Source organism: Paracoccus aerius, from assembly GCF_014656455.1.
Classification (GTDB): Bacteria; Pseudomonadota; Alphaproteobacteria; order Rhodobacterales; family Rhodobacteraceae; genus Paracoccus; species Paracoccus aerius.
In genome coordinates this window covers 1-107,446 of sequence record NZ_BNCL01000009.1, presented here as the reverse complement: position 1 = coordinate 107,446, position 107,446 = coordinate 1, and the positions used below count along the sequence as shown (strand labels likewise).

The following is a 107,446-nucleotide window of genomic DNA, read 5'->3' as shown; positions in this document are numbered from 1 at the left end:
GCGCGACCGAGTCTGCCCAAAGGAAGACAACATGCCCTACACTACTGCGGTGCCAAACGCCGTTATCGACCTCGAGGCGACCACGCCGGTCGTCCAGCTTCCCCCGACCTTCGTTCTCAACTTCAGCGATCTCAGCCCCAGTGCCGAGTTTGACCGTTATGATGTCGAGGCAAACTCGGCCACGACACTTGATCGCGGCGACACGCTGTCCCTTGTTGACGAGGAAGGCACCACCGTCGACAGCGGAACCTTTGCCGGAACCGGACAGCTGACCACCGCCCGGGTGACCACGAATGTGGGTCTGCTCGGCAGCATCGGCGTTCGCTTGAATCCTGTGGACGTCGGCTTTTATGTCGATGAAGCCGATCAGGCCTTCATGCTGTCTGACATTCCCCTCAGCCAGGACCGCCTCAGTGTCGTCGTGGATTTCAGCCTGGTGGGCATCAATCTTTCGCCGGTCGTCGTGCCGCTCAACGATATCGGTGGGACCTTGGCGGGCATCCCGGCACTGGGCGCAGTTTTGGGGCCTGTCACGACGGCTGTGACGAACCTGGCCCAGCAGACGCTGAACACGGCCGTTCTGAACCTCAACTACAACCCCAACGGCACCCTGCCCCTTGACGACGCAGAGGTCGTCCCCTGCTTCCTGCGCGGGACGATGATCCTGACGACGGACGGTCTTGTCGCGGTCGAGGATCTTTCGGTCGGCACATTGGTCGTGACGCGCGACAACGCCACTCAGCCCGTCCGCTGGGTCGGGCATGTGGCCTTGCCGGCGGAACGGTTGCGGGCCCAGCCGAACCTGCGCCCGATCCGGATCGCGCCGGGTGCGCTCGGCGCGAACCTTCCGGCACAGGCGCTGCTGGTGTCGCCGCAGCACCGGATCCTGGTCCGGTCTGCCATCGCGCAGCGCATGTTCGGCGCACCCGAGGTTCTGGTCGCCGCCAAGCAGCTTCTGCCGCTTGAGGGGATCGACATCGCGGACGATCTGGAAACCGTCGAATATTTCCACATCCTGTTCGACCGGCACGAGATCGTCTTCGCCAACGGGACCGAGACCGAGTCGCTCTATACCGGTCCGCAGGCGCTGCGCGGCGTGGGCCATGCCGCCAGGGCAGAGATCTTTGCCCTGTTCCCGGAACTGGAGCGGCCTACCAGCCTGCCGCCCTCGGCGCGGGAACTGGCAAGCGGCCGCATGGCACGCAAGCTTGCGATGCGCCACCTGCAGAACGGCAAGCCACTGGTGGGGATGCATTGACCCAGTGACATCCGGCGGCCACGGCTGCCGGATTTCCCGCGCATGACACTTCCTCGGCGCACCGCGATCGACTAGACGGGGCGCGCAAAGGATATGAACATGACGCAGATCACCCCCAAACGCGGCATCATGGACATTGCGCTTTATGTCAGCGGCGAAAGCAGGCTGGCGGGGCGCGATACGGTGCTGAAGTTGTCCTCGAACGAAAACCCACTGGGTTGCAGCGACGCGGCGCGGGCCGCCTATGCCGCGGCGGCGGATGACCTGCATCGCTACCCCAACACCGACCACGCCCCCCTGCGCCGGGCCATTGGCGAGGTTCACGGCCTGGACCCCGACCGGATCATCTGCGGTGTGGGGTCGGATGAGGTCTTGCAGTTCGTGGTCCATGCCTTTGCGGGCGCGGGGGATGAAGTCATCACGACGGAACATGGCTTTTCCATGTATCCGATCCTGGCGCGGATGGTCGGCGCGGCACCCGTCACCGTCCCCGAGGCCGAGCGGCGGATCGACATCGACGCCATCCTGGCCGCCGTGACGGACCGGACGCGCGTGGTTTTCATCGCCAATCCCGCCAACCCCACCGGCACGATGCTGACCCAGGACGAGGTTCAGCGCCTGGTGGATGGGTTGCCGCAATCGGTGCTGCTGGTCCATGACGGCGCCTATACCGAGTTTGCGGCCGGTGCCGATGGGGGCGCGGGGCTTGTGGACCGGCATTCGAATGTGATCATGACCCGCACGTTTTCCAAGATCCACGGGTTGGGCGGGCTGCGGATCGGCTGGGGCTATGCCAGCCGCCAGATCATCGACGTGCTGAACCGCATTCGGCAGCCCTTCAACCTGTCGAACGCCCAGATGGCCGCTGCCGAGGCCGCGATCCGCGACACCGCCTTCCGCGACCATTGCGCCGACCTCAACGCCCGGATGCGGGAACGGCTGCGCAATTCGCTGATCCAGATGGGCATCGGCTGCGACGAAAGCTTCGCCAATTTCGTGCTGGCCCGCTTTGCCGACGCGCCCGAGGCCGAGGCCGCGGATGCCGCGTTGCGCGCCGACGGCATCCTTGTGCGCCGCGTGTCCAGCTATGGCCTGCCCGCCGCCCTGCGCATCACGGTCGGCGACGAGGAGGGCGTCACTCGCGTGATCGACAGCCTTGGCCGCTTCAAGGCCGACCGGAGGGGCGCATGACCGTCATCTACGACCGCGTGGCGCTGATCGGGCTGGGGCTGATCGCCGGGTCCATGTCCCATGCGATCCGCGAAAAGGGGCTGGCCGCCGAAGTGGTGGGATTTGCCCGCAGCGCCGAAACCCGCGATGTCGCCCGCGACATAGGCCTGTGCGATCGCATCACCGACAGCGCGGCCGAGGCGGTGGCGGATGCCGACCTTGTCGTGCTGGCCGTTCCGGTGGGTGCGATGGGCGCCGTCGCGGCCGAGATCGCACCGCATCTGAAGCCAGGCGCGACCGTGACGGACGTGGGTTCCGTCAAGCAATCGGTGATCGACGCAGTGGCGCCCCATATTCCGGCGGGCGTGCATTTCGTTCCCGGCCATCCCCTGGCAGGGACCGAACATTCCGGCCCGCGCGCGGGCTTTGCCAGCCTGTTCCAGAACCGCTGGTGGCTGCTGACCCCCCTGCCCGACACCGACCCCGTCGCCGCGGCCCGGCTGTCCGACCTCGTGCGCGCGATGGGCGCCAAGACCGACAACATGGAACCCGCCCATCACGACCTGGTCCTGGCGGTGACCAGCCATGCGCCGCACCTGATCGCCTATACGATGGTGGGCGTCGCCGACCACCTGCGCCGCGTCACGGACGAGGAGGTGATCCAGTATTCCGCCGCCGGTTTCCGCGACTTCACCCGGATCGCGGCCAGCGACCCGACCATGTGGCGCGACGTGTTCCTGCACAACAAGGAGGCCACGCTGGACATCCTGGGCCGCTTCACCGAGGAACTGTTCGTCCTGCAGCGCGCGATCCGCATGGGCGACGGACAGCAGTTGTTCGATTACTTCACCCGCACCCGCGCCATCCGCCGCGGCATCATCGAGGCGGGCCAGGACACCGCCGCCCCCGACTTCGGCCGCGTCGCTCCGGCGCGCTAGGGCGTGGGCCAGGCGGGGGCCTGCCCGACCTGGATTCCGCCCAGCAGCATCTGGCCGTCGCGCATCTCGACCGGGATGCGCAACTGCCCCTGGGGCGCGGGGGGCATTGGCGGCTGGCCCGGCAGCAATGGACCGGTGAAATCGGCCTGCCCGATGCGGTTCAGCATGGCCCCGACCAGCAGCCGCGCTTGCGGGGGCAGCAGGCCATGATCCACCGCATTGTCCAGAAGCGCCCCCGGATCGCTGGCATAGATTGCCAGCCGCCCCTCGGCCCGGCCATCCGGCCCCTTCTGCAGCAGCCCGGCGATGCGCAAGGCAAGGCCGCGGGCGTCGATATCCAGCCCCTCTGTCATGATGCCCTGAACCATCGGAGCCTCGGGGCCGGCGTTCAGCCCTAGCGGCCGGTCCATCCAGATGCGCAACCCTCCCGTCGCGGCGGCGATCTGCGGCAGGCGCAGATCGGCCAGGTCAAGCTGCGCCTGATAGGCCGCGCCGGGCACCCGGTCGTCACCCACGGCCCGGATCGTGACCCGTCCCGGCCCCGACAGATCAACGCCGTCCAGACCAAGGGCGTCGAACTGCGCCTGCATCTGTTTTAGGGTGCCGCCCAGGGGCGACAGCTTGATCCTGGCCTTGGCGCCATTCATGGAAATCTGCCGCCGACCCGCAGCGTCCTCCAGCACCGCGCTGTCGGGCAGGATGGCGCGCAGTGTCAGCGGCGCCAGCGGCGTCACCCAGGCATCAAGCGACGGCAGCGTGAACAGCCCGGTCTGCGTCGGCAGCATGACCCCCTTCAGCGTCAGGCCCAACCGTCCTGGCCCGGGCTGCGCGGCGATGCTGTCTGCGGGAACGCCTTTGCGGGCCTGGGACACCAGCAACGGCTCGGCCGCGAACCAAAGGCCTGTCAGCAGCAACAAAGCCAGCAGCAGCCAGCGAATGATCCTCATTGTCCCCCTCATCCCCTGCGACCCTTTCATCCTGCCCCGCGCTGCCCTAGTTTTCACGCAATGAACGGAATTGGGCAGATGCGAAAGATAGATTGGGTCTTCGGTTACGGTTCCCTCATCTGGGATCCGGGTTTTGCCCCGGCCGAAACCGCCCGGGCCTGGCTGACCGGCTATGCCCGCAGCTTCTGCCTGCGGTCGATCCAGCATCGCGGCACGGCCAGCCTGCCCGGCCTTGTGCTTGGCCTGGACGCGCAGCCGGAGGCGGAATGCGGCGGCCTGGCCTTGCGGATCGCCGACCACGACCACGACGAGGTGTTGGCCTATCTGCGCGCCCGCGAACTGGTCACCGACGCTTACCAAGAAGCGATCCTGCCCCTGCGGCTGGAGGACGGCCGCCGGGTCGAGGCGCTGGCCTATGTGATGCGGCGGGACCACGTGCAATATGCGGGCGGCCTGCCCGTGGACGAACAGGCAAGGATCATCGCGCAGGCGCATGGCGGGCGCGGGCCCAACGCGGACTATCTGTTCAACACGGCCGCTCATCTGGCGCAGATCGGACTGGGCGACAGCGACATGGACCACCTGTCGGACAAGGTGCGCAGGCTTCTGGAACAAGGCATTAACAGGACAAGCTGAGCGTCGGATCGCTTGGCAAGTGAAATGCCGCGCCCTACACTTGGCCCCGAACAGTTCTGGCCCAGGGGAAGGCGTCCAGTTGAGCGAACCATCGAGCAGCCACCGAGCCGACGCCTCGACCCTGACTGGCCGGACAGGTCCGGCAAATCGTCGGATCACCGCCACCCGGTCAGGCGGCAGCGGGCCGACGAACCCGCATTTCTCGCAACCGGTGCGCCAGATCGTCATGATGGTGACGGTTCTTGCCCTGGTGCTGGCAGGCGGATGGGTCGCCTATGGCCGCATCCTGCCGATCTTCCAGGCGAACTTGTGGCTGAACGGCGTCATCCTGGCCGTTTTCGCGCTTGGGGTGCTGGCCTGTTTCTGGCAGGTGGCGCAACTGATCCGCTCGGTCAGCTGGATCGAGCGTTTCGCGCAACGCCGCCGCAATGCGGTCGAAAAGGGCATCGCCGCGCGCGGCGAATCCGACAGCGGCGACAAGCCCCCGCGCCTGCTCGCACCCCTGGCTGCCCTTCTGGGAACAAGGGGACCGGCCGGGGGGGTGATATCCACCGGCGCGGCAAGTTCGATCCTTGACTCGGTCGCCACCCGAATCGACGAACTTCGCGACATCACCCGGTATCTGACCAACCTGCTGATCTTCCTGGGCCTTCTGGGGACCTTCTACGGCCTCGCCACGACCATCCCAGCCGTTGTCGAGACGATCCGCACCCTTGCCCCGCAGGAAGGCGAAAGCGGCATCCAGGTCTTCGACAAACTGATGAGCGGACTTGAAGCCCAGCTTGGCGGGATGGCCACGGCCTTTTCCTCATCGCTTTTGGGCCTTGCGGGATCGCTGGTCGTGGGGATGCTGGAACTGTTCGCCACCCACGGCCAAAACCGCTTTTACCGCGAGCTCGAGGAATGGATGTCGGGCTTTACGCGCGTCAGCCTTGCCGGATCGGAAGGGGACGCGGTCGATCAGGCGGCGCTTGCCGGTTTCCTCGAACAGATGGCGGGCCAGATGGACCGCCTGCAGCAGATCCAGGCCGATCGCGACCTGCAGCGGGACGAGGCCGCCGCCATGGCCGATGAACGCGTCGTGGTGATGGCACAGGCGGTCGAGGCCCTGGTCCAGCAGACCGAGGCCGCGCGGGACGTGACCCGGGCGGGCACCTCGTCCCTGGCCGAGGCGCTGTCGCGTCTGGCAGCGGGCCAGGACCGGCTTGTGGAACTGGCGCGCGCGCAGTCGGACCGCCCCGCATCGGCGCCCCCCGACATGTCGGGCATCGAGGCAGCCCTGAACCGCTTGGCCCGCGACCTGGCCGAGGGGCGCGACGAGATGGTGGCCGAACTGCGGTCGGACCTGCTTGTGCTGACCCGCGCAGTGCGGGCTGCGCGCTTCAACGATCCGTTCCGCGACGACCTGCTGCGCGATCCGCTGGTTCTGCGGGACAGGAGCTAGGCCATGGCCCTGCGCCGCGCCGCCTCGGGACATCGCTTCTCGACCAATATCTGGCCGGGCTTCGTGGATGCCCTGGCAACGCTGCTGATGGTTCTGGTCTTCGTCCTGACCATCTTCACCGTCATGCAGTCGGTGCTGCGCGACCAGATCACCAACCAGGACGACACGATCACCGAACAGGATCAGGTCATTTCCAGCCAGGAACGCGTAATCTCGGGCCAGGAACGCCGCCTTCAGGAACTGGGCCAGCAGGTCGCGGCCCTGGGCCAGGCCCTGACCGCATCCGAAGACCGCGAGGAAACCCTGCAAGGCCAGCTTGCCGATGCCGAGGCCGAGGCACGCGACAGGGCGGCCCGGATCACCCGGCTGTCCACCCAACTGGAAAGCAGCCAGGGCGAACTGGACCAGGCCCGCAGCCGCCTGACCGACTTCGAGGCCGAGGTTGCGGCGTTGATGGCCGCGCGCGTGGCGGATCGCGAACAAGCCGATGCGCTGCAGCAGCAGATGCAGTCACAACTGGCGCAACAGGAAAGCCGCGCAAGTGCCGCGGAACTGGCGGTGGCAGCGGCCCGCAGCGAGATCGACGCCCAGGCCGAACAGGCCCGCCTTGCCGCCGCCCGGCGCGACGCGCTCGAGGCGCTGACGGCCGACCTGCGCCGCCAGAACCAGGAAACGACCGCCAGGGCCAACGCCCTGCAGGCACAACTGACCGAAGCCGAGGCCGCGCGCTTGACCGATGCCGAGGCCGCCCGCGCCCTGCGCGAGCGTCTGGAGCAGGCCGATGCCGAACTGACCGCCATGACCCTGTCGCTGGAGGAAAGCCGCAAGCGGGCCGAGGAGACCTTGACCCTTCTGGCCGCAGCCGAGGCCGCGCGCGATCAGGCCACGGCCCAGGCCCAGCAAACCCTGACCGAGGTCGAACGCCAGGCGGCGCTGCTGGCCACGGCGGAAAAGGCCTTGGCCGACCAGCAGGGCCTGACCGAGGACGGGCAGCGTCGCGTTGCGCTGCTGAACGAACAGGTGGCGTCCCTGACCGCGCAACTGGGATCGCTGCAGGCGCTTCTGGATGCGGCGGGCGACGAACAGCGGCAAGCCGAATTGCGCGTCGAAAACCTGGGACAGCAGTTGAACGCGGCCCTTCTGCTTGCGGCCGAGGAAAAGGAACGGCGCCTGAGCCTTGAAGAACAGGCACGCCAGCGGGCCGAGGAAGAGGCGCGCGACCTCGCCCGCTATCGGTCCGAGTTCTTCGGCCGCCTGTCGCAGATCCTGTCGGGGCGGGAAGGCGTGCAGGTCGTGGGCGACCGCTTCGTCTTCCAGTCCGAGGTGCTGTTCGCGCCGGGCGAGGCGACGCTTTCAGCCCCCGGGCAGGACCAGGTGGCGCGGGTGGCCCGGATGCTGTCCGAAATCTCGGGCGACATCCCGCCCGAGATAGATTGGATCATCCGCGTGGATGGCCACACCGACAGCACGCCCCTGTCGGGCGCGGGACGTTATCGCGACAACTGGGAACTAAGCCAGGCCCGCGCCCTGGCCGTGGTCCGATACATGACCGAACAGCTTGGCTTCCCGGCCAACCGCCTTGCGCCGGCGGGATTTGCAGACACCCGGCCGGTCTCGGCTGGAAACACGCCCGAGGAGCTTGCCGCGAACCGGCGGATCGAATTGAAGCTGACCGAACGCTGATCAGTGCCCGACGGTGCGCGAGAACAGGTTCACCACCAGCACCCCCAGCACGATCAGGGCAAGGCCGATTACGGCAGGCAGGTCCAGGCGCTGCCCGAAGACGAAGAAGCCGATCAGGGCGACCAGCACGATGCCAAGCGCGCTCCAGATCGCATAGGCGATGCCCAGGGGCAAAGCGCGCAGGCTGAGCGACAAGAGGTAGAAGCTTGCCAGATAGCACAGGGCCATGCCGACGGTCGGCGCCAGCCGCGTAAACTGTTCCGACCGCTGCAAAAGGGATGTGCCGACGACCTCCAAGCCGATCGCGGCAACGAGGGGAACATAGGGAGAATAGGTCACACCGCCGCCTTCTTTCTTCTGTCGGGAACCCCGGCCAGCTTCTTCAGGTGGCTCTCGATTTCCGAGTTCACCTCGGCCCCGACCAGGACGATCATTGCTGCCAGCCACAGCCACATCATCAGGGCAACGACGGCGCCAAGCGAGCCATAGGTCTCGTTATAATTGGCGAAGTTGGCGGCATACCAGCTGAAAAGAACCGACGCGATCACCAGCAGGATCGCCGCCAGGACGGCGCCGGGCGATATCCACCGCCACCGCGAGTTCGGCGCATCCGGTCCCCAGCGATAAAGCGCCGCAAGCGCCAGGATCAGGACGCCGAACATGATGGGCCAGCGGATCATCCCGACAAACGTGCTGGTCGTTTCCGCCATGGGCAGCATCTGCAAAAGGATCGGGATCACGGCGATCATGCCCAGCATCAGGATGATCAGCACCAAGCCGCCAAGGGTAAAGGCCATTGCCACGATGTTCAGGCGCAGGAAGGTGCGCGTCTCGGTCTGGAAGAAGGCGACGTTCAGCGCGGACAGCAGCGCCTTCATCCCGCCATTGGCCGAATAGAAGGCAACCAGCAGCCCGCCGATCCCCGCCACCGACAAGGCTGTCTGAGGTGATGACGTAATGGCCCGCACCTGGTCGCGGATGATCCCAAGCGCGCCCTCGGGCAGCAGGGTTTCCAGCATGTCCAGGTGACCGGAAATGGTGGCAGGATCAGCCACGAGGCCATAGATCGACACGAATGCGGTCAGGGCGGGAAACAGCGAAAGAAGGCCGAAGAAGGTAATACCGCCCGCCACAGCCGTTACGCGGTCGGTGCCGATCTGCGCAAGCGTCGCCTGCGCGATCGCCCACCAGTCTGACCTGCGAAGATGGCGCAGCCCGATATCCTCGGGCCGCATCCCCCGCATGCGGGGCGCTTCGTCCGGCGCCTTTGGCTCGGCGCCCTGGGTCTTCAGGCCAAAGCGCCGGCGAGTGGTGTCATCCAGATCTCCGAAAAGCGCATCGAGAACGCGGGGCTTGTCCTGCTGCATCCACTTCGCCCCGATCAACGGCTACAGCCGGTGGGTTCGTTCATCGTCCTTGGTCCGGCGGGTATCCGAAACCGGCTCTCCGCGCAGGGCCGCACGCAACTGTTCGGCCGTGCCTGCGAATTCCTGGACGATGCCGGTCGCCTGGGTCGCGACCCCGCGGAAGCTTTCGACCGCCAGGGCCATGGACTTCGCGACACCCTCAAGGCTTTGGGACAGGCGGGTCGAGGTGTCGATGAGGCTTTCCGCGAAGTTGGCCTTCTTCCGCTTGATCCTGGGCGCGGCCGTTGACCGGGCCTGAGAGGCTTCGGCGCGCAGGCGGGCGATTTCCTCTCGGTCCTCGCGATCCTGGGCGCGGACGCGACGACGCATTGCCTCGCGCTCATCCTCATCCAGCCGGGCGAAGCGCGGTGCGGACGAAGGGGCCGCATGGTGGCGGGTCGACGACAATGGACGCGGATCGTCTGACAGCGCCTCGGCGATCTTGCGGATCGCCAGGACCGCAGCCGCCGTGCCGCCCGCAACGCCAAGGCCAATCCCGCCCCAGACCGCGATCTTCGCCCCGGTCGAAGAATACGGATGGGCCGACCGGCCATCCGACGATGCGTCCCCCGAAGGGATCACCCGGCGCGGCTGCGGGGCACCGTGGGGCACGCGATGCCCCTGGGGTACGGGGCGGGGGCCAAAGCGGGTTTCGCTGGTATGGTCGGCTTCTGTCTGGGGACGGTCGTCGTCGTGGGTCGGCTTCATCGCTTGTCTCCGGCTTTGTCGGATCGGTTTGCTTCCTCAACAGCTTGCCCGGCCCGAATGTTCCCATCCGCCCCGGTGGGGCAATCGAAAACTTGCCCCCGCGTCAGCACCCCGCTATGCCCGCCCCAACCCGAAAGGAGCCCCCATGATCCCGCGCTATGCCCGCCCCGAGATGACCGCCATCTGGTCCCCCGAAACCCGTTTCCGCATCTGGTTCGAGATCGAGGCCCATGCCTGCGACGCCCAGGCTGACCTGGGCGTCATCCCTCGCGAGAACGCCGAGGCCGTATGGCGCGCCAAGGACGTGGACTTCGACGTGGCCCGCATCGACGAGATCGAGGCGGTGACAAAGCACGACGTGATCGCCTTCCTCACCCACCTGGCCGAACATGTCGGGTCGGACGAGGCACGCTTCGTCCACCAGGGCATGACCAGCAGCGACGTGCTGGACACCACGCTGAATGTGCAACTGGTGCGCGCCGCCGACATCCTGCTGGCCGACATGGACCGCGTCCTGGCCGCGCTGAAGGCCCGCGCCTATGAACACAAGGACACAGTGCGCATCGGCCGCAGCCACGGCATCCATGCGGAACCCACCACCATGGGTCTGACCTTCGCGCGCTTTTACGCCGAGATGAACCGCAACCGCGAGCGTCTGGAGCGCGCCCGTTGGGAAGTCGCGACCGGCGCGATCAGCGGCGCGGTTGGCACCTTCGCCAATATCGACCCCGCGGTCGAGGAACATGTCTGCGCAAAACTGGGCTTGCGCCCTGAACCCATCAGCACGCAGGTGATCCCGCGCGACCGTCACGCGATGTTCTTCGCGACGCTTGGCGTGATCGCGTCCAGCATCGAGAACGTCGCCATCGAGATCCGGCACATGCAGCGGACCGAGGTTCTGGAGGCCGAGGAATTCTTCAGCCCCGGACAAAAGGGCAGTTCGGCGATGCCGCACAAGCGCAACCCGGTCTTGACGGAAAACCTGACCGGCCTCGCCCGCCTTGTTCGCATGGCCGTGATCCCGGCGATGGAGAACGTCGCGCTGTGGCACGAACGCGACATCAGCCATTCATCCGTCGAACGTGGCATCGCACCGGACGCCACCATCACGCTGGACTTCGCGCTGAACCGCCTTGCCGGTGTGATCGAGAAGCTGGTCGTCTACCCCGACAACATGCTGGCCAACATGAACAAGTTCAAAGGCCTGGTAATGTCGCAGCGCGTGCTGCTGGCACTGACGCAGGCAGGCGTCTCGCGCGAGGACGCCTATCGCCTGGTGCAGCGAAACGCCATGAAGGTATGGGAACAGGGCGCTGACTTCAGGGAAGAACTTCTGGCCGATGCCGAGGTGACTGCAGCCCTGTCCCCGGCCGAGATCGAGGAGAAGTTCGACCTTGGCTATCACACCAAGCATGTGGACACGATCTTCCGCCGCGTCTTCGACGAAGACATGAAATAGGGTCACGTAAACCCGATGTTAGGGAAGCTCTGCCAGATTGGCCGCACGAACGGTCGATCTGGACAGGGTTTATGACAATACAAACGGGATTGAACCAAAGGCAGAAGGCGGCGGTGATCGTGCGGCTTCTGCTTGACGACGATCAGGCATCCGGCCTGTCGCGGCTGGACAGCGAAAGCCAGACCCTGCTGGCCGAGGAAATGGCGGGGATGGAACTGATCGACCGCCAGACCCGCGACGCGATCATTACCGAGTTTTGCGACCGGCTCGAATCCGTAGGCGTGACCTTCCCCGGCGATCTGGACGGCACGCTGGCCATGCTGGGCGCGCAGCTTTCCGAAGACAGCACCGACCGGCTGCGGCGGCGGGCAGCCGTATCCGGCCGGGGCGACCCCTGGCCGCGCATCGCCGCCCTGCCCGCCCCCGCCATCACCGCGCTTGCCAATACCGAAGCCGTCGAGATGGTGGCCCTGATGCTGTCCAAGCTTCCGGTGGAACGGGCATCCGAACTGTTTGTGGCCCTGCCCCGCGAACGTGCCCGCGCCGTGGCGCAGGCCATGTCCATGACGGCGGGCGTGACGCCCGAATCGCTGAACCGCGTCGGCCTGATCCTGCTTCAGGCGGCCGAGGCCCTGCCGCGTCCCGCCATTCCCACCCCCGCGACCGACCGGATGGGCGCGATCCTCAACTTCGCGACGGCCGATCTGCGGGACGATGTTCTCAGCAGCCTCGACAGCCATGACGCGGATTTCGCGGGCAATGTGCGCAAGGCGATCTTCATCTTCGCCCATATCCCCGCCCGGGTCCTGCCCCGCGACATTCCCCGCATCATCCGCGAGGTCGAGCAGCCGGTCCTGGTCCGCGCCCTTGCCGCGCAGGGTGAAGCGGAAGCCGCAGCGGCCGAGTTCATCCTGTCCAACCTGTCGCAGCGCATGGCGGACGGGCTGCGAGAGGAACGCAACGATCTGGGCAAGCTGCGCGCCTCCGATATCGAGGAAGCCATGAACGAGGTCGTCGCCGCCATCCGCCGGCTGGAGGAAGCAGGCGAGATCACCCTGATCCTGCCCCAGGACGAGGACTGAGCAGGCTTGCGCAGCCGGACGCCGGGGCCGATAAGCGGGTCATGACCAACGCGATCGCCGTTGCCCTTGTGATCCTGATCCTGGCGCTGTTTGCCGCCGACCAGCTGTGGCTGCATTGGGATCTGCCCTTGCTGGTGGCGCGCTCGATGGACGGCTTCATCGAGCATGTCAGCTTCTGGCGCTAACACCGCGCAGCCTGTCAGGGGCAGCCTGGACGGGCACCACGCGGCATTTGCATCACCCGGAATGGCACGCTAGAGGAACCCAACGTCACTTGGTCGGGAGAGAGAACCATGGCTGTCAAAGTTGCGATCAACGGTTTCGGACGCATCGGGCGCAACGTGCTGCGCGCCATCGTCGAATCGGGGCGCACCGATATCGAGGTCGTTGCGATCAACGATCTGGGGCCGGTCGAAACCAACGCGCATCTGCTGCGCTATGACAGCGTCCACGGCCGCTTCCCGGCCACCGTCACCGTGAACGGCGATTCCATCGATGTGGGACGCGGCCCGATCAAGGTGACCGCGATCCGCAACCCGGCCGACTTGCCCTGGGGCGATGTCGATGTCATCATGGAATGCACCGGCATCTTCACGTCCAAGGACAAGGTCCAGCCGCACCTGTCCACCGGTGCCAAGCGCGTCCTGATCTCGGCCCCGGGTGACAATGCCGACAAGACCATCGTCTTCGGCGTGAACGACGACACGCTGACCGCCGATGATCTGGTCGTGTCGAACGCAAGCTGCACCACCAACTGCCTGTCGCCCGTCGCCAAGGTCCTGAACGACAGCATCGGGATCGCCAAGGGCTTCATGACCACGATCCACAGCTATACCGGCGACCAGCCTACGCTGGACACGATGCACAAGGACCTGTACCGCGCCCGCGCCGCCGCCCTGTCGATGATCCCGACCTCGACCGGCGCCGCCAAGGCCGTGGGCCTGGTGCTGCCGGAACTGAAGGGCAAGCTGGACGGCGTGGCAATCCGCGTGCCCACGCCGAACGTGTCGGTCGTGGACCTGGTCTTCGAAGCAGGCCGCGACACCTCGGTCGAGGAAGTCAATGCCGCGATCAAGGCCGCGGCCGACGGCCCGATGAAGGGCATCCTGGGCTATACCGAGGAGAAGCTGGTTTCGACCGACTTCAACCACGACCCGCATTCGTCGATCTTCCACATGGATCAGACCAAGGTGATGGAAGGCCGCATGGTCCGCATCCTGACCTGGTACGACAACGAATGGGGCTTCTCGAACCGCATGTCCGACACCGCGGTTGCGATGGGAAAGCTGATCTGAACCGGCGAGCCGGGTGAAACAGGGTCGGCGGGTCGAACCTGCCGCCCTTTCCTATGCCGGATAGATCATCCGTGCCGACATCCCGCCATCGACCACGAATCGCTGGCCGGTGATGAAGCCCGCCTCGTCCGAGGCGAGATAGGCCACCAGCCCTGCGATATCCCCTGGTGTCCCGATCCGTCCGACGGGATGCTGCGCCTTCTCGGCCTCGCTGTGCTGGGGGGTGCTGCGGCTGGCGCGCTTCTGGTAGTCGGCGGTCTCGATCCAGCCGGGCAGGACGGCGTTCACGCGGATATCCGGTCCAAGGCTGACCGCAAGCGCGTGCGACAGCGCCAGCAGCGCACCCTTGGACGCCGCATAAGCCTCGGTTTCAGGTTCCGACTGCAGCGCGCGGGTCGAGGACATCAGAATGATCGACCCCTTCGCCTGCCGCAGAAGCGGCACTGCGGCGCGGACCATCAGGAAGGCGCCGGTCAGGTGGCTATCCAGCATCCGCTGCCAGTCCGACAGGGACAGAGCCGCGATCGGGCCGGTTTCAGGGTTCGCGATCCCGGCATTGGACACCAGCAGGTCCAGCCCCTCCGCCTCCAGCCAGTCGCGCAGCTGCGCAAAGCCATCTTCAACGGCATCCTCGTCAGCAACATCCACCGTCAGCGCCAGCAGGTCAGGGTCGTCCCCGGCCATTTCGGCCACCGCCTCGGGGTCGAGGTCGAACAATGCCACCCGCCAGCCGTCGGCCCGCAGCCGCTGAACAATGCCCCTGCCGATGCCCTGCGCGCCGCCGGTGATCAGTGCCGTCTTCATGCCATGCCTCCTGCCATCAGGCAGCAGAACGGCAGGACCGGCGGTTCGTTCCGTCAGCGGGGCTTGGTCAAGCGGCGCGAATTGGCGCGGATGCGCTTGCCATAGGGCCGCAGCGCGGCGGACATGACCCGTTCGGCGCTTGCGCCCCGGCCCGCCGCCTGCGCCATGGCGAACAGCGATTCGGTCGCCGCCGCCTGCTTTTCGGCGACCATTCGGAACGGCTCTCCTGGCGCCTGGGCCATCATGCCCATCATGCCCGCGGTCCGCAGGCCGATCACCGTCTGCGCCTCGATCGTCATGCGGGCGAATTGGGGCCAGAGGCGGAGCGGGTTCTTGGGCATCGTCGGGAACATCGGGCTTTCCTTGCGCTATGGGACCAGTCTGGGCTGACGCAGGCGTCAACACAAGTCGGACATTCGGATAGGTCAGTGCAATTTTCGGCGGGCCTGCTTGGCAAGCCGGGCCTGCCATGTATAGAGGCAGGCCATGACCGACCGCATCACCCTTCGCCGCCCCGACGACTGGCACCTGCACCTGCGCGACGGCGCGATGCTGGCGGCCGTCGCCCCCCATTCCGCGGGCTTCGGCCGCGCGATCATCATGCCGAACCTGGTGCCCCCGGTGGTGACAGGCGCGCAGGCCGCAGCTTATCGCGACCGGATCCTGGCGGCCCTGCCCGAGGGGGCGGCGCTGCAGCCGCAGATGACGCTGTATCTGACTGACGCGACCGATCCCGCCGATGTGGTGGCCGCGTTCAGGGACGGCATCATCCGCGCGGTTAAGCTGTATCCTGCGGGCGCCACGACCAACTCCGCCAGCGGCGTCACCGATTTCGACCGCGTCCGGCCCGTGCTGGAGGCCATGGCCGAGGCTGGCGTCACGCTGTGCGTCCACGGAGAGGTCACCGATCCGGCCGTGGACATCTTCGACCGCGAGGCTGTCTTCATCGACCGCGTGCTGGACCCGCTGCGCCGCCGCACGCCCGGCCTGCGCGTGGTGATGGAACATATCACCACCAGCGAGGGCGTGGCCTATGCCCGGTCGGGCGGTGACGATCTGGCTGCGACGATCACCACGCATCACCTGGTCATCAACCGCAATGCAATCCTGGCTGGCGGCATCCGGCCCCACTACTATTGCCTGCCTGTCGCCAAGCGCGAATCGCACCGCCTGGCGCTGCGCGAGGCCGCAACCAGCGGCGAGGCGCGCTTCTTCCTGGGAACCGACAGCGCCCCCCATGCGGACAGCGCCAAGCTGCAACCGTGCGGCTGTGCTGGCTGCTTCACCGCGCCGAACACCATGTCGATCCTGGCCCAGGTCTTCGAGGACGAAAACGCCCTGGACCGGCTGGAAGCATTCGCCAGCCTGAACGGGGCCGCCTTCTATGGGCTTCTCCCGAACGACGGCCGGATCACCCTGACCCGCCGCGACAGGCCTGCCGACTACCCGGCCCAGGTCGCCGCAGGCGGCGAAACCGTCACCGTCTTCGACCCCGGCTTCCCCCTTTTCTGGCACCTGGAGGACAAATGAGCCTGACTTTTCCCGCGCGCGAGGAGATCGCCCGCCTGTCCGCCCGGATGCTGCTGGAAATCAAGGCCGTGGACTTCAACGCGGCCCAGCCCTTCACCTATGCCTCGGGCCTCAAGGGTCCGACCTACGTGGATTGCCGCCGCATCATCAGCTTTCCACGCGTCCGCGCGACCCTGATGGACTTCATGGCTGCGACGGTGATGCGGGACGCCGGCTTCGAGGCCTTCGACAACGTGGCTGGCGGCGAGACCGCGGGCATTCCTTTCGCCGCCATGGTCGCGGAACGGCTGGGCCTGCCCATGACCTATGTGCGCAAGAAGCCCAAGGGTTACGGCCGCAACGCCCGGATCGAAGGCGCCATGACCGAGGGCCAGCGTGTCCTGCTGGTCGAGGATCTGACCACCGACGGCGGCAGCAAGCTGTCCTTCGTGGACGCGATTCGCGATACCGGGGCCAGCTGCGCGCATACCGCGGTGATCTTCTATTACGGCATCTTCCCGGAAACGACGCAACGCCTGGCCGATCATGGTGTAACGCTGCATCACCTCTGCACCTGGTGGGACGTCCTGGCCGAGGCCCGCGCCCAGGCGGCGTTCGACGAGCAAACGCTGGCCGAGGTCGAGACCTTCCTGACCGACCCCCGCGCCTGGCAGGCAGCCAACGCCTGACTTATCCACAGGCAGTCCACAGAACCGCCCCCCGAAAACGAACCCCGCGGCGTTCCCCGCGCGGGACTTCGCGTGTAGAACGGTACCGAAGACCAAAGGGGGCAGTCCATGACCAATCTCCGCGCCATCATTCCAGGCCAGCCCGTCAGCGCCGAGGAGACGCCCTCGATCCCCTTCTCGCTCGAGGCCGAACAGCAGCTTCTGGGCGCCCTTCTGACCAACAACGACGTTTTCGACCGCGTCAGCCAGATCATCAAGCCGGATCACTTCTATCATCCGGTCCATGCCCGCATCTTCGACATCTGTTCCGAACGCATCCGCAAGAACGCCCTTGCCAGTCCGGTCACGATCAAGGCCTTTCTGGAACATGACGACGGGCTGAAGGAACTGGGCGGCCCTGCCTATCTGGCGCGGATCGCGGGGGCCGCGATCAGCGCCTATGCCGCGCGCGATTACGCCCAGATGATCCGCGAATTCGCCCTGCGCCGCGAACTGATCCAGCTTGGCCAGGATATTTCCGCCCGCGCCGCCACCGTCGAGGTGGGTGACGAGGCCGAGGAACAGATCAAGGCGGCCGAACAGACGCTGTACAAGCTGGGCGAGGCCGGCACTGCCGAGCGTGGCTTCCAGTCATTCCTCAAGGCCGTGACCGGGGCCGTGCAAGCGGCCAACGCCGCCTATCAGCGCGACGGCAAGCTGTCGGGGATCTCGACCGGGCTGATCGACCTGGACGGCAAGATGGGCGGGCTGAATAACTCGGACCTCATCATCCTGGCGGGCCGTCCCTCGATGGGGAAGACCTCGCTTGCGACCAACATCGCCTTCAACATCGCCAAGGCCCACAAGACCGGCGAACGGCCCGACGGCACCATCGGCACGGTCGAGGGCGGCGTCGTGGGCTTTTTCAGCCTTGAGATGTCGGCCGAACAGCTTGCAGCCAGGATCTTGTCGGAAGCAGCCGAGGTGCCCAGCGAACGCATCCGCAGCGGCAACATGGACGAGGCCGAGTTCCGCCGCTTCGTCGAGGCGGCGCACGCCTTGCAGAACTGCCCGCTTTACATCGACGACACGCCCGCCCTGCCGATCAACCAGCTTGCCGCCCGCGCCCGCAAGCTGAAGCGGACGCATGGGCTTGATGTGCTGATGGTGGACTATCTTCAGCTTCTGAAGGCAGCCTCCGCCAAGGACAGCCGCGTGAACGAGGTGTCCGAGATCACGCAAGGGTTGAAGGCCGTGGCCAAGGAGCTGAACATTCCAGTCATCGCCCTGTCGCAGTTGTCCCGCCAGGTCGAAAACCGCGACGACAAGCGCCCGCAGCTTTCCGACCTGCGCGAATCCGGATCCATCGAACAGGACGCCGACATCGTGATGTTCGTGTTCCGCGAGGAATACTACAAGGAACGCGAGAAGCCGTCGGACAGCGATCTTGACGCCATGGCCAAGTGGCAGCAGGTGATGGAACAGTGCCATGGCAAGGCCGAGGTGATCCTGGGCAAGCAGCGCCACGGACCCATCGGCACGGTCGAGCTGTCTTTCGAAGGCCAGTTCACCCGCTTTGGCAACCTTGCAAAGGACCGGCAGTCGCAATGGGACTAGGTCTGCCGGTCCCCGTCGCGACCATCGGCCTGCTGATTGCCTCGAACGTCTTCATGACGGTGGCGTGGTATGGGCACCTGAAGTTCAAGACTGCGCCCCTGGTGACGGTGATCTTCGTCAGTTGGGGCATCGCCTTTTTCGAATACGTGATGCAGGTGCCCGCGAACCGGATCGGCTATGGGCATTTCAGCGCCGCACAGTTGAAGACCATACAAGAGGTCATCAGCCTGTCAGTCTTCGCGCTGTTTTCCTGGATCTACCTTGGCGAACGCATCGGCTGGCAGCACGGCGTGGGCTTCGGCCTGATCTGCCTGGGCGCCTGGTTCATCTTCCACGACTTCGGCTAGGCGCACCGGCGGCCGGCGCGCCTGTCGGTCAGTGCGTCCAAGGGCCGCGGCGGTCGGTCGCGAAGTTCTCGCCATAGCCGCGGGGGCGGATATTGGCGGCGCGGCTGTGGGGTGGCTGGACGACATATTCCAGGCCACGCTCGCGGGCGTAATCCTCGGCCTGCTTCTGGGTCTCGAAGTGCAGGCGGACCTGGCTTTGGGTGTCGTCGCTGCTGATCCAGCCCATCAAGGGGTCGATGTCGCGCCCCTGGGGCGGAAACTCCAGCACCCATTTCTTGGTCCGCGCATTGCCGGACTGCATGGCATTGCGGGCAGGTTGATAGATGCGAACGCGCATTGGGCAGCCTTTCGGTCGATATCGCGCGACTTATCGCCAATCGCGGGCCGCTGATCAAGGGCCGGAACGGCTGGTCCCGGCTTGCGTTGACCCGCGATACCGCAACAACGCAGGAGGATACGATGCCGTTTCGCACAGCAGCCGCCCTTGGGCTGATGATGGCCTTTCCCGCCGCCGCGCAGGATGCCGCATCCCCCCCACCGGCCGAGGGCGCAGCACCCCTGATCGCCGAACTGAAAACCGCCGAGGGCGAAAGCCTGGGCACCGCGACCGCCGTCGCCACGCCGTCGGGGATGATGCTGGTCACGCTGGAGCTCGAGGGCCTGCCGCCCGGCATCCACGGCGCCCATATCCACGAGACTGGCGAATGTTCGCCGCCCGATTTCGAATCGGCGGGCGGCCATCTGGCGGGCGACAAGGAACATGGCGTCATGTCGGCAAACGGGCCGCATCCTGGCGACCTGCCCAACATCCACGTCCCCGACAGCGGGGCGCTGACGGTCGAGCATTTCGCCGCCGACCTGACGACCGAGCTGATGATGGACGACAACGGGGCGGCCATCATCATCCATGAACAGCCCGACGACTATGTCGGCCAGCCCTCGGGCCATGCCGGGGGGCGGGTGGCCTGCGGCACCTTCGCCCAGGCAGGCTGATCCTATTCGACTGGCGCGGCGTCCGCGAAGGGCGCCGTGACCTCGGCCGTTGCGGCCTGCTTGTCATAGATGCAGATCATCCTTTCCTGCGTCCCGCCTTGGCCCACCGTGATCAGGGCCGCGCCATAGCTTTCGGAACCGAAGGGGTTGACCTCGACGGTGACGGTGGCATCGGGCGCGGTCTGGACCAAGCTGCGGCAGCTTTCCTCGACCGAGGCGCGGAAATCGTCCCAGGCCTCGTCGGACGATCCCCAGGCCGCCAGCGGCAGGATCAGAAACAGTCCTGCAAGTGCTTGTTTCATCGCTTTTCTCCTTTTGCGAAAGGAACGCGCGGGCGCCCCGTTCGTTCTGCTTGAAACAGAGAGGTGATCGAATGCCGTGGGCCCGCGCAATCCTTTTCGTCATCGCTGCAACAAGTGTCGGTGCCTGCGCATCCGGCTATAGCCTGACGGTCGCTGCCACCCAATGCGATCTGACACAGCACCAGCGGCTGGTAGGGATGAACATCGGAGAGGTGACCTTGCCGCCCCAGCTCCACTATCGGGAAATCAGCCCGGGGCAGCTGGTGACCCAGGAATACCAGCCGGGCCGGCTGAACATCTTCCTGGACCCCAAGGGCTGGATCGCACGCGTGACCTGCGGCTGATCAGCCCCTCGCACGGTCCACGACAGCCACGGCCCGGGCAATCGCATCCGTGATCGTCAGGTTGCTTGTGTCCAGCACCACCGCGTCCTCGGCAGGCCGCAGCGGCGCTGTCGCGCGTTCGCGGTCGCGCCGGTCGCGTTCCTGCAATTCGGCCAGCATCAGGACGGGATCGGCACCCAGTTCCGCCGCCCGCCGCTGCGCGCGGACCTGGTCCGAGGCCGTGACATACAGCTTTACCGGCGCACCGGGGCAGATCACCGTGCCGATATCGCGACCGTCCAGAACCGCGCCCGGTTCTTGACCTGCGAAGCGGTGCTGGAAGGCCAGAAGTGCTGCGCGGACTTCGGGAATGGCGGCGATGCGGCTGGCGGCCTGCCCAGCCTCGGCGCTGCGCAGATCCGGGCGCGAAAGGTCTGTTTTTTCAAGCGTCCGCGCTGCCGCGACCGGATCGCCCCCCTTCGCCCCCACGGCCCGATACAGCAGGCCGGTATCAAGGTGATGAAAGCCGAAATGGGCGGCCAGGGCGCGGGCGATGGTGCCCTTGCCCGAGGCGGCCGGTCCGTCGATGGCGATGATGAATGGCATGGTCACGCAACACTGGTTTCGCGCCCTCCATCGCACGGCGCGCGGCCCCAGGTCCACCGCCTTGCGCAAAAGAAAACGCCGGCCCAAGGGGACCGGCGTTCGTCGTCTTGATCGTGACGGAAAGGATCAGGCGTTGCCCAGGGTCTTGGCGACCTCGGCGGCGAAATCCTCTTCCTTCTTCTCGATGCCTTCGCCCACGGAAACGCGGGCAAAGCCGGTGATCTCGACCCCGGCTTCCGTCGCGGCCTGTTCGACGGTGACATCGGGGTTGATCACGAAGGGCTGGCCCAGCAGCGTGTTTTCAGCCACGAACTTCTTCATCCGGCCGGGGATGATGTTGTTCTGGATCACGGCTTCCGGCTTCGGCTTGGCCGATGCGGCGTTCTCTTCCAAGGCCTTGGCGGTCTGGACTTCCAGCTCGCGCGCCAGCAGGGCCGGGTCAAGCGTGGCTTCCGACAACGAGACCGGGTTGGTCGCGGCGATATGCATCGCGAACTGCTTGCCGACGGCCTGCGCCTTGTCCTTGTCGCCCTTCAGCGCGACCAGCACGCCGATCTTGCCCATGCCCTCGCCCGCGGCGTTGTGGACATAGGAAACGACGGTTTCGCCTTCCAGCAGGTGCATCCGGCGCAGGGTCATGTTCTCGCCGATGCGGGCGATGGCGTCGGTCAGCACCTCGGACACGGGCTTGCCGTTCAGGTGCGTGGCCTTCAGCACCTCGATGTCATCCGCCGTGGTCAGCGCGATGTCGGTGATGTCGCGGACCAGTTGCTGGAAATCGGCGTTCTTGGCAACGAAATCGGTTTCCGAGTTGATCTCGACGGCGACGCCGCGGCCATCGGTCACCTGCACGCCGATCAGGCCTTCGGCGGCCACGCGGTCGGCCTTCTTGGCGGCCTTGGCAAGGCCCTTGGTGCGCAGCCAGTCGATGGCGGCTTCCATGTTGCCGTCGGTTTCGGTCAGCGCCTTCTTGGCATCCATCATCCCTGCGCCGGTCGTTTCGCGCAGCTCTTTCACCATCGCGGCGGTGATAGCCATGATCCGTCTCCTTTGATCAACGCGTCAGGCGGGGCATATCCCCGCCTGACGACAGTTCCGTAAATATCCGGTTCGCGGCGACGATCAGGCGTCGGCGGTTGCCTCTTCCTCGGCGGCGGGCTGGTCCAGCAGCTCGTCGGGGGCGTCGGACAATGCGCCCACGTCCACACCGGCCGCACCCATTTGCGCCGACATGCCGTCAAGCGCCGCACGGCTGGCCAGGTCGCAATACAGCGCGATGGCGCGGGCCGCGTCGTCGTTTCCGGGGATGATGTAGTCCACGCCTTCGGGCGAGCAGTTGGTGTCGACCACGGCGACGACCGGGATGCCCAGCTTCTTGGCTTCCAGGATGGCCAGGTCTTCCTTGTTCACGTCGATGACGAACAGCAGGTCCGGCAGGCCGCCCATGTGGCGGATGCCGCCCAGCGAGGCTTGCAGTTTCGCCTGCTCGCGTTCCAGCTGCAGACGCTCTTTCTTGGTCATGCCTTCCGCGCCGCCGGCCATCGTCTCGTCAATCGCCTTCAGGCGGTTGATCGACTGGGACACGGTTTTCCAGTTGGTCAGCGTGCCGCCCAGCCAGCGGTGGTTCATGTAGAACTGGGCCGAACGTTCGGCGGCGTCCGCGATGGGCTTCTGGGCCTGGCGCTTGGTGCCGACGAACAGCACGCGGCCGCCCTTGGCAACGGTGTCGCGCACGACCTGCAGGGCCGCGTCCAGCATCGGCAAGGTCTGGGTCAGGTCCAGGATGTGGATGCCGTTGCGGTCGCCATAGATGAACTCCGCCATGCGCGGGTTCCAGCGTTGCGTCTGGTGACCATAGTGAACGCCAGCTTCCAAGAGCTGACGCAGATTGAATTCGGGAAGCGCCATTCCATGTCCTTTCCGGTTTGCGCCTTGGCAGGGGATTCAGGGCATCTGCCCCAACCGGTGGACCTTTTGCGGATTTCTCCCGCAAGGGCCCGCCCCTGCCTGTGAAGTGTCGCGCAGATAGACCCTGCGCGGGCGATTTGCAAGGGGCTTCAATGCGGCCGATCACGCGGGACCTGACCAACCTGTCAATTGCCGCGCCCGCCCCGTTCAGGCAAGATCGGCTCATCAGGGGACCAGCATGACCGACAGCCGCTTCCGCTTTGGGCGACATTACGATTTCTATGAACTGCTTGCCGACGGGATCGTGCACGGCATCGGTGTCGTGCTTGCGCTTGTCGGGGTGACCGCCCTGATCTTCCACGCCGCCACCTCGGCCGGAACGGCCGAGGTCCTGGCCGCGACCATCTATGGCACCGGGCTGATCCTGTCGCTTGGGGTGTCGTTCCTTTACAACATGCTGCCGCATTCGACCCTGAAATGGCACCTGAGGCGGGCGGACCATTCCGCGATCTTCGTCCTGATCGCCGCCACCTATACCCCGTTCCTGCACAAGGCGTCGTCGGACCCGGTGGTCTTCGCGCTGCTGGTCTGCATCTGGACGATGGCCGCGCTTGGCATCGCGCTGAAATGCCTGCTGCCCGGCCGCTATGACCGGCTGGCCATTCTTCTGTATATCCTCATGGGGTGGAGTGGACTGGTCGCCTTCCGTCCCATTGCCGACCACCTGCCGCCGCTGTCGATGCTGCTGATCGTGATCGGCGGCATCGTCTATACGGTCGGCGTGATCTTCCATGTCTGGGAACGGCTTCGCTTCCAGAACGCGATCTGGCACGGCTTTGTCGTGACCGCTGCCGCCATCCATTATGTCGCCGTCCTTTCGGCCATTTAGTTAGCGGTATCGGCATCGGCCAGCCGGGACGGCAAACCGCTTGCATCGCAAGGCATGACCGGGCAGGTTGCGCGCGAATTGCGGAACAGAAGGTGGCGCCATGAACCCCGAACTCCAGTCGCAAAAGACGCGGGCACTGTGCAGCCTGGCCCCTGTCATCCCGGTCATCGTGATCAAGAACGCGGAACGCGCGGCGGGCCTGGCGCGGGCCTTGGTCACGGGCGGGCTGCCGGTGCTGGAGATCACCCTTCGCTCGGACGCGGCACTGGACGCGATCCGGGCGATGTCCACCGTGTCCGGCGGCCATGTCGGCGCGGGAACGGTGCTGACGCCCGATGACGCACGGCGGGCCAAGGACGCAGGCGCGACCTTCGCCGTCTCGCCCGGCCTGACGGATCGCCTGATCGCCGCCTGCGAGGAACTGGAACTGCCCCTGCTGCCCGGAACCGCCACCGCATCCGAGGTGATGCGCGCGGCGGACGCGGGCTATGACATGGTGAAGTTCTTCCCGGCCGAGACAAGCGGGGGCGCACCAGCCCTCAAGGCCCTGGCCGGCCCCCTGCCCAGGATCAGCTTCTGCCCGACAGGCGGCATCACCACCGCCAATGCCGGCAGCTACCTGTCCCTGCCCAATGTCGTCTGCGTCGGCGGAAGCTGGATCGCGACGGATGGCGATGTCAATGCCGAGAACTGGGGGGCGATCCAGGAACGCGCCCATGCCGCCGCACGGCTGAGCCGGGGCTGACCTTGCCCGCCGACCTGGCGCGCGCCCGGCGCAACGTGATCGTGCTGGTCGCCGCGCAGGCGATCCTGGGATCGCAGATGTCGGTGATCTTCATCGTCGGCGGCCTTGCGGGCCAGATCCTGGCCCCCAATCCCTGCATCGCCACCCTGCCCCTGTCGATGATCGTGCTTGGATCGGCGCTGACTGCGCGTCCCCTGGCGCGCTTCATGCAGGATCACGGGCGGCAGGCCGGTTTCCTGCTGGCTGTCCTGGCCGGGGCAACAGGTGCTGCGCTTTCCGCCTGGGGCCTCTGGGCCGGGTCCTTCTGGTCCTTCATGGCCGGCTCGCTTCTGACGGGCGTCTACATGTCCGCTCAGGGCTTCTATCGCTTCGCCGCGACCGACCTCGCGCCCGAGGATTATGCCCCCCGCGCGATCAGCTGGGTCATGGCGGGCGGCCTTGCCTCGGCGATCATCGGTCCGGCCCTGGTCCGGGCGACCGACGGCCTGACGGCGGTCCCTTTTCTGGCAACCTATCTGGCTGTGATCGGGCTGAATGCCCTGGGCCCTTTCCTGTTCGCCTTTCTCCAAAGCCCCAAGGCCCTAACAGACCGCACCCCCGTCGCTTCGGGCCGGCCGGTCCGGCAATTGCTGCGCCAGGCGCAGATCGCGGTCGCAATGATCTGCGGAATGGTGGCCTATGCGCTGATGAACCTGGTGATGACCTCGACCCCGCTGGCGGTCGTGGGCTGCGGCTTCGCGCCCACCGACGCGGCCAATATCGTCAGCGCCCATGTGCTGGCGATGTTTGCGCCCAGCTTCTTCACCGGCCACCTGATCGCCCGCTTCGGGGCCGAGAGGATCGTTGCGATCGGCCTGTTCCTGCTGGCCCTGGCCGGCGCGGCGGCCCTGTCCGGGGTCGGGCTGTCGAACTTCTTCGTCGCGCTGATCCTGTTGGGGATGGGGTGGAACTTCGGCTATATCGGCGCCACTGCCATGCTGACGCGGGCCCATACGCCCGAGGAACGCGGCAGGGTCCAGGGCCTGAACGATGCCGTCGTCTTTGGCGGGGTGTTCCTGGCCTCGCTGTCCTCGGGCGGGTTGATGAACTGCAGCGGCGGATCGACCGTCGCGGGCTGGAACGCGGTCAACCTTGCCATGCTGCCCTTCCTGGTGCTGGCCGGAGGCGCACTGATCTGGCTGATGCTGCGCCCGCGCGAGGCGTAGAGGCAGGGGCCGCCCCCTGGCACGTGGGTGCTCTCGAACAACGCCGCACCAACCGGCGACCCCAGGATTCTTGAACCAAGGTGAAGGTTAGAACAAGGATTTCTGTTCGGGCGGCTTGGGCTTCCGCGTGGTCTTCGGAGGCGCACCTTCGGGACGTGCCGCGACCTTGCCATCGGCGAATTCCAGTTCGACCTGGGGCATCTGCCGCGCCGCCTTGGCCGAGGTGACGACGCCATCCGGCCCATGCACGACCACGAAACCGCGCTTCAGCGTCTCGGTATAGCCCAACGACAGCCGCATCCGGTCCACGCGCTGAAGGGCTTCGCTGCGGGTGCGAATTGACCTTTGCAGGGCCAGGTCCAGCCGTCGGGCCAGGTCTATGACCTTCTGCCCCTGCTGCAGGATCGACCGCCTGGCCGTCGTCATGACCCGCGCCAGCGACGCGTCCAGCCGTTCCCCCATCGCGGTCATCCGGTCGCGCCGCCGTTCGAGCCGGCGGACCGAGGCAGCGTCCAGCCGATGCTCCAGCCGATGCAGCGCATGGCCCTTGCCGTCCATGAAGCGGCGCAGCAATGCCACGGGCATCGGCCGCACCGCCAGTTGATGCCGGCGCGCGCGGACCAGCCCGTGCAGCGCCGGGTCCAGCCGTCCGGCCCACAGGTCCAGCCGCTGCCGCGCCCCTTCGGTCAGCGCCGCGGGACGGCCAAGCGCGCGGGACAGATCGCGCAGCCGCTGCCGGGGCCGTTCGACATGAACGGTCGCGCAGCGCGTCAGCCGTGCCTGCGATTCGGCAAGGCGCGCCGCCAGTTCGGCCAGCACCGGCACTGCCATTTCCGCCGCAGCCGTCGGGGTCGGCGCGCGGCGGTCCGATGCAAAGTCGATCAGGGTCGTATCGGTCTCGTGCCCCACGGCCGAGATCAGCGGGATCCGGCTTTCGGCTGCCGCACGGACCACTGCTTCCTCGTTGAAGCCCCATAGGTCTTCCAGGCTGCCGCCGCCCCGCGCGACGATCAGCAGGTCAGGGCGCGGGATCGGCCCGCCCACGGCGAGGTCGTTGAAGCCACGGATCGCGGCCGCCACCTGCGGCGCGCAGCCTTCGCCCTGCACGGCCACCGGCCAGATCAGCACGCGGGTCGGAAAGCGGTCGCGCAGCCGGTGCAGGATGTCGCGGATCACCGCCCCCGACGGCGAGGTCACGACCCCGATCACCCGCGGCAGCGACGGCAGCGGACGCTTGCGCCCCTCGTCGAACAATCCCTCGGCCGCCAGCGCCTGCCGGCGCTTTTCCAGCATCGCCATTAGCGCGCCAAGGCCCGCAGGCTCGATCTGGTCGACGATCAGCTGGTATTTCGACTGGCCTGGAAAGGTGGTGATGCGGCCGGTGGCGATGACCTCCATCCCCTCTTCGGGGCGCTGCGCCAGACGGGACGCCTGCCCCTTCCAGGTGACGGCGGCCAGGACCGAGCGGTCGTCCTTGAGGTCGAAATACAGATGCCCCGACGACGGGCGCGACACGCGGCCGATCTCTCCGCGCACGCGGACGCGGCCGAACTGATCCTCGAGGCTGCGCTTGACCGCGCCCGACAGTTCGGAAACCGTGAATTCATGCGCGTTGCTGCCCGGCGCGTCTTCCAGCAATTCCATGCGGCTTGTTCCCTTCGCCGCGCCACACTAGAACGCCGCGACCAGAAGCGAAAGGGCGGCCCATGAACATCCTGATCCTCGGCGGCGGCGGGCGCGAACATGCGTTGGCCTGGGCGATCCGGCAGAACCCGAAATGCGACCGCCTGATCGTCGCGCCGGGCAATGCAGGCATCGCCAATGTCGCGGAATGCGCCGACCTGAACATCCTGTCTCGGGCCGAGGTGCTGGAGTTCGCCCAGGAAAACGCCATCGACTTCGTGGTGATCGGACCCGAGGCACCCTTGGCCGCAGGCGTGTCCGACGCCCTGCGCGATGCCGGATTTCTGGTCTTCGGCCCCTCGCAGGCCGCAGCCCAGCTTGAGGCATCGAAGGCCTTCACGAAGGAGATCTGCGACGCCTGCGGCGCCCCCACCGCCGCTTGGGCCCGCTTCACAGACGCAACATCGGCCCGCGATTACGTGACCGCGCAGGGCGCCCCGATCGTGGTCAAGGCCGACGGCCTGGCAGCCGGCAAGGGTGTCACTGTGGCCGAAACCATCGATCAAGCCCACCAGGCCATCGACGCGATCTTCGACGGCGAGTTCGGCAAGATGTCGGTCGTGATCGAGGAGTTCATGGAGGGCGAGGAAGCCAGCTTCTTCATCCTCTGCGACGGCACCGACTGCCTGGCCCTGGGCACCGCCCAGGATCACAAGCGCGTTGGTGACGGCGACACCGGCCCGAACACCGGGGGCATGGGTGCCTATAGCCCCGCCCCCGTGCTGACCGATGCGCTGCAGGATCAGGTGATGGCGCAGATCGTCCGCCCCACCGCGGCGGAAATGGCCCGCCGCGGGATGCCCTTCCAGGGCGTCCTTTATGCCGGGCTGATGATCAAGGACGGCCGGGCCCGGCTGGTAGAATACAATGTCCGCTTCGGCGATCCCGAATGCCAGGTGCTGATGATGCGTCTGGGGGGGCAGATCCTCGACCTACTGCTGGCCTGTGCCGAGGGACGGTTGACCGGGATGTCCGTGAACTGGGCCGACGATCATGCGCTGACCGTCGTCATGGCTGCCCAAGGATACCCCGGCGGCTACCAGAAAGGCAGCATCATCAAGGGGCTGGACAGCCTTTCCGAGACCAGTTTCGAGATGACCTTCCACGCCGGCACGGCCGCAGAGGACGGGCAGGTCATCGCGACCGGCGGCCGCGTCCTGACCTGCACAGGGCGCGGCGCCACGCTTGCCGAAGCCCATCGCCGTGCCTATGCGCAGGTCGATGCCATCGACTGGCCGCAGGGTTTTTGCCGCCGCGACATCGGCTGGCGCGCGCTCTGACCCATCTTCTGTGCCCAGATATCCCCGCCGGAGGCATCCGACGGGGCCACAGGCGCCAGCGTCACAGGCTGGAATACAGCCCCTCGTAAATGGGCAGCAGGGTATCCGTCTCGAACAGGCTGCTGACCGAGGTGCCGTTCCAGATGTTCAGGATCGCCTGGGTGAACATCGGCGCGGTCGGCACGATGCGAATATTCGGGGCCGCCTTGACCGCGTCGGTCGGCTGGATCGAATCGGTGATGACCAGCGATTTCATCACGGATTTGCTGACCCGTTCCACAGCGGGGCCGGACAGGACGCCGTGGGTGATATAGGCATGGACCTCGGTCGCACCGCTGTCGATCAGGGTCTGGGCGGCCTTCACCAGCGTGCCGGCCGTGTCGCAGATATCGTCGACGATGATGCAGACCTTGCCTTCCACATCGCCGATCACGGTCATCTCGGCCACCTCGCCGGCCTTTTCCCGGCGCTTGTCCACGATCGACAAGGGCGCGCCGATCCGGGTCGCCAGTTCGCGCGCCCGTGCCACGCCGCCCACGTCGGGCGACACCACCATCAGGTCCTGCATCCGCCCCTTGAAATGATGCTGCACGTCAAGCGCGAAGACCGGCGCGGCATAAAGGTTGTCCACCGGAATGTCGAAGAAGCCCTGGATCTGGGCCGCGTGCAGGTCCAGCGTCAACACGCGGTCGATCCCCGCCTCGGTCAGCAGGTTCGCGACCAGCTTGGCGCTGATCGGCGTGCGCGCCTTGGCCCGGCGATCCTGCCGGGCATAGCCGAAATAGGGAATGACCGCCGTGATCCGCGCGGCCGAGGACCGGCGCAGGGCGTCGGCCATGACCATCAGCTCCATCAGGTTGTCGTTCGCCGGATTCGAGGTCGGCTGGATGATGTACATGTCCTCGCCCCGGACATTCTCATAGACCTCGACGAAGATTTCCTGGTCGTTGAACCGCTCGACCCTCGCGTCGCAGAGGCTGACATTCATGCCCCGATGCATCGACATCCGCCGGGCGATGGATGCGGCAAGGGTCCGGTTTGCATTGCCGGAAATCAGCTTGGGTTCGGTCATGACGGGCATGGAGGGGGCCTTTTTCGGGGGATTCGCCAGATTGCGCCCGCCTTACCACCCGGCTAGCCTGCGGGCAAATCGCGAAGGATCGTCTTTATGGCCAATATCGACTACTATCTGGGGACCATCAGCCCTTGGGCCTACCTGGCCGGGGACCGACTGGAGCGGATCGCGGAACGCCACGGCGCGACGATCACCTACAAGCCGCTGGATCTGTTGCAACTGTTCGACCGGACGGGCGGCGTGCGGCCCGCGAACCGCCATCCCAGCCGCATGGAATACCGTGCCCAGGAACTGCCCCGCTGGGCCGCGCATCTGGACATGCCCCTGAACCTGAAGCCCGCCTTCTGGCCGGTGAACATGGCGCCCTCGTCCTATGCGATCATCGCGGCGCAGGAGGCGGGCGGCGGCGACATCGGCGGGCTGGTCCAGGGCTTCCTCCGCGCCGTCTGGGCCGAAGAGCGCGACATCAGCGACGACGCGACCATCCGCGAGGTCCTGTCGGCGCATGGCTTCGATGCCTCACTTGCGGACAGCGGGTTGTTCGTGGGCGCCGAGACATACGGCCGTAACCTTGAACAGGCGGTCGAGGCCGGGGTCTTCGGCGCGCCCTTCTACGTGGTCCGGGAAAGCGGACAGAAGTTCTGGGGGCAGGACCGGCTCGACTTCCTCGACCGTCACCTCGCCTCGCTATGACCGGCATCTACAAGCGGCATTGGGCGGGCGACCGGGATCGCCCCGCCCTGGCCCTGCATTGCATGATGGGCAACGGCGCCTATTGGGGCCCGATCGCAGGTCGCCTGGAAGGACGGATCGATCTGGCGGGTTTCGACATGCCCGGCCATGGGCGCAGCGATCCGTGGGAGCCCCAGCCCCAGGGGCCGGACTTCCACACCTCGGTCACCCGGATCGCGGCCAGCTTCATCGACCGGCCGCTGGACCTGATCGGGCACAGTCTGGGCGCGACGGTCGCCCTGCGCATCGCCGTCGCCGCGCCCGAAGCCGTGCGAAGCCTGACCCTGATCGAGCCGGTGCTCTTTGCCGCAGCACCCGACGCCGAGCAGATCACCCGCGACCAAACAATGGCCGAAATGATCGCCCAGGGGCGTGACGACGATGCCGCGCGCGCCTTTATCGACATCTGGGGCGCAGCGCCCTTCGACAGCTTGCCCCCAGCCACCCGACGGGCCATGGCAGATCAGATCAAGCTGGTGGTCGACACCGATGAGACCCTGACACGGGACCGCGCAGGGATCCTGGACGAGGGAAGGCTGGAAACCATCGATGCCCCGGTCATGATCATCCTAGGGCAGGACAGCCCCCTTGTCATCCACCGGATCGCGGATGCCCTGGCGCCACGCCTGGCCGATGTTGGGCGGGCGATAGTGCCGTCGGCAGGGCATATGCTTCCGCTGACCCATGCGGACCAGACGGCGGGGCTGATCGCCCTGAACCTTGACCGGGCCTAGAGGCTGAAATCGTCCAGATGCGCCACCGGACCAATGGCCAGCCATTCGGCCCGGATCCGCGCCACGCGCGTATCGCCCCAGGTCTGGAAAAGGATGTCGAAGCCCGTCCGGGAAACGGCCTCTGCGCAGATGTCGGCACGCTGGTTGGCCTGCCCGTCGATATCCCACATGGCAATGGAGACATGCACGACCGGCGGGCCGGCAAAGGCCTCCTCGAATGTGACGGCATGGCGAACAAGTCGATGCCCATGGCCGGACCACATTTCGCCCTGGTCCTCGAACGCCGAGAACAGCAGCGCCGAGCCTTGGCAGACGCCCACAGCATGATGATCGAAGCGCCTCATCCCTGACCTTTCGCGACGGCACCCGCAGATGATATCCTTACGCCGTGCAAGGCAGCTAAAGTAAGTGGATGCCTCATCAATGCCGCCGTTGCTGATCAGGCACAGCATTCCTCGAAGGCGCGTTCCAGGATCTCGATCCGGCCCTGCGCGTCGGCCAAGGCAGCGTCAAAGCGCATTTCAGGCAACAATCCCTGTCCCAGCGACTCGCAATACTCCAATGCCGCGCGCATGATGCGCCCCTGCTGCGCGGCCCCCAGCCTGGCTGCGGCTGCCTCATGTGTCGAAGATTGCTTGACCTCGACGAACACCAGGCAGGATCCATCGCGGGCAATCACGTCGATCTCGCCTGCCTTGCCACGCCAGCGGCGCGCAAGGATCGACATGCCCCGCCGTTCCAGCAGGCGCGCAACGCTCTCCTCCGCAAGGCTGCCGGACAGGTTTGCCATGTGTCCCCGTGCCTTCCGCAAGGGCGATGCCTGCCTGGATGGGACAGGCAATGCCCATGGAAGATCCAGCGGTCTTGCAATGTGACCCATCATCAATTCCTATCTTCAGCCATACCCAGCGCGATCTGATAAACATCGCGCCGTGCCATTCCCAGTTCCCCTGCCACCTCTCGGGCGGCGTCTTTCACCGTCATAGCCCCCAGCCGCGCCTGCAGCGCGGTCCTGACCACATCGTCATCGGCCTGTACCGCCGTGGGGCGGTCCAGCAGCATCACCACCTCGCCCTTCAGGGCGGCCATGCGCGGATCGGCGGCCAAATCGGCGGCGGATCCCCGGATCACTTCCTCGAACTTCTTGGTCAGCTCGCGTGCCACCACTGTAGGACGATTCGGGTCAACCTCGCACATCTCCTTCAATGTCTGGTTAACGCGCCGCGGGCTCTCGAACAGGATCAGCGTGGCGTCGACCGCCATCCAGTGCCGCAGCCAGGTCATCCTTGCACCCTTGGTCGAAGGCGGAAACCCCAGGAACAGGAAGCGGTCGCTGGGCAGTCCCGACAGGCTCAACGCCGCCAAGGGGGCCGAGGGGCCGGGAACCGCATGGACGCGGTAGCCCGCCTCGGCCACTTCGCGCGCCAGGCGATAGCCTGGATCGGCCACCAGCGGCGTCCCGGCATCCGAGGCATAGGCGATGCTTGCCCCCTCTGCCAGGGCGGCCATCAGCCCGGGCCGGGCGCGTTCGCCGTTGTGGTCGTGATAGGGGGCGATCCGCCGCCCGCGCAGGGGAATGCCATGGATGTCCAGAAGCTGGCGCAGCACCCGCGTGTCCTCGGCCGCTAGAACGTCCGCGCCGTTCAGCACGTCCAGGGCGCGCAACGTGATGTCTCGCGCCGTGCCGATTGGCGTCGCCACGAGGTAAAGCCCGTTGTCCAGCCTGGGCACCTCGACATGGGCCGCAAGGCGATGCGCGGGCTGGATTTCGTCGCGTTTCTCGGTCATCGCCTTCTCCTTCCGACTGATTGCCAAGCCGGACCGATGGTCCTAGGCTGGCCCAAGCTCGCCCGATATCCTACAGCAGGGAAAATTCATATGGTCGTTTCCGCAACAACCCGGCCTGGCACCGGATTGCGCCGCATCGTCGCGCGCACCGCTGCGATCCTGTCGGCCTTCGTGCTTGCCGCTTGCGAACCTACCGGCGGGTCGCAGCAGGCAAGCGGGCCGGCTATTGGCCCGCTCATCAATCCAGGAGAGCCGGTGCGGGTCGCGCTTCTGGCGCCCGGCGGCAGCGGATCGGCGGATCTGGAATGGCTGTCGCGCAGCCTGAAGAACGCGGCGCGGATGGCTGCGGCCGATGCCCAGGGCGCCAGCATCGACCTGCGCGTTTATGATACCGGCACCAGCACGGAACAAGCCGTGGCCCAGGCCAATGCGGCCGCCGACGCAGGCGCGCAGATCATCGTCGGTCCGCTGTTTGCCGAAGGCGCGAATGCCGTGGGCAACGCCATGCGGCCGCGCAACATCAACGTGCTGTCCTTTTCGAACAATGCCGAGATCGCGGGTGGCAACGTCTTCATCCTGGGCAACAGCTTCGCCAACATCGCGGACCGGCTGGTGGGCTTCGGCGTCCGCCAGGGCAAGCGCAACGTCTTTGTCGTGGCCGAGGATGACGTCGCGGGCCAGATCGGCGGCCGCGCGATCGAGACCGCGATCGCCCGCAACGGCGCGCGGATGGCAGGCCGGATCAACCACCCGGTCTCGGTCACGGGGATCGACGCCGTGGTCCCACAGATCGCTGCTGCGGCGCAGTCGGGTCAGGTCGATGCCGTCTTCATGACCGCCAACAACCAGGCCGTTCTGCCCTATCTAACGGAAAAGCTGGCCGCGGCCGGCGTCCGATCGCCGGTCACGCAGATGATGGGCCTGACCCGCTGGGACCAGCCCCCTGCCCGGGCCTCCTTGCCGCAGTTGCAGGAAGGATGGTTCGCGATCCCGGACCAAGGCCTGCGCGCGCAGTTCGACGCCCGCTATCGCAGCGCCTATGGCGAGCAGCCGCACGAACTGGCAAGCCTTGCCTATGACGGCGTCGCGGCGATCTCGTCCCTGGTGCGCGGCGGGCAGCGCAACGCGCTGACGACGACAGGGCTGACGCAGCGCGCGGGCTTTGCCGGCGTCGGCGGCGTCTTCCGCCTGCGGCCCGACGGCACGTCGGAACGGGCGCTTGCCGTTGCGACGCTCCGCGGCAACCGGCTGGTGATCCTCGATCCCGCACAGCGCGGCTTTGGTGGCGCCGGGTTCTGATCTTGGCCCAGCGCGTCGACACTGCGATCCTGCAAAGCGCCCCGGCATTGTCCGGGGCGCATCCCCTCTTCGACCCCGACAGCTTCCTTCCGATGCTGGACGCGGCGCTGAACGGCCTGACCGACCGACGCGACATTCGCGCCCGCACCGTGGCCGTCCTTTCGGACGCGCGGGCCGAGGCCATGCGCGCGATCGAGGCGGGCTTGGCCAGCCACCCTCGCGCCGCCCGCGAAACCGTCCGCGCCATCGCCAGCCTGACCGACGGCATCGTGATCGCCACCCATCATGTGGCGACGGTCTGGCTGCATCCCCAGCGATCACAGTCCGAGGCCGAGCGGCTGGCCGTGCTGGGCGTCGGCGGCTATGGCAGGGCCGAAATGGCGCCCGCCTCGGATCTGGACCTGCTGTTCCTGACGCCGTGGAAGATCACGGCCTGGGCCGAAAGCGTGGTCGAATCCATGCTGTATGTCCTGTGGGATCTGAAGCTGAAGATCGGCTATTCGATCCGCAGCGTGGACGACTGCATCCGCCTGGGCGCGGGGGACATGACCATCCGCACCTCGCTGGTCGAACACCGGCTGGTCACGGGCCACGCCCCCTTGGCCGAGGAACTGCGCGAACGTCTTTGGGTCGAGCTTTTTTCAAGAACCGTGCCGGAGTTCATCGAGGCCAAGCTCGAGGAGCGTTCGGCCCGCCATCAGCGCCAGGGCGGGCAACGCTATGTCCTTGAACCCAACGTCAAGGAAGGCAAGGGCGGGCTGCGCGACCTTCAGACCCTGTACTGGATCGCAAAATACATCCATCGCGTCGACCGGGCCGTCGAACTGGTCGACCTGGGCGTCTTCACGCGGGAAGAACACCTGGCGTTCTGGCAGGCCGAGGATTTCCTTTGGGCCGTGCGCTGCCACCTGCACCTGATCGCAGGCCGCCCGGTGGATGTCCTGTCCTTCGACATGCAGGTCGAGGTCGCGCGTCGCATGGGCTATCGCGACACCTCGGCCCGGCGCGGGGTCGAGTATTTCATGCAGGATTACTTCCGGCACGCCACCCATGTGGGTGAACTGACCCGCGTCTTCCTGACCGAGCTCGAGGCACGGCACGTTCGCAGCGCCCCCTTTCTGGGCCGCCTGTTCCGCCGCCGCCGCAAGATGCGCGAAGGCTTCACCGACAGTCACGGCCGCCTCAGCATCACGGACGATGCCGAATTCCTGCGCGATCCCCTGAACATCCTGCGCCTGTTCGAGGAAGCCCTGCGCACCGGCATCCTGATCCACCCCGACGCGATGCGGCTGGTGGCCGCGAATCTGGACCTCATCGACGACAAGGTCCGCAGCGATCCCGAGGCGATCCACATCTTCATGGATCTGCTGCTGAAGCACGGCAATCCCGAGCGCGGGCTGCGGCGCATGAACGAACTGGGGGTGCTTGCCGCCTTCATCCCGGAATTCGAGCCGGTCGTGGCGATGATGCAATTCAACATGTATCACCACTATACCGTCGACGAACATTCCATCCAATGCGTCGCCGCCCTTGCCGAGATCGAGCGGGGCGAGCATCCCGATGACCTGCCCCTGTCCAGCGAGATCATGGAGTCCGGCATCAACCGCCGCGTCCTTTACCTGGCGGTGCTGCTGCACGACATCGGCAAGGGCCGGCGCGAGGATCACTCGATCCTGGGCGCGCGGCTGGCGCGGCGGATCGCGGCGCGCTTCGGCTTTCCGCAGGACGAGATCGAGACAGTCGAATGGCTGGTCCGCAACCACCTGCTGATGTCGGACGTGGCGCAGAAGCGCGACATTGCCGACCCCCGCACGTTGCGCGACTTCGCCAAGGCCGTGAAGACGCGGCGGCGGCTGGACATGCTGCTGGTGCTGACGGTCTGTGACATCCGCGGCGTGGGTCCGGGCACCTGGAACAACTGGAAGGCGGCGCTGTTGCGCAGGTTGCATACCGAGACGGCGCTTGTGCTGGAAAACGGTCTTGAGGAACTGAACCGCGACCGCCGCCAGAACGAGGCCAAGCGCAGCCTGCGCCATCTTCTGGTCGCCAAGGGCTGGGAGCCCCGGGAGATCCGCGCCGAACTGGGACGGCATTACGACAACTACTGGTCGGGCTTGCCGACCGAGACCCAGGCCAGCTTTGCCGAACTCTTGAACGGCATCGGCCCGGACGAGATCCGCATCGACCTGCGGGCCGATCCGGACCGCGACGCGACCCGCGCAGCCTTCGTGCTGGCCGACCATCCGGGCATCTTCTCGCGCCTCTGCGGGGCGCTGACGCTGATGGGGGCGAACGTCGTCGATGCGCGGACCTATACAACCCGCGACGGCTTCGCGACGGCTGTCTTCTGGGTGCAGGATCCCGACGGCAGCCCCTTTGACGAGGACCGCCTGCCCAAGCTGCGCCAGACGATCCTGCGCACGCTGAAGGGCGAGATCGTGGCGCGCGAGGCCTTTGCAACCCGCGACAAGCCCAAGAAGCGCACGCGCGAGTTCAGGTTCCCGACCCATGTCACCTTCGACAATGAAGGCAGCGACATCTATACCATCATCGAGGTAGATACCCGCGACCGTCCGGGCCTGCTTTACGACCTGACGCGGACCATGGCCGCAAACCACATCCAGATCGTCAGCGCCGTGATCGCCACTTTCGGCGCGCAGGTGGTGGACAGTTTCTACGTCAAGGATATGTTCGGCCTCAAATTGCACAGCGAAGCCAGGCGCGACGCTTTGGAAAAGAAATTGCGCGCGGCGATTGCCGACGGGGCGAAACGGGCAGAGGCTTGAAATCATGAGATCGGGATTGGTGCGCGGGTTCCTCTCGGTAGGGATCTGGACCTTCGTGTCGCGTTTGTCGGGCTTTGTCCGCGACATCCTGATGGCCGCCTGGCTGGGCAGCGGCGCGGTGGCCGACGCCTTCTTCGTGGGCCTCTCGCTGCCCAACATGTTCCGCCGGTTCTTCGCGGAAGGGGCGTTCAACACCGCCTTCGTGCCGATGTTCGCCAAGAAGCTGGAAGACCGCGAGGATGCGCAGCGCTTTGCCTCGGAAGCCTTCTCGGGCCTGCTGATGTCGGTCCTGGTGCTGTCTGCGGTCGCGATGGTGTTCATGCCAGGGCTGGTCTGGCTGATGGCCGCGGGCTTTGCCGGCGACGAACGGTTCCCGCTGGCCGTCCAGTTCGGCCGGATCATGTTCCCCTATATCCTGCTGATCTCGCTGGCCTCAATGATCTCGGGCGTCCTGAACGCCAACGGCCGGTTCATGGCTGCCGCGGCGGCACCCGTCTTGCTGAACCTGCTGTTCATCGCGGCCATGGCGGTGGCCTGGTGGCGGGGATGGGACGTGGGCCTGACGCTGGCCTGGGCCACGCCGCTGACGGGGATCGCGCAGCTTGCCCTTGTCTGGTGGGACGCGCATCGCACCGGCTGGTCCTTCCGCCCGCAGCGCCCGCGCCTGACGCCCGACATGCGCCGCCTGCTGGCCGTGGCCCTGCCCGCAGCCTTTGCAGGGGGCGTGGTGCAGATCAACCTGCTGGTCGGCCGCCAGGTCGCCAGCCATTTCGAGGGCGCGATTTCCTGGCTGTCCTATTCCGACCGCCTGTATCAGTTGCCCCTGGGCGTCGTTGGCGCAGCCGTGGCCGTCGTCCTGCTTCCCGAACTCGCCCGCAGGCTTCGCGCGGGCGACCACGCGGGGGGCCAGTCGGCCTATTCCCGCGCAACCGAGTTCGGGCTGTTCCTGACCCTGCCCGCCGCCTTCGCCATCGCCGTGATCGCGGAGCCCATGGTGCGCACGCTGTTCGAACGGGGCGAGTTCACCGCCTATGACACGACCCAGACCGCCCGCGCGCTGATCGTCTATGCCTTCGGCCTGCCCGCCTTCGTGCTGCAGAAGATCCTGCAACCGCTGTATTTCGCGCGCGAGGACACGAAGACACCCTTCCGCTATGCCCTTTGGTCGATGGTGGTGAACGCGATCGTGGCCTTTGGCCTGATGCCCTGGCTAGGTTTCCTGGCGGCGGCGCTTGGCACCACCGTCGCCGCCTGGATCATGGTGGCGCAACTGTGGTGGGGCACGCGGGCCATGGGCGACGCTGCACGCGCCGATGACCGACTGCGCCGCAAGGCACCGCTGATCATCCTGTCATCGTCACTGATGGCGGGCGCGCTGTGGCTGATGATGGGCTGGCTGGACGGCGCGGGCATCGGCCGCGTGCCGGGCCTGCTGATCCTTGTCTTCGGCGGCGCCGCGATCTACTTCGCGCTCAGCTTCGCGACGCGGGCCTATCGGCTGTCGGACCTGAAGGCGGCGGTCCGGCGCGGCTAGCGCGCCCGGATCTGGCGCAGCACCCGTTGCACGCCCCCGTCCACCAGCACGAAGCTGAGAAGAAAGCCCGCTCCGAACCCTGCGATCTCGGCGATCCAGCCATAGCCCGCGCCGCCGAAGACGATGCCGAAGACAAGCTGAAAGGCCAGCAGCATCCCGATCAGCGTGAAGGCCCGCATCCGGTTGGCGTGCACCGCCCCCAGCCGGGACCACAGCAGGAAGGTGAAGGCGCCCACCAGCCCGTAGACGGCTGGATAGCCCCCGATCAGCGGTCCCACCCGGCCCGGCAGGACGGATATCGCCGCCGTATAGACCAGGGCACCCCCGATGGCCGAACCCAGGAACAGCGCGACGACCGCCCAGGGGCGGAACTCGCGCGCGATCATGTTGCCAAGTGCCAGGGTAAAGACGACCACGAACAGCGCATGGGTGAAGGACGTGTTGACGAAGCTGTAGGACAGGATGCGATAGGCCTGGTCCCAGTCCACCGCGCCAAGCTGCCACATGCGCTGCACCATCTCGGGCGCGAAGGCGGTCATCTGCATCGCGGACAAGCGCAGCCCCACGCCTTGCGCGCCCCCGATCAGCCCGGTCTGGCCCAGCAGGAACACGATCTCTCCGGCGATGGCTGGCAGGGCCAGTGCCCAAAGCACGACGGGCAGCGGGTTGAGGGGCGAGACAGGATTGGCCTGGCGCATCGGGATTCCTTCGCGGTTGCGGTCGCTTTGGGCAAGGGCTAAGCCACTGGCAGCGAAAATCCAAGCAGGCCCGACATGACCGAGACGACGAAAACCCGTTTCACCCCGCGCATCTTCTCGGGCATCCAGCCGTCAGGGGGGTTGACGCTGGGCAACTACCTGGGCGCCCTGAAACGCTTCGCCGCCCTCCAAGGGGGCGAGGCCGAGACGATCTACTGCCTGGTCGACCTGCACGCGATCACTGTCTGGCAGGAACCCGAGACCCTGCGCCTCAACATCCGCGAAGCCGCCGCCGCCTTCATGGCAGCGGGCGTCGATCCCGCGCAGTCGGTCCTGTTCAACCAAAGCCAGGTGTCCGCCCATGCTGAAATGGGCTGGCTTTTCAATACTGTCGCGCGGGTCGGCTGGATGTACCGGATGACCCAGTTCAAGGACAAGGCAGGCAAGAACACCGAGAATGTCAGCCTGGGCCTTCTGGCCTACCCCGCGCTGATGGCCGCCGACATCCTGACCTATCAGGCAACCGCCGTGCCGGTGGGCGAGGATCAGAAGCAGCACCTTGAGCTGACCCGCGACATCGCCGCCAAGTTCAACCACGACTACGGCGTCGAGCAGTTCCCGATCACCGAACCGCTGATCGAGGGCGTCGCCACGCGGGTCATGTCGCTGCGGGACGGGTCGAAGAAAATGTCGAAATCCGACCCCTCGGACGCCAGCCGGATCAACCTGACCGACAGTGCCGATGCGATCGCCCAGAAGATCCGCAAGGCACGCACGGATGCCGACCCCCTGCCCGGCACGACCGACGGCCTGAAGGACCGGCCCGAGGCGCGAAACCTGGTCAACATCTATGCCGCCCTGGCCGACCAAACCCCCGACCAAGTCCTGTCGCAGTTCGAGGGCCAGGGCTTCGGCGCCTTCAAGCCCGCGCTTGCCGATCTGGCGGTCACCTCGCTGGAACCGATCACAAAGCGGATGAACGACTTCATGGCCGATCCTGCCGAGATCGACCGCATCCTTGGCAAAGGCGCGATCCGCGCGGACGAGATCGCGACCCCGATCCTTGAACGCACGAAAGAGATCATGGGCCTGCTGCGCACCCGGCCCTGACCTGACACGAAAAAGGCCGCCCCGCGATCACCGGGCGGCCTTTCGATATGTCTCAGCGACTTCTGCCCTGACTACAGCGCCTTCATGACATCTGCCGCGATCTGGAAACTGCGCAGCCGCGCATGGTGATCGTGGATCTGGCCGGTCAGGATCACTTCATCCGGGCGATAGGTAGAGATCAGGTCGTGCAACTGGACGCCGACTTCGTCGGCATTGCCCACCGCGCTGATCTTCAAGGCCTCATCGACCATACGGCGCATCTGCGGGCCGATCTCGGCATCGAGATCCTGCACCGGACGCGGCAACTTGCCGGGCATCCCCGTCCGCAGCCGCGCGAAGGCCAGCTGCATCGAGGTCCGCAGATAGCGCGCATCATCGCCATCGTCGGCGGCAAAGACGTTGATCGCCAGCATCACCTGCGGCCGGTCGTTCCACGGCCCCGGCCGGAACCGTTCGCGATAGATGGCGATGGCCCGATCCAGATCCGAGGGCGCGAAATGGCTGGCAAAGGCATAGGGCAGGCCCAGATGCGCGGCCAGTTGCGCGCCGAACAGGCTGCTGCCCAGGATCCAGACCGGAACATTCGTCCCCTCGCCCGGCAGCGCGCGGACCGGGGCGCCCGGCCGCTCTGGCCCCAGGTAATCCAGCAACTCGACCACGTCTTGCGGAAAGCTGTCGGCCATCGGATCGCGGCGCAATGCGCGGATCACGGCCCCGTCCCCGCCGGGCGCGCGGCCCAGGCCAAGATCGATCCGATCCGGAAAGGCGGTGGCCAGCGTGCCAAATGATTCCGCCACCGTCAGCGGCGCGTGGTTCGGCAGCATGATCCCCCCGGCACCCACGCGGATGCTGGATGTTGCCTGCGCCACCAGCCCGATCAGCACCGCCGTGGCGGCACTGGCGATGCCCGGCATGTTGTGATGTTCGGCCAGCCAGAACCGGCGATAGCCCCAGCTCTCGGCATGGCGCGCAAGATCAAGGGTGTTGCGGATCGCATCGGCGGCCTCGGAACCCTCGGGCACCGGCGACAGATCGAGAAGGGAAAAGGGAATGCTCATGGCAGACGAGGTATGGCGGCCGGTCAGGATTGCAATGCCGCAAGATGCAGAAACTGCAACGCCCTATCTTCTGTGCTCAAACATCCTCGGGGCGTGAGTGGCGCCCGAGGGTGCCGGAGGGGGCGCGAGCGCCCCCCTGCCTTACATCTTGCGCAGATAGGTCCAGGTCGGAACCCGCGCGTTGCGGGCGACCGACCAGCTTTCTGCATCACCCAAATAGACGAATCCGCAATTCGTCAGCACTCGCGCCGAACCCGGATTGTCCTGGAAAGCCTCGGCGAACAAGGTCCGGGCATTGTGCGGGTTGGCTCGGACCAGGGCGTCCACGGCCTCGGTCGCGAAGCCGGTGTTCCAGAACCCGGCGCCGATCCAGAAGCCCAGTTCCGACTGGTCGTCCTCCATCCGGGTCAGAGAGACCACGCCCAACAGTTCCGCCAGCTTGTTGGCTGAACCGTCGATGGCCCAGACATCCTCGGCCCGGTCGACGGACAGGGCACGCGCGACAAAGCCTTCCGAGGCGCCGGGCGGCAGCGGATGCGGAATTGCGCGGGTGCCTTCGGCCACGCGCTTGTCGGCGGTGTAATGGGCGATCATCCCCGCATCCGACGGACGCAGGGGACGCAGGACGAAGCGTTCTGTGGCGATGACGGGCTGGTTCAACGTGGCGTCCGTGACGCTGAGGTCGTCCAAACGCGTACCTTCCCTCATCGGTGCTGACATGACCAATTTTCCCTCCCCGGAAAACAGGCGGGGGACCGGCTTCCGCCGATCCCCCTGTAACAGTGAAATGTTAAGCTCGGGTTACTCGGCTGCTTCGAGAGTCGCGGGAATGACCGAAATAAAGGTGCGGCCCTTCAGACCCTTCTTGAAGGTCACATGGCCGTCGGTCAGGGCGAACAGGGTGTGATCCTTGCCCATGCCCACATTGGCGCCAGCCCACCATTTGGTGCCGCGCTGACGCACGATGATGTTGCCGGCGATGGCTTCCTGACCGCCGAACAGCTTGACGCCAAGACGGCGACCAGCCGAATCGCGGCCGTTGCGGGACGAACCGCCTGCTTTCTTATGTGCCATGGCTCAGTCTCCTTACGCGTTTTCTTTGGTGCGCGCGCCGACGGCGGTCTTCACGCCGGTCGATCCTGCGCCTTCGGCCAGAACGTCGGTCACCCGCAGCAGGGTCAGTTGCTGGCGATGCCCGCGCGTGCGCTGCGAGCTGTGCTTGCGGCGGCGCTTGACATAGGTGATGACCTTGTCGGCCTTGATCTGGTCGATGACCTCGGCCTGCACGCAGGCGCCATCCACCAGCGGCGCGCCCAGGGTCGTGCCGACCATGAGGATTTCGTTGAACTGGACCTTGTCGCCAGCCGCGGCATTCAGCTTTTCAACGCGCAGGACATCACCCGCCTGCACCTTGTATTGCTTGCCGCCTGATTTCAGAACCGCGAACATCGCTTCGACTTCCTTCGTTTCCGCGTCCTTCGGCCCCAGATCGCTCTGGCGTTGGGGTTTCCCGCCTTCGGACTGCGCATCCCGCGCTGCGGGATGTCATTGAAAATAACATGCCGGCCAAGGGCAGTGGCCCGGCCGGTTGACGCGGATATGGCGGATCCCCCGTCCCAAGTCAAGCATTTCCGCAATGGCAATTTTCAGCGGGATCAGGGAACCTTGGCGCCCGGCGCGCCTTCCTTCGCAGCCCTTGCCCGGAACATACTGGAACCGATCATGCAGAGTTTCACCTGCCCCGCCTGCGACTCCCGCGTTTATTTCGAGAACCTGTTCTGCGCCTGCGGCGCCGCGCTGTTCTATGACCCCGAGGCGCGCGCCATGCTGAACGAGGCTGACCCCTGCGCCAACCGCGACGCGATCCAGTGCAACTGGGTCGCCATTCCCGGCGAAACCCTGTGCCGGTCCTGCTGCATGTCCGATGTTGTTCCCGCCCTGCATATCGGCGACAACCAGCAGCTTCTGGAACGGGCGGAACGGGCGAAGCGGTGGGTTCTGGCCAACCTGTCCAACTGGCAGTGGTTCACCGATGCCGACGGGGGAATGCGCCCGCGCTTCCAGATGCTGTCGGAAAACACTGGCGCCGGCCGGGCCGAGCAGATCATGATGGGCCATGACAATGGCGAGATCGTCATCAATGTCACCGAGGCGGACGAGCTGATCCGCGTCAAGCGCCAGCAGGAACTGGGCGAGCAGTATCGTTCGATGGTCGGACACTTCCGCCACGAGCTGGCCCATTTCCTGTTCGACCGGCTGACCGCCGCGCCAGGTTTCCAGGACGAGTTCCGCGCCCTATTCGGGGACGAATCCGCCGATTACGCGGCAGCCCTGCAAGAGCATTACAACAACCCCAAGGATCCCGGAGAGGACTTCATCACGGCATATGCCACCTCGCACCCGCACGAGGACTGGGCTGAAACCGTCGCGCATCTGCTGCACATGGTGGATTTCACCGACAGCTTCGTCAGCGCGGGCCTGATGATGAAGGGCATTCCTGCCAACTATCAGCCCTATGCGGAAACGGACGCGGACCATCTGCTGACGATTGCGGCCGAGGTCGCCATCGCCATCAACGACATCAATCGCGCCCTGGACAATTCCGACCTGTATCCCTTCATCCTGACCCCGAAGATCCGCGAAAAGATCAAGTTCGCGCATGGCTGGATCAGCCAGCACGGCGCGCGAGGAGCCTAGCCCTCGGCCTTTTCCTCAAGAGCCAGCCACTCTTCCTCGGCGGCGGCCAGGGCCTGCTGGCGTTCGGCCAAGGCCTCGGTCGCCTTCTGGAACTTGGCGGGCGCCGCCGTGAACAGGTCGGGCTGGGCCAGGAACTGGATCAGCTTGCCGATCTCGGCCTCCAGCCGCTCGATCACGGCGGGCAGCGCGTCGAGGCGGTGGCGCTCGGTGAAGGACAGGCCCGACTTGGCGGCCTTGGGGCGGTCGGCCGGCGCCGCTGCCTTGCGGGCTGTTTCGGACACGGCGTCGGGCGTATCGTCGCCCCGCTGCGCACGGTAATCGGACCAGCCTCCGGCATAGACCGTCGCCCGGCCGTCGCCTTCCATCGCGACGGTGGTGTCGGCCACCCGGTCGATGAAGTCGCGGTCGTGGCTGACCAGCAGCACGGTGCCGTCATATTCGCCCAGCAGATCCTGCAGCAGGTCCAGCGTTTCCACGTCCAGGTCGTTGGTGGGTTCGTCCAGCACCAACAGGTTCGACGGACGCGCCATCAGCCGCGCCAGCAGCAGCCGCGCCTTTTCGCCACCTGACAGGCTGCGCACGGGCGCGCGAGCCTGCGCGTCGTCGAACAGGAAATCCTTGAGATAGGCCACCACATGCTTGGGCTGGCCCCGCACCATGACCTGGTCGGCCCGGCCCGAAACCCGCATGTCGGGATCGCCGGTCAGCGATTCCCACAAGGTCTGGTCGGGGTTCAACTGCGACCGGGTCTGGTCGAAGACGGCGACTTCCAGGTTGGTGCCCAGCATGACAGTCCCCTCGTCGGGCGCAACCTCGCCGGTCAGCATCTTGATCAGCGTGGTCTTGCCCGCGCCGTTGGGTCCGACAAAGGCCACCCGGTCGCCACGGTTCACCAGCAGGTCGAAGGGGCGCAGGATCGTGCGGCCGCCAAAGGCCTTGGCGATGCCCTTGGCCTCGATCACCTTCTTGCCCGACTGTGGCCCGGAATCGAGCGCCATGGCCGCCGTGCCCTGCCGCCGGATCTGGGCGCTGCGTTCGGCCCGCAGCGCGGCAAGGGCGCGGACGCGGCCCTGGTTGCGCTTGCGCCGGGCGCTGATGCCCTCGACGGCCCAGCGGGCCTCGGCCTTGATCTTGCGGTCCAGCTTGTGGCGGGCCTCATCCTCGGCCGACCAGACGGATTCGCGCCAGTCCTCGAACCCCTCGAAGCCCTTTTCCTGGCGGCGCACCTCTCCTCGGTCGATCCACAGGGTGGCGCGGGTCAGGCGGCGCAGGAAGGCCCGGTCGTGGCTGATCAGCACATAGGCAGCCCGGGTCTGCGACAGGTGATCCTCGAGCCAGCCGATCGCCTGGATGTCCAGGTGGTTGGTCGGCTCGTCCAGAAGCATCAGTTCCGGCGCCTGCGCCAGAAGGCGTGCAAGCGCTGCGCGGCGGCGTTCCCCGCCCGAGGCGGTGGCGACGGGACGCGCGGGATCGAACTTCAGCCCCTCGGCCGCCATCTCGACGCGGTAGGCTTCGGATTCGGGCAGGCCAGAGGCCGCGAACTCGCCCAAAGTCGCAAATCCTGACAGGTCGGGGTCCTGCTCCATGTAGCCGGTCGATACGCCCGCGCTCAGGACGACCTCGCCCCGGTCGGCCTCGACCAGGCCGGCCATGACCTTCATCAGGGTCGATTTGCCCGATCCGTTCCGGCCCACCAGGGCCACCCGGTCGCCGGGCTGGATCGTCAGGGAAAGCCCGTCGAAGACGGGGTCGCCGCCAAAGGTCAGCGAAATTTCGGACAGTTGAAGAAGGGGTGCGCGTGCCATGCCTGCGCCCCTATCGCGGGGCGGGCAGGCGGTCAATGGCGGCCTGTTCTGCATGATCTGCAAAGGGACTTGCGCCGCATGATTTTCCCTTTCACAAGAACCCGACGGTTCACGAGGTTGGCATGACGCGCAAGATCATCATCGACACGGATCCCGGCCAAGACGATGCCGTGGCGATCCTTCTGGCCCTTGCCAGCCCCGAGCTTGAGGTGCTGGGCCTGACCGCCGTGGCGGGCAACGTGCCCCTGGCGCTGACCGAGCTGAATGCACGCAAGATCGTCGAACTGGCAGGCCGCCCCGACATCCCGGTCTTTGCCGGCTGCGACCGCCCGCTGGTGCGCCCGCTGGTCACGGCGGAACATGTCCACGGCAAGTCCGGCCTGGACGGGATCGAACTGCCCGCGCCCACGGTCCCCCTGCAGACGCAGCACGCGGTTGACTTCATCGTCGACAGGCTGCGCCGCGAAGACAGCGGCACCGTGACCTTGGTGCCCATCGGCCCCCTGACCAACATCGCCCAGGCCTTCCGCCAGGCCCCCGACATCGTCGAGCGGGTGCAAGAGATTGTCCTGATGGGCGGCGCCTATTTCGAGGTGGGCAACATCACCCCCGCGGCCGAGTTCAACATCTTCGTCGATCCCGAGGCCGCGGCCGAGGTTTTTGCCGCAGGCGTCCCGCTGGTCGTGATGCCGCTGGATGCCACCCACGAGGCGGTGACCTCGCGAGACTGGGTGGAGGGGATGCGCGCCCTGCCCGGCCGCTGCGGTCCGGCGATCGCCAGCTGGACCGACTTCTTCGAACGCTTCGACAAAGAAAAATACGGCAGCGAAGGCGCGCCCTTGCACGACCCCTGCACCATCGCCTGGCTGCTTCGGCCCGACCTGTTCACCGGCCGCCATATCAACGTGGAAATCGAGACCACCGGCAAGTTCACCACCGGCATGACCGTCGCCGACTGGTGGCGGGTCACGGACCGCCCGGCGAATGCCAACTTCATCCGCCACGTGAACCGCGACGGGCTGTTCAGGCTGCTGGCCGACCGGCTTGCCCGCCTGCCGTGACTAGTTCGGGACGGGCGTGTTCAGCGGCACGGTCCCTGCCCCGTCGCCCAATTCGGCGTTCAAGCGGCTGACCAGATCCTGCGTCATGTCGATGGCGTCCATCGACACGAAGACCGTGCGCCGGTCCAGGACCGCAACGGCTCCGCGTTCCTGCATCATCTCGCCCATCAGCGGCAGCGCAGCGCGATAGAAGGCGGCGCGGTCCGCCTCGGCCCAGGCGTTCAGATCCTGGACCACCTGCGCGCGTTGGCGGCGGACCTCGGTCGCGCGGGTGTCGAAGGCCTCGGCCAGTCGGCGGAACTCGGCGGGGTCAAGGGTGCCGCGCTGCTGGGTCAACGCCGACTCCTCGTCCGACAGTTGCGCGGCCAGGCGTTCATTCTCGGCCTCGATCTTGCCGCCTTCTTCCTCCAAAATCCGCTGCGTCCGCTTGCCCCATTCAGAGGCCGCGAACAGCACGTCCTGATCGACCGTCAGGATCGGCGCCGCAACGGGCTTGGCGTCGCGCGGGCTTTGGATCGTGCGCGAAGGCAATGGCGGCGCCTCGGGCGTTGCCGGGGGCGCCGCGGCGGGAGGCTGGTCCCCCGGCACCGCCTGCCCCAGGGCAAGGCCCGGCAAGGCCAGCAGCGCGACGACCGCCAGTCCCCGCGCCAGCCCCATCAGAACCGCGTCGAGATGGTCAGGTCGAAGTTCTGTTCCTCGTCATAGTCTTCCTTCTTGACCGCCTTCGAGAAGTTGAAGCGCAGCGGCCCGATGGGCGTGGTCCAGAAAATCGACGCGCCGACCGAGGCGCGGACATACATTGAATCGTCAATCTCGCCATTCGGGCCAGGGGTTCCGACTGTCGTGTCCAGACCCCAGATCGAACCGACATCGGCGAACAGACCGCCCGAGATGCCGTATTCCTCGGGCAGGCCGATGGGGAACTGGGCCTCGGTCCGGACGACCCAGAAATAGTTGCCGCCCAAGCCGTCCTGGTTTTCGGCATTCAGGTCGCGCGGACCGATGCCGTTGGGTTCGAAGCCGCGGATGCGCGTGCCGCCCCGATAGCGGTCAAGGATCCAGGTGGAATAGTCGTCATAGGAAAAGATCCCGCCCGCCTCGAACTCGGCGCGCAGGGTCACCTCCTCGCGCCAGGCGTTGCTTTCCACCCCGGCCAGGGCGCTTGTGGTCACGCTTTTCGTGTCGCCGCCCAAGCCCGCGAAATCCTGCGAGAAGCGCAGTTTATAGCTGGTCAGCGGGTCCAGCCCGGTGATGCGCGTGTCCCACAGGTAGCTGTAGCCAAGCGCCGAGGTGACGCGCTGTCCTTCCTCGTTCTGCAGCAATTGCGAGCTGTCGTCCTCGACCCCGCCCAGGGTTTCCTTGGACAGGCGATAGCGCAGTTCCAGACGGCCGTTCTGCGAGATCGGAAACTCGATCGACGGACGCACGCCGACGGACCGGGTGTTGTAGTCCGAGTTCAGGCTTTCGGTGACGTTGTAATAGGTGTTGAAGCCGAAGCGCAGGTCGCGGCCCAGGAAATACGGCTCGATGAAGGTCAGCGACGATGACTGGTCGCCATCCGCGGTCGAGATGGACAGCCCGACCGTCTGGCCGCGGCCCAGGAAGTTGTTTTCCTGCAGCGACGCGTTCAGGCCCACGCCCGAGGCGACGCCATAGGACGCGCCAAAGGACAGCGATCCGGTCGGCTGTTCTTCCACGTTCACGTCGACGATCACCTGTTCGTCGCTGCTGCCGGGGCGGCTGTTGACCTGCGCGTCGCTGAAATAGCCAAGCGCGCGGATGCGTTCGGCTGCGTTGCGGATTTCACGCGGGTTGAAGGGATCGCCCTCGACCGTGTTGAACTGGCGACGGATCACCTGGTCCAGCGTGGTCGTGTTGCCCTCGATGTCGATGCGTTCGACAAAGACGCGCGGGCCGCGCGTCAAGGCGAAGGTCAGGTCCAGCGTCTGGTTCTGCGGGTTGCGCGTCACGCGGGGCTCGATATTGACGAAGTTCAGCCCCTGCTGCAGCGCGATCGTCTCCATCCGGCGGATGGTGTTGTCGATTGCGGCAGGGTTGTAGACGTCGCCCCGGCCCACGCGGTTCTGCGCCGCGAAGGGCGCCGCATCCACGCCCGGAATTTCGGACACCGTGTTGACCTGCGCAAAGCGATAGCGCGGGCCTTCCTGGATGTTGAAGGTGATATAGAAGGCGTCGCGTTCCCGCGCGATTTCAGGCGCCACGGCCTGAACGCGGAAGTCAGCGTAACCGCGCGAACGATAGAAGTCGGTCAGCAACTGTTCGTCAAGCTGCAGCCGTTCCGGCGCAAAGGTGTCGCGGCGGATGAAGGTGCGCAGGATGCCTGCCTGCTTGGTATCCAGCACGTTGCGCAGCCGGCGGTCACTGAAGGCGCGGTTGCCGGTAAAGCCGATGCGCTCGATTTCCGTGACGTTGCCTTCGCGAATCTCGAAGACCAGGTCAACGCGGTTGTCGCTGCGGCGGATGATGCGCGGGTCGACGCGTGCGGCCAGGCGGCCCTGCGCCGCATAGGCCTGGGCGATGTTGTTGGCGTCCTGGATGGCCTGGCTGGGCTGATAAACGCGGCGCGACTGGCTTTGGACGACCTGGGACAGTTGCTCGTCGTTGATGCGGCGGTTGCCCTCGAAGCTGATCTGGTTGATCGTCGGGTATTCGCTGACGCGGATCACCAGGACATTGCCCTGGGGCACGATCTCGACCGTCTCGAACAGGCCCGAATTCTGCAGGCGTTGCAGCGCGTCGTTCAATTCGCCCGCCGACACGTCCTGGCCGCGCGCGATGTTGGTATAGGACAGGACCGTGGCCGGTTCGACCCGCGACGATCCTTCGATCCGCACGTCGTTGAAGACATAGGCCGAAGCCGCGGCAGGGATCAGAGCCGCAGGGGCCGCGATCGTCAAGGCCGTCACCAGGGCGACCGCGCCCCTGCCCAGTTTCCGTGTCATTGCTGCCCCTCTTGTCGTCAGCCTGCAACGGCGCTGCTTGCGGCGCCTTCTTTTGCGTCAAGCTTGTGCATCAAACCGCCTGCCCTGTCAAAAGCGCATCGCGCCCTAGGGGCAGAAAAGATCGTTGCTGAGACCGAAAATCATCAGAGACAGCACCGCAGCCATCCCGATGGCCGTCAGCAGATTCAGCGCCTTGTCCGACGGCGGGCGGCCAGTCAGGGCCTCCCAGGTGTAGAACATAAGGTGCCCGCCATCCAAGACGGGGATCGGCAGCAGGTTCAGGAACCCGATGGCCGCCGACAGGACCGCGATCCACCACAGGAAGTTGCCGCCCCCCGCGCTTGCCGCCTGCCCGGTGCTTTCCGCGATGCTGATCGCCCCGCCCAGGTTGCAGCTGTCAATCTGCCCCGAGATCATCGCCCACATCCCCGACAGGGACGAGGTGATGATCCCCCAAGTTTGCACGACACCCAGCCACAGCGACTCCAGCGGCCCGGCGCTGCGGGTGGCGGGCGCAAAGAAGCTTTCGCCGCCTGTCACGCCGATCAGCCAGCGGCGCTCGTATCCGCCGCCCTCGGCCGGAAGATCCTGCATCTTCGGGACCAGCGTGTAATCCGCCACCCCCGCACCCGGCCGCCAGACCTGAAGGGCCACCGGTTGGCCTTCGGCGGCCTCGACCGCCGCGCGCAATTGCGAAAAGCGGCTGACAGGCCGGCCTTCGATGGCCATGACCACATCACCCGCCCGCAGCCCGGCATCGGCTGCCGCACTGCGCGGGGCCACGCCGCTGATCCGGGCGGGAACAGGGTCGGGGCCACGGACGGTGGTTTCTGCGCCGTCGCGCAGCACCGTCCAGTCCTGGTGATCGGCCAGCGGCAGCGCTTCAGCGATGCGGCCAATGTCGCGCCAGGTTTCGACGGGCTGGCCACCCAGGGCCAGGATCCGGTCCCCCGGCTGCAATTCGTTGACCACGCCCGGCGGAGCCTCGGCAATGGTGCCAACCTGCGGCTCGTCCGCCGGAATGCCCTGGAACAGTGCAAAGCCGCCAAAGACTAGGATCGAGAGGATGAAGTTGAACACCGGACCGGCCAGCAGCGTGGCAAACCGCGCCCACAGCGGCGCGCCGGTCAGCGTCTGCCGCCGCAGGGCGGGATCGACGGCTTGTCCCGGTCCTGCGCTTGCGGCATTGGCGTCGCCCAGGAAGCGCACATATCCGCCCAGCGGGATCGCCGCCAATTGCCACAGCGTTCCCCGCCGGTCGCGGCGCGAGATCAGGCGCGGACCGAACCCGACCGAGAAGACCTCGGCCCGGATGCCCGACAGCCTGCCGATATAGTAATGGCCGAATTCGTGGACCGTGACGATCACCGCCAGGGCCACGAAGAACGCGGCCAGCGTCCACAGCGTGCCTCCGAATTGCGGGATCAGGTCGGTCATGCGGCGGCTTCCTTGCGTGCTTCGTGGTCCCAGTGCAGGACGGTGTCCAGATCGGCCGGATCATGGCCGAAACCGTCCCGCCCCGACAGGGCCTGCAAGGTCATTTCCACGCGAGGCGCCATGGCGGTGAAGCGGATTCGCCCGGCGATGAAGTCGTCAAGCGCCTGTTCCTTGGCGGCGTTGAACACCGCGCCCGCCATGCCGCCGGCGGCCATCACCTCTCGGGCAAGGCGCAGGGCGGGCCAGCGGACCTCGTCCGGCGCGCGGAAGGTCAGGCTGCCAAGCGCGGCCAGATCCAGGGGCGCGACCGGAAGGGGGGCGCGGTCGGGCCAATGCAGGGCGTATCCGATGGCGTGGCGCATGTCGGGCGCGCCGAGATGGGCGATGGTGCCGCCGTCCACATGGCTGACCATCGCATGGATGATGGATTCCGGGTGGACCAGCACCTTGATCCGGTCGGGCGGGAGGCCGAAGAACTCCTTCGCCTCTATCACTTCCATCGCCTTGTTGAACATCGAGGCGCTGTCGATCGTGATGCGCTGCCCCATCGCCCAGTTGGGATGGGTGGATGCCTCGGCAACCGTCGCGGCGGCCAGCCGTTCCAGCGGCCAGTCGCGGAACGCCCCGCCCGAGGCGGTAATGGTCACGTCCTTGACGGATTCCAGCTTTTCCGGACCAAGCGCCTGGAAAATTGCGGAATGTTCGGAATCGACCGGCAGGATCCTGGCGCCACTGGCGGCGGCGGCCCGGCGCAGCAGTGGCCCCGCGCAGACCAGCGATTCCTTGTTGGCAAGCGCCAGAATGCCCCCTTGGGCAAGCGCCGTCAGGCCCGGCACAAGCCCCGCCGCGCCGACGATGGCCGACAGCACCCAGTCGGCTGGCCGTTGCGCGGCCTCGACCAGGGCATCCGGTCCGGCGGCGGCCTGAACCCCGCTGCCGGCCAAGGCGTCGCGCAGGTCGTCCAGCAGTTCGGGATGCGCGGTCACCGCCACCTCGGCCCGCAGGTCGCGCGCCATGCGGGCAAGCCTTGCGATGTTGCGCCCGCCCGTCAGGGCAACGGTGTGATAGGCGTCAGGCCCGCCCGCGCGGCGGATCAGGTCGACGCCGTTCGCGCCCACGGACCCCGTGGCCCCGAAGATCGAGATTCGCCGCATGGGTCAGTTCACCGCCGGAAGGGCGGTCAGAAGGCCGATCAGCATGGTCGCCAGCACCGCGCCCGTCACTGCGTCAAAGCGGTCCATGAAGCCGCCGTGCCCCGGGATCAGGTTCGAACTGTCCTTGACCCCTGCCCGCCGCTTCAGCCAGCTTTCGGCGATGTCCCCCATCTGACCCGCGAAGCAGACGATGGGCGAACACCAGATCAGCATTGCGTCGCCCCGCCCCAGCCGCCACAGCAGAACGCCCAGCAGCAGCGCGCCGATCCAGCCCGCGATCGTCCCCGACCAGGTCTTCTTGGGACTGAGCGAGGGCCAGAATTTCGGCCCGCCGATCATCCGCCCGAAGAAATAGCCGGCCGTGTCCGAGATGATGACGATTCCCATCAGCCACAGCACGAAGTTGAGGCCATAGGTTTCCCGAAATCCGACCAGTCCATAGGCGACCAGCATGATCGCCAGCCCGAAGATGGCATAGGTCCAGCGGTCACGCGTCGCAGCGCCGGGCAGCCCCGCGACCAGCGGAAACAGCAGGGCCAGGAAGGCGACCGGATGGTCGAACATCTGCGAGACGAATTGGGACATGAAGGCGATGACGGCCAGGGCAAAGGGACGCCAGGCCCCGAAGATGCCCGGATGAAGGCGCGGGTTGCGCCAGCCGGTCATGGCGGCCAGTTCCCAGAAGGTCACGGCCGAGATCAGCGCCATCGACAGCCGCAGCCAGACGCCCGTCGCCACCGCCAGCATCACGCCGATCCCCAGCAGGACCAGCGTCGAGGCCACGCGCCGCGACAGGTCGCCCCATTTCCCTGGCGGAGGCCTCAGCGCCTTTGCGCGTCCCGCGCTCATGCGCCCCCGAAACGCCTGTCGCGCATCCCGAAGCGGTCGAGGATCTGCGCAAGATGGTCGGGCGTGAAGTCGGGCCACAGAACCGGCGAAAATTCGTATTCGGCATAGGCCGCCTGCCAGGGCAGGAAGTTCGAGGTCCGCGTCTCGCCCGAGGTGCGGATCACCAGGTCGGGGTCGGGATGGCCCGCCGTGTCGAGGCAAGCCGCCAGGTCGGCCTCGGTCGGCCGCTCGACCTCGCCGCGGGCGATCTTCTCGGCAAGGCGCGCGGTCGCGCGGGTCAATTCGTCCCGCCCGCCATAGTTGATCGCCACCGTCAGGTTCAGGCGGCTGTTGCCGGCCGTCCGGGTTTCGATCGACGACATCAGCGCCTGCAGCTTGGCATCCAGCCGTTCCCGCCCCCCGATGAAGCGCAGGCGCACGCCTTCGGCGGCCATGCCTTCGGCTTCATACTGGATATAGCGGCGGAAGATCTTCATCAGACCCAGGACTTCCTCGGTCGTGCGCTTCCAGTTCTCGGTGGAAAAGGCATAGACGGTCAACCAGTTCACGCCCAGATCGGGGCAGGCGCGGACGATCTGCTTGACGCGTTCCGCCCCCCGCCGGTGGCCGACAAGGCGCGGCCAGCCCTTGTTGGTGGCCCAGCGACCATTCCCGTCCATGATGATGGCGACATGCCGGGGCCGCTGATCGACCCCGCCCGATAGCAGCAGCGGTGCGGTTTCAGCGGCCATGTTCGTCCCTCAGACCTGCATGATTTCGGCTTGTTTGCCTTCAAGCGCCTGATCGACCTGCCCGATCATCTTGTCGGTCAGCTCTTGCACGGCGGTTTCCCAGAACTTCTGGTCATCCTCGGGCATGCCGTTGGCCTTGCCCTTCTTGATCTGGTCCATGCCGTCGCGGCGGACGTTGCGGATGGCGACGCGGGCGCTTTCGGCATACTGGGCCGCGACCTTGGTCAGCTCGCGGCGGCGTTCCTCGTTCAGTTCGGGGATCGGCAGCATGATGATGGTGCCGTTCAACTGCGGATTGATCCCCAGCCCGGATTCGCGCAGCGCCTTTTCGACCTTGCCGACCATGCCCTTGTCCCAGACGTTGATGGTGACCATGCGCGGCTCGGGGACGTTGACGGTGCCCAACTGGTTGATCGGGGTCATCTGGCCATAGGCGTCGACCTGGACCGGGTCGATCATCGAGGCCGAGGCCCGCCCCGTCCGCAGGCTGGAGAATTCGTGGCGCAGGCTGTCCATCGCGCCCTTCATCCGCCGTTCCAGATCGTCGATGTCGATTTCGATGTCCTCTGCCATGGGGAACTGCCTTTGCATTGAATTTTGATTGCTTGTAGCGAGAGAAGCATGGCTTGGCAAAGACTTTGCCCCCCTTGCGGGCAAGCCCTTGCCGGCCATCGCGCGCGCGGTGGCGGGCGTCAGTTATGCACGCGGGTATAGGTGCCGCGGCCTTCCAGGATGCCCCGGAACCCGCCCGGTTCGTCCAGCGAGAAGACGATGATCGGCAGGCGGTTGTCGCGGGCCAGCGCGATGGCGGATGCGTCCATCACGCCCAAGTGCTTTTGCAGCACCTCGTCATAGCTGACCTCGCCGTAGCGCTTGGCATCAGTGTGCTTCTTGGGATCCTTGTCATAGACGCCATCGACCTTGGTGCCCTTGAAGATCGCCTCGCAGTTCATCTCATTCGCGCGCAGGGTGGCTGCGGTGTCGGTGGTGAAATACGGGTTGCCGGTGCCGGCCGCGAAGATCACGATCCGCTTCTTTTCCAGATGGCGGATGGCGCGGCGGCGGATATAGGGCTCGCAGACCTCATCCATGCGGATGGCGCTGATGACGCGGCAATGCAGGCCCTTGGCTTCAAGCGCGGATTGCATCGCAAGCGCGTTCATCACCGTGGCCAGCATCCCCATGTAGTCGGCCGTCGTCCGCTCCATCCCCTGGGCGCTGCCTTGCAGGCCGCGGAAGATGTTGCCGCCGCCGATCACCATGCAGACCTCGACCCCCATCTTCTGGACCGATTCCACCTCGTCGGCGATGCGCGACACGGTTGGCGGGTGCAGGCCATAGCCCTGATCGCCCATCAGCGCCTCGCCCGAGATTTTCAGCATCACCCTGCCGTATTGCGCGGGTGCCGTGCCCTGATGATCGGTCATGTTGGTTCCTTCGTGTCCGCGCCGGTCGCTTTTATCGCCGCGCAAAATGTCGCAAAAGGCGGCCGTGTTCAACCGCCCGAAAGCTGCCTGCCCGTGATCCGTCTGGACCAGATCGACCCCAAGCGCCACCTGCTGATCGCAGGACCGACCGCCAGCGGCAAATCGGCGCTTGCGCTGCGTGTTGCCCGTGCGCAGGGCGGGCTGATCGTAAATGCCGACGCCCTGCAGATCTGGTCCTGCTGGCGGGTCCTGACGGCGCGACCTTCCCCCGAGGACGAGGCAGCGGCACCCCATGCGCTTTACGGCCATGTCGCGCCGGGCGTGACTTATTCCGTCGGCGACTGGCTGCGCGACCTGGCCGGGCTGCTGGAGCGACGGCTGATCGTGGTAGGCGGCACCGGGCTTTACCTGACCGCGCTGACGCAGGGGCTGGCCTATGTGCCCCCCACCCCGTCCGAAATCCGGGCGGAAGGCGATGCCCGGCTGGCGGCGGAAGGGGGGCTGGCACGCATGGTGGCCGACCTGGACCCCGCCACCCGCGACCGGATCGACATCCAGAACCCCGCCCGCGTCCAGCGCGCGTGGGAGGTCCTGGCCGCGACCGGACGCGGCCTTGCCGACTGGCAGGCTGACACGCCCCCGCCCCTGGTCGCGCCAGACCAGGCGCAGCGCCTTGTGGTCACGGCCGATCGCGACTGGCTGGCCCGTCGCATCGCCCTGCGCTTTGGCCAGATGATGCAGCACGGCGCCCTTGAGGAAGTCCGCGCCATGCTGCCCCATTGGAATCCGGGCCAGCAATGGGCGCGGGCGATCGGGGCACCCGAACTGGTGGCCCATCTGCGCGGACAGATGGATCTGCCCACCGCCACTGAACGCGCGATCATCGCGACCCGCCAATACGCCAAGTCACAGCGCATCTGGTTCAGGGGGCGGATGAAGGACTGGTCGCCGGTTTCGGCTGATGCAGAAAATACACGTAATGATTGATCTTTTTGCCGCCTGATTGAGTTATATCTGCCAATAGGCAACAATCCGCTTAGTTGGTGCGGTGTCAGGCGGTGCTCATGTCGTCATTCGAACAGACACAATGGGATGGTTTTCCCTTTTCGGCCAGTCGGATCAGGGCGGGCCGACGCCTGAGCGACAGCGAAGTGACCGCACCTTCCATTCCCGAAGCGGTGCCAGCTGGCCCCGGCCTTGCTGCAAGCGCCCCCGCCAAGCCGGTCTCGGCGGCGTTCGGAATGCGCCCTGCGCTGCGCGAGGGACGGCCGGTCGCACGGCAGGCGGGGATGCGGCTTCTGCCGCTGCAGGCCTTCATCTGGGGCAGCCGGGCCATGCCGCCCCAGCCGCGCACGCGCACTGACCATACGCTGATCTGGGTGACCGAGGGGCGGGTGCAACTGGACTTTCCGCGCGACCACTTCGTGCTGCGGGCGGGGGATCTGCGCCACATCCCCGCGGGCACCGCCTTTGCCGCGATCCCATCCGCCGGGGCGCGGGGGCACGTAACCCTGATCTCCGTGGCCCTTGCAGCCGGGGCGCAGCCTCCGCTGCCGGAACGCGGGCTCGGCGCCCATGTCGGCACCCATGCCGCCCAGTTGGAGGCCACGCTGCACGAACTGGCGGTCGAAACCGCCAATCCCGATCCTGGCGCCCTGTCATGCCTGATGAACCTGCTGTCGCTGCGCCTAGGGCAGCTGATGCCCGACCGCCCGCCCGAGACGACGGACGAGGTGGCCCCCGACCTTCCGTTGATCGAACGGTTTCTGGCGCTTGCGGAACAACAGTTGGGATCGGCCCGGTCGGTGGCCGAGCTTGCGTCGGACCTGGGCAGCACCACGGGCACGCTTGACCAAGCCTGCCTGGCGGCACGGGGCAAGCGCGCGGTCGAACTGATCCACGACCTGCAACTGGAACGCGCGGCGGATCTGCTGCGCCACAGCAACCGGCCCACCATGCGCATCGCGGCCGAGCTTGGCTATTCCAGCCACGCCCATTTCATCCGCAGCTTCGTCGCCGCGACCGGACGGACGCCCGACGCGTTCAGGGCGCAAGCCTGCTAAAGCTCGTCCTGTTCGGCATCCCTAGGCTGGCGTCCGCGGTAGCCCGTGGCAACCACGAACTTTTCTGATGAATCGCTGCGGCTGGCGGGCGGCTTGACGTTCGCGACCTTGTCGAAGTTGCGCTTCAGCATCGCCTGCATCTCGGTTTCCGCGCCGCCCGCCAGGACCTTGGCGACAAACGTCCCGCCCGGTTCGAGAACATCAAAGGCAAACGCCGCCGCAGCCTCGACCAGGGCCACGATCCGCAGGTGGTCGGTGCCCTTGTGACCAGACGAGGCGGCGGCCATGTCGGACATCACAACATCGGCGGGACCGCCTAGCCAGTCCTTGACCTTGTCGTCTGCCCCTTCGGACAGGAAATCAAGCTGGTGGATTTCGGCCCCGGCGATCGGATCGACCTCTTGCAGGTCGACGCCCAGGACCTTGCCCACGGCCTGGCCACCCTTTTCCCCAAGCGCATTCACCCGCTGCACGGCCACCTGGCACCAGCCGCCGGGCGCGCAGCCAAGGTCGACGACACGGGCGCCGGGGACGAGGAAGCGATACTTGTCGTCCAGTTCCAGGATCTTGTAGGCCGCGCGGCCCCGGAACCCCTCGCGCCTGGCGCGGGCGACATAGGGGTCGTTCAACTGCCGTTCCAGCCACAGCTTGCTGGACAGCTTGCGGCCCTTGGCGGTCTTGACCCGCACGCGCAGGTCGCGGGCGCCGCGACCGCTGGATTTCCCTTCGCGGCTGCCTGGTGCTTTCGTCATCTCATGCCACTCCGTTCAGTCCATCCGAGGCCAGCACCCCATCGCGCACCATCTGGGCATAAAGCAACCCCTCGCGCAGGCCACGGTCGGCGACCGACAGCTTGCTGGTGGGCCAGATCCGCATCAGCGTCTGCAGGATCGCCGCCCCCGACATGATCAGCGCATGGCGTTCGCGCCCGATACGGGGATCGGCGCGGCGGCCTTCCGGGCCAAGCTGCAGATAGGAATGGATCACCCGGTCGATCTGGTCGCTGGTCATCTCCAGCCCGTCCACCTTGGTCCGGTCATAGCGGCGCAGGCCAAGGAAGCTGGCCGCGACCGTCGTCACCGTCCCGGAGGTGCCGATGATCTGGAACCCCTCGTCGGGCGACCCCTGCGCATAGGGGGTGAAGCCCGACAGCATTTCCTCGAAATACCAGGACATCAGGGCAAAGCGGCCCCCGTCGTCCTCGACATCGGCAAACTGGTCGCGCAGCGTCGCCACGCCCAAAGGCACGCTGATCCAGTCCACCACGCGCGCCCCGCCGGGCTGTGGGTTGCCGAAGCCGTCCGACAACCGCATGATCGCGCGGGGACGTTCCTTGGGTTCCACGTCTTCCAGGTCGATCCAGACAAGTTCGGTCGATCCGCCGCCGATATCGACGACCATCAGCGTCTCGGTCTTGTGGCTGACCAGCGGCGCGCAGGAAATCACGGCAAGCCGCGCTTCCTCCTCGGCGCCGATGATCTCGATCGGCAGGCCGGTCTCGCGCCGGATGGTGCGCATCAGGTCGCGGCTGTTCCTCGCGCGCCGGCAAGCCTCGGTCGCGACAAGGCGCATGTTGCGGACGCGGTGCTGTTCCAGCTTGCGCCGGCAGACCTGCAACGCATGGACCGTGCGCGCCATCGAGCTGCGCGACAGGCGCCCAGACGCTTCCAGCCCCTGGCCAAGCTGAACCGGCTTGGAGAAGCTGTCGATGACCTGGAACTGACTGCCCTTCGGTCGGGCAATCAGCATCCGGCACGAGTTTGTGCCAAGGTCGAGGGCAGCATAAAGCGCCCCCTCCTCGGGTTGGCGGGCGACGGACGGCTCTACCGCAATTTTCGGGAACGCGTCCGCACCCGCAGGACGCTTGGGCGTCATGAGAACACGCCCTCCGATGTCAAGTTGAACAAAACGTAACGCGCCCCCCTGGCACGTTCAAGGGGCGGCGAAAGGGTGATTGCCGAAGGGGACGCAGTCGGTTGATAACGGCTGCAAGTTTGCCTTCGGATGACCATGACATTGACCGTGCTGACCGGACCCGCCGCGCCCCTTGCGGGCAGCCATGCAAAAAGCGCCATCGCAAAGACGGCCGCTGACCGGCCGCTGCCGCTGACCGCCACCGGATTCGAGGGCGACGAGCAGGCTGACCGCAGGGTCCACGGCGGGCCGGAAAAGGCCGTCCATCACTATCCCTGGGACCATTACGACGCATGGCGGGCCGATCTCGGCGACCTGCCGCTGTTGGACCATCCGGGCGCCTTCGGCGAGAACATCTCGGTCGCGGGCCTGACCGAGGACGCGGTGGCCGTGGGCGACATCTTCCGGCTTGGTGGCGCCCTTGTGCAGGTGTCGCAAGGCCGGCAGCCCTGCTGGAAGCTGAACCCCCGCTTCGGTCTTCCCGACATGGCGCGGCGGGTTCAGCAGACGGGCCGCACCGGCTGGTATTACCGCGTCCTGCAGCCGGGCACAGTGGCCCCCGGCGACGGTCTGGACCTGATCGACCGGCTGGCACCCGACTGGACGCTGCGACGCCTGTGGCAGGCGATGTATGTGGACCGCCTGAACCGCGACGAATTGCGGGGCATCGCCGCCCTGGACGTGCTGGCCGAGGGATGGCGCAAATATGCGCAGCGCCGCCTGGACAGCGGCCGGGTCGAGGATTGGCGCCCCCGGCTGGAGGGCCGGACATGAAACCGCCGCTGGTGATTTCCATCCAAAGCCAGGTCGTCCACGGCCATGTCGGCAATTCGGCCGCTGTCTTCCCGATGCAGGCAGCGGGACTGGAGGTCGCGGCGATCCCCACCGTGATCTTTTCGAACACGCCCGATTATCCGACCCTGCGCGGCGCGCCCCTGCCGCCGGACCTGTTCGCCGACCTTCTGCTGGGGGCTTGGGAACGCGGCCTGCCGCAGCGTGCCGAATGGCTGATGACGGGCTATATCGGCTCGGTCGAGGTGGCGCTGCTGGCGGCGGATTTCGTAGTCCGCGCAAAGGCCGCGAACCCTGCGCTGCGATACCTGTGCGACCCCGTGATGGGGGACCACGGGCCGGGCCTTTACGTTCCGGCTGAACTGGCAGAGGTCATGCGCGACCGGCTGCTGCCGCTGGCCGACCTGGCGACGCCGAACTCGTTCGAACTGGGCCACCTGACCGGCCCCGCGATATTGGGAATGGGCGACCTTCACACCGCCGCCGCCGCGTTGCGGATGGCCCCGGGCGCGACGTTGATCGCGACCGGCTGCGTGCTGGACGACACGGCGCCCGATCATCTGGAAAGCGTGATCCTTGGACCCGGCGGCGCGACCCGTCACCCGATCCGCCGCCTGCCCGTGGCCCTTCCCGGCACGGGCGACCTGTTCGCGGGCCTGGTCATTGCCTCGCTGGGCAGGGGCCGCAGCCTGCAGCAGGCCGTTGACGCCGCCCAGCAGTTGACCTCGGTCGCGCTCGCCCATGCCGAGCGCATTGGCGCGCAAGAGGTCGTGCTGTCCGAACCAGGCTTCCGCGCCGCCCTGCTGACCCTGTAGAACCGGAGGAACCATGGAAATCGGCAGCGACCTGCCCGACGCGATCGTGGATCGCATCACCGAAAGCTTCGCCCGGCAGGGCCTGATGCGCCACCTGGGCGCCGAACTGGCCGGGGTGAAGGCGGGCCTTGTCACGATCTGCCTGCCCTTTCGCCCCGAACTGACCCAGCAGCACGGCTATTTCCATGCGGGCGGCACCTCGTCCATCGCGGATACCGCCGGAGGTTATGCCGGGTTCACGCTGTTCCCCGAGGAAAGCTCGGTCCTGACGGTCGAGTTCAAGCTGAACCTTCTGAATCCCGGCCAGGGCGATTGGCTTCAGGCGGTGGGGCGCGTCGTCAAGCCGGGCCGCACCCTGACCGTCTGCCAGCTGGATGTCTGGGGCATCGGGCCAGATCGGCGGGTCCATGTGGCGACCGGGCTGCAGACGCTGATCTGCGTGAAGGACCGGCCCGCCTGACGGCACCGTGACAACCGCAGGACGTTAGCGTAAACAGCCCGCGAACTTGCATTTGCGGAAGGACGGCAAGATGACACAGGCTCGGATCGGGTTGATCGGACTGGGGACGATGGGCGCGGCACTGGCGCTCAACATCGCCGAGAAGGGGTTCCCGATCGCGGTCTGGAACCGCACGACCGAGGTGACGCGGGCCTTCGCGGCGGGCGCGGGCGTGCTGGCCCCACGGGTGATCCCGACGGAAGATCTTGCAGGCCTGGTGGCGGCGATCGCGAAGCCCCGCGCGATCATCCTGATGGTGCCGGCGGGCCAGCCGGTCGATGACCAACTGGCCGCGCTTGCGCCGCTGCTGGACGCCGATGACCTGGTGATCGATGCGGGCAATGCCGATTTCCACGACACCAACCGCCGCAACGCGGCCGGGCTGCCCTTCCGCTTCCTTGGCATGGGCGTTTCCGGGGGCGAGGAAGGCGCGCGCCATGGCCCGGCCATCATGGGCGGGGGCGATGCCGCCGATTGGGACCGGGTGGCCGACGTTATGTCCGCGATCGCCGCCCGGGCCGAGGACGGAACCCCCTGCGCCGCGCGGATGGGCGACGCCGGTGCCGGCCATTTCGTGAAGATGGTCCACAACGGCATCGAATACGCGGACATGCAGATGATCGCCGAGGTCTATGGCCTGATGCGCGACGGCATGGCCATGGACGCCGCCACGATCAGCGCCGCCTTTGCCGCCTGGAACGAAGGCGCATTGAAGTCCTACCTGATCGAGATCTCGGCCAAGGTCACCGCCGCGGCCGATCCCCACAGCGGCAAGCCGATGGTGGACGTGATCCTGGACCGCGCGGGGCAGAAAGGCACCGGACGCTGGACCGCCATCGAGGCCCAGCACCTGTCCGCCCCCATCCCCGTGATCGAGGCCGCGGTGATGGCGCGCAACGTCTCGGCCCGGCTGGACGAACGGCTGGCGGGCGAAGCCCGTTTCGGCGCCGCACCGCAGCCCTGCACCATCCAGCCACAGGTGCTGGAGCAGGCGCTGATCGCAGGCAAGATCCTGTGCTATGCACAGGGCTTCGCGATGATCGCGGGGGCGTCCGAACGGTTTGGGTGGACGCTGGATCTGCCGGAGATCGCGCGCGTCTGGCGGGCGGGCTGCATCATCCGGTCGGCCATGCTGAACGACATGGCGGCGGCCCTGGCCGAGGATCCGTCGCGCAACCTCATCATGGCGCCGTTCTTTGCCGACCTGATCGAGACGACCATGCCCGCCTTGCGCCAGGTGGTCTCGCAAGGCGCCGCGGCGGGGCACGCCCTGCCCGCCCTGGCGTCCGGGCTGATGTGGTTCGACCTGATGCGCACCGGGCGCGGCACAGCGAACATGATCCAGGCACAACGCGACTTCTTCGGCGCACACGGCTTCCAGCGTCTGGACGGGATCGACGACGCGCACGGTCCGTGGGGGCGTTCGGCCTGACGAAAAAAGGGGCAGCGCCAGGCTGCCCCCTTCTGACTGATTGGCGGTTACTGCCGCACTTCGCCGGTGGCGGGATCGACGCGGATCTCGACCTCGCGGTTCTCGGCATTATGGTATTCGACTTCCCAATAGCCGTCGTCATCCCAGGAAATGTCGGTAATATGGCCTAATTCGGCGCCCAGGTCGGTTTCCAGCTTGGTGACCACCTGCGACAAGGGCATCGAGCCTTGGGGTGGCGTGTCCTGCGCCATCAGCGCCGTCGGGGCGGCAACCAGCGTCGCCAGTGCAATCATGCGGATCGTCATGGGGTCAACTCCTGTGCGGTGCGCGACCCAACGGCTGCGGCCCCCCGCGGTTCCGCCCTTGCGGCAGGCGAAACGCCCGCCTATATTCCACCTGTCCCGAGCAATCGGCACTATGGACATAAACGCGCATGTAATAAGCGGATCGGACCCGGGGGCGGTACCCGGCGACTCCACCAGATCACCCTCGTTGGGGGGCCTTGGGGTCGAAACAGGATCGACGAACGTCTAAAGATGTTTGCTTTGTCTCGGTGAGCTACCACCGTTATCGGTGCAAAACGTACAGTTGCCAACGACAACCGTGCTCCGGTCGCTCTGGCTGCGTAAGCAGCTCGGGTAACCGAAAACTAAGTCCTTTCGCCTAGCAGCGTAAGGCGGGGCCCGCAGGAGCCTGGCAACAGAATCCTGCACTTTCAATCCATTGTCTGATATGCCTGCCCTGCGCGTTTTTGCCTGCGCCGCAAGGGGCATGGGTTTATGTCGCCAGTGCCACCCGCCCCCCTTTTCAACAGCGGTCATATCCCTATGCTGGCCGGGATTCGAAGGGGACGGGCATGGCGCGATCGGGAATTGACTACGGCGGAATGATGCATCGCGCGATGCAGGGGCTGATTGCCGACGTGCTGGACCGGGTGTCCAAGCATGGCCTGCCGGGCGACCACCACTTCTTCATCACCTTCGACACGCGCGACGAAGGCGTCGAGATGGCCGACTGGCTTCGCGAACGCTATCCCGAGGAAATGACCATCGTCATCCAGCACTGGTTCGACAACCTGACCGTGGACGACCTGGGCTTCACCGTGACCCTGAACTTCGGCAATTCGCCCGAACCGATGCGCATCCCCTTCGACGCGCTGCGCACCTTCGTGGATCCCTCGGTCGAGTTCGGCCTGCGCTTCGAGACGCAGGAAGCGGACGATGACGACGACGAAGATGACGAAGACGACGAGGGGGGCGACGACAGCCCGGACGGCGCCCCGAATGGCGGCGGAGAGGTCGTTCAGCTGGACCGCTGGCGCAAATAGCAAAAGGGGCGCCTGACGCGCCCCTGTTCTAGACCATCATTTCTTTTGTCGCGGTCAGCCGCAGTTCCGGATGGTCGCGGCCCACGCGGTCGATGTCCCATTGCAGCCGCGTCAGATAGACCATGTCTCCGTCATGGTCCTGCGCGATATGGCCCTTGTTCGCCTGGACGAAGGCGTCGACCTTGTCCTTTGGTCCCGCCACCCAGCGGGCACTGGTGAACTGCGATGCCTCGAAGCGGACGGGGATGCCGTATTCGATCTCGATCCGGCTGGCCAGGACTTCGAACTGCAGGGCGCCGACGACGCCGACGATGAAGCCCGACCCGATCATCGGCTTGAAGACCTTGGCCGCGCCTTCCTCGGCGAACTGCATCAGCGCCTTTTCCAGGTGCTTGGCCTTCATCGGATCGGTGGCGCGCACCGATTGCAGCAGTTCCGGCGCAAAGGACGGGATGCCGGTAAAGCGCAGCGCCTCGCCTTCGGTCAGGGCGTCGCCGATGCGAAGCTGGCCGTGGTTCGGAATGCCGATGATGTCGCCGGCCCAGGCTTCCTCGGCCAGTTCGCGGTCGGCGGCCAGGAACAGGACCGGGTTGGACACGGCCATCGGCTTTTTCGACCGCACATGGGTGAGCTTCATGCCGCGCTCGAAATGCCCGCTGGCAAGACGCACAAAGGCCACGCGGTCGCGGTGCTTGGGGTCCATGTTCGCCTGGACCTTGAAGACAAAGCCCGTGACCGGCTTTTCCTCGGGCGCGATTTCGCGGTCGGCGCTGTTCTGGGGCTGCGGCTGCGGGCCGAATTCGCCGATGCCGACCATCAGCTCCTTCACGCCGAAGCTGTTGATGGCGCTGCCGAACCAGATCGGCGTCATGTGCCCTTCCAGGAAGGCCTTGCGGTCGAAGGCGGGCAGCAGCTCGCGCGCCATCTCGATTTCCTCGCGCAGCTTTTCAAGCTGGTCGGCAGGAATATGCTTGGAAAGCTTGGGATCGTCCAAGCCGCTGATCTTGATCGATTCGGCAACCCGGTTGCGGTCGGCGCGGTCCATCAGTTCCAGCCTGTCGTGCAGCAGGTCGTAGCAGCCCACGAAATCGCGCCCTGACCCGATCGGCCAGCTTGCCGGGGCCACGTCGATGGCCAAGTTTTCCTGGATCTCGTCGATGATCTCGAAGGTGTCGCGGCTTTCGCGGTCCATCTTGTTGCAGAAGGTCAGGATCGGCAGGTCGCGCATCCGGCAAACCTCGAACAGCTTGCGGGTCTGCGATTCGACGCCCTTGGCCCCGTCGATCACCATGATCGCCGCATCCACGGCAGTCAGGGTGCGGTAGGTGTCCTCCGAAAAGTCGCTGTGCCCCGGCGTGTCTACCAGGTTGAAGCGATAGCGGTCGAAGTCGAAGGACATCGCCGACGCGCTGACCGAGATCCCCCGGTCCTGCTCCATCTTCATGAAGTCCGACCGCGTCCGCCGCGCCTCGCCCTTGGCGCGCACCTGCCCGGCCATCTGGATCGCCCCGCCGAACAGCAGGAACTTTTCGGTCAGCGTGGTCTTGCCGGCATCCGGATGCGCAATGATCGCAAAGGTGCGGCGGCGGGCGATTTCGGGCGGAAGTTGGGGGCGGTTTGTCATGGGGCGGCCTGTAGCCTGCGAAACGGAAATGCGCAATCGCCAAGGGCTTTGCGGCATGGTCGGAGGCATTCTGGAAGATGGTGCTGTGAGAGAGGATTGAACTCTCGACCTCACCCTTACCAAGGGTGTGCTCTACCACTGAGCTACCACAGCATCGTGAGGGGGCGTTTAGACAAAGCCTTTGGCCCGCGCAAGGGGGTGCACCATAAAAAATCCGCCGCGTCCCGACCCTGACCCGGTGCGGGCTTTGCTGGACTGTTGCCGAACCGGACGCTAACAGGTTTCGGATGAACGACCGCCCGGACGACAAGAAAAAGCATGAAACGCGCGAAGAACGGCTGCGGGCCGCGCTGCGCGCCAATCTGCAACGCCGCAAGGCGCAGGCGCGCGCCCGCGCGGCTGACGACAAGACCGGACGGCAGGACAGCGACACAGGCAAGGACGACGCTTAAATGGACCAGATCATCGTTCGCGGGAACGGCCCGCTTCAGGGCGAAATCCCCATTGCGGGGGCCAAGAACGCCTGCCTGACGCTGATGCCCGCGACGTTGCTGACCGACCAGCCGCTGACGCTGACCAACGCACCGCGCCTGTCCGACATCCGCACCATGACCGCCCTGCTGCAAAGCCTGGGGGCCGAGGCTGCAAGCCTGCAGGACGGCCAGGTCCTGGCGATGTCCAGCCATGCGCTGACCAGCCACCGCGCGGATTACGACATCGTGCGCAAGATGCGCGCCTCGATCCTTGTGCTGGGGCCGATGCTCGCGCGCGACGGCCGGGCCGAGGTGTCGCTGCCCGGCGGCTGCGCCATCGGCGCGCGGCCCGTCGACCTGCACCTGAAGGCCCTAGAGGCGATGGGCGCGGAACTGGATCTGCGGGAAGGCTATGTCCATGCCAAGGCCCCGATGGGCGGGCTGCGCGGGGCGGTCTTCGATTTCCCGCTGGTTTCCGTCGGCGCGACCGAGAACGCGCTGATGGCCGCGACCCTGGCAAAGGGCACGACCGTCCTGAAGAACGCCGCACGAGAGCCCGAGATCGTGGACCTGGCCCGCTGCCTGCGCGCCATGGGCGCCCAGATCGAGGGCGAGGGCACATCCACCATCACCATCCAGGGCGTCGATGCCTTGCACGGCGCGACTCATCCCGTCGTGACCGACCGGATCGAGCTTGGCACCTATATGCTGGCGCCCGCCATCTGCGGCGGCGAGGTCGAGTGCCTGGGCGGCCGGATCGAACTTCTGTCGGCCTTCTGCGAAAAGCTGGACGAGGCCGGGATCGACGTCACCGAAACCGCGCGCGGGATCAAGGTCAGCCGCAGGAACGGCATCCGCGCCGTGAATGTCACCACGGAACCTTTCCCCGGCTTCCCCACCGACCTGCAGGCGCAGTTCATGGCGCTGATGTGCGTGGCCGAAGGCACCAGCGTGCTGGAGGAGACGATCTTCGAGAACCGTTTCATGCACGCGCCCGAACTGACGCGCATGGGCGCACGGATCGAGGTCCATGGCGGCCATGCAACCGTGACCGGGGTCGACGGGTTGCGAGGTGCGCCGGTGATGGCCACGGATCTGCGCGCCTCGGTCAGCCTGATCCTTGCGGGGCTTGCCGCCGAAGGCCAGACAACCGTCAGCCGGGTCTATCACCTTGACCGGGGCTATGAACATGTCGTGCGCAAGCTGCGCGGCGTGGGCGCCCATATCGAACGCGTGAAAGAGGAATAAGCCATGCCACAGGACGCCCGTTTCGCCGATGCCGATCCAGCCCCCCTGGCGCTGATGGCCGAGGACGAACAGGATCTGCGCATCCTGTCCGCGCTGCTGCAGGACGCGATCCTGCCCGCCTCGGAAATGTCCTATGATCCGCGCGGGCGGTCCCTTGCGCTGCTTCTGAACCGCTTCCGCTGGGAGGACGCCGACCAGGCCGCGGCCGAGGGTCGCGACTATGAACGCGTCCGGTCGGTCCTGCTGATCCGGGACGTGCTGCGGGTCATGTCGGACGGCATCAGCCGCGATGCCGACACCGTGCTGGAACTGCTGGCGATGGTCTGGCAGCCCGGCCCGGACGGAACGGGTCGGCTGCTGCTGGAATTCGCGGGCGACGGCACCCTGGTGGCCGAGGTCGAATGCATCAATGTCGACCTGCGCGACGTTACCCGCCCTTATCGCGCCGTGTCTGGCAAGGCCCCGGTTCATCCCGACTGATCACCCCGCCGCGCCGCTTGAGGCGCGCCCGGCTTGACGCTAACAAGACGTGATTGCAGGGGACAGATCATGCCGGTCACGCTGAACACATCGGATGCCGATTTCGAGGCGCGCTTTGGAGAGATGCTTTCGGCCAAGCGCGAGGATTCGGTCGATGTGAACGACGTGGTGGCCGGTATCATCCGCGACGTGCGCCACCGCGGCGACGTGGCGCTGTGCGACCTGACCAGCCGTTTCGACCGCCTGGATCTGACCCCCGCCACCATGCGCTTTTCGGCCGACGAGATCGCGGCTCAGGTCGCCAAGGTATCAGTTGAGGACCGGGCGGCGCTGACGCTGGCCGCCGACCGCATCCGCGCCTATCACGAACGGCAACTGCCCGAGGATGCAAGCTGGACCGATGCCCAGGGCGCGACGCTGGGCTGGCGGTGGACGGCGGTGTCTGCCGCTGGCCTTTACGTGCCGGGGGGCCAGGCGGCCTATCCGTCATCCGTGCTGATGAACGCCATCCCCGCCCGCGTAGCCGGGGTCGAGCGGTTGGTGATCTGCGTGCCGACGCCGGACGGCGTGGTCAACCCGCTGGTGCTGCTGGCCGCGCAACTGTCGGGCGTGACCGAGATCTATCGCATCGGCGGCGCCCAGGCGATCGCGGCCCTGGCCTATGGGACCGACACGATCGCGCCGGTGGACAAGATCACCGGGCCGGGCAACGCCTATGTCGCGGCGGCCAAGCGGCAGGTCTTCGGCAAGGTCGGCATCGACATGATCGCCGGCCCGTCCGAGGTTCTGGTGATCGCCGAGGGCGACCAGCATCCCGACTGGCTGGCGCTCGACCTGCTGGCGCAGGCGGAACATGACGCCGACGCGCAGTCCATCCTGATCACCACCGATCCTGCCTTGGGCCATGCCGTGGCGGGCGCGGTGGACCGCATCCTGCCCAGCCTGCCCCGCGCCGCCATCGCGGGGGCAAGCTGGCGCGACTATGGCACGATCATCATCGCGCGCAACCTGGACGAGGCGGCCGACCTGTCGAACCGAATTGCACCGGAACATCTGGAACTGTGCGTGGACGACCCCGATACCCTGGCCGCGAAATGCGTCCATGCAGGCGCGATCTTCCTGGGCCCCCACACGCCCGAGGCAGTGGGCGATTACGTCAGCGGGCCGAACCATGTCCTGCCCACCGCGCGCTCCGCCCGGTTCTCGTCCGGGCTGTCGGTGCTGGATTTCCTCAAGCGGACCACCATCGCGAAGCTGACGCCCGGCGCACTGGCCGCGATCGGGCCTGCCGCGATGCGTTTGGCGGCGTCCGAAGGGTTGCAGGCCCATGGCGCCTCGGTCGAGGCGCGGATCCGGATCCTGAACGAAAGGCCTGCGGAATGACCCGCATCATCCAGATCCAGATCGACGATTCCGAAGCCCCGCCCGCCACCGCCGAGATGGAGCAGGAACGCCGCGTGGCGATCTTCGACCTGATCGAGGACAACAGCTTCAGGGTGCCGGGCCGCGACGGCCAACCTGCGCCGGACGGTCCTTTCCGGCTGGACCTGTGCATCCGCGAACGTCGTCTTGTCTTTGACGTGACCGCCGAACAGGGCGACAAGGTGGCCGAGTTCCACCTGTCGCTGGGGCCCTTCCGGCAGGTGACCAAGGATTACTTCCAGATCTGCCAAAGCTATTTCGACGCTGTGAAGCGCCTGCCCCCTGCCCAGATCGAGGCGATCGACATGGCCCGGCGCGGCATTCACAACGAAGGCGCGCGGACCTTGCAGGAACGGCTGGAGGGCAAGGCGGAACTGGACATCGCCACCGCCCGGCGCCTGTTCACCCTGATCTGCGCCCTGGTGCCGCAGGGCTGACGATGGTCCAGAACGCGATCCCTGCCTCGGTCCTGTTCTGCTGCGATCACAATTCCATCCGGTCCCCCATTGCCGAGGGGATGATGAAAAAGTTCTACGGCCGCGCGGCTTATGTGCAGTCGGCAGGGGTCAAGAACGACATGGAGGTGGACGGCTTCGCCATCGCCGTCTGCGACGAGATCGGCGTCAGGATCGAAAACCACCGCAGCCGCAGTTTCGACGAGATGAAGGACTGGGGCGACGATTTGGGCGGCTTCGACCTGATCGTGGCCCTGTCCCCAGCCAGCCAGCGGCAGGCCCTGGAACTGACGCGGGTCTTTCACCTGGACGTGGAATACTGGCCGATCATGGATCCGACCGGGTTGGCGGAAGGCCGCGATGCCCAGCTTGCCGCCTATCGCCAGACGCGCGACCAGATCCGGACGCGGATGATCGAACGCTTCGGCCCCCCGACCGAACCCGCCGACGACGCAACGCGGTCATAAAAAAGCCGCGCCTGCCCGAAGGCGGCGCGGCAGTATGGCATTCGTGATGGGGTAGAATCAGCGACGCCAGTTGGACGGCACGTCCCAGATGGGGCGCGCGATTTCATCCGCGACCTGGTCGCGGGTCAGGCCGATGTCGCGCAACTGCTCGTCCGTCAGACTGGCAAGGTCCAGGCGAGAGCGGCGGAGGCTGATCAGGTTCAAGATACGCTTGCCCAGTGACGGGCGCGACTTGCCGAGCCCGGCAGCAAGGGAAAGCGAAGCGGCTGTCTTGACAGACATCGTTCGTCTCCGATGATGAAACGCATCATCCGATATGATGCATTTATGGTTTCCAATTTCCGTTATTGATAGATAACGCGGCCTGTCGTATGTTTGAAACGAATGTTTTTGATCGCTTGCATCATGGAAACCGAACGATGCGTAACCTGGACATCGCCACCCTCCGCTCGCTTCAGGCCGTGGCAGAATATGGCGCGGTCACCCGCGCGGCCGAGGCGCTGAACATGACGCAAAGCGCCCTGTCGATGCAGATCAAGCGCCTGGACGACCTGTTCGGAGAGGCAATGTTGCAGAAGCATGGCCGGGGCGTGATCCTGACCGACTTCGCCACCGAACTGCTGGTCGAGGCCCGCAAGCTGGTCGCGCTCAACGATGCGATCCTGTCGCGCTTTACCGGCCACCGCCCCGAGGCGCGACTGCGCGTCGGGCTGACCAGCGACTGGCTTTTCACCAAGGTTGCCCAGGCGGTGCGCGCCTTCCGCCAGGCCAACCCGCGGATCGAACTGATCATCAACGACGGCCGCAGCAAGGACCTGCGCAGCCAGATGAAGCGGGGCGAGCATGACGTGATCCTGACAACCGAGTTCGAGACGCCGCCGGGTGCAATCCACTTGGCCAAGGTCGACCTCGCGTGGTTCGGCGCCATCGGCGGCACTGCCTGGTCTCAGCGGCCGGTGCCGCTCGCGAACTCGCCCCATTGCGCCTATTACCCGGTGGGGCTGACGGCGCTTGACCGGGCGGGGATCGAATGGGTGCAGGGGGTGGCGGACGGCGGCAGCGATACCTGGCGGGTGACCGCGGCGGCCGACCTGGGGATCACCATCCTTCCCCGCGGCATCGCCCAGGCGGGACTTGAGCCGGTCGATCACGGCGGCGCCTTGCCGCCCCTGCCGCCGACCTGGCTGAACGTCTACGTGGCTGACGGCCCGGCGCGGCGGGAAGCGGCCGAGTTTGCCGGCTATCTTCGACGAGCCGTCTGCGAAGTGGCCGCCATGGCGGCTTGATCCGCCCGGCTGATTGACAGCCCGCGCCCGGCGCTGCACTTAGGCACCGGCAAAGCGGAGTGGACGATGACCAGGATCGATGAAACCTTTCAGCGGTTGCAAGACCAGGGCCGCAAGGCCTTCGTGACCTATATCATGGCATCGGATCCCGATGACGCCACCACGCTCGAAATCATGCGCGGCCTGCCGGAAGCAGGCGTCGACATCATCGAGCTTGGAATGCCCTTCACCGACCCGATGGCCGACGGCCCGACGATCCAGTCCGCCGGTCAGCGCGCGCTTGCGGCGGGGGGCAGCGTGTCGCGGACCTTGGCGATCCTGCGCGAATTCCGCAAGACCGACAACACGACCCCGGTCGTGCTGATGGGCTACTACAACCCGATCTATGCCCGCACGGGCGGGGTTGAGGGCTTTCTGGCCGATGCCAAGGATGCGGGCGTCGACGGCCTGATCGTCGTCGACCTTCCGCCCGAGGAAGACGAGGAACTGTGCATTCCCGCCCAACGCGCGGGCCTCAACTTCATCCGTCTGGCCACGCCCACGACCGACGACCGCCGGCTTCCGGCTGTGGTCAAGAACACCTCGGGCTTCGTGTACTACGTCAGCGTGACTGGCATCACCGGCGGCCCCGCCGCCAACGCCGCCGAGGTCGCCCCCGAGGTCGCGCGCATCCGCAAGGCGGCCAACCTGCCGGTCGTCGTGGGCTTCGGCATCTCGACGCCCGAGGCGGCCGAGAAGATCGCAAGCGTCGCCGACGGCTGCGTGGTGGGCAGCGCCATCGTCAAGAAGATCAGCGAGGGCCGCCCCGTGCCCGAGGTGCTGGACTTCGTGCGCGACCTGGCCGCCGGGGCGCATCGCGGCTGATGGTCCTGCTGCGCGACGCACGGCCGGACGACGTTCCAGCCATCGCGGCGATCTGGAACCCGATCATCCGCGACACCGTCGTGACCTTCTGGCCGGCCGAGCGGTCCGAGACCGAGATCGCGGCCCTGATCCGCGACCGCCAGTCCGAAGGCCGCCCCTTCACGGTGGCCGAGGCGGGCACCGGCATCATGGGCTTCGCGACCTACAGCCAGTTCCGCAACGGCGGCGGCTATGCCCGCAGCATGGAACACACGATCTATCTGGCGCCCGAGGCCCGGAACAGCGGAACGGGCAGGCTGTTGCTGCACGCCCTTGAAGATCATGCCCGCGCCTGCGGGCATCGGCTGATGATCGGCGGGATCACCGCCTCGAACGAAGGCTCGCTGCGCTTCCATGCGCGGCAGGGCTATGTCGAATGGGGTCGCATTCCATGCGCGGGCTGGAAGTTCGGGCAGTTCCATGACCTGGTGCTGATGGGCAAGGATCTTGGCTCTGACCTTGGTCTTGCGACACCCTGACACTACCCATGCGTTCCGTTAGCGGATAACCTGAGGGCATGGATATGCGCGCGACTGACATCCCCTGCCCCAGCCTGCCGAAGCCCCGCAGCTTCTGGCAGCGCATTGCCGACCGCCTGGCAGCCTTCTTGGGCAGCACGCGGCCCGCGATCCCGCCCGAACGCTCGGTCGCCTTCACCATCGCCGTGATCGCGCTTGGCGCGAAGCTGGCGAAATCCGACGGCACCGTCGGACGGGCCGAGGTTGCCGCCTTCCGGCGCGTCTTCATCATCCCGCGCGCCGAGGAAAAGAACGCAGCCCGCGTCTTCGACCTGGCCCGGCAGGACGTGGCCGGCTTCGACGCCTGGGCACGCCGCATCGCCGCGATGTTTCCCGCAGGTGACCCGGTCCTGGCCGATGTGATCGAAGGGCTTTGCATCATCGCAGTCGCCGATGGCGGGATGCACGAGAACGAGATCCTGTTCATCGACGAGGTCGGCCGCATCTTTGGCCTGCCCTCTGAACAGGTGGTCGCGATCCGCCTGCGCCACGACCGCCAGACAAACTGTCCGCCTTGCGACGTGCTGGGCATCCCCCTGGACACCCCCATGCCCGAGGCACGCAAGCGGTTCCGCGCCCTGATCCTGGAATCCCATCCCGACCGCGCCATCGCCCGCGGCCTGCCCCCCGAAGCCGTGCGCCTGGCCGAGGCGCGCACCCGCCGCCTCAACGAGGCGTGGGAGAAGTTCAGGCAGATGCGCCGGGGCTCTGTTCCCCAGCCTGCCGAATAGCCGCCCTTGCCGCGCAGGGGCGCAGCGACTAGGTTCGCCCTGACCCTGCGACGGACCCCGTGATGCCCCAAGACGCTGCACCTGCCTATCAGGTCCTGGCCCGAAAATACCGGCCCGAGACCTTTGCCGACCTGGTCGGCCAGGACGCGATGGTGCGCACGCTGAAGAACGCCTTTGCCGCCGACCGGATCGCGCAGGCCTTCATCATGACGGGCATCCGGGGCACTGGAAAGACCACCACCGCGCGGATCATCGCCAAGGGCATGAACTGCATCGGCCCCGACGGACAGGGCGGCCCCACGACAGAACCCTGCGGCACCTGCGAACATTGCGTCGCGATCAGCGAAGGCCGCCATGTCGACGTGCTGGAAATGGACGCCGCGTCGCGCACCGGCGTGAACGACATCCGCGAGATCATCGAAAGCGTGCATTACCGGGCGGCATCCGCGCGCTACAAGATCTACATCATCGACGAAGTCCACATGCTGTCCACCAGTGCGTTCAACGCGCTCTTGAAGACGCTGGAGGAGCCGCCCCCGCATGTGAAGTTCATCTTCGCCACGACCGAAATCCGCAAGGTTCCGGTCACGGTCCTGTCGCGCTGCCAGCGTTTCGACCTGCGCCGAATCGAGCCCGAGGTGATGATCGCCCTTCTGCGCCGCATCGCCACGGCCGAGGGCGCGCAGATCACCGATGACGCGCTTGCGCTGATCACCCGCGCGGCGGAAGGATCGGCCCGCGACGCGACCAGCCTTCTGGACCAGGCGATCAGTCACGGCGCGGGGGAAACCACCGCTGAACAGGTCCGCGCGATGCTGGGCCTTGCCGACCGTGGCCGCGTCATCGACCTGTTCGAGATGATCCTGCGCGGCGACGCTGCATCCGCCCTGACCGAGTTGCAGTCGCAATATGCCGACGGCGCCGACCCGGTGGCCGTGCTGCGCGACCTGGCGGAAATCACGCACTGGATTTCTGTGGTGAAGATCACGCCGGACGCGGGCGAGGATCCGACCATCGCGCCCGACGAACGGGTGCGCGGTCGGGAACTGGTCAACAAGCTGGCGATGCGCGTGCTGACCCGGCTGTGGCAGATGCTGCTCAAGGCGCTGGAGGAAGTTTCAGCGGCGCCGAACGCGATGATGGCTGCGGAAATGGCGATTATCCGCCTGACCCATGTCGCCGACCTGCCCGACCCCGAGGCACTGATCCGCCGGGTCCAGCAGGCGCAGGCGGCGGGTGATTTCGCGCGCCAAGGCGTCCCAGCCGCACCTTCGCAGGCCCCCCGCGCGGCACGTCCCGCGCCGGTGATCGCGCAGCGGTCGGGCGCGGCGACGGCGCTTGCCGTCAGCCCCGACGCCTTTGCGGCCTGGCCCGACTTCGCCTCGGTCCTGGAGCTGATCCGGCGGATGGGCGACATGCTTCTGCTGGTGCAGGTGGAACGGCATGTGGGCCTTGTCCGCTACAGCCCCGGCCGGATCGAGTTCGAGCCGAAGGGCAACGCGCCCCGCGATCTGGCGCAGAAGCTGGCCGAACGCCTGCGCGGCTGGACGGGCGGGCAGCGTTGGGTTGTCACCGTTACGAATGACGGCGGCGCGCCGACCATTGCCGAACAGCAGGCCGCCGAACAGCGCGAACGCGAGGAACGCGCCCTGCAACTGCCCATCGTGCAGCAGGTGCTGGCGACATTTCCCGGCGCGAAACTGCGCGACGTGCGGCGCGTTGCCCCCGAGGTCGAGGCCGTCGAGGCGGAAGGCGCGGCCAACCCGCACGAGCTGACCCAAGGCCCCGTGGCCGAGGTCGAGGAATGGGATCCCTTCGAGGACGAGGAATAGAGACATGATCAAGGGTTTGGGCGGCTTTGGCGACATGGCCAAGATGATGAAGGCCGCAAAGGACATGCAGGACCGGATGGCTCAGGTGCAGGCCAGCCTGGACACGATCACCGTGACCGGCGAATCCGGCGCGGGCCTGGTCAAGGCCACAGCCACCGCCAAGGGTGAATTGACCGCCCTTGACATCGACCCGTCGATCTTCGTGCCGACCGAAAAGGAGGTGGTCGAGGATCTGATCCTGGCCGCGATCAAGGACGCGCAGCGCAAGGCGCAGGAAAAGATGCAGTCCGAAATGGCCCGCGTGACCCAGGAACTGGGCCTGCCCGCCGACATGAAGCTGCCCTTCTGAGCATGGCCGACGGCAGCGACGACATCCAGGCGCTTGTCGGCCTGATGGCCCGGCTGCCGGGCCTCGGCCCTCGGTCGGCCCGCCGCATCGTGCTGCACCTGATCCGCAAGCGCAGCGGGCAGATGTCGCAGCTTGCGGGGCTTCTGGACCGCGTGGCGGTGAACTCGCGCGAATGCGTTATATGCGGCAACATCACCGACCGCGACGAATGCGCGATTTGCACCGATCCTGCCCGCGCGACCGGCGAACTGTGCGTGGTCCAGGACGTGGCGGACCTTTGGGCGATGGAACGCGGCCGCGCCTTCGGCGGCCGCTATCACGTCCTGGGCGGCACCCTGTCGGCCCTGGACGAGATCGGACCCGACGACCTCGGCATCCCGTCCCTGATCGACCGGGTCGAGCGAGAGAAGATCCGCGAGGTCATCCTGGCGCTGAACGCCACCGTGGACGGCCAGACGACGGCGCATTACATCGCCGACGCCCTGGCCGAAACCGGCGCCACCGTGACGGGACTGGCGCAGGGCGTGCCGATCGGCGGGGAACTGGATTACCTCGACGACGGCACGATCAGCGCGGCGCTGCGGGCGCGGCGGCGGCTCTAGGCCGCCACCAGCTCTCCGGCCAGGGCTTTCTCGATCAGCGTGCGGGTTTCGTCGATGCCGTACAGCGCGATGAACCCGCCGAAGCGCGGCCCTTGGTCGGCGCCCAGCAGCACCTGATACAGCGCCGCGAACCAGTCGCGCAGGGGTTCGAAGCCGTGGTCCTTGCCGATGGCGAAGACCATCGACTGCAAGGCCTCGGCATCGGCGGGCTGGTCCCAGGCGGCCAGGCGGCCGGCCAGATCCTCCATCGCGCGGCGCTCGATCTCGGTCGGTTCGCGGAACTGACGGGTTGGCGCCACAAAGTCGGTGAAATAGCGCACGGCAAAGCCCGCCGCCTGGTCCAGCCCCGGATGCGTTTCGGGCGAGGCTTCGGGCGCATAGCGGCGGATGAAGCCCCAAAGCCCGTCCTTGTCCTTGGCCCCCGCGACCGATGCCAGGTTCAGCAGCATCTGGAACGGCACCACCATGTCGGATGCCGGCACCTCGCCGCCATGGATGTGCCAGACCGGGTTCGCAAGCTGCTGGTCCGGCGTCTGGTCGGGATAGGCGCGCAACTGCTGGTGATATTCGTCGACGGCCTTGGGGATCACGTCGAAATACATCCGCTTGGCCGTCTTGGGCTTCTGATACATGAAATAGGACAGGCTTTCGGTCGCCGCATAAGTCAGCCATTCGTCGATGGACAGCCCGTTGCCCTTGGACTTGCTGATCTTCTGGCCGTGCTGGTCCAGGAACAGTTCATAGGTGAAATGTTCCGGCGCCCGCCCGCCGAGAATGCGGCAGATGCCGTCATAGATCGGCGTATTGGTGCTGTGGTCCTTGCCATACATCTCGAAGTCGACGTCAAGCGCGGCCCAGCGGGCGCCGAAATCGGGCTTCCACTGCAGCTTCACCTGCCCGCCCGTGACCGGCAGGGTCAGTTCCTGCCCATCCTCGTCGTCGAAGGTGATGGTGCCGTTCTTCGCGTCCACATGCTTGATCGGGACATACAGGACCTTGCCCGTCTTGGGGCTGATCGGCAGGAAGCAGCTATAGGTCTGCTGGCGTTCCTCGCGCAAGCTGGCCAGCATCACCTCCATGATCGCGTCGTAACGCTCGGCCGCCAGCAGCAGCGTGTCGTCGAACCGGCCCGACTTGTAGAACTCGGTCGCGCTGATGAATTCGTATTCGAACCCGAAGGTGTCCAGGAACCGGCGCAGCATGGCGTTGTTGTGGCCGCCGAAGCTGTCGTATTCGCCGAAGGGATCAGGCACCGTGGTCAGCGGTTCCTGCAGATGCTGGTGCAGCATCTCCTGGTTCGGGACGTTCTCGGGCACCTTGCGCATCCCGTCCATGTCATCGGAAAAGCAGAACAGCCGGGTCGGGATGTCGCTGATGATCTGGAACGCGCGGCGGATCATGGTCGTCCGCGCGACCTCTCCGAACGTGCCGATATGGGGCAGGCCCGAGGGGCCATAGCCCGTCTCGAACAGGACATAGCCCTTTTCGGGGTCCTTCTTCTCGTAACGTTTCAGCACCCGGCGCGCCTCCTCGAACGGCCAGGCCTTCGATTGCATTGCGGCGTCGCGCAGGGTGGTCATCGCATACTTCTCCTGTTCCAAGCCTTGACGCCTTATTGAAAGCGGGGTGAATGGTCAATAATTTGCGCCCCAGGCGTCTATCCAAGGAACAGACATGACCATCGACCTGCCCTCGTTCTCGCCCTGCGATGCCTTGGTGGCGGTCATGGTTGCCGTGTCGGCGTCCGACCAGACCTATCGCACGTCGGAACTGGTGGCGATTCAGCGCAGCGTGGACCACACCCCGGTCTTCGCCAATTACGACGACGACCGCATCCGCGCGGTCAGCCAGACGGTGATGACCCTGTTCGAGCATGAGGACGGCATCGACGCCCTGTTCGGCCTGATCCGCGACGCCCTGCCGGAAAAGCTGTACGAGACCGCCTATGCCCTGGCCTGCGACGTGGGCGCCGCCGACGGCCGCCTGTATGAGGGCGAGGTCGCGATGCTGGCCGAGATCCGGCACCAACTCAACATCCCGCGCCTGCACGCCGCCGCCATCGAGCTGTCGGCGCAGGTCCGCCACCGGGTGCTGTAGGTCAGCCCCAGCCGTTCAGGATATCGCGCTGCAGCCGCTTGGCATCGCGCGTCCAGGACAAGACGCCCGACGGCAATTCCTGTCCCGACGTTGCCGCCTGACGCACCGCGTCAGCGCAGAGGATCGCGAAGGCGCGGGGTTGCCCGCCCGGTCCCATGACATAGCCCGCCAGGTTCGACACGAAGTTCAGCGTCCCGGTCTTGGCGCGGACGCTGCCCGCCGCAGTCGCGCCTTGGCCCAGGTCATCGTCCAGCGGATCGGCCTTCAGCAGCGCGGGCAGGCCCGCCGCCAGGCCCGGCCCCGCCAGCAGCCGCGCCATCCCCTGCGCCGTGACCTGGCTGGCGGGTGACAGTCCGGAATGATCGGCCAGCGTGAAATCCAGCCCCTGCCCCTGCGCCACAAGCCAGGCCCGCATCCCCTGGGCCGAGGCTGCCGGATCCCGCGCGCCGCTGGCGTGCAGGCCCACCACCTCGGCCGTAAGGTTGGTCGAGAAATACAGCATGTCGCGCAGAATCCGGTCCAGCGGCGGGCTGGAATGGCTGGCAACGATCTGACCCTGCGGCAGGGTGCCGATCACCTCGGGGGCGGGCAGCACCAGCCCCTTGGCGCGGCACAGCGTCTGGAACACGTCGCCCGCATAAAGCTCGGGCTTGCGGACAGGCAGCCAGCGGCTTCCGGGGCGGCTCATGGCACTGCGGGATACCGTCCAGGTTTCGCGGTTCTCGCCCTCGCGATAGGTGAACAGGTCGGACTGGTCGCCCGGCGCGGCGGTGATCGTATAGGCGCGCGGCGAATGGGCCGATCCCCGCGCTTCTATCGACATCTGCGCGCCGCCCTGCCGCCAGCCCAGGTGGACGCGGTTGAAGTTGAGGATCATGCCGGACAGCGCGGGGTTGTAGGCCAGGTGATCGGCCTGCCCGGGCGCGATTTCCTCAAGCTGCGGCAGCGCGCCGCCCCAGACGGCAAAGCGGGCGGGGGCAGGCTGTCCGGTTGCCACCAGTTCGCCGGCAAGTGTCGCCAAATCGTCGGTGGACAAGACCGGATCGCCTCCGCCCGCCAGGACCAGCATGTCGCCTGCGCGAATGATCCTTGTGGTGAAGCGATGGGCGGGGCCCAGCCGCGACAGGGCGTAAAGAGCCGTCACTGCCTTAAGGGTGCTGGCAGGCATCATCGGCGCCGCCACTTGCGCCGCATCCGCCAGCGGCCGTGTCGGATCGTCCAGCAGCGCAAAGGCGACAGTGCCCGGCAGCCCTGCCGATGCGACGATGCGTCCCGCCGACAGTGCCGGCCGGGCGGGCGGGCGCCGGTCCGGACCCTGGCCCCAGCCCGCGCCAGGGGCCAGAGGCAGGGCCGCAAGCCCCGCCAGCAGGTTGCGGCGCGACAGCATCATGTCCCCGCCCCCAGTGCCCGGCGCAGCGCGGTCGATGATTGCGGGGACATCGGCAGGTTCACCTGCACCCAGGCAGGCGGTTTCCGCTGCGCAAGCAGTCCCGCCTTCGACGCCGGCAGCCGGTAATCCCCAAGCGCCTGGGCCGCCACCGAGCGCCGGGACGCCAAGCGCGAGCCGGGCCGGGCCAGAACGCCGATGGGCACAGCATCCGCAATCTGCCGCCAGCGGTCCCATTGATGGAACTGGACCAGGTTGTCCGACCCCATCAGCCAGACGAAGCGCACACCGGGATAATGGCGGCGCAGGGCGCGGATCACGTCGGCGGTCTTGCGCGTGCCCAGCCTCGCCTCGATATCCGTGACGACAATGCGCGGGTCGGACAGCATCTGCCGGGCATGGGCCAGCCGGCGGGCAAGCGGTGCGGGATTGCGCGCCTTCAGCGGGTTGCCGGGCGAGACCAGCCACCAGACACGATCCAGCCCGAAGCTGCGCAGGGCGGCGCGGGTGATGGCGACATGGCCTTCATGTGCGGGATCGAAGGATCCCCCCAGAAGGCCGATGGTCATCCCGGGCAGCGCAATGGGAAGCCCCGCCCGGGTCAAAGTGTGATAGCCGAGATCAGCCTGCCGTAATCGACCTGCCCCTCGTGCGTGGCGCGGCGATAGCTGAAGAACTTGTCGGGGTCGGAATAGGTGCAATGGCCGGACCATTCGGCATCCACGCCCGCATCCCGCAGGCGCATCAGGCCAAAGGACGGCAGGTCGAACATCGGCCGCCCATTCGGCCCACCACTGAAGAAGCGGCCATGGGCAGGATCCTCGGCCAGGAAGCTGTCCATGAAGTCGGGGCCAACCTCGTAGGCACGCTGGCTGATCGTGGGCCCGATCACCGCCCTGATCTGCGTCGCGCCAAGGGCACGCATGGCGTCCACCGTTGCTTCGATGATGCCGCCCAAGGCGCCGCGCCATCCGGCATGGCAGGCGCCGATCACGCCAGCCTGCGCGTCGGCCAGCAGGATCGGCTGGCAGTCGGCAGTCAGCACCGCAAGCGCCACGTCGCGCCGTGCCGTGACGATCCCGTCGGCCTCGGTATTGGCGACGGTCGGGATATCGTCGCCGTCGCGCAGCGTGATCACATCGGCCGAATGAACCTGCTTCACCGTTGCCAGCGCATCAGCGGGAACGCCCATGGCAGTGGCGACCCGACCACGGTTCAGGGCCACCATCTCGGTCTGGTCGGTCGACCTGCGGCCGCAGTTCAGCCCCGAGAACAGGCCCGAGGATGCGCCACCCTTGCGGGTGAAGAACCCGTGGCGGACATCGCGAAGAAGGGGGTGTGTCAGGATCTCAAGCGTGGTCTGCATGAAGCCTCAGCGCGTCAAATCCGGGCACCGGGGGCGCCCCTTTCGGCCAGATGGCCATGGCCTTGAACAGGTGACCCATTTCATCCGGGTGGGTCAAGCGCCGAAGCGCCGCCGTCGCGCCTGCGTCCCCGGCTGCTGTCAGCCGTTCTGCCCGCTGCGCCGCGCCCAGTGACAAAAGCCAGTCGCCCTGCCGCACCGGGCGCGAGGCAACCGCGCCTGCCCGGATCGCCGCTGCCGCCAGCGGCGCGAAATCGACATGGGCGGTCAGGTCGGCTTCGCCCGGACGCGCCAGCGGATCCTCGGGGGCGTGGTTGCGCAGCGCCTGGAACGTGTCGCCATAGCCGTTCCAGCCGCCGTAATCGACGAAGATCGCCGCCCCGCCATAGGCGGCGATGCGGCGCGCGATGGCTTCCGCGATCGCGGGTGCGGCGGGACATTCTTCGACCACGTCGCCCGGCCGGCCGTCTCGCGGCAACTGAACGACGGGGCCGAGGCCGAGGCGAAGGCCGGTGTCGGACAGCCCCACCATCCGTTCGCACCAGCCGTCATTGGTGCGCTGATACTGGCGGATCGGCAGGGCATCGAAGAACTCGTTCGCGATCAGGAACAACGGCTTGGAGGGCAGTTCCTCGACGCTGTCAAGATGTGCGACTGCGCCCAGCCGGTTCCGCTGGACCTGCCGCAGATGGGCCGAGGCCTCGATCAGCGTGACCTCGGCCGCCTCGGCCATGCCCGGGGCCTTGCGGATCGCGCGCAGGATGTCGGCCATCAGGGTGCCGCGGCCCGGCCCGGCCTCGGCCAAGGTAAAGGGCGCGGGACGCCCTTGGTCCATCCAGGCCTGGGCAAGAGCCAAACCGCAGAGTTCCCCGAACATCTGGTGGATTTCCGGCGCGGTCGTGAAATCGCCCGCCGCGCCAAAGGGGTCGCGCGTGGCATAATAGCCGTGGCGCGGATCCAGCAGGCAGATCTCCATGTAGTCCGCCAGCGTGATCGGACCCGTGGCACGGATCCGCTGCACGATGATCTGGGCCAGGGGCGTCATGTGGCAGCGGTCACGGCCGGTCGGCGCCGGGCGCGCAGGATGAAGAACAGCCCGATCAGCACCATCGGCAGCGACAGAAGCTGGCCCATCGTCAGCCCGACCACCGGCCCGCCGATGACATGGCCCAGCGGGTTGTCGGGCGTGATGAACTGGGCATCGGCCACGCGGAACAGTTCAACGAACATCCGCGCCAGGCCATAGCCGGCCAGGAAGGTGCCGAAAGCCAGGCCCGGCCGTCGCAGCCCGCCTGCCCGGACCAGGGCCAGCAGGATCAGCCCCAGAAGCAGGCCTTCCAGCCCCGCCTCGTAAAGCTGGCTGGGGTGGCGGGCGCAGGGGCCGACCACGCCGGGGCAGATCTGCGCGGCCTGGCCGGGGAAGATCACGCCCCAGGGCAGGTCGGTGGGGCGGCCCCACAATTCCGCGTTGATGAAATTGGCGATGCGTCCGAAGAAGATGCCGATGGGCGCCACCACCGCCATCGCGTCCGCCAGCCGCAGCGGCGGAATGCCGTTGGCGCGGCAAAAGGCCCAGGTCGCGACAATCACGCCCGCAAAACCGCCGTGAAAGCTCATCCCGCCCTGCCAGACCTTGATGATCTCGGCCGGGTTCGACAGGTAATATCCTGGTTCGTAGAACAGCACGAAACCCAGGCGGCCGCCCAGGATCACGCCCAGGATCACCCAGGTCAGCAGGTCGTCCACCCTGTCGGCGGGCATGGGCGCCCGGTCGCCCCACAGCCTGTCGCGTCGCATCATGGCGGCGATGATCTGCCAGCCCAGCAGCAGCCCTGCGAGATAGGCAAGCGCATACCACCGCAGCGACAGCGAAACACCGCCCAGGTTGATGGTGAAGATTTCGGGCGCGATATCGGGAAAGGGGATCATGGGGCCTCGGGTTATGCGCGGCGCACGCTAGTCGGCGCGCGGGCGGTGTCAACACGACAGTCCGGCCGCCAATCCTGCGCTTGCGGCATGGCGCGCATTGAACCCGGCCGCCGCGCGGCCCATATAGGCGGGCAACCACGTATCGGGGGCAAAGGCCAAATGACCACGCAGAACAAGTTCTTTGACGACATCTCGAAGCTGATGACCAATGCCATGGGCGTGGCGCACGGCGCCCGGTCCGAGGCAGAGAACGCCATGAAGGGCTGGATCGACCGCTGGCTGGCTGATCGCGACTTCGTGACCCGCGAGGAGTTCGAGGCCGTGCGCGAGATGGCGATCAAGGCCCGCACCGAGAATGCCGAGCTGAAGTCCCGGCTGGACGCGATGCAGGCGGGCCGTCAGGGCTGAAGCGTGTCGCGCAGCGCGCCTGCCCGGTCGTAAAGCAGCACCTCGCCCGCGTCGGTGACGACGACGATCCAGTCGCGGGCGAAGGTCACGGCCTCGGGTGCGGCGCCATCCGGCAGGACGATTGCCTTGGGCAGGTCGGGCAGCATCGGCTGGCCTAGCCGCATCCACAGCAGGGCCACCACGGCAATCATCCCCAGGCCCATCACCAGGGCCAGGCCCGTCACCAGCCACCGCAGCAGCCGCAGTTCCGGCACCGCTTTCGCCGCCGTTTTCCAGTCGCTATCATCCGTGCCCATGTCGAACCTTGTTGTCACCATCCCGGCCAACCCGCCTGACCGGCTTGATAAGGCGCTTGCCCTGGCGGTGCCAGAGGAAGCGGGCCTGTCGCGGTCGCGCCTGTCGCGGCTGATCGCCGACGGCGCCGTCAGCGGCCCCGACGGCATCGTGCGCGACGGCAAGGCCCGCGTGGCCGAGGGGCAGGACTACAGCATCGCGATCCCCGATCCCGAGCCAGTCGACACCCGCCCCGAGGCGATCCCCCTGTCCATCGCCTTCGAGGATGAGGATCTGATCGTCATCGACAAGCCTGCCGGGATGGTCGTCCACCCTGCCCCCGGCTCTCCGCGCGGGACGCTGGTCAATGCGCTTCTGGCCCATTGCGGCCATACCCTTTCGGGCATCGGCGGGGAAAAGCGGCCGGGCATCGTGCATCGCATCGACAAGGACACGTCGGGCCTGCTGGTCGTGGCGAAGTCGGATCGCGCCCATCATGGCCTTGCCGCCCAGTTCGAGGCGCACAGCGCCCAGCGGCGTTATCTCGCCCTGGCGCACGGCGTGATCGACGGGGCCGATGCGCGGCTGCGCGGCACGCCCGGCGTCACCTTCGAAGAGGGCGGGATGCTGAAGATCACATCCCGCCTGGCCCGTCACGCCACCGACCGGCAGCGGCAGGCGGTCTATTTCGACAAGGGCCGCCATGCCGTCACCCGCGCGCGCATGCTGGAACGCTTTGGCACGCCGCCCGTCGCCATGCTGGTCGAATGCCGGCTGGAAACGGGACGCACCCACCAGATCCGCGTCCACATGGCCCATGCCGGACTGGGGCTGATCGGCGATCCGGTCTATGGCGGGGCGCGCAAGGCATCCGTCAAGGTGCTTGGGCCCGTGGCCGAGGCTGTGGCAACCTTTCCCCGGCAGGCACTGCACGCGGCGCATCTGGGGTTCGACCATCCGGTAACGGGGTTGCCCCTGGCCTTCGACAGCCCCCTGCCCGCGGACATCCAAGCGCTGCTCGACCAGCTTCGAGAGGTCGTCTGACGGAAACGTGAACCCCGACCGGCTGGCCCGTTAAGTTTTTTATTACACACTGTTGCTAAACCATGCCGTCCGGAGCCGTGCCACCAGGCCGGAACCCTGCAGTTGCAGGCGGCGTTCCCCGGACTCTGCGAAAGGCCCGACATCATGGCGAATTACGGAAATCTTCCCGCCCCCAGCCCTGAACAGGGCCTCAATCGCTATCTGCAGGAAATCCGCAAGTTTCCTCTTCTGCAGCCGGAAGAGGAATACATGCTGGCCAAGGCCTGGGCGGACCACCAGGACAGCGAGGCCGCGCACAGGCTGGTCACGTCGCACCTGCGCCTGGCGGCCAAGATCGCCATGGGCTATCGCGGCTATGGCCTTCCGCAGGCCGAGGTCATTTCCGAAGCCAACGTCGGCTTGATGCAGGCGGTCAAGCGGTTCGATCCCGAACGCGGCTTCCGCCTTGCGACCTATGCCATGTGGTGGATCCGCGCCTCGATCCAGGAATATATCCTGCGGTCATGGTCGCTGGTGAAGATGGGCACCACAAGCGCGCAGAAGAAGCTGTTCTTCAACCTCCGCAAGGCCAAGTCCCGCATCGGCGCGCTTGAGGAAGGCGACCTGCGGCCCGAAAACGTCGCCCAGATTGCCAACGACCTGAACGTGACGGAACAGGAAGTCATCGACATGAACCGCCGCCTGTCAGGCGGCGACGCATCGCTGAACGCGACGGTCGGCAGTGGCGAGGGCGATTCTGCGTCGCAGTGGCAAGACTGGCTGGAGGACGAGGACGCCAACCAGGCCGAAGCCTTTGCCGAATCCGAGGAACTGGACACCCGCCGGCAGATGCTGATGCAAGCGATGGACGTGTTGAACGAGCGGGAAAAGGATATCCTGATCGAACGCCGGCTGCGCGACGACCCACTGACGCTTGAAGATCTGTCCGCCCGCTACGAGGTGTCGCGCGAACGCATCCGCCAGATCGAGGTCCGGGCCTTTGAAAAGCTGCAGGACCGGATGCGCGTGCTGGCGCGCGACAAGGGCATGAGGGTGCCCGAAACCGCACTATAGGCAACGCACGCCATGCCTTCTTCCGGCGGTCGCGATTGACCTGCCGGGGCTTGACGCTATGGTCCGAAGGCAGGCTGGCAGATCAGAAAACATGACCGCGCTCACGGACTTTCAACGGCTCGAGGCTCAGGGCTCGTGGCGCGCCGCGCCCGATGCGCCCTTGCGCGAGGTCATCGTGTCGGTGGGGGACGCCACGCTGGTCCTGTCGGACCCCAGGACCGACCGGCCGTTGTCGCACTGGTCGCTGCCGGCGGTGGTCCAGCTGAACCCCGGTGTCACACCGGCCATCTATGCCCCGACCACGACGGGCGAGGACGAAACCGTCACCATAGACGATCCCTTGATGATCGAGGCGATCGCTCGCGTCCAGGGCGCCGTCGCCAGTCACCGCGCCCATACGGGGCGGCTGCGCAACGGACTTCTGGTGCTGGCGATCCTTGCGGCTCTCGGCTGGCTGGTCTTCTGGCTGCCCGGCGCGCTGATCGGCCATGCCGCCCGGATCGCGCCGCCCGCCCAGGCCCGCGACATTGGCCAGGCTATCCTGACCGACCTGGAACGTGGATCGGGGGCGGTCTGCCACCGCGAATCCGGCCAGGCCGTGCTGAACTGGCTGGCGCCGCGACTGCTGGGACCGGACGCGGCGGTCCGGGTGGTGCCCGGTCCCCTGGGAGGCGCGCGCCGCCTGCCCGGAGAGATCTACGTGATCGGCAGCGACCTGTTGCAAACCGCGCCCGGCCCCGAGGCCGCCGCGGCACATCTTGTCGCGGCCCGGCTTGCCACCACCGACGACGCCCTGCGGCAGGCGGCGGTGCAGCACGCGGGGCTTCTGGCCTCGATCCGGTTGATGACGCTGGGCCACCTGCCGCAGACCGCGATGCAGGGCTTCGGGGCCGCGATGCTGATGAACCCCGCCCCCCGTCCATCCGATGCCGACCTTCTCGCCGCGCTGGCGGAGCGCGGCATCCCGGCCGAGCCCTATGCCCGCACCCTCGACCCCACCGGCCAGACCGTCCTGCCGCTGATCGAGGGTGATGCCTTCCGCACCACGCCCCCGGCCCGGCCGCTGCTGACCGACGAACAATGGCTGGCGCTGCAGCAGATTTGCGCGGGCTGACAGTGCCGCCGTCGTTTTCGCCGTTGCACCCTGCCATGACTGCGGCTATTCACGCCGCAGGCACCCGTAGCTCAGCTGGATAGAGCGCTGCCCTCCGAAGGCAGAGGCCAGGGGTTCGAATCCCTTCGGGTGCACCATCGTTTTCAATGAGATAGTCACGCTTCTTTAAGGGCTTTTCGGCCTTTGGTCCCGATATGGCGCGGAATGAGGCATCCTCAGCCTTCTGGCTGCCGTGTAGGTGCGCGCCGGGAGCGACTTGGCAGGAGTGCTTCTCGGATCATTCTCAAGCGTTACAGATGCACAAAAGCTGCAGGGTGGACTAAAACTCCCACTCGACTAAAGAGCCGCCTACTACCCCGACAAAGGTGTGCAGGAAATTGCCCTTAGCCTGAACAATTGTGCCCAAATAGTCAAAATCATCGTCTACTAAGTTTCTTACTGAATAATCGTAGCTAGAAACGTTTGATGTATATACTTTCTTGTCTTTGGTCATATATTTCAAATCGGTATCGCCGGATACGAAGTAAAGACCGTCAGCTATATTGAAGCTTCTGGTGAAATCTAGTGTTTTATCCCTTAGATCTTTAATGCCATGCGAGGATAAGTCGATAGTAGAACCTCTTGCATATGCTACGTTTATTTCAGACCCCTCCACAAAGGGATCAGTAAATATAAATTCGTCGCTACCTGAGTTGCTGTGGGAGTCCAGAAAGAACTCTATCGCATTAGGATTGTTATTTTCAACCGTGATGGATGAGCCCTTTTGTCCCATGCCAACATAGAACATGGCATTTCCAGCCGGACTATGATCCAATTCGTTAACCACCACACGTGCTGTCGTTGATTGGTCAGCTAACATAAAGGCTTCGACATTATTAAGATTGTAAGTGCCATTACGCAGTGCGACTACAACATCCAAACCACCATCTTTACTCTCGCGTAATGTATCTGAAGGATCTGCCAAGTAAAGATCCCGACCAGTCCCACCCACCATTAAGTCTGCTCCAGAGCCTCCATTTAGAACATCGTTGTGAGTGCCTCCATATAGCTTATCTCGCCCATTGCCCCCCAGCAAAAGATCGCTTCCGGCGCCCCCATCCAAACGGTCGTCTCCATCCCCAGCGAAGAGGATGTCATTGCCAGCTTCCCCATATAGTTGGTCATTCGCACCGTCAGTGGGTCGCCGGTCAGCCCGTAGCTTTCCGTCATAGAAGCCAGCCGCTCTGATAGCGCCATACGTCGAATAACTCCCGGATGCCGAAACCTTATACCAGTCAGCATAAAGAGCTGATGTAAGCTGATGTCCGACAACCCATACATCTCTGAGCACATGCTCATAGTTACGAATGTTGCCGTCGCCGGAGATAATGTCATCGCCGCCGCCTGCCCATATAACGTCTGCATGTTCTTTCCCGACGACAACGTCGGTCGTATCTAGAACTGAAAAGAGGCGATCCTCACCTTGGCCGAGGCTGACATAGTTTGTTGCCTCGCTATGAAGGTTGAGCCTGAAGACATCATTCTTCGTCGACCCCACATAGAAGCTATTCCGGTCGTCGTCGTAGTTGCGGCCAGTTATGCCGAAGCCGAAGTCAGAAGCAACCGTAGGGCCTTTTGCCGATAGTGTCCTAATAAAGACGTTGTCTCCGAAGCTGACGAGCTCCGCGAGGGTAGCTGCTTCAAGCCGGTCAATCGCCTGACGCACAGCCCCCAGATCATGAGTGGGAAGATCTCCATCTTCAGTGTCCACCCACACCCGGTCTGTACCTACTCCGGTCGATCTCGGAGAGAGAGCTTTGTAGATCGGGTCGTTCTGAAAACCAAAGTTAAAGACGTTTTTCCGAAGAAGTGGAGACTCGAAGGCTATGTAGTCCGCGTTTTTCCAAATCTTTGGATCGCCGTCAAATTTCAGTATGTCGGACTTTAACTTGTTGGTAATCCATCCTCCTAAGCTATGACCGGTAACTGTCAGGTCGCCCGGCCGGCTCCCAATATGATCATCAACGGCCGAAAGAAGCCGCTTGAAGTCTTTCATATAAGAACCGGTTGCGGTTCGAAAATAACTTACAATCTCGTTCTTACCTAGGTCACTGAGATCGTCGATATTATCAGTACCTCGAAAGGATAACATGTACTCCTTGGCGTCACCTTTACCTTTCTGCAACAGCACTGCCGCACCACGTCCGTCGTTAGTCAAGAACGTGAAGCCGTCAAAAGTGATGTTCTTCTTTGGAATTGATCCTGCATCGATTGTTCGTAGATTGACTGGTTTCCAGCCTGACCCATCGATGGCAGGATATATGCTGTAAGCTGCGTCAGCAGCCATCGCTGCTTGGCTAACCTTATCCCACGAAACTTTAACCGGAGATTTATCCAGGAACGACATCATGAACACCACAGCGATACTAAATAAAGATGCCTTGCAGACTATCTATGCTCTGGGATTCTCGTCGAGGTATCAATGATTCTTTAAATGCGTAGTGCGTAAAACGTTCTTTTCTAACATCCAGGCGCCCTCTGTTTTTCAGGCACGTGCATTCATAGCCTCTACCGCCGATCGTTGGTGATTCGGGCTGTGATGCCCATATACCTTCTCGATCGTCTCCGCGCTGGTCGAGAAGTAACCTGCGGCGTCCCAGATTGTCGCCCCGCGCTGCATCGCCCAAGTGATGGCGGTATGCTTGAGGACATGCGGCGTCACGCCTGACAGGTCAATCTTGATCCCCTTCTTGGCCGCCAGTTGCGGCGCCAGGATAATTGCGTGAGCCCATGCCTTGCGTACATCGCCGACCATCTCACGGCGCATCTGGCCCTCCCGCTCGATGTTCCGTTCGACGACATAGAGACGGCCGTTTGCGGCCTGTCGACGCAGATAGGCTAGATAGCGGCTGGGTAGACGGGCAGGCCGCTGCCGCTTCTTCGTCTCAACCTTATCCTGCGGGCGTCGGTAGAGGATGCCGTGCTTCGTATCGACATAGCCCCCGACCGGGCTCAGCTGGTCGATGTGCATGGCCAGGATCGTCTCCTTGCGGCTGCCGGTATAGAGGCCGTGCAGGATGAAGTCGGCCAAGTGCCTTCCATCCCTGTTCAGGGACCGGGCCGCGCGTAGCAGCCATGCAGCCTCTTGGCGTGTCAGCCATCGCTCACGGCTCGGAGGCTTGGCTGGCAAGGTCACCTTCGGCGCGTGGATCAGGTAGCCCTCACCGTGGCAGTAATTGATCGCGGCCTGCAGGACGTTCAGTTCGCGCCGAATCGTTCCAGCGGAGATTGGCTTGCCGAACTTCGAGACACGGCTCTTGGCATAGCGCCGGCAGGTCTCCCCCTTCACGTCCGCAACGTTCATGTCCTTCCAGAAGCGATCCAGAACAGCGATAGCAAAGCCGATCCTTTTGGGATCGGCCACATTGACTGCATGCTCTTCAGCATAGATCGTCAGGCAAATTCCGACGTCTAGGTCTTCCGGCCGAGAGGGACCACTTGGGCGATGTTTGCGTTCAAGGTAGCGCGCGAGCTGCGCTTCAGCATCGCGGCGGCAGTCTGTGCCGGTCGATAGTCGGGTGTTGCCGTCCCTGATTTCCCAGACTGACGGTCCATCTGTCCTGACGCGCCAGTGGAGGCGCGGTCCTTTCGCTCGCCGCGGCATAGGCTGATAATCTCCGATAGGTCGTCAGGGTGCAGTCTTACAGCGCGTCCGATGCGGATTGTCATGCCATGATCGTCGGCGACCTTGCGCAGGCTGTATTCCGGCACCCCCAGGCGGGTGGCCGCCTGCTTGATGGTCAGAAGCATGGGCTGGGGCATCGTTAGCCTCTTTCGCCTCTGGCTCGCAGGGCGGCGGCAATGTTCTTGGCGGCGCGGAACATGCTGCTATGGACCAACCCGTCCATCTGCATATCGTCTGACTTTTGTTCTTCTGCCTCACTCAAGCGCCGAACGTCGCCTTGGCGCACTGCTCCTAGAACCGGGTCGAAATGGATACTGTCGGCGGCCATCTGCTGGTTTTCGGCAGCATAGGCGTCCGCGACCTTGGCGGCTTCCTTCCATACGAATGCTATGACGCGGTCACGTTCATCCAGAAGGGCGCGGATGATCTCAGACGCCTCGGCAATGTCAGTCGCGCCGCCTCTTGTTTCGAGGCGGTGTAGATGCATCGCTACGGCATCGCGCGACGTGTCGATCTTGTTAGTCATAATTAATCTCCATGCTGTTCGCCTCGAGCGGCCAGCATGGCATCGGCATAGTAAAAAGCTGCCACGCCAACTCGCCGGTAAAGAGTTGCATCGGTCCTAAAGGCCTTGGTAGGGACCTTGGCAATGATCGCGGTTAGGGCTTGCCCGGCGAACCAGTCGCGCAAGGCCATACCAGGTTCGCATGCAAAATGTTCGACCCCTACTTGCCCGACAAGAGGAAACGCGGGTCCGCCGTCTTTCATGTTGTTACTCAAGCGACACCACCTTTCTCTTTGGCCAGGACTAAAAGAACAGGCCGTCCGTACAGGCGTCCTGCCGCCTGAACGGCCTCGAAGGTACCCGTCAACAGGATGACGTGTTCGCCATCTTCATTCTGGCCGACCTCGATGAACTCCAAGGCCAGCTCGGGCGTCGCATTATGGTTTCGCGAATCATCCATGTTGATCGGCATCCTGATGCTCCCTTCTTCTGTGACCATGTGCTCCGCGCGGAGAGTGCAAATAAGCGTTGACGCGGGGCCGAGCAGACGCAGCATCCGCAGCCATCAGATCGGCCAGGAGTTTCTGGGGATCGCGCCGGGCCAACATGGCCCGGCGGGTGAGATCGGGGCGACCGATGATCAAGGCGGCCTCATCGGCCGTGTACCTCTTCGACATCACCAGGTCGTAGCGCGCCAGCTCATCCTCAGTCATGTTCAGACGTCGATTGTAGACTGGGCTGGTGGATGGTCTGACCGTGGCGATCCGCGCCAGCTCACGCTCTCGGAACGCATCGTCTTCCTGGAAGCGTCGTCTTCTCGCGGAGCCGACTGCCTCCTTATGTTCGTCCTGGCTGCGCCCGTCCGGCCACTTCACGCCGGCTGCATCAGCCCATCTCTTTCCCCGCCAAATGGTCTGTCCCATCGCCTCGGCCGCACGAGCGAGGCAGCGGCCCGCGTTGAACTGTTCCCGCCACGTCGTCCCGTTGGACGGCTGATCGCGACGCTCCTGGGCCTTTAGTCGTTTGGAGGCAGCGCGGGCGGCAATGTGTTCCGGGGTGTGCTTCATGGTTTGGCATCTTCTGACATCACAGTCGGACGGATCGATCGGGGCCACTATGGCCGCCCGAGGCTGTCTTCTCCGACGCGGATCGCGCCATTCTCTGTCGGCTATACCGATCATGATTTCCCTCATGCTGTCTTCGTTCGATCAATGGGCAACTCTTGACCGCCCATGAATAGGAAATAGTCCTATATCGCGGAGGATGCAATTCTAATTAGGAATTTTTCCTATTGGCTTTTTAGACAACGAGCGTGAGGCGATCAGCCGCTCTGGTGATCGCGGTATAGAGCCAGCGCTTGGCCTCAGCTCTGAAGGTGCTTGATTCGTCGTAGGCGATGACCCCGCCCCACTGGCTGCCCTGGGCCTTATGGGTTGTGAGGGCATAGCCATAATCGAACTGCTGCGTTCCGCGCAGTTCGTCCCGCGGCAATTCCTCGGCGCCCCCGATAAAGAACTCTCGGCGGACTGAGACGCTTACCGGGTCGCGGTCGGGGAAGTCTTCCGAAGTGAGGGTCATCTCGACCAGGCTTTCGGCTGGATGGGCATCGAGCACGGTGAACAGCCCGCCGTTCAGGATGCCCTTGTCCTTGTCGTTGCGAAGGCACACGAGCTTGTCGTCCACCTCCGGCAGCGGTCCTGCATCGCCTCGGCCAAGGTGATTCCTGATCCTCTTATTGAAGGACGTGCGTGTGCGGTTCAGACCCACCAGCACCTGGTCGGCGCCGGCAACCTCCTCAGTTGAGAGGGTGCCGCGCCGCACGACGCGGCTGTGGCCATAGGTCCCTGGCACGATCGCCCTGCCCTCGCGCGCGGCCGTGGCCAACTGAATGATGGGATTGTCGGCCGCCTGCCGGTGGATTTCAGTCAGCATCACATCAGGCTCGGCCGAGGTGAAGAAGCCCGCACCCTTTACCGGTGTTAGCTGGGCGGGATCGCCCAGCACAAGGATAGGACGCCGGAACGACAGAAGGTCGCGCGCGAGCTCCTCGTCGACCATCGAGCACTCATCGATGACAATCAGGTCGGCTTCTTTTGCATCGCTGTCACGGTTGAGCCGGAAGCTGTGGCGGCCGTAATCATCCTCCTCCACGCGATAGATAAGGCTGTGGATCGTGGAGGCGCCAACGCACCCGCTTTTCTGCATCATCAAGGCGGCCTTGCCGGTATAGGCGGCATAGACCACGCTCCCGTTGACCTGCTCGGCAAAGCGACGGGCCGTGGTCGTCTTACCTGTACCGGCATAGCCGAAGACGCGCATGATCTGCTGCGACATGCGGCGGTTGCCGTTGATTGAGGCCATGCAGCCGCGGTGCCAAGCGGCAACGGCATCGACGGCTTCGCGTTGCTGGGGAGAGAGGCTGGTCATAGCTCACCCCCGGCCATGCAGCGTCCGGTCACATCATCAAGACACCGGCGCCATGCCTCCCATAGAGCCTTGTTTGCGGCCAGAGCCGCCAGCCGCATTTCGCTTCCGGCTGGATAGTGCCAGTAAGCATTGTCCCCAAACCGCTTGCGATAATTCCGCCGCGCCTTGCTATAGGTGGCCCGCATTTCTTTCGGTGCCATGGTCCAATGCTTCCCGCATATCCAGTCGGAGAAGCCTTCTCGATTATGGCGGGTCCGCTTGCAGGCGGGGATGGAACAAGTGAGGCGAGGCGTCATCGCTGATCCCCAATCCATGCCACCAGCACGTGTGAGTAACCGAGCATGAGCGCGGCCACATATTCATGACGCCCATCGACGATGACGAACTGCACGCCGTCCCAGTGCCCAATGGGGCAAGGCCAAGGCTGGCCCGGCGCGGCCGCCATGCGGCGCTGCATGGCACGTTCCACATCTCCGACGGCCATGCGGTCACGGCAAGCGAGGCGCACCCGGTCAATGGGCACGTAGTCGCTGTGCACCTTCCGCCCCGCCGGCACGACCATGCCCCGATCCTCTGCGATCTTCAGCGTCGGGATCATGCTTCGCCCCTCCGCCTCTTCTCGTTCTGGATGGCGTGGCGAACGGTGCTGCCATCCTTGCCCAAAGCCCGGCTAATTTGGTTCGGGCTTAGACCTGAGCGTTCAGCAATGTAGCAGACGAGTTCGCGCACCCGACAAGTGGCCGGGGTTTGGTCGCGGCCCATGACTGCCTCCAAGCGCGTATCCGTGTACTCGCAGACCTCGCGGGCAATCCGACGAACAGTGCCGCGCGCTGGGTTGAGGTTATCAGCGGCAAGCTTGTCCGCATCGGTCATGAACGACATCGCCTGCGGCTTCATGCCGTCACCAGCAGCTTGCGATCGCCGTGCTCCTGATAATCCTTCTTCATCAGCAGAAGGCTGTGTGCCATCTCGTCGCGGCTGTCATAGGCGAGATCACCGGGATCGAAATGCTCTGCGTCGATGATCTGCTGGTGCTGGCGGATCGCGTCGCTCAACGAGGGTGCATGCTCTTCGCACATCCAGCAGCCATCGGCGCTGTAATGGCATGTATCACCTTCGCGGATGGCAGCATTGCAGCACTCGCAGTGCCCAAGAACCTCAGCCATCTTCCTGACCCTCCTCAATGAACCGCCAGCGCGGCAGTTGGCAGCGCAGGACGGCGGAACCGCGGAAAGCGATGGGCTGGCGATCCTTGATGATCTGATCCCCATCCTTGCTGCGTCGCGTCCACAGGACCGCACCGCCGATCAGACGATCCGCATGGACCAGTTCGCAGAAGGTCGCGAAGTCGGGCAGTTCGGTCTCGATCATCGAGAACGGCGCCCTCTTGTGATCGCTTTCCGGTTCGAACCACACCTGGACGATGCAGCCGGTATTGATGCGGTCAGCCATTGGCCGTCTCCAATTGATCAATGTTAGATTTTCTGACGGTGAAGGTGACGGCGCACACCCACGGGTTGGCGTCCCAGCCGAAGCCTCGATCTGCGTTCAGGCTGTCCCACAGGGCGGCAAAAGCATCATGGGGATGGGGGCCACCAGCATCGGTGCCGCGCACGCTCCAGAGAGGCAGAGGCACGCGGGTATCAACGACATTATTGCGGACAACGCCTTCGGCTCGAGCATCGAGATTTGTCATCTCATGCAGGCGCTGCACCTGCACATCGGTCACGATCAACGTCAGGCGGCTGGCCCAGCGGGGCATGAACATGCTGGGGCGAAGCCTTCCGAAAGCCCAAAGTGGATTGCGGTTTTCCGGGTCAGCCTCGAACGTCACCTTGGACGGATCGGCGGCAAGGTGACGGGGAGCAAGGCAGTCATTGGTGTGCAGCGTGCGCCAAGCTTCCCGCACCCATAGGCGGTCGCCGGGGGCATAAGGAAGGCGGAAGGTTGGCCCAGGCATCATGCCGCCAAGGCGCGCAGGAACCGGAACCATCACCAAATCAGGGGAAGGCTTACCCCCCTGAAAAGGATGCAGGACGCTATCGTATGGCTTGATCACCCGCCGCGTCTGCGTCTTGCGGCCGTCGAGGATCGCGCGGACCATCGGGCCGCCAAACAGGATGGGCCGATCAGCCATTGGCAGCTTCCTTCTTTGCGAGACGGGCCCGGCGGGCCTGCGCACGAGCCGCAAAGGCGGCCTCGTGCCGGGCAATGACATCGGACCTGAAGGCTTCTGCCTTTGCCTCGGCAGCCTCGGCCGATGCGCCGGTGAACAGCAGAGGATAGGTGTCGTAGGGATGGAAGCGGGCGACGTAGCGCCCGCTTGCTGCGCCGATGCCTTGGAACATATGCAGTTCCGCAGCCCTGATCGGGTGCTGCTCGGAGGTCCGCTCGGCGCTCATGCGGACCTCCGGCGCTTTTTTGCGGAAGCAGCCTTCTCTTCGGTGGCGTCGCCTTCCAGGAAGTCGAACAGGCTGGGCGTCGCGACATCGCGCGCCGCGGCTTCGACGTACTTAACCCCGTCCAGCCAATAGCCCTTGTTCAGTTCGACACCGATGCCCTTCCGGCCAAGCTTCACAGCCCGGAACGGCACCGTCATCAGCCCGCCGAAGGGGTCGTACACCGTCTCGCCCGGCTCGGTGTACTGCGCGATTGCCCGGTCCACGATGTCGAACTGAAGCGGGCAGAGATGCATTTCCTGCCCCTTGCGCGCCTGCTCAGCATTGATGGTCCGCATGCGCGCCACATCGGTCCAGACATCAGGATGCAGGTTGTGGGGCGGTAGAAGCATGAAGGTCGGCGGCAGGCGGCCGGACATTTCCAGATGCTCGCCGATCCGAACGTGATGCTCGAAGTCATAGACCTGGGACAGGTTGTGCGCCTTCCAGACTTTGTAGACCCGGTCCGCATCCAGCCCGTCCAGATCGCCCGGCAGAAGGGGACGGTCGCCGCTCGATCGCATGTAGCCATGCGCGTCGATCTGCCATCTGGCTCGGCTGTAGCCCTCCGGGTTCCGCCAGTCCTTGCCTTCAGGATCCCATTCCTTCTTGGCCTTCTTCACCGGCCGGTCGGCATAGCCGTTGCTGCGATCGGATGGCGGGCGGCGGAAGATCAGCAGGTATTCCGGTACGCCGCAGCCCATGCGGCTGCCGTCCTTGCATTGCTCCGACCAGCCTAGGCGATAGGTCTGGTTGTTCTCGCGCACGACATCGGTCGTGATGGTCTTCATGCCGAGGTAGGCGAAGCCATGGCGCTGGAACTCGCGGACGCAATCCATGTGCAAGGTCGAGAGGGTCTGAAACCCGAAGCCGTTGATGCCGCCGGGGATGATCCGGTCTTTGACGTGGATTGCGGCGATCCGGCCCGGCTCAAGTACGCGCAGCAGCTCGGGTATCAGGAAGCCCATCTGCCGCCAGAAATGCGGATCGTCGTCGGTGTGGCCGAAGTCCGCATAGTTCGGGCTGTATTCGTATTGCGTGCTGAACGGGATCGAGGTGACGATCATCTGCACCGATCTTTCATCCATGCGCCGCGTCTCGTCCACGCAATCGTTGTGGACGATCCGATAGCTCGGGCTCGATGCTTCGACCCGCTCCACGCCCAGGGCGCGGACAAGCGCCTGCTGCATGGCGATCTCGCTGAGACCGTATTCCTTGATGATGTCGATCATCTTCTGAACCATCTCGTTGTGTTGCCGCCACTTGCGCTCGAGGTTCTGACGGATCGGCCGCTCAGCCTCCGTGTAGATCAGGTCGAGCCGCACGCTCTCGGCCTGTTGGCCGAAGCGGCATGTGCGGTGGACGGCTTGGATGAAGTCGTTGAACTTGTGCCCGATGCCGAGAAAGACGGACCAAGCGCAGTGCTTCTGCAGGTTGGTACCGGACCCGAGCATCACGGGCTTGGCGCCCAGTTCCTGAACCGCGCCGTCGGCAAAGTCGCTGATCAGCGTCTCACGCTCGTCGAGGTCCTGATTGCCGTAGACGGTTGCACAGGCCGGAATGGCCTTCTCGATCGCATGCCGCTCGGCTTCGAGATCGTGCCAGATGATCCGGTGCGCGGCCGGGTTTTCGGCACGCAACTCCAGCAGCTTTGCGATCCGGTCCTGCAGGCTGTCGCGTTTTTCGCGCGCGGCGGCCGAGAGGTCGACAGTGGCATCCCGGAACATGCGCTGCTGGCCGCTGCGTTCTTGCCCGGCGCCCGCCAGATGATCCACCGGCAGTTCGTGCCAGCGGATATCAAGCGGCGGCAGGTCATAGCCCTCGTCCGAGAATGCAGCGTCCAGATCGGAGGGCTTGGTGACGAACAGCGCCCATGACGCGACCCATAGCCAGAACTCGCGTTCCTTGTGCTGCATCAGGGTCAGCTGATCGGCCTTCTCGCTGTTGCGCTTGAAGAACCGGGTCTTGGCCTGGCCGATATCCATCACATCGAGGAAGCCGGCATAGGACAGCAACTCGATATAGTCGTTCGGGCTAGGCGTGGCGGTGGCGACAAAGCGGTAAGGGACGCCATCGGTCTTGATCCGGTTCGACTGGTCGCGCCGGTCGTCGCCTGCGAACAGCGCCATGAACTCGCGGAAGGTCTTGGTGCCGCCGAAGCCGCGAAGGATCGCGGCCTCGTCCAGGCTGACGCCGATGAAGGGGTCGGGCCGGACCTTGCCCTCACGCACTGATTCATAGTTCGTCAGATAGACACCTGGCCCATCAACCTGGTCCGTATCCCGGATGAACTTCAGATCGATCGCGAACGATCCCCTGAACCGCTCCTGCGCCTCCCGGATGAATTCGCGCCGGACCCCGAGAGGCGCGGTGATCAGCGTCGGCTTGCCCGTTGTCTCCGTCAGGACGCGCATCGTCTCCAGTTGCGTCGCGGTCTTGTGCAAACCGAAGGATGCGAACCAAGCTCTTCTGCCGCCGTTCAGGCCCCACTGCACCATCCGGCGGGTGTGCGGCTTCAGGGCCGGGTTCAAGTCACGCTCGTCCACCTGAAGGCCGCCGAACTTGGGGGCGATGGCGGCCTTGGCCTTCAGGAAGGCGTCATAGGACCGTTCGGTCATGACCGCCTCCATGCGGTGAGAGCGACAAGGCCGGTCAGCAGCAACAGGGCACTGCTTGCCTCAATCGACACCGGTGCGGGTTGCGGATTGGCCGGCGGCACCTCGATGCATTGGCACGGATAGTCCGGGCCAGGTGTCCATGGGTCGGGCCACCTGGGCTGGATCGGGTGCCAATGGCCAGCAATGTGCATTTTTTGCACATTGCCCTGAGCCATTTCTGCTGCAGTCAGGCGCGGCAGGATCGACGGCAGATCGGCTACGATGCCGTAGGGATTGATGGGCAACCCCGTCATCTTGGCGGACGGGACCTTGCCATTCATCGGCGTGTCCGCGTCAGGCGCGACCAGCCACATCGGGCAGTCCATGCGCGGACCGATGAAATCGGCCGGCTGCCAAGCGGGGCGAAAACCGAGGCCTACCAGATCAATGATGGGCGCGGTGTCGGGGTCATAGGGGAGGACAAAGCGCATCATGTCTGCGCCTCCTGGCGGTCCACAGCCCATGGCCTCCATCCTTCATCGTGGGGGAGGTTGATCTTGGATGCGGTGGCGCGCCGGATGTTGCGCCAGCATGTCCAGAAGCGGAATGGATGCAGGTTGGGCGTCTCGGCCTCGTCTTGCCAGAAGACCACGTTACATTCGCACCTTTTCCAGCCGCAGCGGTAGGGCGGCAGGATGGCGGGCGGGTGCAGGATGTCGAAGATGGAAAGCTGCTGGATCATGGCTTGTCCCTCCCCAACCGGATTTCGCGCTCGACGATCTGGACGAGGCGGTCGGCGATCGCGTCACGGTCCTGGGCTTTCCACCGGGTCCGGTGCAGCACGCGCTCAAGGATGAGCACCGCATCTGCTTCGAACCGGGCGCGCTGGATGTCAGTCACAGATATCCGGGCCGCATCGTTCGTCTGAAGGCTTTGCGGCAGATAGCCGGAAGAACGTTTTGAAGATGGATGCCGCATCAATGGACCCACCCTCTTCTGACATCGTCGCCTTCTTCGATGCTGCGGACAGCCTCGACCGACAGGGCTGCAATGGCACCGGCGCGGCACATGGCGAGCGTCTGGTCGCGCTCGACCGTGACGCAAACCACGGTGCCGCCGCGCAGGTGAGCGCGGGCGGCAACACATTCATCGCCGGTCAGTCTGCGCCAAAGCTGGCTGATGTCTCTGGTATCGGGGGTGATATCGACCGGGGGGATCATGACATCACCGGAACAGTTCGTCGTCCTTGCGGATCGACCAGAGCAGGCCGAAGATCGCGCAATCGACGATGGTGAAGACGGTCAAAAGGGTCTGGATCAACCAGTGCCAACCGATAGCAAAACTGGCGAGTGTTGCTGCAATCAGGATGGCTGCGACGCAGAACCATGGAGTCCAGGGAGATGCATGGTCTGGTAAGGGTCGGCGCGTCATAAGGGTATTCCTCTGACAGTTCGGCGCAGACAGACGCAGACCATCGCGTGGAATGGCCGGGGCAGTCTGGCGATAATGATGTCGGGGTTTCGCGCAGGCAGATGATCTGCTCCGGCGCTTTGGGTTTTCAGGCTTAGAACAGGCCCTGCATCACGGCAGTGCATTCTGACCGGTATGCTTCGCAGGCCTTTGGACGTCCGGCGCGGGCGAGATTGGTCCAGTTGAAGATCGCAAGGTAGATGACGATCAGCAGCAGGATGACCATGAGGACGGCGATAAAGACGTCACCCACGATCCTCATTACAGGACAACCTCAAAAAGGATCGCCAGAACGACAATGACGACAAGCGTCACGCGAACGGCAAACCAGCGGTCGACGTCGGGGGTTCTGTCGGGATCGGTGTCCATTGTCCGTCTCCAAGCAACTACTACATTGGATAGGAAATAGTCCTATTTATAGCTGCGGTCAATGCTAAATTAGGATCATTCCCTATTTTTGCATTCGTTTAATACGACGGTCATTTCGCAGCGGGGCGACATCAATGACACGATGCCTGTATCAAGGAGGCTCTTGATTGCCTGCCGACGACGGCGGATGCGGTCCAGAACGACAACCCTCCGACCCCCCCGAAGGTACAGAACGCGCACCAGGTGGCTCGCGCCGGTAAGATACTGCTGCTCGCGCAGGTTCATCGTGCCTTCCCCTTCCTTTTCTTCTCGGCTTCACGGCGGACAAAATCGTCCGCGGCATAGAAGGCGAAGGCGTCCAGGACCTTCACCGTGTCCTTCAGGAATTCGATCTCTTCCTCGGTGATCCACACCGCCGCCGCGCCACATCCTTGGATCGGCTGGTTCCATTTCTGGATGATGTGGCGCAGTCCCCAAGCCCGATCTGGCAGAGACATGGCCTTCTTCTTTGGCGCGTCATTCATCGCGCACCCCGTCCGCAATCAGACCCTGTGCGATTAGACCCAGCGCCCGGTCGCGTATCCGATAGGCATGGCTCCGGGATATGCGGCGTTGCTTCAGCATGGTGTCGAAGCCCTTGCCGCCCCGCTTCCCTGTTGCATGGTGCAGCCACAAGCTGAGGGTCTTGGCCAAGCCGGGATGACCGGCATTCACGAGGTAGACTGCCTGCCACGACAGGGCCGCCATGAGAAAGTCTGCCCGTGCAGGATCTACCGGCACCCGCATCGGCCTCTCTTCCTCAGTCTCATCTCCTGCCACCTCCGGCAGCCCCCATCCCTCCTCAAGGTGGTCTTCCAGCGTCGGCTTGTAGACCGGCATCGATCCGCGAATAGCCGCCGGCCCAATCGGCCCTGCATATTGGCGGGCCCAGGTCACAGCCTCGACAAGGACAGCCCGGACGCGCTTCGTTGTCCAATCCGTTTCGCGAGACATCAGAAATCCTCCGGATCGAAGGGTAGATTCGCGCGGGGGGTGTCATCCGGCGGAGGCATGTCGTCCTCCTTCTTCCGAGACCGGCCGCGCGGTTTGGCGTCGTCGCCCAGGCCCGGCGCTAATTCGAAGCCCTTGACCTTCTTGCCCGTCAGCCAGGTCCAGTCATCCTTGGTGTCGATGATGCCCTTCTGGTAAAGGAAGTCGCGGGATCGCTTGACGTTCTGGCGCAGGTTGTTCTGGCGGCGCGCGGCGGCCTGTTCCTCGCTCTCGTCCTCTTTGACGTCCTCAGGATCATCCAGGCTGACGGCCTTGATCTTCTCCCATAGGTCGCGCTTCTCGATCGCATGATGGCCGCGCGACAGTCCGCATTCGAGCGGGGCCAGTATGCCCTTCTCCTTGATCCCGTCGTAGATCGCGCGCAGCAGGAAGGCATTGAAGCCGCCCAAGGCGACCCCGGACGGATCGTCCGGCTGGGTCTCGTATTTCTGGGGCGCGGCAACGATGCACGACGTCACCGGGTCGCCGTCCTCATCCCGGCCGATCTCGACCGAGGGCAGGACGAACTTGGCACTGACCCCGTCCTCGCCATCCTTCTGCTTGGATACAATCCACTCGCGCAGCTGGCGGCCTTCCTTGTCGCTGCTGTCCAGAACCTTGCGCACGGTGACCACGTTCTCGACGTTCCCGAAGAGGCTGGTGTGCCCGCGCGCCTTTGTGCCGCCGGCATTCAGATGGTGGACCAGCATGACATGGGCGCCGGTGGCCTTCCGCACGCGCTCACAACGCGCCAAGACCATACCCATGTCCTTGCCGTCGTTCTCGTTAGCCCCTGGGGTGGCCTTGTTGAAGGTGTCGATGACGATCAGCTCGAGCGGGGCAGATAGGCGCTTCTTCCAGTGCTGGCATTCGGCAATGAATTCCTCGACCTGGTCGTCGCTGTTGTAGAAATCGACCGGGTTCTGCAGCAGAACGAAGGGGACATCTTCGCGCGCACAGTCGTGGTGTCTTCGGTATGCGGGCAATCTCTTACGTCTTACGCCCGTCGCGCTCTCGCCTGCCTGGTAGATGACACCGCCGCGCAGGACGCGGCGGCCGAACCATTCGACGCCCCGAGCGATGGACAGCGCCATGTCGATGCAGAGGAAGCTCTTGCCGCTCTGGCTCTCGCCCAGCAGGAAGGAAATCTCGTTGCGGGTCAGGATGCCCTTGATCAACCATTCATGGGACGGACCAGGCTCGTCCAACTGCCCCCAGCCGACGGCGCCAAACATCGATTTGAAAGGTGCGGCCTCGAAGAGGCGGGCATCTCGATCGACGGCATCATAGAGATCGTCGACATCGTGCCCGGGAAGCCAGTCGTCGATGCCTCCTTTGTCCGGCAGGCCCGGCAACTCGAGGATGCGGACACGCTGGGCAACACCTTCCAGCTTCCGGCCCACAAGATCGGCATGACTGCGGCCGGCATCGTCATTGTCGGGCAGCACGATAAGATCGGCGTTAGCAAGATAGGCGGAAAGATCGTCCGCCCATTTCCCTGCCCCGCCATGGTTGCACGTTGCAGGCACGCCATTGGCGCGCAGCATGTCGACCTTCTTCTCACCCTCGACCACAAAGATCGGCCGCCCTGCTTCCACATCTTCCAGCAGCTCGGGCAGACGATAGGGCAGCGGCTCGATGCCCTTTACGGTATAGCTCCAGCCGTTCTGCTTGCTGGCATCGGGACGCCGCTGCACGAAGGTCTTGGCATGACCTTTCGGATTGACTGCAGGATCTACAGACCAGTCATAGCGGCAGACCTGATACCTGAGCTTGCCGTCCTGATCCTTGTAGTCGAAGGTCGCGGTTAGCCGTGCGTCAGTCGCCTCTGCCGGGATGCGGTTGGGCAACCAGTTTCCCGCGGGATCGAGGCGTGAACCGCTCGAAGGAGCGCCTGAGCCGGACCCACCGCGGGGCGGAGCAGGATCGTCCTCGACATAGTATCCATGATCCCGAAGCCACTGGACCGCTGCACCACCAGCCATTGGTGTGCCGGTCCGCTTCTCGATGAACCACAGAACGCCGCCGCCTTCGTTCTCCTGATGGTCGAAAAACACCCCCTTCTCGAGGTCGACGCTGATCGAGCCCTGCTTTCCGAAGCGGAGCTCTTTCGGCGATGATAGGTGCTTGTTCTCTTCGCCCAGCAGTTCACGGGCTACAGCGGCCGCGTGTTCGCTGAATTTGTCACTGTCGCCAGACACGGTCTGCCTCGGATGTTCGTCGGTCGGCTGTCAGCCGGGCGCATCGCGCGCCCGGCCCGCTCATCGTGCGTTGCGCAGAAGCGGCATCGATTGCCGTTCGGTGATGGAGCAGGCGTAAATCCACCCGGCGATCGCATCCGCCTCGTTGTCGTCCTTGGGGTCAAATCCCTTCAGCCTCATGGCGGCCATGACAGCCTTCTTGGGCTCTTCTGGTCGGCCGCTGCCGAGAACATGCTTGCGGATCGTCACGGCGCTGGCTTCGTACACAGGATGCGCGGTCGCGTTGGCCACAGCCTCGGCAACTGCGCAAAGCCCGATGAGCCGACGTTTGGTTTTCCAGTTGGTAACACCCGCCCGGTCCATGCCAGGACCAACCGGAGCCTCGAAAACGAGGCGCAGATAGCGCTTTGCTGTCAGACGATCACCTAGCCAGCGCAGAAGACCGCCGAAGGCATCATCATCTAAGCCACCGCTCTTGCACAGCCGCAGCGTGCCGCTCTCGGGTCGCTCACCGGGTATGCCTTCGCACCACCCGGTCGTCGTCGCGATGTCGAGAAAGAGTATTGGATGCCGGCCCGTCATTTCGACAGATCGTCCGGCGAAAACAGAAGCTCCCCGGACTGGGAGCGCAGTTCATACGAGGGATAGGTGACCTGCAGGATGAGCTGCTTGCTGAGGATGCAGTCATTGGACTGACGGACCCGCCGCACACCGTCGCCGTCTGGGCGGGTGTCATATCTGGTCCCGAGGATGAAGTCTTCGTCGACCAATGCATCCATGAAGTCGTCAATCGTCGGCTCGGTCGTCTCGAAGACAAAAACGGCCTCGCCCTCTTCGCCATTGTTTCTTGTGCGGATCGTCACCTGGAAGAACGAGGTGTTATCGTCCTGATCATCACGCGCCTGCGTCGCCATAATCGTCTCCGTTCGGTCTGTCTGATGGGGGGCTGGAAGGACTGCTGCCAAGTCCTTCCAGCGGGAGGCGAAGGGTTCGTGGGAGGACCTTCGCCGACTCACGCCCCGGTCAGGGAGGAGGAGGACCGGGCGCGCGAGAAACTCAGTGGGCAGGCACGCCTTCGGCCGCACCTTCGATCATCTTGTTGAGGGAGGTCACATTGCTGCCCTTGCCGGGTTGTCCGGCATCAATGTCGGCAATGATCTTCCGCATGACCTTGGTGTGGTCCTGGAACATGTCCGAGGTGTCGAAGAATCCCAGCGCGTGAAAATAGGCCACGCACGCGCCAGCGATCGCCGCGGCTTCCGAGGGCTCCTTGCGAGCCAGACGCGACGTGAAGGTCAGCGCCGTCTTGTCGAAGTTGTGTTCGTCGATGGCGGCCTTCGTGGCCGCCCCGGCTTCGCCGTTCATCTCGGTGGCTTTCGCCTTTGCCCGGTTGATGTTCTCGACAGACTTTTTGAGTTGCTTCGGATCGAAGCTGGTGTCGGGCGCATCCTTCAGCTGCTTGGCCATCGGATCATCCTCTGCTGGGCTGGGCCAGTCTGAACTTCTCCGCAGCGTCTGCAGCGGCTGACGGTTCAATCTGGGCGGGTTCAGGACGCGGCACGTCATCGGGCCACGGGAGGTGGTCAGGCCAAATGGCCGACATGCGTGAGACAACCCGGTCGTAGGTTCCGACACGGAAGTCATTGCTCCGATAATCACCTACCCAATTCGGGTCGTTTTTCACAATCTTACCAAGAAATGACGGCGGCATTCCCGCGTCAGAAAGCACTGCCGTCAGCCGATCCAAGCGGCCGACAACTTCGTCACGTAGCGATGGAGAGAAGTGCTGCATTCGGACGGTGTAATAGGAAATAGTCCTATTTGCAAGAGTCCGCGTAGCACCCACAACGCAGATATTGGAAATAATCCTAACCTAGGTATATATACCCACACCTAAAGAGGGCTTTCAGGCCCCACGGCAGAACGACGAACGACGACAAATCAGGGGATCAAGGATGAAAAATCCTATGCGCGCTCGCATTCGCGAGCGCCTCAAAGCAACGGGCAAAACCCAGAAGGAAGCTTCGTTGCACATCGGCATGAATGACGCCTACGTGAATAACTTCCTTAACGGAGAAAAAGGCGGATACGGGTCGCAAAGCTTCAAGTTCGAACTCCTGCCAAAGCTTGCGGAGTTCCTGGAATGTGATCCCAGGTACCTGACCGGCGAAGCCCTCAAGCCAGATGGAACAGGCAATGAGATGATCGAGACGCGGCGTGTCATTGCATCGAAGGGCATAGCGAAGAGGGATATGGACCAGCCGATATCGATCCATGCCGACGATCGCTTTCCGGCCGAACTGCAGGAAGCTTTCCTGGTCATGGGTGATGACTGGAAACAGTACGGTATCAACGATGGCTCGATCATCATCGCCCGCAAGGCAGAACCGGCCGAGGGCGACATCGTGGTATACCAAAACAGCGACGATGGCGCGGGTATCACCAAGTTCCCAATCGAGGTAAAGGCGACACAGGGGGAAGGTCGCGTCGAAGAACCTTCCCAGGATGACTCTCCGTCGAGCGCAAAGCTGGATGTCATCGGGATCGTAACCATGGAACTGCGGATGTTCTAAAACGAGGTTTGTGGCAGGGGGTTGGCCCATGAGGGGCCAACCCCTTCCGAACCTGTTGCCTTAAACATCCTTGCCCAACCCTCTAAGGAAGATCTTAACTACTCCGCGCGTGTGTTCTTTAGACTCCGGGCACGCGCGTACACGCAGGAAAGGCGAACCTTCCAGTTGAGTTACTATCGCGTTGGATGATCTTGCGATCCTCGAACGACGCGCGGTCGAAAATAGGATTAAATCACATTTCTATTGCCAAGCCGTCCCGATAGGATTATTTCCTATGGCGGCGCGGCTTAAAAATCCCCGCGTCTGAACGAACGACGACGAGGATTTCCATGCCTAATGACGACAGAATGTTGATTTCCACCCAGAACTGAGCCGGATAGGCGCGTAATTTCCACTGAGAATTGAGCCATGTGAACCTTTCCCCAAAGCG

General features: G+C 65.3%; 124 protein-coding genes, 2 tRNA genes and 1 other RNA gene. 56 read left to right on the top strand and 71 right to left on the bottom strand.

Annotated features, from left to right (window positions below; translation table 11 throughout):
• The first annotated feature begins 31 nt into the window (after positions 1-31).
• The 3 genes from IE224_RS12155 to IE224_RS12145 all read left to right on the top strand — a co-directional run bounded on the left by IE224_RS12155 (position 32) and on the right by IE224_RS12145 (position 3,366).
• Positions 32-1,258, top strand: a complete 1,227-nt coding sequence (locus tag IE224_RS12155) for a Hint domain-containing protein (protein ID WP_191310704.1) — start codon at positions 32-34, stop codon at positions 1,256-1,258.
• A 99-nt stretch (positions 1,259-1,357) separates the two neighbouring features.
• A complete protein-coding gene (gene hisC, locus IE224_RS12150; RefSeq protein WP_191310702.1) occupies positions 1,358-2,449 on the top strand; it encodes a histidinol-phosphate transaminase in 1,092 nt (363 codons plus the stop codon).
• Positions 2,446-3,366, top strand: coding sequence for a prephenate/arogenate dehydrogenase family protein (locus IE224_RS12145; RefSeq protein WP_191310700.1), 921 nt, complete (start codon positions 2,446-2,448; stop codon positions 3,364-3,366). The genes hisC and IE224_RS12145 overlap by 4 nt, the downstream gene beginning before the upstream one ends.
• Here the strand turns inward: IE224_RS12145 and IE224_RS12140 are convergent.
• Positions 3,363-4,313 (bottom strand): DUF2125 domain-containing protein, encoded by a 951-nt coding sequence (locus IE224_RS12140; RefSeq protein ID WP_191310698.1) that lies wholly within the window; start codon positions 4,311-4,313, stop codon positions 3,363-3,365. The genes IE224_RS12145 and IE224_RS12140 overlap by 4 nt on opposite strands.
• Positions 4,314-4,391: 78 nt before the next feature.
• Here IE224_RS12140 and IE224_RS12135 point away from each other — a divergent pair, with 78 nt between their 5' ends.
• The 3 genes from IE224_RS12135 to IE224_RS12125 all read left to right on the top strand — a co-directional run bounded on the left by IE224_RS12135 (position 4,392) and on the right by IE224_RS12125 (position 8,076).
• Positions 4,392-4,949 carry a gamma-glutamylcyclotransferase gene (locus tag IE224_RS12135; RefSeq protein WP_229849359.1) on the top strand — a complete coding sequence of 186 codons (558 nt, stop codon included), beginning with the start codon at positions 4,392-4,394 and terminating at the stop codon, positions 4,947-4,949.
• A 226-nt stretch (positions 4,950-5,175) separates the two neighbouring features.
• On the top strand, positions 5,176-6,393 hold the full coding sequence (locus IE224_RS12130) for a biopolymer transporter ExbB (protein ID WP_229849365.1): 1,218 nt from the start codon (positions 5,176-5,178) through the stop codon (positions 6,391-6,393).
• Between the two features lie 3 nt (positions 6,394-6,396).
• Positions 6,397-8,076, top strand: coding sequence for a peptidoglycan -binding protein (locus IE224_RS12125; RefSeq protein WP_191310694.1), 1,680 nt, complete (start codon positions 6,397-6,399; stop codon positions 8,074-8,076).
• Here IE224_RS12125 and IE224_RS12120 read toward each other — a convergent pair whose 3' ends face one another.
• From IE224_RS12120 to IE224_RS12110, 3 genes are read right to left on the bottom strand one after another with little or no spacing between them, the layout of a single operon-like run.
• The gene (locus IE224_RS12120) at positions 8,077-8,415 is read right to left on the bottom strand and encodes an SMR family transporter (protein ID WP_167622304.1); all 339 of its coding nucleotides are present in this window, start codon (positions 8,413-8,415) and stop codon (positions 8,077-8,079) included. It lies immediately after the preceding gene.
• The gene (locus IE224_RS12115; RefSeq protein ID WP_191310692.1) at positions 8,412-9,443 is read right to left on the bottom strand and encodes a YihY/virulence factor BrkB family protein; all 1,032 of its coding nucleotides are present in this window, start codon (positions 9,441-9,443) and stop codon (positions 8,412-8,414) included. Before IE224_RS12115 ends, IE224_RS12120 begins: the two co-directional genes overlap by 4 nt.
• A gap of 21 nt (positions 9,444-9,464) precedes the next feature.
• The gene (locus tag IE224_RS12110) at positions 9,465-10,190 is read right to left on the bottom strand and encodes a hypothetical protein (RefSeq protein ID WP_191310690.1); all 726 of its coding nucleotides are present in this window, start codon (positions 10,188-10,190) and stop codon (positions 9,465-9,467) included.
• Positions 10,191-10,335: 145 nt separating this feature from the next.
• Between IE224_RS12110 and purB the strand changes: the two genes are divergently transcribed.
• The 4 genes from purB to gap all read left to right on the top strand — a co-directional run bounded on the left by purB (position 10,336) and on the right by gap (position 14,026).
• Positions 10,336-11,649 (top strand): adenylosuccinate lyase, encoded by a 1,314-nt coding sequence (purB, locus tag IE224_RS12105; protein WP_191310688.1) that lies wholly within the window; start codon positions 10,336-10,338, stop codon positions 11,647-11,649.
• A 71-nt stretch (positions 11,650-11,720) separates the two neighbouring features.
• Positions 11,721-12,731: a FliG C-terminal domain-containing protein gene (locus IE224_RS12100; RefSeq protein WP_167622308.1), complete on the top strand. Its 1,011-nt coding sequence runs from the start codon at positions 11,721-11,723 to the stop codon at positions 12,729-12,731.
• Between the two features lie 41 nt (positions 12,732-12,772).
• Positions 12,773-12,916 (top strand): hypothetical protein, encoded by a 144-nt coding sequence (locus IE224_RS12095; protein ID WP_167622309.1) that lies wholly within the window; start codon positions 12,773-12,775, stop codon positions 12,914-12,916.
• A gap of 108 nt (positions 12,917-13,024) precedes the next feature.
• A complete protein-coding gene (gene gap, locus IE224_RS12090) occupies positions 13,025-14,026 on the top strand; it encodes a type I glyceraldehyde-3-phosphate dehydrogenase (RefSeq protein ID WP_167622310.1) in 1,002 nt (333 codons plus the stop codon).
• A 51-nt stretch (positions 14,027-14,077) separates the two neighbouring features.
• Here the strand turns inward: gap and IE224_RS12085 are convergent, their stop codons facing one another.
• Both IE224_RS12085 and IE224_RS12080 read right to left on the bottom strand, forming a co-directional pair.
• Positions 14,078-14,830, bottom strand: a complete 753-nt coding sequence (locus IE224_RS12085; RefSeq protein ID WP_191310686.1) for an SDR family NAD(P)-dependent oxidoreductase — start codon at positions 14,828-14,830, stop codon at positions 14,078-14,080.
• 53 nt (positions 14,831-14,883) lie between these two features.
• Positions 14,884-15,183, bottom strand: coding sequence for an antibiotic ABC transporter (locus tag IE224_RS12080; RefSeq protein WP_191310684.1), 300 nt, complete (start codon positions 15,181-15,183; stop codon positions 14,884-14,886).
• A 133-nt stretch (positions 15,184-15,316) separates the two neighbouring features.
• Between IE224_RS12080 and pyrC the strand changes: the two genes are divergently transcribed.
• The 4 genes from pyrC (at position 15,317) to IE224_RS12060 (ending at position 18,971) form a co-directional block, all read left to right on the top strand.
• On the top strand, positions 15,317-16,360 hold the full coding sequence (pyrC, locus tag IE224_RS12075) for a dihydroorotase (RefSeq protein WP_191310682.1): 1,044 nt from the start codon (positions 15,317-15,319) through the stop codon (positions 16,358-16,360).
• Positions 16,357-17,028: an orotate phosphoribosyltransferase gene (locus tag IE224_RS12070; protein WP_167622314.1), complete on the top strand. Its 672-nt coding sequence runs from the start codon at positions 16,357-16,359 to the stop codon at positions 17,026-17,028. The genes pyrC and IE224_RS12070 overlap by 4 nt, the downstream gene beginning before the upstream one ends.
• Positions 17,029-17,136: 108 nt before the next feature.
• On the top strand, positions 17,137-18,624 hold the full coding sequence (locus IE224_RS12065) for a replicative DNA helicase (RefSeq protein WP_191310680.1): 1,488 nt from the start codon (positions 17,137-17,139) through the stop codon (positions 18,622-18,624).
• Positions 18,615-18,971 (top strand): DMT family protein, encoded by a 357-nt coding sequence (locus IE224_RS12060; protein WP_167622316.1) that lies wholly within the window; start codon positions 18,615-18,617, stop codon positions 18,969-18,971. The genes IE224_RS12065 and IE224_RS12060 overlap by 10 nt, the downstream gene beginning before the upstream one ends.
• Positions 18,972-18,999: 28 nt before the next feature.
• On the opposite strand, the gene IE224_RS12055 is transcribed toward IE224_RS12060, so the two are convergent.
• Positions 19,000-19,308 carry an ETC complex I subunit gene (locus IE224_RS12055; protein WP_167622317.1) on the bottom strand — a complete coding sequence of 103 codons (309 nt, stop codon included), beginning with the start codon at positions 19,306-19,308 and terminating at the stop codon, positions 19,000-19,002.
• A gap of 122 nt (positions 19,309-19,430) precedes the next feature.
• Here IE224_RS12055 and IE224_RS12050 point away from each other — a divergent pair, with 122 nt between their 5' ends.
• A complete protein-coding gene (locus IE224_RS12050) occupies positions 19,431-19,964 on the top strand; it encodes a superoxide dismutase family protein (RefSeq protein ID WP_191310678.1) in 534 nt (177 codons plus the stop codon).
• 2 nt (positions 19,965-19,966) lie between these two features.
• Here the strand turns inward: IE224_RS12050 and IE224_RS12045 are convergent, their stop codons facing one another.
• Positions 19,967-20,266, bottom strand: a complete 300-nt coding sequence (locus IE224_RS12045; RefSeq protein ID WP_191310676.1) for a hypothetical protein — start codon at positions 20,264-20,266, stop codon at positions 19,967-19,969.
• A 71-nt stretch (positions 20,267-20,337) separates the two neighbouring features.
• On the opposite strand from IE224_RS12045, the gene IE224_RS12040 reads away from it, so the two are divergent.
• Positions 20,338-20,610 carry an I78 family peptidase inhibitor gene (locus IE224_RS12040; RefSeq protein WP_167622320.1) on the top strand — a complete coding sequence of 91 codons (273 nt, stop codon included), beginning with the start codon at positions 20,338-20,340 and terminating at the stop codon, positions 20,608-20,610.
• Here IE224_RS12040 and IE224_RS12035 read toward each other — a convergent pair whose 3' ends face one another.
• From IE224_RS12035 to rpsB, 3 genes are all read right to left on the bottom strand, one after another.
• Complete coding sequence (locus tag IE224_RS12035; RefSeq protein WP_191310674.1) at positions 20,611-21,195, bottom strand: (d)CMP kinase; 585 nt, start codon at positions 21,193-21,195, stop codon at positions 20,611-20,613.
• Positions 21,196-21,321: 126 nt separating this feature from the next.
• Positions 21,322-22,233: a translation elongation factor Ts gene (gene tsf, locus IE224_RS12030; protein WP_191310672.1), complete on the bottom strand. Its 912-nt coding sequence runs from the start codon at positions 22,231-22,233 to the stop codon at positions 21,322-21,324.
• Between the two features lie 84 nt (positions 22,234-22,317).
• A complete protein-coding gene (gene rpsB / locus IE224_RS12025; RefSeq protein ID WP_167622323.1) occupies positions 22,318-23,103 on the bottom strand; it encodes a 30S ribosomal protein S2 in 786 nt (261 codons plus the stop codon).
• 238 nt (positions 23,104-23,341) lie between these two features.
• On the opposite strand from rpsB, the gene trhA reads away from it, so the two are divergent.
• The 3 genes from trhA (at position 23,342) to IE224_RS12010 (ending at position 25,942) form a co-directional block, all read left to right on the top strand.
• Entirely contained in the window at positions 23,342-23,992 is a 651-nt protein-coding gene (gene trhA, locus IE224_RS12020) for a PAQR family membrane homeostasis protein TrhA (protein ID WP_191310669.1), read from the top strand.
• 100 nt (positions 23,993-24,092) lie between these two features.
• On the top strand, positions 24,093-24,737 hold the full coding sequence (gene eda / locus IE224_RS12015) for a bifunctional 4-hydroxy-2-oxoglutarate aldolase/2-dehydro-3-deoxy-phosphogluconate aldolase (RefSeq protein ID WP_167622325.1): 645 nt from the start codon (positions 24,093-24,095) through the stop codon (positions 24,735-24,737).
• Positions 24,734-25,942, top strand: coding sequence for an MFS transporter (locus tag IE224_RS12010; protein WP_229849364.1), 1,209 nt, complete (start codon positions 24,734-24,736; stop codon positions 25,940-25,942). Before eda ends, IE224_RS12010 begins: the two co-directional genes overlap by 4 nt.
• A gap of 87 nt (positions 25,943-26,029) precedes the next feature.
• Here IE224_RS12010 and xseA read toward each other — a convergent pair whose 3' ends face one another.
• Positions 26,030-27,586: an exodeoxyribonuclease VII large subunit gene (gene xseA / locus IE224_RS12005; RefSeq protein ID WP_191310666.1), complete on the bottom strand. Its 1,557-nt coding sequence runs from the start codon at positions 27,584-27,586 to the stop codon at positions 26,030-26,032.
• A 62-nt stretch (positions 27,587-27,648) separates the two neighbouring features.
• Here xseA and purD point away from each other — a divergent pair, with 62 nt between their 5' ends.
• Positions 27,649-28,905 (top strand): phosphoribosylamine--glycine ligase, encoded by a 1,257-nt coding sequence (gene purD / locus IE224_RS12000; protein WP_191310664.1) that lies wholly within the window; start codon positions 27,649-27,651, stop codon positions 28,903-28,905.
• A gap of 61 nt (positions 28,906-28,966) precedes the next feature.
• Here purD and IE224_RS11995 read toward each other — a convergent pair whose 3' ends face one another.
• Positions 28,967-29,986: a ribose-phosphate pyrophosphokinase gene (locus IE224_RS11995; protein WP_167622328.1), complete on the bottom strand. Its 1,020-nt coding sequence runs from the start codon at positions 29,984-29,986 to the stop codon at positions 28,967-28,969.
• 87 nt (positions 29,987-30,073) lie between these two features.
• Here IE224_RS11995 and IE224_RS11990 point away from each other — a divergent pair, with 87 nt between their 5' ends.
• Positions 30,074-30,673, top strand: a complete 600-nt coding sequence (locus IE224_RS11990) for a 2-hydroxychromene-2-carboxylate isomerase (protein WP_191310662.1) — start codon at positions 30,074-30,076, stop codon at positions 30,671-30,673.
• On the top strand, positions 30,670-31,446 hold the full coding sequence (locus IE224_RS11985; RefSeq protein WP_191310660.1) for an alpha/beta fold hydrolase: 777 nt from the start codon (positions 30,670-30,672) through the stop codon (positions 31,444-31,446). Before IE224_RS11990 ends, IE224_RS11985 begins: the two co-directional genes overlap by 4 nt.
• On the opposite strand, the gene IE224_RS11980 is transcribed toward IE224_RS11985, so the two are convergent.
• From IE224_RS11980 to rsmI, 3 genes are all read right to left on the bottom strand, one after another.
• Entirely contained in the window at positions 31,443-31,790 is a 348-nt protein-coding gene (locus IE224_RS11980) for an H-type lectin domain-containing protein (RefSeq protein ID WP_167622331.1), read from the bottom strand. The two genes, IE224_RS11985 and IE224_RS11980, sit on opposite strands and share 4 nt — an antisense overlap.
• A 95-nt stretch (positions 31,791-31,885) precedes the next feature.
• Positions 31,886-32,236: a YraN family protein gene (locus IE224_RS11975; RefSeq protein WP_229849358.1), complete on the bottom strand. Its 351-nt coding sequence runs from the start codon at positions 32,234-32,236 to the stop codon at positions 31,886-31,888.
• A gap of 92 nt (positions 32,237-32,328) precedes the next feature.
• Positions 32,329-33,234 carry a 16S rRNA (cytidine(1402)-2'-O)-methyltransferase gene (rsmI, locus tag IE224_RS11970; RefSeq protein ID WP_191310658.1) on the bottom strand — a complete coding sequence of 302 codons (906 nt, stop codon included), beginning with the start codon at positions 33,232-33,234 and terminating at the stop codon, positions 32,329-32,331.
• 90 nt (positions 33,235-33,324) lie between these two features.
• On the opposite strand from rsmI, the gene IE224_RS11965 reads away from it, so the two are divergent.
• From IE224_RS11965 to murJ, 3 genes are all read left to right on the top strand, one after another.
• Positions 33,325-34,533 (top strand): penicillin-binding protein activator, encoded by a 1,209-nt coding sequence (locus IE224_RS11965; RefSeq protein ID WP_167622334.1) that lies wholly within the window; start codon positions 33,325-33,327, stop codon positions 34,531-34,533.
• 92 nt (positions 34,534-34,625) lie between these two features.
• A complete protein-coding gene (locus IE224_RS11960) occupies positions 34,626-37,319 on the top strand; it encodes a [protein-PII] uridylyltransferase (RefSeq protein ID WP_191310761.1) in 2,694 nt (897 codons plus the stop codon).
• 4 nt (positions 37,320-37,323) lie between these two features.
• On the top strand, positions 37,324-38,853 hold the full coding sequence (gene murJ, locus IE224_RS11955) for a murein biosynthesis integral membrane protein MurJ (protein ID WP_191310657.1): 1,530 nt from the start codon (positions 37,324-37,326) through the stop codon (positions 38,851-38,853).
• Here murJ and IE224_RS11950 read toward each other — a convergent pair.
• Complete coding sequence (locus tag IE224_RS11950) at positions 38,850-39,551, bottom strand: rhomboid family intramembrane serine protease (protein ID WP_191310656.1); 702 nt, start codon at positions 39,549-39,551, stop codon at positions 38,850-38,852. The two genes, murJ and IE224_RS11950, sit on opposite strands and share 4 nt — an antisense overlap.
• A 75-nt stretch (positions 39,552-39,626) precedes the next feature.
• On the opposite strand from IE224_RS11950, the gene trpS reads away from it, so the two are divergent.
• Complete coding sequence (trpS, locus tag IE224_RS11945) at positions 39,627-40,661, top strand: tryptophan--tRNA ligase (RefSeq protein ID WP_191310655.1); 1,035 nt, start codon at positions 39,627-39,629, stop codon at positions 40,659-40,661.
• Between the two features lie 71 nt (positions 40,662-40,732).
• Here trpS and IE224_RS11940 read toward each other — a convergent pair whose 3' ends face one another.
• From IE224_RS11940 to rplU, 4 genes are all read right to left on the bottom strand, one after another.
• The gene (locus IE224_RS11940; RefSeq protein WP_191310760.1) at positions 40,733-41,713 is read right to left on the bottom strand and encodes an LLM class flavin-dependent oxidoreductase; all 981 of its coding nucleotides are present in this window, start codon (positions 41,711-41,713) and stop codon (positions 40,733-40,735) included.
• Between the two features lie 147 nt (positions 41,714-41,860).
• A complete protein-coding gene (locus tag IE224_RS11935; RefSeq protein WP_191310653.1) occupies positions 41,861-42,427 on the bottom strand; it encodes a GNAT family N-acetyltransferase in 567 nt (188 codons plus the stop codon).
• 93 nt (positions 42,428-42,520) lie between these two features.
• Positions 42,521-42,793: a 50S ribosomal protein L27 gene (rpmA, locus tag IE224_RS11930; RefSeq protein WP_167622339.1), complete on the bottom strand. Its 273-nt coding sequence runs from the start codon at positions 42,791-42,793 to the stop codon at positions 42,521-42,523.
• A gap of 12 nt (positions 42,794-42,805) precedes the next feature.
• On the bottom strand, positions 42,806-43,168 hold the full coding sequence (rplU, locus tag IE224_RS11925; RefSeq protein ID WP_167622340.1) for a 50S ribosomal protein L21: 363 nt from the start codon (positions 43,166-43,168) through the stop codon (positions 42,806-42,808).
• A 273-nt stretch (positions 43,169-43,441) separates the two neighbouring features.
• On the opposite strand from rplU, the gene IE224_RS11920 reads away from it, so the two are divergent.
• On the top strand, positions 43,442-44,416 hold the full coding sequence (locus IE224_RS11920) for a zinc-binding metallopeptidase family protein (protein WP_167622341.1): 975 nt from the start codon (positions 43,442-43,444) through the stop codon (positions 44,414-44,416).
• Here IE224_RS11920 and IE224_RS11915 read toward each other — a convergent pair.
• Entirely contained in the window at positions 44,413-46,221 is a 1,809-nt protein-coding gene (locus IE224_RS11915) for an ABC-F family ATP-binding cassette domain-containing protein (protein WP_191310651.1), read from the bottom strand. The genes IE224_RS11920 and IE224_RS11915 overlap by 4 nt on opposite strands.
• Before the next feature lie 122 nt (positions 46,222-46,343).
• Here IE224_RS11915 and IE224_RS11910 point away from each other — a divergent pair, with 122 nt between their 5' ends.
• A complete protein-coding gene (locus IE224_RS11910; protein ID WP_167622343.1) occupies positions 46,344-47,282 on the top strand; it encodes a nucleoside hydrolase in 939 nt (312 codons plus the stop codon).
• Here the strand turns inward: IE224_RS11910 and IE224_RS11905 are convergent, their stop codons facing one another.
• The 8 genes from IE224_RS11905 to pyrH form a co-directional block, all read right to left on the bottom strand.
• The gene (locus IE224_RS11905; RefSeq protein WP_191310645.1) at positions 47,283-47,939 is read right to left on the bottom strand and encodes an OmpH/Skp family outer membrane protein; all 657 of its coding nucleotides are present in this window, start codon (positions 47,937-47,939) and stop codon (positions 47,283-47,285) included.
• A complete protein-coding gene (gene bamA, locus IE224_RS11900) occupies positions 47,939-50,245 on the bottom strand; it encodes an outer membrane protein assembly factor BamA (RefSeq protein ID WP_191310642.1) in 2,307 nt (768 codons plus the stop codon). The genes IE224_RS11905 and bamA overlap by 1 nt, the downstream gene beginning before the upstream one ends.
• A gap of 105 nt (positions 50,246-50,350) precedes the next feature.
• Entirely contained in the window at positions 50,351-51,682 is a 1,332-nt protein-coding gene (gene rseP, locus IE224_RS11895) for an RIP metalloprotease RseP (protein WP_191310640.1), read from the bottom strand.
• On the bottom strand, positions 51,679-52,836 hold the full coding sequence (gene dxr, locus IE224_RS11890; RefSeq protein WP_191310639.1) for a 1-deoxy-D-xylulose-5-phosphate reductoisomerase: 1,158 nt from the start codon (positions 52,834-52,836) through the stop codon (positions 51,679-51,681). Before dxr ends, rseP begins: the two co-directional genes overlap by 4 nt.
• A gap of 3 nt (positions 52,837-52,839) precedes the next feature.
• Positions 52,840-53,685, bottom strand: coding sequence for a phosphatidate cytidylyltransferase (locus IE224_RS11885; RefSeq protein WP_167622348.1), 846 nt, complete (start codon positions 53,683-53,685; stop codon positions 52,840-52,842).
• The gene (uppS, locus tag IE224_RS11880) at positions 53,682-54,416 is read right to left on the bottom strand and encodes a polyprenyl diphosphate synthase (RefSeq protein WP_191310636.1); all 735 of its coding nucleotides are present in this window, start codon (positions 54,414-54,416) and stop codon (positions 53,682-53,684) included. The genes IE224_RS11885 and uppS overlap by 4 nt, the downstream gene beginning before the upstream one ends.
• Positions 54,417-54,425: 9 nt before the next feature.
• On the bottom strand, positions 54,426-54,989 hold the full coding sequence (gene frr / locus IE224_RS11875; RefSeq protein ID WP_167622350.1) for a ribosome recycling factor: 564 nt from the start codon (positions 54,987-54,989) through the stop codon (positions 54,426-54,428).
• Positions 54,990-55,108: 119 nt separating this feature from the next.
• Entirely contained in the window at positions 55,109-55,843 is a 735-nt protein-coding gene (gene pyrH / locus IE224_RS11870) for a UMP kinase (RefSeq protein WP_167622351.1), read from the bottom strand.
• An 87-nt stretch (positions 55,844-55,930) separates the two neighbouring features.
• On the opposite strand from pyrH, the gene miaA reads away from it, so the two are divergent.
• Together miaA and IE224_RS11860 are read left to right on the top strand one after the other, a co-directional pair.
• A complete protein-coding gene (gene miaA, locus IE224_RS11865) occupies positions 55,931-56,830 on the top strand; it encodes a tRNA (adenosine(37)-N6)-dimethylallyltransferase MiaA (protein ID WP_235986281.1) in 900 nt (299 codons plus the stop codon).
• A gap of 164 nt (positions 56,831-56,994) precedes the next feature.
• Positions 56,995-57,906 (top strand): helix-turn-helix domain-containing protein, encoded by a 912-nt coding sequence (locus tag IE224_RS11860; protein ID WP_202380179.1) that lies wholly within the window; start codon positions 56,995-56,997, stop codon positions 57,904-57,906.
• Here the strand turns inward: IE224_RS11860 and IE224_RS11855 are convergent.
• On the bottom strand, positions 57,903-58,658 hold the full coding sequence (locus tag IE224_RS11855; RefSeq protein WP_191310630.1) for an RlmE family RNA methyltransferase: 756 nt from the start codon (positions 58,656-58,658) through the stop codon (positions 57,903-57,905). The genes IE224_RS11860 and IE224_RS11855 overlap by 4 nt on opposite strands.
• 1 nt (position 58,659) lies before the next feature.
• Entirely contained in the window at positions 58,660-59,781 is a 1,122-nt protein-coding gene (locus IE224_RS11850) for a Ppx/GppA phosphatase family protein (RefSeq protein ID WP_167622355.1), read from the bottom strand.
• A 129-nt stretch (positions 59,782-59,910) separates the two neighbouring features.
• Here IE224_RS11850 and IE224_RS11845 point away from each other — a divergent pair, with 129 nt between their 5' ends.
• The 4 genes from IE224_RS11845 (at position 59,911) to gnd (ending at position 63,358) form a co-directional block, all read left to right on the top strand.
• Positions 59,911-60,594: an MOSC domain-containing protein gene (locus IE224_RS11845; protein WP_373305549.1), complete on the top strand. Its 684-nt coding sequence runs from the start codon at positions 59,911-59,913 to the stop codon at positions 60,592-60,594.
• Positions 60,591-61,427 carry a pyridoxal kinase gene (pdxY, locus tag IE224_RS11840; RefSeq protein WP_191310628.1) on the top strand — a complete coding sequence of 279 codons (837 nt, stop codon included), beginning with the start codon at positions 60,591-60,593 and terminating at the stop codon, positions 61,425-61,427. The genes IE224_RS11845 and pdxY overlap by 4 nt, the downstream gene beginning before the upstream one ends.
• Positions 61,428-61,440: 13 nt before the next feature.
• Positions 61,441-61,887: a PaaI family thioesterase gene (locus IE224_RS11835; protein ID WP_191310627.1), complete on the top strand. Its 447-nt coding sequence runs from the start codon at positions 61,441-61,443 to the stop codon at positions 61,885-61,887.
• Between the two features lie 70 nt (positions 61,888-61,957).
• Complete coding sequence (gnd, locus tag IE224_RS11830; RefSeq protein WP_191310626.1) at positions 61,958-63,358, top strand: NADP-dependent phosphogluconate dehydrogenase; 1,401 nt, start codon at positions 61,958-61,960, stop codon at positions 63,356-63,358.
• Positions 63,359-63,405: 47 nt separating this feature from the next.
• Here the strand turns inward: gnd and IE224_RS11825 are convergent, their stop codons facing one another.
• Positions 63,406-63,663, bottom strand: coding sequence for a PepSY domain-containing protein (locus tag IE224_RS11825; protein WP_167622360.1), 258 nt, complete (start codon positions 63,661-63,663; stop codon positions 63,406-63,408).
• Between the two features lie 54 nt (positions 63,664-63,717).
• On the opposite strand from IE224_RS11825, the gene ssrA reads away from it, so the two are divergent.
• Positions 63,718-64,072: a transfer-messenger RNA gene (ssrA, locus tag IE224_RS11820) on the top strand.
• Between the two features lie 142 nt (positions 64,073-64,214).
• Positions 64,215-64,685, top strand: coding sequence for an SspB family protein (locus IE224_RS11815; protein ID WP_191310623.1), 471 nt, complete (start codon positions 64,215-64,217; stop codon positions 64,683-64,685).
• 28 nt (positions 64,686-64,713) lie between these two features.
• Here IE224_RS11815 and IE224_RS11810 read toward each other — a convergent pair whose 3' ends face one another.
• Together IE224_RS11810 and IE224_RS11805 are read right to left on the bottom strand one after the other, a co-directional pair.
• A complete protein-coding gene (locus IE224_RS11810) occupies positions 64,714-66,309 on the bottom strand; it encodes a peptide chain release factor 3 (RefSeq protein ID WP_191310622.1) in 1,596 nt (531 codons plus the stop codon).
• Between the two features lie 78 nt (positions 66,310-66,387).
• Positions 66,388-66,462: transfer RNA gene (locus tag IE224_RS11805), tRNA-Thr, on the bottom strand.
• Positions 66,463-66,596: 134 nt separating this feature from the next.
• Here IE224_RS11805 and IE224_RS11800 point away from each other — a divergent pair.
• From IE224_RS11800 to IE224_RS11775, 6 genes are all read left to right on the top strand, one after another.
• Positions 66,597-66,761: a hypothetical protein gene (locus IE224_RS11800; protein WP_191310620.1), complete on the top strand. Its 165-nt coding sequence runs from the start codon at positions 66,597-66,599 to the stop codon at positions 66,759-66,761.
• Complete coding sequence (murA, locus tag IE224_RS11795) at positions 66,762-68,030, top strand: UDP-N-acetylglucosamine 1-carboxyvinyltransferase (protein ID WP_167622364.1); 1,269 nt, start codon at positions 66,762-66,764, stop codon at positions 68,028-68,030.
• A gap of 3 nt (positions 68,031-68,033) precedes the next feature.
• The gene (locus IE224_RS11790) at positions 68,034-68,510 is read left to right on the top strand and encodes a DUF2948 family protein (protein ID WP_191310618.1); all 477 of its coding nucleotides are present in this window, start codon (positions 68,034-68,036) and stop codon (positions 68,508-68,510) included.
• 69 nt (positions 68,511-68,579) lie between these two features.
• Entirely contained in the window at positions 68,580-69,893 is a 1,314-nt protein-coding gene (gene hisD, locus IE224_RS11785) for a histidinol dehydrogenase (protein ID WP_191310616.1), read from the top strand.
• Positions 69,890-70,369, top strand: a complete 480-nt coding sequence (locus IE224_RS11780; RefSeq protein ID WP_191310614.1) for a UPF0262 family protein — start codon at positions 69,890-69,892, stop codon at positions 70,367-70,369. The genes hisD and IE224_RS11780 overlap by 4 nt, the downstream gene beginning before the upstream one ends.
• Before the next feature lie 2 nt (positions 70,370-70,371).
• Positions 70,372-70,854, top strand: coding sequence for an arsenate-mycothiol transferase ArsC (locus IE224_RS11775; RefSeq protein WP_167622368.1), 483 nt, complete (start codon positions 70,372-70,374; stop codon positions 70,852-70,854).
• A 57-nt stretch (positions 70,855-70,911) separates the two neighbouring features.
• Here IE224_RS11775 and IE224_RS11770 read toward each other — a convergent pair whose 3' ends face one another.
• Positions 70,912-71,136 carry a DUF1127 domain-containing protein gene (locus IE224_RS11770; protein WP_167622369.1) on the bottom strand — a complete coding sequence of 75 codons (225 nt, stop codon included), beginning with the start codon at positions 71,134-71,136 and terminating at the stop codon, positions 70,912-70,914.
• 137 nt (positions 71,137-71,273) lie between these two features.
• Here IE224_RS11770 and IE224_RS11765 point away from each other — a divergent pair, with 137 nt between their 5' ends.
• From IE224_RS11765 to recR, 7 genes are all read left to right on the top strand, one after another.
• A complete protein-coding gene (locus IE224_RS11765) occupies positions 71,274-72,140 on the top strand; it encodes a LysR family transcriptional regulator (RefSeq protein ID WP_167622370.1) in 867 nt (288 codons plus the stop codon).
• Between the two features lie 66 nt (positions 72,141-72,206).
• The gene (trpA, locus tag IE224_RS11760; RefSeq protein WP_191310612.1) at positions 72,207-73,004 is read left to right on the top strand and encodes a tryptophan synthase subunit alpha; all 798 of its coding nucleotides are present in this window, start codon (positions 72,207-72,209) and stop codon (positions 73,002-73,004) included.
• Positions 73,004-73,522, top strand: coding sequence for a GNAT family N-acetyltransferase (locus IE224_RS11755; protein ID WP_229849355.1), 519 nt, complete (start codon positions 73,004-73,006; stop codon positions 73,520-73,522). Before trpA ends, IE224_RS11755 begins: the two co-directional genes overlap by 1 nt.
• A gap of 44 nt (positions 73,523-73,566) precedes the next feature.
• Positions 73,567-74,292 (top strand): molecular chaperone DjiA, encoded by a 726-nt coding sequence (locus IE224_RS11750; protein ID WP_229849354.1) that lies wholly within the window; start codon positions 73,567-73,569, stop codon positions 74,290-74,292.
• Between the two features lie 62 nt (positions 74,293-74,354).
• Positions 74,355-76,124, top strand: coding sequence for a DNA polymerase III subunit gamma/tau (locus IE224_RS11745; protein WP_191310606.1), 1,770 nt, complete (start codon positions 74,355-74,357; stop codon positions 76,122-76,124).
• Between the two features lie 4 nt (positions 76,125-76,128).
• The gene (locus IE224_RS11740; RefSeq protein ID WP_167622374.1) at positions 76,129-76,473 is read left to right on the top strand and encodes a YbaB/EbfC family nucleoid-associated protein; all 345 of its coding nucleotides are present in this window, start codon (positions 76,129-76,131) and stop codon (positions 76,471-76,473) included.
• A 2-nt stretch (positions 76,474-76,475) separates the two neighbouring features.
• Positions 76,476-77,075, top strand: coding sequence for a recombination mediator RecR (gene recR / locus IE224_RS11735; protein ID WP_191310604.1), 600 nt, complete (start codon positions 76,476-76,478; stop codon positions 77,073-77,075).
• Here recR and IE224_RS11730 read toward each other — a convergent pair.
• The gene (locus IE224_RS11730; RefSeq protein WP_191310602.1) at positions 77,072-78,655 is read right to left on the bottom strand and encodes a lysine--tRNA ligase; all 1,584 of its coding nucleotides are present in this window, start codon (positions 78,653-78,655) and stop codon (positions 77,072-77,074) included. The two genes, recR and IE224_RS11730, sit on opposite strands and share 4 nt — an antisense overlap.
• A gap of 94 nt (positions 78,656-78,749) precedes the next feature.
• On the opposite strand from IE224_RS11730, the gene IE224_RS11725 reads away from it, so the two are divergent.
• Entirely contained in the window at positions 78,750-79,172 is a 423-nt protein-coding gene (locus IE224_RS11725) for a tellurite resistance TerB family protein (RefSeq protein WP_167622376.1), read from the top strand.
• Between the two features lies 1 nt (position 79,173).
• On the opposite strand, the gene dacB is transcribed toward IE224_RS11725, so the two are convergent.
• From dacB to lgt, 5 genes are read right to left on the bottom strand one after another with little or no spacing between them, the layout of a single operon-like run.
• Complete coding sequence (dacB, locus tag IE224_RS11720; RefSeq protein WP_229849353.1) at positions 79,174-80,562, bottom strand: D-alanyl-D-alanine carboxypeptidase/D-alanyl-D-alanine endopeptidase; 1,389 nt, start codon at positions 80,560-80,562, stop codon at positions 79,174-79,176.
• A complete protein-coding gene (locus tag IE224_RS11715; protein ID WP_268246545.1) occupies positions 80,559-81,164 on the bottom strand; it encodes a nicotinate-nucleotide adenylyltransferase in 606 nt (201 codons plus the stop codon). Before IE224_RS11715 ends, dacB begins: the two co-directional genes overlap by 4 nt.
• Complete coding sequence (gene pgeF / locus IE224_RS11710; RefSeq protein ID WP_167622377.1) at positions 81,161-81,925, bottom strand: peptidoglycan editing factor PgeF; 765 nt, start codon at positions 81,923-81,925, stop codon at positions 81,161-81,163. Before pgeF ends, IE224_RS11715 begins: the two co-directional genes overlap by 4 nt.
• Positions 81,909-82,967 carry a class I SAM-dependent methyltransferase gene (locus tag IE224_RS11705; RefSeq protein WP_191310598.1) on the bottom strand — a complete coding sequence of 353 codons (1,059 nt, stop codon included), beginning with the start codon at positions 82,965-82,967 and terminating at the stop codon, positions 81,909-81,911. The genes pgeF and IE224_RS11705 overlap by 17 nt, the downstream gene beginning before the upstream one ends.
• On the bottom strand, positions 82,964-83,851 hold the full coding sequence (gene lgt, locus IE224_RS11700) for a prolipoprotein diacylglyceryl transferase (RefSeq protein ID WP_191310596.1): 888 nt from the start codon (positions 83,849-83,851) through the stop codon (positions 82,964-82,966). Before lgt ends, IE224_RS11705 begins: the two co-directional genes overlap by 4 nt.
• A 159-nt stretch (positions 83,852-84,010) precedes the next feature.
• Here lgt and IE224_RS11695 point away from each other — a divergent pair, with 159 nt between their 5' ends.
• Positions 84,011-84,259 (top strand): accessory factor UbiK family protein, encoded by a 249-nt coding sequence (locus IE224_RS11695; protein WP_167622380.1) that lies wholly within the window; start codon positions 84,011-84,013, stop codon positions 84,257-84,259.
• Here IE224_RS11695 and IE224_RS11690 read toward each other — a convergent pair.
• On the bottom strand, positions 84,250-84,555 hold the full coding sequence (locus tag IE224_RS11690) for a DUF6476 family protein (protein WP_191310594.1): 306 nt from the start codon (positions 84,553-84,555) through the stop codon (positions 84,250-84,252). The genes IE224_RS11695 and IE224_RS11690 overlap by 10 nt on opposite strands.
• Between IE224_RS11690 and IE224_RS11685 the strand changes: the two genes are divergently transcribed.
• From IE224_RS11685 to IE224_RS11670, 4 genes are all read left to right on the top strand, one after another.
• Entirely contained in the window at positions 84,554-85,576 is a 1,023-nt protein-coding gene (locus IE224_RS11685) for an RluA family pseudouridine synthase (RefSeq protein WP_191310592.1), read from the top strand. The two genes, IE224_RS11690 and IE224_RS11685, sit on opposite strands and share 2 nt — an antisense overlap.
• A gap of 144 nt (positions 85,577-85,720) precedes the next feature.
• Entirely contained in the window at positions 85,721-86,629 is a 909-nt protein-coding gene (rpoH, locus tag IE224_RS11680; protein WP_167622383.1) for an RNA polymerase sigma factor RpoH, read from the top strand.
• 91 nt (positions 86,630-86,720) lie between these two features.
• Complete coding sequence (locus tag IE224_RS11675) at positions 86,721-87,743, top strand: hypothetical protein (RefSeq protein ID WP_191310590.1); 1,023 nt, start codon at positions 86,721-86,723, stop codon at positions 87,741-87,743.
• Between the two features lie 60 nt (positions 87,744-87,803).
• Positions 87,804-87,880 (top strand) — tRNA-Arg (locus IE224_RS11670).
• A 182-nt stretch (positions 87,881-88,062) separates the two neighbouring features.
• Here IE224_RS11670 and IE224_RS11665 read toward each other — a convergent pair.
• The 28 genes from IE224_RS11665 to IE224_RS11535 all read right to left on the bottom strand — a co-directional run bounded on the left by IE224_RS11665 (position 88,063) and on the right by IE224_RS11535 (position 105,910).
• Positions 88,063-90,132, bottom strand: a complete 2,070-nt coding sequence (locus IE224_RS11665) for a hypothetical protein (RefSeq protein ID WP_191310588.1) — start codon at positions 90,130-90,132, stop codon at positions 88,063-88,065.
• A 135-nt stretch (positions 90,133-90,267) separates the two neighbouring features.
• Entirely contained in the window at positions 90,268-91,146 is an 879-nt protein-coding gene (locus IE224_RS11660; protein WP_229849351.1) for a tyrosine-type recombinase/integrase, read from the bottom strand.
• Between the two features lie 47 nt (positions 91,147-91,193).
• Entirely contained in the window at positions 91,194-91,544 is a 351-nt protein-coding gene (locus IE224_RS21055; protein ID WP_229849350.1) for a MerR family transcriptional regulator, read from the bottom strand.
• A 2-nt stretch (positions 91,545-91,546) separates the two neighbouring features.
• The gene (locus IE224_RS11655; protein WP_191310584.1) at positions 91,547-91,933 is read right to left on the bottom strand and encodes a hypothetical protein; all 387 of its coding nucleotides are present in this window, start codon (positions 91,931-91,933) and stop codon (positions 91,547-91,549) included.
• Between the two features lie 2 nt (positions 91,934-91,935).
• On the bottom strand, positions 91,936-92,187 hold the full coding sequence (locus IE224_RS11650; RefSeq protein ID WP_191310582.1) for a hypothetical protein: 252 nt from the start codon (positions 92,185-92,187) through the stop codon (positions 91,936-91,938).
• Positions 92,184-92,384, bottom strand: coding sequence for a hypothetical protein (locus IE224_RS11645; protein ID WP_191310581.1), 201 nt, complete (start codon positions 92,382-92,384; stop codon positions 92,184-92,186). Before IE224_RS11645 ends, IE224_RS11650 begins: the two co-directional genes overlap by 4 nt.
• Positions 92,365-92,979 carry a hypothetical protein gene (locus IE224_RS11640; RefSeq protein ID WP_191310579.1) on the bottom strand — a complete coding sequence of 205 codons (615 nt, stop codon included), beginning with the start codon at positions 92,977-92,979 and terminating at the stop codon, positions 92,365-92,367. The genes IE224_RS11645 and IE224_RS11640 overlap by 20 nt, the downstream gene beginning before the upstream one ends.
• A 232-nt stretch (positions 92,980-93,211) precedes the next feature.
• Positions 93,212-94,339, bottom strand: a complete 1,128-nt coding sequence (locus IE224_RS11635) for an ATP-dependent DNA helicase (RefSeq protein ID WP_191310577.1) — start codon at positions 94,337-94,339, stop codon at positions 93,212-93,214.
• 292 nt (positions 94,340-94,631) lie between these two features.
• On the bottom strand, positions 94,632-94,937 hold the full coding sequence (locus IE224_RS11630; RefSeq protein WP_191310575.1) for a hypothetical protein: 306 nt from the start codon (positions 94,935-94,937) through the stop codon (positions 94,632-94,634).
• Positions 94,934-95,236, bottom strand: a complete 303-nt coding sequence (locus IE224_RS11625) for a helix-turn-helix domain-containing protein (RefSeq protein WP_191310573.1) — start codon at positions 95,234-95,236, stop codon at positions 94,934-94,936. The genes IE224_RS11630 and IE224_RS11625 overlap by 4 nt, the downstream gene beginning before the upstream one ends.
• A complete protein-coding gene (locus IE224_RS11620; protein ID WP_191310571.1) occupies positions 95,233-95,505 on the bottom strand; it encodes a hypothetical protein in 273 nt (90 codons plus the stop codon). Before IE224_RS11620 ends, IE224_RS11625 begins: the two co-directional genes overlap by 4 nt.
• Entirely contained in the window at positions 95,498-95,791 is a 294-nt protein-coding gene (locus IE224_RS11615) for a hypothetical protein (RefSeq protein ID WP_191310569.1), read from the bottom strand. Before IE224_RS11615 ends, IE224_RS11620 begins: the two co-directional genes overlap by 8 nt.
• Positions 95,784-96,476, bottom strand: a complete 693-nt coding sequence (locus tag IE224_RS11610) for a hypothetical protein (RefSeq protein ID WP_191310567.1) — start codon at positions 96,474-96,476, stop codon at positions 95,784-95,786. The genes IE224_RS11615 and IE224_RS11610 overlap by 8 nt, the downstream gene beginning before the upstream one ends.
• Positions 96,469-96,741, bottom strand: a complete 273-nt coding sequence (locus IE224_RS11605) for a hypothetical protein (protein WP_191310565.1) — start codon at positions 96,739-96,741, stop codon at positions 96,469-96,471. The genes IE224_RS11610 and IE224_RS11605 overlap by 8 nt, the downstream gene beginning before the upstream one ends.
• Positions 96,738-99,395 carry a DNA methyltransferase gene (locus IE224_RS11600; protein ID WP_191310563.1) on the bottom strand — a complete coding sequence of 886 codons (2,658 nt, stop codon included), beginning with the start codon at positions 99,393-99,395 and terminating at the stop codon, positions 96,738-96,740. The genes IE224_RS11605 and IE224_RS11600 overlap by 4 nt, the downstream gene beginning before the upstream one ends.
• On the bottom strand, positions 99,392-99,868 hold the full coding sequence (locus IE224_RS11595; protein WP_191310561.1) for a hypothetical protein: 477 nt from the start codon (positions 99,866-99,868) through the stop codon (positions 99,392-99,394). The genes IE224_RS11600 and IE224_RS11595 overlap by 4 nt, the downstream gene beginning before the upstream one ends.
• On the bottom strand, positions 99,865-100,116 hold the full coding sequence (locus tag IE224_RS11590; protein WP_191310559.1) for a hypothetical protein: 252 nt from the start codon (positions 100,114-100,116) through the stop codon (positions 99,865-99,867). Before IE224_RS11590 ends, IE224_RS11595 begins: the two co-directional genes overlap by 4 nt.
• Entirely contained in the window at positions 100,113-100,355 is a 243-nt protein-coding gene (locus IE224_RS11585) for a hypothetical protein (RefSeq protein WP_191310557.1), read from the bottom strand. The genes IE224_RS11590 and IE224_RS11585 overlap by 4 nt, the downstream gene beginning before the upstream one ends.
• Positions 100,352-100,594, bottom strand: a complete 243-nt coding sequence (locus IE224_RS11580) for a hypothetical protein (protein WP_191310556.1) — start codon at positions 100,592-100,594, stop codon at positions 100,352-100,354. The genes IE224_RS11585 and IE224_RS11580 overlap by 4 nt, the downstream gene beginning before the upstream one ends.
• 4 nt (positions 100,595-100,598) lie before the next feature.
• Positions 100,599-100,805, bottom strand: a complete 207-nt coding sequence (locus tag IE224_RS11575) for a hypothetical protein (RefSeq protein WP_191310554.1) — start codon at positions 100,803-100,805, stop codon at positions 100,599-100,601.
• Positions 100,806-100,938: 133 nt separating this feature from the next.
• A complete protein-coding gene (locus tag IE224_RS11570) occupies positions 100,939-101,097 on the bottom strand; it encodes a hypothetical protein (protein WP_191310552.1) in 159 nt (52 codons plus the stop codon).
• A 191-nt stretch (positions 101,098-101,288) separates the two neighbouring features.
• The gene (locus tag IE224_RS11565; protein ID WP_191310550.1) at positions 101,289-101,498 is read right to left on the bottom strand and encodes a hypothetical protein; all 210 of its coding nucleotides are present in this window, start codon (positions 101,496-101,498) and stop codon (positions 101,289-101,291) included.
• The gene (locus IE224_RS11560) at positions 101,495-101,710 is read right to left on the bottom strand and encodes a hypothetical protein (RefSeq protein ID WP_191310548.1); all 216 of its coding nucleotides are present in this window, start codon (positions 101,708-101,710) and stop codon (positions 101,495-101,497) included. Before IE224_RS11560 ends, IE224_RS11565 begins: the two co-directional genes overlap by 4 nt.
• 19 nt (positions 101,711-101,729) lie before the next feature.
• The gene (locus IE224_RS11555) at positions 101,730-102,206 is read right to left on the bottom strand and encodes a hypothetical protein (RefSeq protein ID WP_191310547.1); all 477 of its coding nucleotides are present in this window, start codon (positions 102,204-102,206) and stop codon (positions 101,730-101,732) included.
• A complete protein-coding gene (locus IE224_RS11550; protein WP_191310545.1) occupies positions 102,206-104,443 on the bottom strand; it encodes an AAA family ATPase in 2,238 nt (745 codons plus the stop codon). The genes IE224_RS11555 and IE224_RS11550 overlap by 1 nt, the downstream gene beginning before the upstream one ends.
• A 60-nt stretch (positions 104,444-104,503) precedes the next feature.
• The gene (locus IE224_RS11545) at positions 104,504-105,025 is read right to left on the bottom strand and encodes a RuvC family protein (protein WP_191310544.1); all 522 of its coding nucleotides are present in this window, start codon (positions 105,023-105,025) and stop codon (positions 104,504-104,506) included.
• Positions 105,022-105,357 carry a hypothetical protein gene (locus IE224_RS11540; RefSeq protein WP_191310542.1) on the bottom strand — a complete coding sequence of 112 codons (336 nt, stop codon included), beginning with the start codon at positions 105,355-105,357 and terminating at the stop codon, positions 105,022-105,024. Before IE224_RS11540 ends, IE224_RS11545 begins: the two co-directional genes overlap by 4 nt.
• A 142-nt stretch (positions 105,358-105,499) precedes the next feature.
• Entirely contained in the window at positions 105,500-105,910 is a 411-nt protein-coding gene (locus IE224_RS11535; RefSeq protein ID WP_191310540.1) for a hypothetical protein, read from the bottom strand.
• Positions 105,911-106,398: 488 nt separating this feature from the next.
• Here IE224_RS11535 and IE224_RS11530 point away from each other — a divergent pair, with 488 nt between their 5' ends.
• A complete protein-coding gene (locus IE224_RS11530; RefSeq protein WP_191310538.1) occupies positions 106,399-107,016 on the top strand; it encodes a helix-turn-helix domain-containing protein in 618 nt (205 codons plus the stop codon).
• Positions 107,017-107,446: the final 430 nt, after the last annotated feature.

Bases quoted from the DNA above. Each gene is read 5' to 3' on its own strand.
- IE224_RS11580 (WP_191310556.1), bottom strand. From the start codon at position 100,594: ATGATCCCCCCGGTCGATATCACCCCCGATACCAGAGACATCAGCCAG.
- IE224_RS11855 (WP_191310630.1), bottom strand. From the start codon at position 58,658: ATGACGAAAGCACCAGGCAGCCGCGAAGGGAAATCCAGCGGTCGCGGC.
- IE224_RS11620 (WP_191310571.1), bottom strand. From the start codon at position 95,505: ATGGCTGAGGTTCTTGGGCACTGCGAGTGCTGCAATGCTGCCATCCGC.
- IE224_RS11980 (WP_167622331.1), bottom strand. From the start codon at position 31,790: ATGAGGCGCTTCGATCATCATGCTGTGGGCGTCTGCCAAGGCTCGGCG.
- dacB (WP_229849353.1), bottom strand. From the start codon at position 80,562: ATGATGCTGTCGCGCCGCAACCTGCTGGCGGGGCTTGCGGCCCTGCCT.
- pgeF (WP_167622377.1), bottom strand. From the start codon at position 81,925: ATGCAGACCACGCTTGAGATCCTGACACACCCCCTTCTTCGCGATGTC.
- IE224_RS11985 (WP_191310660.1), top strand. From the start codon at position 30,670: ATGACCGGCATCTACAAGCGGCATTGGGCGGGCGACCGGGATCGCCCC.
- IE224_RS11685 (WP_191310592.1), top strand. From the start codon at position 84,554: ATGTCGAACCTTGTTGTCACCATCCCGGCCAACCCGCCTGACCGGCTT.
- IE224_RS11910 (WP_167622343.1), top strand. From the start codon at position 46,344: ATGACGCGCAAGATCATCATCGACACGGATCCCGGCCAAGACGATGCC.
- IE224_RS11695 (WP_167622380.1), top strand. From the start codon at position 84,011: ATGACCACGCAGAACAAGTTCTTTGACGACATCTCGAAGCTGATGACC.
- IE224_RS12135 (WP_229849359.1), top strand. From the start codon at position 4,392: ATGCGAAAGATAGATTGGGTCTTCGGTTACGGTTCCCTCATCTGGGAT.
- IE224_RS11575 (WP_191310554.1), bottom strand. From the start codon at position 100,805: ATGACGCGCCGACCCTTACCAGACCATGCATCTCCCTGGACTCCATGG.
- IE224_RS11725 (WP_167622376.1), top strand. From the start codon at position 78,750: ATGACCATCGACCTGCCCTCGTTCTCGCCCTGCGATGCCTTGGTGGCG.
- murJ (WP_191310657.1), top strand. From the start codon at position 37,324: ATGAGATCGGGATTGGTGCGCGGGTTCCTCTCGGTAGGGATCTGGACC.
- IE224_RS11810 (WP_191310622.1), bottom strand. From the start codon at position 66,309: ATGACAAACCGCCCCCAACTTCCGCCCGAAATCGCCCGCCGCCGCACC.
- IE224_RS11990 (WP_191310662.1), top strand. From the start codon at position 30,074: ATGGCCAATATCGACTACTATCTGGGGACCATCAGCCCTTGGGCCTAC.
- pyrC (WP_191310682.1), top strand. From the start codon at position 15,317: ATGACCGACCGCATCACCCTTCGCCGCCCCGACGACTGGCACCTGCAC.
- IE224_RS11540 (WP_191310542.1), bottom strand. From the start codon at position 105,357: ATGGCGACGCAGGCGCGTGATGATCAGGACGATAACACCTCGTTCTTC.
- IE224_RS11790 (WP_191310618.1), top strand. From the start codon at position 68,034: ATGCCACAGGACGCCCGTTTCGCCGATGCCGATCCAGCCCCCCTGGCG.
- IE224_RS12130 (WP_229849365.1), top strand. From the start codon at position 5,176: ATGATGGTGACGGTTCTTGCCCTGGTGCTGGCAGGCGGATGGGTCGCC.
- IE224_RS11815 (WP_191310623.1), top strand. From the start codon at position 64,215: ATGGCGCGATCGGGAATTGACTACGGCGGAATGATGCATCGCGCGATG.
- IE224_RS11665 (WP_191310588.1), bottom strand. From the start codon at position 90,132: ATGATGTCGTTCCTGGATAAATCTCCGGTTAAAGTTTCGTGGGATAAG.
- IE224_RS11825 (WP_167622360.1), bottom strand. From the start codon at position 63,663: ATGACGATCCGCATGATTGCACTGGCGACGCTGGTTGCCGCCCCGACG.
- rplU (WP_167622340.1), bottom strand. From the start codon at position 43,168: ATGTTCGCGGTTCTGAAATCAGGCGGCAAGCAATACAAGGTGCAGGCG.
- IE224_RS12145 (WP_191310700.1), top strand. From the start codon at position 2,446: ATGACCGTCATCTACGACCGCGTGGCGCTGATCGGGCTGGGGCTGATC.
- IE224_RS11775 (WP_167622368.1), top strand. From the start codon at position 70,372: ATGGTCCAGAACGCGATCCCTGCCTCGGTCCTGTTCTGCTGCGATCAC.
- IE224_RS11655 (WP_191310584.1), bottom strand. From the start codon at position 91,933: ATGACTAACAAGATCGACACGTCGCGCGATGCCGTAGCGATGCATCTA.
- trpA (WP_191310612.1), top strand. From the start codon at position 72,207: ATGACCAGGATCGATGAAACCTTTCAGCGGTTGCAAGACCAGGGCCGC.
- IE224_RS11885 (WP_167622348.1), bottom strand. From the start codon at position 53,685: ATGAGCGCGGGACGCGCAAAGGCGCTGAGGCCTCCGCCAGGGAAATGG.
- IE224_RS11765 (WP_167622370.1), top strand. From the start codon at position 71,274: ATGCGTAACCTGGACATCGCCACCCTCCGCTCGCTTCAGGCCGTGGCA.
- IE224_RS12035 (WP_191310674.1), bottom strand. From the start codon at position 21,195: ATGCCATTCATCATCGCCATCGACGGACCGGCCGCCTCGGGCAAGGGC.
- IE224_RS12095 (WP_167622309.1), top strand. From the start codon at position 12,773: ATGACCAACGCGATCGCCGTTGCCCTTGTGATCCTGATCCTGGCGCTG.
- IE224_RS11705 (WP_191310598.1), bottom strand. From the start codon at position 82,967: ATGACGCCCCTGGCCCAGATCATCGTGCAGCGGATCCGTGCCACGGGT.
- dxr (WP_191310639.1), bottom strand. From the start codon at position 52,836: ATGCGGCGAATCTCGATCTTCGGGGCCACGGGGTCCGTGGGCGCGAAC.
- IE224_RS11615 (WP_191310569.1), bottom strand. From the start codon at position 95,791: ATGGCTGACCGCATCAATACCGGCTGCATCGTCCAGGTGTGGTTCGAA.
- IE224_RS11740 (WP_167622374.1), top strand. From the start codon at position 76,129: ATGATCAAGGGTTTGGGCGGCTTTGGCGACATGGCCAAGATGATGAAG.
- purD (WP_191310664.1), top strand. From the start codon at position 27,649: ATGAACATCCTGATCCTCGGCGGCGGCGGGCGCGAACATGCGTTGGCC.
- IE224_RS12125 (WP_191310694.1), top strand. From the start codon at position 6,397: ATGGCCCTGCGCCGCGCCGCCTCGGGACATCGCTTCTCGACCAATATC.
- IE224_RS11645 (WP_191310581.1), bottom strand. From the start codon at position 92,384: ATGCCGATCAACATGGATGATTCGCGAAACCATAATGCGACGCCCGAG.
- IE224_RS11625 (WP_191310573.1), bottom strand. From the start codon at position 95,236: ATGAAGCCGCAGGCGATGTCGTTCATGACCGATGCGGACAAGCTTGCC.
- IE224_RS11630 (WP_191310575.1), bottom strand. From the start codon at position 94,937: ATGATCCCGACGCTGAAGATCGCAGAGGATCGGGGCATGGTCGTGCCG.
- trhA (WP_191310669.1), top strand. From the start codon at position 23,342: ATGACCGACAGCCGCTTCCGCTTTGGGCGACATTACGATTTCTATGAA.
- IE224_RS12080 (WP_191310684.1), bottom strand. From the start codon at position 15,183: ATGTTCCCGACGATGCCCAAGAACCCGCTCCGCCTCTGGCCCCAATTC.
- purB (WP_191310688.1), top strand. From the start codon at position 10,336: ATGATCCCGCGCTATGCCCGCCCCGAGATGACCGCCATCTGGTCCCCC.
- IE224_RS11835 (WP_191310627.1), top strand. From the start codon at position 61,441: ATGGAAATCGGCAGCGACCTGCCCGACGCGATCGTGGATCGCATCACC.
- IE224_RS11610 (WP_191310567.1), bottom strand. From the start codon at position 96,476: ATGGCTGATCGGCCCATCCTGTTTGGCGGCCCGATGGTCCGCGCGATC.
- bamA (WP_191310642.1), bottom strand. From the start codon at position 50,245: ATGACACGGAAACTGGGCAGGGGCGCGGTCGCCCTGGTGACGGCCTTG.
- hisD (WP_191310616.1), top strand. From the start codon at position 68,580: ATGCCGGTCACGCTGAACACATCGGATGCCGATTTCGAGGCGCGCTTT.
- frr (WP_167622350.1), bottom strand. From the start codon at position 54,989: ATGGCAGAGGACATCGAAATCGACATCGACGATCTGGAACGGCGGATG.
- IE224_RS11565 (WP_191310550.1), bottom strand. From the start codon at position 101,498: ATGAACCTGCGCGAGCAGCAGTATCTTACCGGCGCGAGCCACCTGGTG.
- IE224_RS11750 (WP_229849354.1), top strand. From the start codon at position 73,567: ATGCGCGCGACTGACATCCCCTGCCCCAGCCTGCCGAAGCCCCGCAGC.
- IE224_RS12115 (WP_191310692.1), bottom strand. From the start codon at position 9,443: ATGCAGCAGGACAAGCCCCGCGTTCTCGATGCGCTTTTCGGAGATCTG.
- rpmA (WP_167622339.1), bottom strand. From the start codon at position 42,793: ATGGCACATAAGAAAGCAGGCGGTTCGTCCCGCAACGGCCGCGATTCG.
- recR (WP_191310604.1), top strand. From the start codon at position 76,476: ATGGCCGACGGCAGCGACGACATCCAGGCGCTTGTCGGCCTGATGGCC.
- rpoH (WP_167622383.1), top strand. From the start codon at position 85,721: ATGGCGAATTACGGAAATCTTCCCGCCCCCAGCCCTGAACAGGGCCTC.
- IE224_RS11635 (WP_191310577.1), bottom strand. From the start codon at position 94,339: ATGACCAGCCTCTCTCCCCAGCAACGCGAAGCCGTCGATGCCGTTGCC.
- IE224_RS12155 (WP_191310704.1), top strand. From the start codon at position 32: ATGCCCTACACTACTGCGGTGCCAAACGCCGTTATCGACCTCGAGGCG.
- IE224_RS11950 (WP_191310656.1), bottom strand. From the start codon at position 39,551: ATGCGCCAGGCCAATCCTGTCTCGCCCCTCAACCCGCTGCCCGTCGTG.
- IE224_RS11800 (WP_191310620.1), top strand. From the start codon at position 66,597: ATGAACGACCGCCCGGACGACAAGAAAAAGCATGAAACGCGCGAAGAA.
- IE224_RS11935 (WP_191310653.1), bottom strand. From the start codon at position 42,427: ATGAGGGAAGGTACGCGTTTGGACGACCTCAGCGTCACGGACGCCACG.
- lgt (WP_191310596.1), bottom strand. From the start codon at position 83,851: ATGATCCCCTTTCCCGATATCGCGCCCGAAATCTTCACCATCAACCTG.
- IE224_RS11845 (WP_373305549.1), top strand. From the start codon at position 59,911: ATGACCATGACATTGACCGTGCTGACCGGACCCGCCGCGCCCCTTGCG.
- IE224_RS11920 (WP_167622341.1), top strand. From the start codon at position 43,442: ATGCAGAGTTTCACCTGCCCCGCCTGCGACTCCCGCGTTTATTTCGAG.
- IE224_RS11745 (WP_191310606.1), top strand. From the start codon at position 74,355: ATGCCCCAAGACGCTGCACCTGCCTATCAGGTCCTGGCCCGAAAATAC.
- IE224_RS12110 (WP_191310690.1), bottom strand. From the start codon at position 10,190: ATGAAGCCGACCCACGACGACGACCGTCCCCAGACAGAAGCCGACCAT.
- IE224_RS11640 (WP_191310579.1), bottom strand. From the start codon at position 92,979: ATGAAGCACACCCCGGAACACATTGCCGCCCGCGCTGCCTCCAAACGA.
- IE224_RS11960 (WP_191310761.1), top strand. From the start codon at position 34,626: ATGCTGGACGCGGCGCTGAACGGCCTGACCGACCGACGCGACATTCGC.
- IE224_RS12085 (WP_191310686.1), bottom strand. From the start codon at position 14,830: ATGAAGACGGCACTGATCACCGGCGGCGCGCAGGGCATCGGCAGGGGC.
- IE224_RS11590 (WP_191310559.1), bottom strand. From the start codon at position 100,116: ATGATCCAGCAGCTTTCCATCTTCGACATCCTGCACCCGCCCGCCATC.
- IE224_RS21055 (WP_229849350.1), bottom strand. From the start codon at position 91,544: ATGCCCCAGCCCATGCTTCTGACCATCAAGCAGGCGGCCACCCGCCTG.
- IE224_RS11545 (WP_191310544.1), bottom strand. From the start codon at position 105,025: ATGACGGGCCGGCATCCAATACTCTTTCTCGACATCGCGACGACGACC.
- IE224_RS11560 (WP_191310548.1), bottom strand. From the start codon at position 101,710: ATGTCTCTGCCAGATCGGGCTTGGGGACTGCGCCACATCATCCAGAAA.
- IE224_RS11675 (WP_191310590.1), top strand. From the start codon at position 86,721: ATGACCGCGCTCACGGACTTTCAACGGCTCGAGGCTCAGGGCTCGTGG.
- rseP (WP_191310640.1), bottom strand. From the start codon at position 51,682: ATGACCGACCTGATCCCGCAATTCGGAGGCACGCTGTGGACGCTGGCC.
- uppS (WP_191310636.1), bottom strand. From the start codon at position 54,416: ATGGCCGCTGAAACCGCACCGCTGCTGCTATCGGGCGGGGTCGATCAG.
- IE224_RS12140 (WP_191310698.1), bottom strand. From the start codon at position 4,313: ATGAGGATCATTCGCTGGCTGCTGCTGGCTTTGTTGCTGCTGACAGGC.
- IE224_RS12065 (WP_191310680.1), top strand. From the start codon at position 17,137: ATGACCAATCTCCGCGCCATCATTCCAGGCCAGCCCGTCAGCGCCGAG.
- IE224_RS11605 (WP_191310565.1), bottom strand. From the start codon at position 96,741: ATGAGCGCCGAGCGGACCTCCGAGCAGCACCCGATCAGGGCTGCGGAA.
- tsf (WP_191310672.1), bottom strand. From the start codon at position 22,233: ATGGCTATCACCGCCGCGATGGTGAAAGAGCTGCGCGAAACGACCGGC.
- IE224_RS11965 (WP_167622334.1), top strand. From the start codon at position 33,325: ATGGTCGTTTCCGCAACAACCCGGCCTGGCACCGGATTGCGCCGCATC.
- eda (WP_167622325.1), top strand. From the start codon at position 24,093: ATGAACCCCGAACTCCAGTCGCAAAAGACGCGGGCACTGTGCAGCCTG.
- trpS (WP_191310655.1), top strand. From the start codon at position 39,627: ATGACCGAGACGACGAAAACCCGTTTCACCCCGCGCATCTTCTCGGGC.
- IE224_RS11530 (WP_191310538.1), top strand. From the start codon at position 106,399: ATGAAAAATCCTATGCGCGCTCGCATTCGCGAGCGCCTCAAAGCAACG.
- IE224_RS11770 (WP_167622369.1), bottom strand. From the start codon at position 71,136: ATGTCTGTCAAGACAGCCGCTTCGCTTTCCCTTGCTGCCGGGCTCGGC.
- IE224_RS11850 (WP_167622355.1), bottom strand. From the start codon at position 59,781: ATGACGCCCAAGCGTCCTGCGGGTGCGGACGCGTTCCCGAAAATTGCG.
- IE224_RS11755 (WP_229849355.1), top strand. From the start codon at position 73,004: ATGGTCCTGCTGCGCGACGCACGGCCGGACGACGTTCCAGCCATCGCG.
- IE224_RS11730 (WP_191310602.1), bottom strand. From the start codon at position 78,655: ATGACCACCCTGCGCGACGCCGCAATGCAATCGAAGGCCTGGCCGTTC.
- IE224_RS11535 (WP_191310540.1), bottom strand. From the start codon at position 105,910: ATGGCCAAGCAGCTGAAGGATGCGCCCGACACCAGCTTCGATCCGAAG.
- IE224_RS11975 (WP_229849358.1), bottom strand. From the start codon at position 32,236: ATGGCAAACCTGTCCGGCAGCCTTGCGGAGGAGAGCGTTGCGCGCCTG.
- IE224_RS12100 (WP_167622308.1), top strand. From the start codon at position 11,721: ATGACAATACAAACGGGATTGAACCAAAGGCAGAAGGCGGCGGTGATC.
- IE224_RS11905 (WP_191310645.1), bottom strand. From the start codon at position 47,939: ATGGGGCTGGCGCGGGGACTGGCGGTCGTCGCGCTGCTGGCCTTGCCG.
- IE224_RS11555 (WP_191310547.1), bottom strand. From the start codon at position 102,206: ATGTCTCGCGAAACGGATTGGACAACGAAGCGCGTCCGGGCTGTCCTT.
- IE224_RS12050 (WP_191310678.1), top strand. From the start codon at position 19,431: ATGCCGTTTCGCACAGCAGCCGCCCTTGGGCTGATGATGGCCTTTCCC.
- IE224_RS12070 (WP_167622314.1), top strand. From the start codon at position 16,357: ATGAGCCTGACTTTTCCCGCGCGCGAGGAGATCGCCCGCCTGTCCGCC.
- xseA (WP_191310666.1), bottom strand. From the start codon at position 27,586: ATGGAATTGCTGGAAGACGCGCCGGGCAGCAACGCGCATGAATTCACG.
- IE224_RS12040 (WP_167622320.1), top strand. From the start codon at position 20,338: ATGCCGTGGGCCCGCGCAATCCTTTTCGTCATCGCTGCAACAAGTGTC.
- IE224_RS12060 (WP_167622316.1), top strand. From the start codon at position 18,615: ATGGGACTAGGTCTGCCGGTCCCCGTCGCGACCATCGGCCTGCTGATT.
- IE224_RS11780 (WP_191310614.1), top strand. From the start codon at position 69,890: ATGACCCGCATCATCCAGATCCAGATCGACGATTCCGAAGCCCCGCCC.
- gnd (WP_191310626.1), top strand. From the start codon at position 61,958: ATGACACAGGCTCGGATCGGGTTGATCGGACTGGGGACGATGGGCGCG.
- IE224_RS11600 (WP_191310563.1), bottom strand. From the start codon at position 99,395: ATGACCGAACGGTCCTATGACGCCTTCCTGAAGGCCAAGGCCGCCATC.
- hisC (WP_191310702.1), top strand. From the start codon at position 1,358: ATGACGCAGATCACCCCCAAACGCGGCATCATGGACATTGCGCTTTAT.
- pyrH (WP_167622351.1), bottom strand. From the start codon at position 55,843: ATGACCGATCATCAGGGCACGGCACCCGCGCAATACGGCAGGGTGATG.
- IE224_RS12055 (WP_167622317.1), bottom strand. From the start codon at position 19,308: ATGCGCGTTCGCATCTATCAACCTGCCCGCAATGCCATGCAGTCCGGC.
- IE224_RS11595 (WP_191310561.1), bottom strand. From the start codon at position 99,868: ATGATGCGCTTTGTCCTCCCCTATGACCCCGACACCGCGCCCATCATT.
- pdxY (WP_191310628.1), top strand. From the start codon at position 60,591: ATGAAACCGCCGCTGGTGATTTCCATCCAAAGCCAGGTCGTCCACGGC.
- IE224_RS11690 (WP_191310594.1), bottom strand. From the start codon at position 84,555: ATGGGCACGGATGATAGCGACTGGAAAACGGCGGCGAAAGCGGTGCCG.
- rpsB (WP_167622323.1), bottom strand. From the start codon at position 23,103: ATGGCGCTTCCCGAATTCAATCTGCGTCAGCTCTTGGAAGCTGGCGTT.
- murA (WP_167622364.1), top strand. From the start codon at position 66,762: ATGGACCAGATCATCGTTCGCGGGAACGGCCCGCTTCAGGGCGAAATC.
- IE224_RS11995 (WP_167622328.1), bottom strand. From the start codon at position 29,986: ATGCCCGTCATGACCGAACCCAAGCTGATTTCCGGCAATGCAAACCGG.
- gap (WP_167622310.1), top strand. From the start codon at position 13,025: ATGGCTGTCAAAGTTGCGATCAACGGTTTCGGACGCATCGGGCGCAAC.
- IE224_RS11915 (WP_191310651.1), bottom strand. From the start codon at position 46,221: ATGGCACGCGCACCCCTTCTTCAACTGTCCGAAATTTCGCTGACCTTT.
- rsmI (WP_191310658.1), bottom strand. From the start codon at position 33,234: ATGACCGAGAAACGCGACGAAATCCAGCCCGCGCATCGCCTTGCGGCC.
- IE224_RS12045 (WP_191310676.1), bottom strand. From the start codon at position 20,266: ATGAAACAAGCACTTGCAGGACTGTTTCTGATCCTGCCGCTGGCGGCC.